Source organism: Nonomuraea marmarensis (genome assembly GCF_043197025.1).
In the GTDB taxonomy this organism is placed as follows: domain Bacteria; phylum Actinomycetota; class Actinomycetes; order Streptosporangiales; family Streptosporangiaceae; genus Nonomuraea; species Nonomuraea marmarensis.
Map to the genome: position 1 here is coordinate 225,565 of NZ_JBICRM010000004.1, position 111,898 is coordinate 337,462.

At 70.8% G+C, this 111,898-nt stretch carries 105 protein-coding genes and 1 pseudogene (1 of these 106 cut by a window edge); 43 read left to right on the forward strand and 63 right to left on the reverse strand.

The window, feature by feature from the left end; genetic code table 11:
* Positions 1-85: 85 nt before the first annotated feature.
* Positions 86-409, forward strand: a complete 324-nt coding sequence (locus ACFLIM_RS08435) for an STAS domain-containing protein (protein WP_393163729.1) — start codon at positions 86-88, stop codon at positions 407-409.
* A 26-nt stretch (positions 410-435) separates the two neighbouring features.
* Positions 436-1,851 (forward strand): RNB domain-containing ribonuclease, encoded by a 1,416-nt coding sequence (locus ACFLIM_RS08440; protein WP_393163731.1) that lies wholly within the window; start codon positions 436-438, stop codon positions 1,849-1,851.
* Between the two features lie 22 nt (positions 1,852-1,873).
* Here the strand turns inward: ACFLIM_RS08440 and ACFLIM_RS08445 are convergent, their stop codons facing one another.
* The 10 genes from ACFLIM_RS08445 to ACFLIM_RS08490 all read right to left on the reverse strand — a co-directional run bounded on the left by ACFLIM_RS08445 (position 1,874) and on the right by ACFLIM_RS08490 (position 12,650).
* A complete protein-coding gene (locus ACFLIM_RS08445) occupies positions 1,874-2,044 on the reverse strand; it encodes a hypothetical protein (RefSeq protein ID WP_393163733.1) in 171 nt (56 codons plus the stop codon).
* Between the two features lie 165 nt (positions 2,045-2,209).
* On the reverse strand, positions 2,210-2,791 hold the full coding sequence (locus ACFLIM_RS08450) for a TetR/AcrR family transcriptional regulator (protein ID WP_393163735.1): 582 nt from the start codon (positions 2,789-2,791) through the stop codon (positions 2,210-2,212).
* Between the two features lie 155 nt (positions 2,792-2,946).
* Positions 2,947-4,620 (reverse strand): ABC transporter ATP-binding protein, encoded by a 1,674-nt coding sequence (locus tag ACFLIM_RS08455; RefSeq protein WP_393163737.1) that lies wholly within the window; start codon positions 4,618-4,620, stop codon positions 2,947-2,949.
* Positions 4,621-5,130: 510 nt separating this feature from the next.
* Positions 5,131-7,854, reverse strand: a complete 2,724-nt coding sequence (locus ACFLIM_RS08460; protein WP_393163739.1) for a DEAD/DEAH box helicase — start codon at positions 7,852-7,854, stop codon at positions 5,131-5,133.
* A gap of 312 nt (positions 7,855-8,166) precedes the next feature.
* Complete coding sequence (locus tag ACFLIM_RS08465) at positions 8,167-9,054, reverse strand: diacylglycerol/lipid kinase family protein (protein WP_393163741.1); 888 nt, start codon at positions 9,052-9,054, stop codon at positions 8,167-8,169.
* A gap of 16 nt (positions 9,055-9,070) precedes the next feature.
* A complete protein-coding gene (gene tatC / locus ACFLIM_RS08470; RefSeq protein ID WP_393163743.1) occupies positions 9,071-9,991 on the reverse strand; it encodes a twin-arginine translocase subunit TatC in 921 nt (306 codons plus the stop codon).
* 98 nt (positions 9,992-10,089) lie between these two features.
* On the reverse strand, positions 10,090-10,440 hold the full coding sequence (gene tatA / locus ACFLIM_RS08475; RefSeq protein WP_393163746.1) for a Sec-independent protein translocase subunit TatA: 351 nt from the start codon (positions 10,438-10,440) through the stop codon (positions 10,090-10,092).
* A 29-nt stretch (positions 10,441-10,469) separates the two neighbouring features.
* On the reverse strand, positions 10,470-10,679 hold the full coding sequence (locus tag ACFLIM_RS08480) for a hypothetical protein (protein ID WP_393163748.1): 210 nt from the start codon (positions 10,677-10,679) through the stop codon (positions 10,470-10,472).
* Entirely contained in the window at positions 10,676-11,641 is a 966-nt protein-coding gene (locus tag ACFLIM_RS08485) for a helix-turn-helix transcriptional regulator (RefSeq protein WP_393163750.1), read from the reverse strand. The genes ACFLIM_RS08480 and ACFLIM_RS08485 overlap by 4 nt, the downstream gene beginning before the upstream one ends.
* Positions 11,642-11,699: 58 nt before the next feature.
* Positions 11,700-12,650, reverse strand: coding sequence for a helix-turn-helix transcriptional regulator (locus tag ACFLIM_RS08490; RefSeq protein ID WP_393163752.1), 951 nt, complete (start codon positions 12,648-12,650; stop codon positions 11,700-11,702).
* Positions 12,651-12,688: 38 nt separating this feature from the next.
* On the opposite strand from ACFLIM_RS08490, the gene ACFLIM_RS08495 reads away from it, so the two are divergent.
* Positions 12,689-13,768, forward strand: a complete 1,080-nt coding sequence (locus ACFLIM_RS08495) for a DUF3866 family protein (protein ID WP_393163754.1) — start codon at positions 12,689-12,691, stop codon at positions 13,766-13,768.
* Here ACFLIM_RS08495 and ACFLIM_RS08500 read toward each other — a convergent pair.
* The 8 genes and pseudogenes from ACFLIM_RS08500 to prcB form a co-directional block, all read right to left on the reverse strand.
* Positions 13,714-14,192, reverse strand: a pseudogene (locus ACFLIM_RS08500) (DUF3291 domain-containing protein). The gene ACFLIM_RS08495 and the pseudogene ACFLIM_RS08500 sit on opposite strands and share 55 nt — an antisense overlap.
* Before the next feature lie 32 nt (positions 14,193-14,224).
* Entirely contained in the window at positions 14,225-14,869 is a 645-nt protein-coding gene (locus tag ACFLIM_RS08505; RefSeq protein ID WP_393163756.1) for a helix-turn-helix transcriptional regulator, read from the reverse strand.
* 21 nt (positions 14,870-14,890) lie between these two features.
* Positions 14,891-15,790 carry an FKBP-type peptidyl-prolyl cis-trans isomerase gene (locus ACFLIM_RS08510; RefSeq protein ID WP_393163758.1) on the reverse strand — a complete coding sequence of 300 codons (900 nt, stop codon included), beginning with the start codon at positions 15,788-15,790 and terminating at the stop codon, positions 14,891-14,893.
* A 76-nt stretch (positions 15,791-15,866) separates the two neighbouring features.
* Entirely contained in the window at positions 15,867-16,811 is a 945-nt protein-coding gene (locus ACFLIM_RS08515) for an FKBP-type peptidyl-prolyl cis-trans isomerase (RefSeq protein WP_393163760.1), read from the reverse strand.
* A gap of 147 nt (positions 16,812-16,958) precedes the next feature.
* Positions 16,959-18,317, reverse strand: coding sequence for a Pup--protein ligase (pafA, locus tag ACFLIM_RS08520; protein ID WP_393163762.1), 1,359 nt, complete (start codon positions 18,315-18,317; stop codon positions 16,959-16,961).
* A 149-nt stretch (positions 18,318-18,466) separates the two neighbouring features.
* On the reverse strand, positions 18,467-18,988 hold the full coding sequence (locus ACFLIM_RS08525; RefSeq protein WP_393163764.1) for a hypothetical protein: 522 nt from the start codon (positions 18,986-18,988) through the stop codon (positions 18,467-18,469).
* Between the two features lie 210 nt (positions 18,989-19,198).
* On the reverse strand, positions 19,199-19,999 hold the full coding sequence (gene prcA, locus ACFLIM_RS08530; RefSeq protein WP_393163766.1) for a proteasome subunit alpha: 801 nt from the start codon (positions 19,997-19,999) through the stop codon (positions 19,199-19,201).
* 21 nt (positions 20,000-20,020) lie between these two features.
* A complete protein-coding gene (prcB, locus tag ACFLIM_RS08535) occupies positions 20,021-20,869 on the reverse strand; it encodes a proteasome subunit beta (protein ID WP_393163768.1) in 849 nt (282 codons plus the stop codon).
* A gap of 447 nt (positions 20,870-21,316) precedes the next feature.
* Here prcB and ACFLIM_RS08540 point away from each other — a divergent pair, with 447 nt between their 5' ends.
* The 5 genes from ACFLIM_RS08540 (at position 21,317) to ACFLIM_RS08560 (ending at position 26,666) form a co-directional block, all read left to right on the forward strand.
* Complete coding sequence (locus ACFLIM_RS08540; protein ID WP_393163770.1) at positions 21,317-22,684, forward strand: extracellular solute-binding protein; 1,368 nt, start codon at positions 21,317-21,319, stop codon at positions 22,682-22,684.
* 87 nt (positions 22,685-22,771) lie between these two features.
* Complete coding sequence (locus tag ACFLIM_RS08545) at positions 22,772-23,683, forward strand: carbohydrate ABC transporter permease (protein ID WP_393163772.1); 912 nt, start codon at positions 22,772-22,774, stop codon at positions 23,681-23,683.
* Positions 23,680-24,498, forward strand: coding sequence for a carbohydrate ABC transporter permease (locus ACFLIM_RS08550; protein WP_393163774.1), 819 nt, complete (start codon positions 23,680-23,682; stop codon positions 24,496-24,498). The genes ACFLIM_RS08545 and ACFLIM_RS08550 overlap by 4 nt, the downstream gene beginning before the upstream one ends.
* Positions 24,495-25,541 (forward strand): ABC transporter ATP-binding protein, encoded by a 1,047-nt coding sequence (locus ACFLIM_RS08555; RefSeq protein WP_393163776.1) that lies wholly within the window; start codon positions 24,495-24,497, stop codon positions 25,539-25,541. Before ACFLIM_RS08550 ends, ACFLIM_RS08555 begins: the two co-directional genes overlap by 4 nt.
* 84 nt (positions 25,542-25,625) lie before the next feature.
* Complete coding sequence (locus ACFLIM_RS08560; RefSeq protein ID WP_393163778.1) at positions 25,626-26,666, forward strand: DNA polymerase IV; 1,041 nt, start codon at positions 25,626-25,628, stop codon at positions 26,664-26,666.
* Position 26,667: 1 nt separating this feature from the next.
* Here ACFLIM_RS08560 and ACFLIM_RS08565 read toward each other — a convergent pair whose 3' ends face one another.
* Positions 26,668-27,084 carry an endonuclease VII domain-containing protein gene (locus ACFLIM_RS08565; RefSeq protein WP_393163780.1) on the reverse strand — a complete coding sequence of 139 codons (417 nt, stop codon included), beginning with the start codon at positions 27,082-27,084 and terminating at the stop codon, positions 26,668-26,670.
* 185 nt (positions 27,085-27,269) lie between these two features.
* Positions 27,270-27,479, reverse strand: coding sequence for a ubiquitin-like protein Pup (locus ACFLIM_RS08570; protein WP_138715525.1), 210 nt, complete (start codon positions 27,477-27,479; stop codon positions 27,270-27,272).
* Between the two features lie 145 nt (positions 27,480-27,624).
* On the opposite strand from ACFLIM_RS08570, the gene ACFLIM_RS08575 reads away from it, so the two are divergent.
* Positions 27,625-28,029: a hypothetical protein gene (locus ACFLIM_RS08575; protein WP_393163783.1), complete on the forward strand. Its 405-nt coding sequence runs from the start codon at positions 27,625-27,627 to the stop codon at positions 28,027-28,029.
* A 74-nt stretch (positions 28,030-28,103) separates the two neighbouring features.
* Here ACFLIM_RS08575 and dop read toward each other — a convergent pair whose 3' ends face one another.
* From dop to ACFLIM_RS08605, 6 genes are all read right to left on the reverse strand, one after another.
* Positions 28,104-29,618, reverse strand: a complete 1,515-nt coding sequence (dop, locus tag ACFLIM_RS08580; protein ID WP_393163785.1) for a depupylase/deamidase Dop — start codon at positions 29,616-29,618, stop codon at positions 28,104-28,106.
* 86 nt (positions 29,619-29,704) lie between these two features.
* Positions 29,705-30,802: an acyltransferase family protein gene (locus tag ACFLIM_RS08585; protein WP_393163787.1), complete on the reverse strand. Its 1,098-nt coding sequence runs from the start codon at positions 30,800-30,802 to the stop codon at positions 29,705-29,707.
* A 66-nt stretch (positions 30,803-30,868) separates the two neighbouring features.
* Entirely contained in the window at positions 30,869-31,903 is a 1,035-nt protein-coding gene (locus ACFLIM_RS08590; protein WP_393163789.1) for a pyridoxal-phosphate dependent enzyme, read from the reverse strand.
* A gap of 29 nt (positions 31,904-31,932) precedes the next feature.
* On the reverse strand, positions 31,933-32,298 hold the full coding sequence (locus ACFLIM_RS08595) for a Sua5/YciO/YrdC/YwlC family protein (protein WP_393163792.1): 366 nt from the start codon (positions 32,296-32,298) through the stop codon (positions 31,933-31,935).
* 96 nt (positions 32,299-32,394) lie between these two features.
* Positions 32,395-34,158, reverse strand: coding sequence for a proteasome ATPase (gene arc, locus ACFLIM_RS08600; protein WP_393163794.1), 1,764 nt, complete (start codon positions 34,156-34,158; stop codon positions 32,395-32,397).
* A gap of 204 nt (positions 34,159-34,362) precedes the next feature.
* Entirely contained in the window at positions 34,363-35,214 is an 852-nt protein-coding gene (locus ACFLIM_RS08605) for a tRNA (adenine-N1)-methyltransferase (protein WP_393163796.1), read from the reverse strand.
* A gap of 55 nt (positions 35,215-35,269) precedes the next feature.
* Between ACFLIM_RS08605 and ACFLIM_RS08610 the strand changes: the two genes are divergently transcribed.
* The 3 genes from ACFLIM_RS08610 (at position 35,270) to ACFLIM_RS08620 (ending at position 38,394) form a co-directional block, all read left to right on the forward strand.
* The gene (locus tag ACFLIM_RS08610; protein ID WP_393163798.1) at positions 35,270-36,361 is read left to right on the forward strand and encodes a GNAT family N-acetyltransferase; all 1,092 of its coding nucleotides are present in this window, start codon (positions 35,270-35,272) and stop codon (positions 36,359-36,361) included.
* A gap of 180 nt (positions 36,362-36,541) precedes the next feature.
* On the forward strand, positions 36,542-37,039 hold the full coding sequence (locus ACFLIM_RS08615; RefSeq protein WP_393163800.1) for a hypothetical protein: 498 nt from the start codon (positions 36,542-36,544) through the stop codon (positions 37,037-37,039).
* 524 nt (positions 37,040-37,563) lie between these two features.
* Positions 37,564-38,394 (forward strand): sugar nucleotide-binding protein, encoded by an 831-nt coding sequence (locus ACFLIM_RS08620; RefSeq protein WP_393163802.1) that lies wholly within the window; start codon positions 37,564-37,566, stop codon positions 38,392-38,394.
* A 56-nt stretch (positions 38,395-38,450) separates the two neighbouring features.
* Here ACFLIM_RS08620 and ACFLIM_RS08625 read toward each other — a convergent pair whose 3' ends face one another.
* On the reverse strand, positions 38,451-39,920 hold the full coding sequence (locus ACFLIM_RS08625) for an FHA domain-containing protein (RefSeq protein WP_393163804.1): 1,470 nt from the start codon (positions 39,918-39,920) through the stop codon (positions 38,451-38,453).
* A gap of 339 nt (positions 39,921-40,259) precedes the next feature.
* Positions 40,260-41,396, reverse strand: a complete 1,137-nt coding sequence (locus tag ACFLIM_RS08630; RefSeq protein ID WP_393163806.1) for a site-2 protease family protein — start codon at positions 41,394-41,396, stop codon at positions 40,260-40,262.
* Positions 41,397-41,511: 115 nt separating this feature from the next.
* On the opposite strand from ACFLIM_RS08630, the gene ACFLIM_RS08635 reads away from it, so the two are divergent.
* From ACFLIM_RS08635 to ACFLIM_RS08645, 3 genes are all read left to right on the forward strand, one after another.
* Positions 41,512-42,372 (forward strand): RecB family exonuclease, encoded by an 861-nt coding sequence (locus tag ACFLIM_RS08635; protein WP_393163808.1) that lies wholly within the window; start codon positions 41,512-41,514, stop codon positions 42,370-42,372.
* A 211-nt stretch (positions 42,373-42,583) separates the two neighbouring features.
* Positions 42,584-43,771, forward strand: coding sequence for a sensor histidine kinase (locus ACFLIM_RS08640; RefSeq protein WP_393163810.1), 1,188 nt, complete (start codon positions 42,584-42,586; stop codon positions 43,769-43,771).
* 28 nt (positions 43,772-43,799) lie between these two features.
* Entirely contained in the window at positions 43,800-44,483 is a 684-nt protein-coding gene (locus ACFLIM_RS08645) for a response regulator (protein WP_393163812.1), read from the forward strand.
* On the opposite strand, the gene ACFLIM_RS08650 is transcribed toward ACFLIM_RS08645, so the two are convergent.
* The 8 genes from ACFLIM_RS08650 to metH all read right to left on the reverse strand — a co-directional run bounded on the left by ACFLIM_RS08650 (position 44,475) and on the right by metH (position 55,426).
* Entirely contained in the window at positions 44,475-45,500 is a 1,026-nt protein-coding gene (locus ACFLIM_RS08650; RefSeq protein ID WP_393163815.1) for an ABC transporter ATP-binding protein, read from the reverse strand. The two genes, ACFLIM_RS08645 and ACFLIM_RS08650, sit on opposite strands and share 9 nt — an antisense overlap.
* Complete coding sequence (locus tag ACFLIM_RS08655; protein WP_393163817.1) at positions 45,497-46,522, reverse strand: ABC transporter ATP-binding protein; 1,026 nt, start codon at positions 46,520-46,522, stop codon at positions 45,497-45,499. The genes ACFLIM_RS08650 and ACFLIM_RS08655 overlap by 4 nt, the downstream gene beginning before the upstream one ends.
* Complete coding sequence (locus ACFLIM_RS08660) at positions 46,519-47,532, reverse strand: ABC transporter permease (protein WP_393163819.1); 1,014 nt, start codon at positions 47,530-47,532, stop codon at positions 46,519-46,521. The genes ACFLIM_RS08655 and ACFLIM_RS08660 overlap by 4 nt, the downstream gene beginning before the upstream one ends.
* 87 nt (positions 47,533-47,619) lie before the next feature.
* On the reverse strand, positions 47,620-49,386 hold the full coding sequence (locus ACFLIM_RS08665; protein ID WP_393163821.1) for an ABC transporter substrate-binding protein: 1,767 nt from the start codon (positions 49,384-49,386) through the stop codon (positions 47,620-47,622).
* Between the two features lie 51 nt (positions 49,387-49,437).
* The gene (locus ACFLIM_RS08670; protein ID WP_393163823.1) at positions 49,438-50,430 is read right to left on the reverse strand and encodes an ABC transporter permease; all 993 of its coding nucleotides are present in this window, start codon (positions 50,428-50,430) and stop codon (positions 49,438-49,440) included.
* A gap of 234 nt (positions 50,431-50,664) precedes the next feature.
* Positions 50,665-51,141 (reverse strand): cellulose synthase, encoded by a 477-nt coding sequence (locus ACFLIM_RS08675; protein WP_393163825.1) that lies wholly within the window; start codon positions 51,139-51,141, stop codon positions 50,665-50,667.
* 101 nt (positions 51,142-51,242) lie between these two features.
* Positions 51,243-51,920: an HAD family hydrolase gene (locus ACFLIM_RS08680; RefSeq protein ID WP_393163827.1), complete on the reverse strand. Its 678-nt coding sequence runs from the start codon at positions 51,918-51,920 to the stop codon at positions 51,243-51,245.
* A gap of 41 nt (positions 51,921-51,961) precedes the next feature.
* Positions 51,962-55,426, reverse strand: coding sequence for a methionine synthase (metH, locus tag ACFLIM_RS08685; RefSeq protein ID WP_393163829.1), 3,465 nt, complete (start codon positions 55,424-55,426; stop codon positions 51,962-51,964).
* Positions 55,427-55,532: 106 nt separating this feature from the next.
* On the opposite strand from metH, the gene ACFLIM_RS08690 reads away from it, so the two are divergent.
* From ACFLIM_RS08690 to ACFLIM_RS08700, 3 genes are all read left to right on the forward strand, one after another.
* Positions 55,533-55,991: a universal stress protein gene (locus ACFLIM_RS08690; RefSeq protein ID WP_393163832.1), complete on the forward strand. Its 459-nt coding sequence runs from the start codon at positions 55,533-55,535 to the stop codon at positions 55,989-55,991.
* Between the two features lie 143 nt (positions 55,992-56,134).
* Entirely contained in the window at positions 56,135-56,989 is an 855-nt protein-coding gene (locus tag ACFLIM_RS08695; RefSeq protein WP_393163835.1) for a PAC2 family protein, read from the forward strand.
* A 167-nt stretch (positions 56,990-57,156) separates the two neighbouring features.
* Entirely contained in the window at positions 57,157-57,711 is a 555-nt protein-coding gene (locus ACFLIM_RS08700) for a hypothetical protein (RefSeq protein WP_393163837.1), read from the forward strand.
* A gap of 13 nt (positions 57,712-57,724) precedes the next feature.
* Here the strand turns inward: ACFLIM_RS08700 and ACFLIM_RS08705 are convergent, their stop codons facing one another.
* Both ACFLIM_RS08705 and ACFLIM_RS08710 read right to left on the reverse strand, forming a co-directional pair.
* Positions 57,725-58,441: a sirohydrochlorin chelatase gene (locus ACFLIM_RS08705; protein ID WP_393163839.1), complete on the reverse strand. Its 717-nt coding sequence runs from the start codon at positions 58,439-58,441 to the stop codon at positions 57,725-57,727.
* On the reverse strand, positions 58,438-59,604 hold the full coding sequence (locus ACFLIM_RS08710) for a uroporphyrinogen-III synthase (protein ID WP_393163841.1): 1,167 nt from the start codon (positions 59,602-59,604) through the stop codon (positions 58,438-58,440). The genes ACFLIM_RS08705 and ACFLIM_RS08710 overlap by 4 nt, the downstream gene beginning before the upstream one ends.
* 295 nt (positions 59,605-59,899) lie before the next feature.
* Between ACFLIM_RS08710 and ACFLIM_RS08715 the strand changes: the two genes are divergently transcribed.
* Entirely contained in the window at positions 59,900-60,388 is a 489-nt protein-coding gene (locus ACFLIM_RS08715) for a peptide deformylase (protein ID WP_393163843.1), read from the forward strand.
* 1 nt (position 60,389) lies between these two features.
* Here the strand turns inward: ACFLIM_RS08715 and ACFLIM_RS08720 are convergent, their stop codons facing one another.
* The 3 genes from ACFLIM_RS08720 to ACFLIM_RS08730 are packed head-to-tail and all read right to left on the reverse strand — an operon-like array spanning position 60,390 to position 62,203.
* Entirely contained in the window at positions 60,390-60,665 is a 276-nt protein-coding gene (locus tag ACFLIM_RS08720) for a WhiB family transcriptional regulator (RefSeq protein ID WP_393163845.1), read from the reverse strand.
* Between the two features lie 30 nt (positions 60,666-60,695).
* On the reverse strand, positions 60,696-61,616 hold the full coding sequence (locus ACFLIM_RS08725; RefSeq protein WP_393163848.1) for a glycosyltransferase: 921 nt from the start codon (positions 61,614-61,616) through the stop codon (positions 60,696-60,698).
* Entirely contained in the window at positions 61,613-62,203 is a 591-nt protein-coding gene (locus tag ACFLIM_RS08730) for a D-glycero-alpha-D-manno-heptose-1,7-bisphosphate 7-phosphatase (RefSeq protein WP_393163850.1), read from the reverse strand. The genes ACFLIM_RS08725 and ACFLIM_RS08730 overlap by 4 nt, the downstream gene beginning before the upstream one ends.
* A gap of 172 nt (positions 62,204-62,375) precedes the next feature.
* On the opposite strand from ACFLIM_RS08730, the gene ACFLIM_RS08735 reads away from it, so the two are divergent.
* The 9 genes from ACFLIM_RS08735 (at position 62,376) to ACFLIM_RS08775 (ending at position 71,973) form a co-directional block, all read left to right on the forward strand.
* A complete protein-coding gene (locus ACFLIM_RS08735) occupies positions 62,376-64,019 on the forward strand; it encodes a carbamoyltransferase family protein (protein WP_393164044.1) in 1,644 nt (547 codons plus the stop codon).
* A complete protein-coding gene (locus ACFLIM_RS08740) occupies positions 64,016-65,125 on the forward strand; it encodes a glycosyltransferase family 2 protein (protein ID WP_393163852.1) in 1,110 nt (369 codons plus the stop codon). Before ACFLIM_RS08735 ends, ACFLIM_RS08740 begins: the two co-directional genes overlap by 4 nt.
* Positions 65,122-66,276 (forward strand): glycosyltransferase family 9 protein, encoded by a 1,155-nt coding sequence (locus ACFLIM_RS08745; RefSeq protein WP_393163854.1) that lies wholly within the window; start codon positions 65,122-65,124, stop codon positions 66,274-66,276. The genes ACFLIM_RS08740 and ACFLIM_RS08745 overlap by 4 nt, the downstream gene beginning before the upstream one ends.
* A complete protein-coding gene (locus tag ACFLIM_RS08750; protein ID WP_393163856.1) occupies positions 66,273-67,460 on the forward strand; it encodes a glycosyltransferase in 1,188 nt (395 codons plus the stop codon). The genes ACFLIM_RS08745 and ACFLIM_RS08750 overlap by 4 nt, the downstream gene beginning before the upstream one ends.
* A gap of 2 nt (positions 67,461-67,462) precedes the next feature.
* The gene (locus ACFLIM_RS08755; protein ID WP_393163858.1) at positions 67,463-68,011 is read left to right on the forward strand and encodes a D-sedoheptulose-7-phosphate isomerase; all 549 of its coding nucleotides are present in this window, start codon (positions 67,463-67,465) and stop codon (positions 68,009-68,011) included.
* A gap of 134 nt (positions 68,012-68,145) precedes the next feature.
* On the forward strand, positions 68,146-69,477 hold the full coding sequence (locus ACFLIM_RS08760) for a PfkB family carbohydrate kinase (protein ID WP_393163860.1): 1,332 nt from the start codon (positions 68,146-68,148) through the stop codon (positions 69,475-69,477).
* Entirely contained in the window at positions 69,474-70,148 is a 675-nt protein-coding gene (locus ACFLIM_RS08765; protein ID WP_393163862.1) for an SDR family oxidoreductase, read from the forward strand. Before ACFLIM_RS08760 ends, ACFLIM_RS08765 begins: the two co-directional genes overlap by 4 nt.
* Positions 70,139-71,011 carry a glycosyltransferase family 9 protein gene (locus tag ACFLIM_RS08770; protein WP_393163864.1) on the forward strand — a complete coding sequence of 291 codons (873 nt, stop codon included), beginning with the start codon at positions 70,139-70,141 and terminating at the stop codon, positions 71,009-71,011. The genes ACFLIM_RS08765 and ACFLIM_RS08770 overlap by 10 nt, the downstream gene beginning before the upstream one ends.
* Positions 71,008-71,973, forward strand: a complete 966-nt coding sequence (locus ACFLIM_RS08775) for a UDP-glucuronic acid decarboxylase family protein (RefSeq protein WP_393163866.1) — start codon at positions 71,008-71,010, stop codon at positions 71,971-71,973. The genes ACFLIM_RS08770 and ACFLIM_RS08775 overlap by 4 nt, the downstream gene beginning before the upstream one ends.
* Here ACFLIM_RS08775 and ACFLIM_RS08780 read toward each other — a convergent pair.
* The 8 genes from ACFLIM_RS08780 to ACFLIM_RS08815 all read right to left on the reverse strand — a co-directional run bounded on the left by ACFLIM_RS08780 (position 71,970) and on the right by ACFLIM_RS08815 (position 78,513).
* The gene (locus tag ACFLIM_RS08780) at positions 71,970-72,929 is read right to left on the reverse strand and encodes an NAD-dependent epimerase/dehydratase family protein (RefSeq protein ID WP_393163868.1); all 960 of its coding nucleotides are present in this window, start codon (positions 72,927-72,929) and stop codon (positions 71,970-71,972) included. The two genes, ACFLIM_RS08775 and ACFLIM_RS08780, sit on opposite strands and share 4 nt — an antisense overlap.
* Before the next feature lie 70 nt (positions 72,930-72,999).
* Positions 73,000-73,821, reverse strand: coding sequence for a class I SAM-dependent methyltransferase (locus tag ACFLIM_RS08785; RefSeq protein WP_393163870.1), 822 nt, complete (start codon positions 73,819-73,821; stop codon positions 73,000-73,002).
* A 4-nt stretch (positions 73,822-73,825) separates the two neighbouring features.
* Positions 73,826-74,458: a TetR/AcrR family transcriptional regulator gene (locus ACFLIM_RS08790; RefSeq protein WP_393163873.1), complete on the reverse strand. Its 633-nt coding sequence runs from the start codon at positions 74,456-74,458 to the stop codon at positions 73,826-73,828.
* 119 nt (positions 74,459-74,577) lie between these two features.
* Positions 74,578-75,801 carry a cysteine--1-D-myo-inosityl 2-amino-2-deoxy-alpha-D-glucopyranoside ligase gene (gene mshC, locus ACFLIM_RS08795; protein WP_393163875.1) on the reverse strand — a complete coding sequence of 408 codons (1,224 nt, stop codon included), beginning with the start codon at positions 75,799-75,801 and terminating at the stop codon, positions 74,578-74,580.
* A 10-nt stretch (positions 75,802-75,811) separates the two neighbouring features.
* Positions 75,812-76,459 (reverse strand): NRDE family protein, encoded by a 648-nt coding sequence (locus ACFLIM_RS08800; RefSeq protein WP_393163878.1) that lies wholly within the window; start codon positions 76,457-76,459, stop codon positions 75,812-75,814.
* Positions 76,460-76,507: 48 nt separating this feature from the next.
* The gene (locus ACFLIM_RS08805) at positions 76,508-77,272 is read right to left on the reverse strand and encodes an SCO1664 family protein (RefSeq protein ID WP_393163880.1); all 765 of its coding nucleotides are present in this window, start codon (positions 77,270-77,272) and stop codon (positions 76,508-76,510) included.
* Positions 77,269-77,817: a DUF3090 domain-containing protein gene (locus ACFLIM_RS08810; RefSeq protein ID WP_393163882.1), complete on the reverse strand. Its 549-nt coding sequence runs from the start codon at positions 77,815-77,817 to the stop codon at positions 77,269-77,271. The genes ACFLIM_RS08805 and ACFLIM_RS08810 overlap by 4 nt, the downstream gene beginning before the upstream one ends.
* Before the next feature lie 9 nt (positions 77,818-77,826).
* The gene (locus ACFLIM_RS08815) at positions 77,827-78,513 is read right to left on the reverse strand and encodes an MSMEG_4193 family putative phosphomutase (protein ID WP_393163884.1); all 687 of its coding nucleotides are present in this window, start codon (positions 78,511-78,513) and stop codon (positions 77,827-77,829) included.
* 64 nt (positions 78,514-78,577) lie between these two features.
* On the opposite strand from ACFLIM_RS08815, the gene ACFLIM_RS08820 reads away from it, so the two are divergent.
* Both ACFLIM_RS08820 and ACFLIM_RS08825 read left to right on the forward strand, forming a co-directional pair.
* Positions 78,578-79,525 carry an aldo/keto reductase gene (locus ACFLIM_RS08820; RefSeq protein ID WP_393163886.1) on the forward strand — a complete coding sequence of 316 codons (948 nt, stop codon included), beginning with the start codon at positions 78,578-78,580 and terminating at the stop codon, positions 79,523-79,525.
* Positions 79,526-79,652: 127 nt separating this feature from the next.
* Positions 79,653-80,462 carry a hypothetical protein gene (locus ACFLIM_RS08825; protein ID WP_393163888.1) on the forward strand — a complete coding sequence of 270 codons (810 nt, stop codon included), beginning with the start codon at positions 79,653-79,655 and terminating at the stop codon, positions 80,460-80,462.
* Between the two features lie 87 nt (positions 80,463-80,549).
* On the opposite strand, the gene fabI is transcribed toward ACFLIM_RS08825, so the two are convergent.
* Positions 80,550-81,314, reverse strand: a complete 765-nt coding sequence (gene fabI / locus ACFLIM_RS08830) for an enoyl-ACP reductase FabI (protein WP_393163890.1) — start codon at positions 81,312-81,314, stop codon at positions 80,550-80,552.
* A 2-nt stretch (positions 81,315-81,316) separates the two neighbouring features.
* Entirely contained in the window at positions 81,317-82,012 is a 696-nt protein-coding gene (locus ACFLIM_RS08835; protein WP_393163892.1) for a beta-ketoacyl-ACP reductase, read from the reverse strand.
* Between the two features lie 77 nt (positions 82,013-82,089).
* On the opposite strand from ACFLIM_RS08835, the gene ACFLIM_RS08840 reads away from it, so the two are divergent.
* Both ACFLIM_RS08840 and ACFLIM_RS08845 read left to right on the forward strand, forming a co-directional pair.
* Positions 82,090-83,583 (forward strand): TldD/PmbA family protein, encoded by a 1,494-nt coding sequence (locus ACFLIM_RS08840; RefSeq protein WP_393163894.1) that lies wholly within the window; start codon positions 82,090-82,092, stop codon positions 83,581-83,583.
* On the forward strand, positions 83,580-84,950 hold the full coding sequence (locus tag ACFLIM_RS08845; RefSeq protein ID WP_393163897.1) for a metallopeptidase TldD-related protein: 1,371 nt from the start codon (positions 83,580-83,582) through the stop codon (positions 84,948-84,950). Before ACFLIM_RS08840 ends, ACFLIM_RS08845 begins: the two co-directional genes overlap by 4 nt.
* Before the next feature lie 78 nt (positions 84,951-85,028).
* Here the strand turns inward: ACFLIM_RS08845 and ACFLIM_RS08850 are convergent, their stop codons facing one another.
* The gene (locus ACFLIM_RS08850) at positions 85,029-85,586 is read right to left on the reverse strand and encodes an arsenate reductase/protein-tyrosine-phosphatase family protein (protein ID WP_393163899.1); all 558 of its coding nucleotides are present in this window, start codon (positions 85,584-85,586) and stop codon (positions 85,029-85,031) included.
* 194 nt (positions 85,587-85,780) lie between these two features.
* The gene (locus ACFLIM_RS08855) at positions 85,781-85,993 is read right to left on the reverse strand and encodes a dodecin (RefSeq protein WP_393163901.1); all 213 of its coding nucleotides are present in this window, start codon (positions 85,991-85,993) and stop codon (positions 85,781-85,783) included.
* A gap of 99 nt (positions 85,994-86,092) precedes the next feature.
* On the opposite strand from ACFLIM_RS08855, the gene ACFLIM_RS08860 reads away from it, so the two are divergent.
* Complete coding sequence (locus ACFLIM_RS08860; protein ID WP_393163903.1) at positions 86,093-86,407, forward strand: DUF3099 domain-containing protein; 315 nt, start codon at positions 86,093-86,095, stop codon at positions 86,405-86,407.
* A gap of 313 nt (positions 86,408-86,720) precedes the next feature.
* On the opposite strand, the gene ACFLIM_RS08865 is transcribed toward ACFLIM_RS08860, so the two are convergent.
* The 3 genes from ACFLIM_RS08865 to ACFLIM_RS08875 form a co-directional block, all read right to left on the reverse strand.
* Complete coding sequence (locus ACFLIM_RS08865) at positions 86,721-87,533, reverse strand: NTP transferase domain-containing protein (protein ID WP_393163905.1); 813 nt, start codon at positions 87,531-87,533, stop codon at positions 86,721-86,723.
* A gap of 5 nt (positions 87,534-87,538) precedes the next feature.
* Positions 87,539-88,528, reverse strand: a complete 990-nt coding sequence (gene moaA / locus ACFLIM_RS08870) for a GTP 3',8-cyclase MoaA (protein WP_393163907.1) — start codon at positions 88,526-88,528, stop codon at positions 87,539-87,541.
* 467 nt (positions 88,529-88,995) lie between these two features.
* Positions 88,996-89,364, reverse strand: a complete 369-nt coding sequence (locus ACFLIM_RS08875) for a winged helix-turn-helix transcriptional regulator (RefSeq protein ID WP_393163910.1) — start codon at positions 89,362-89,364, stop codon at positions 88,996-88,998.
* Between the two features lie 156 nt (positions 89,365-89,520).
* Between ACFLIM_RS08875 and ACFLIM_RS08880 the strand changes: the two genes are divergently transcribed.
* Positions 89,521-90,168 carry an NAD(P)-dependent oxidoreductase gene (locus ACFLIM_RS08880; RefSeq protein ID WP_393163912.1) on the forward strand — a complete coding sequence of 216 codons (648 nt, stop codon included), beginning with the start codon at positions 89,521-89,523 and terminating at the stop codon, positions 90,166-90,168.
* 113 nt (positions 90,169-90,281) lie between these two features.
* Here ACFLIM_RS08880 and ACFLIM_RS08885 read toward each other — a convergent pair whose 3' ends face one another.
* From ACFLIM_RS08885 to ACFLIM_RS08895, 3 genes are all read right to left on the reverse strand, one after another.
* Entirely contained in the window at positions 90,282-90,773 is a 492-nt protein-coding gene (locus ACFLIM_RS08885; RefSeq protein WP_393163914.1) for a hypothetical protein, read from the reverse strand.
* 158 nt (positions 90,774-90,931) lie between these two features.
* Positions 90,932-91,969: a hypothetical protein gene (locus ACFLIM_RS08890; protein WP_393163916.1), complete on the reverse strand. Its 1,038-nt coding sequence runs from the start codon at positions 91,967-91,969 to the stop codon at positions 90,932-90,934.
* Between the two features lie 70 nt (positions 91,970-92,039).
* A complete protein-coding gene (locus ACFLIM_RS08895; RefSeq protein WP_393163918.1) occupies positions 92,040-93,878 on the reverse strand; it encodes an AMP-dependent synthetase/ligase in 1,839 nt (612 codons plus the stop codon).
* 146 nt (positions 93,879-94,024) lie between these two features.
* On the opposite strand from ACFLIM_RS08895, the gene ACFLIM_RS08900 reads away from it, so the two are divergent.
* A complete protein-coding gene (locus ACFLIM_RS08900) occupies positions 94,025-95,494 on the forward strand; it encodes a peptide MFS transporter (protein WP_393163920.1) in 1,470 nt (489 codons plus the stop codon).
* Between the two features lie 11 nt (positions 95,495-95,505).
* Positions 95,506-96,114 (forward strand): trimeric intracellular cation channel family protein, encoded by a 609-nt coding sequence (locus ACFLIM_RS08905; RefSeq protein ID WP_393163922.1) that lies wholly within the window; start codon positions 95,506-95,508, stop codon positions 96,112-96,114.
* 33 nt (positions 96,115-96,147) lie between these two features.
* Here the strand turns inward: ACFLIM_RS08905 and yczR are convergent, their stop codons facing one another.
* Positions 96,148-97,566 carry a MocR-like transcription factor YczR gene (gene yczR / locus ACFLIM_RS08910; RefSeq protein WP_449291467.1) on the reverse strand — a complete coding sequence of 473 codons (1,419 nt, stop codon included), beginning with the start codon at positions 97,564-97,566 and terminating at the stop codon, positions 96,148-96,150.
* Between the two features lie 72 nt (positions 97,567-97,638).
* On the opposite strand from yczR, the gene yczE reads away from it, so the two are divergent.
* From yczE to ACFLIM_RS08925, 3 genes are all read left to right on the forward strand, one after another.
* Entirely contained in the window at positions 97,639-98,241 is a 603-nt protein-coding gene (gene yczE / locus ACFLIM_RS08915) for a membrane protein YczE (RefSeq protein WP_393163926.1), read from the forward strand.
* 81 nt (positions 98,242-98,322) lie between these two features.
* Positions 98,323-100,077 carry a glycoside hydrolase family 15 protein gene (locus ACFLIM_RS08920; protein WP_393163928.1) on the forward strand — a complete coding sequence of 585 codons (1,755 nt, stop codon included), beginning with the start codon at positions 98,323-98,325 and terminating at the stop codon, positions 100,075-100,077.
* Positions 100,078-100,204: 127 nt separating this feature from the next.
* Positions 100,205-101,131 carry a lytic transglycosylase domain-containing protein gene (locus ACFLIM_RS08925; RefSeq protein WP_393163930.1) on the forward strand — a complete coding sequence of 309 codons (927 nt, stop codon included), beginning with the start codon at positions 100,205-100,207 and terminating at the stop codon, positions 101,129-101,131.
* A 73-nt stretch (positions 101,132-101,204) separates the two neighbouring features.
* Here the strand turns inward: ACFLIM_RS08925 and ACFLIM_RS08930 are convergent, their stop codons facing one another.
* The 3 genes from ACFLIM_RS08930 to ACFLIM_RS08940 all read right to left on the reverse strand — a co-directional run bounded on the left by ACFLIM_RS08930 (position 101,205) and on the right by ACFLIM_RS08940 (position 107,082).
* Positions 101,205-104,504, reverse strand: coding sequence for a PQQ-dependent sugar dehydrogenase (locus ACFLIM_RS08930; protein WP_393163932.1), 3,300 nt, complete (start codon positions 104,502-104,504; stop codon positions 101,205-101,207).
* A gap of 103 nt (positions 104,505-104,607) precedes the next feature.
* Positions 104,608-105,729 carry a sugar phosphate isomerase/epimerase family protein gene (locus ACFLIM_RS08935; RefSeq protein WP_393163934.1) on the reverse strand — a complete coding sequence of 374 codons (1,122 nt, stop codon included), beginning with the start codon at positions 105,727-105,729 and terminating at the stop codon, positions 104,608-104,610.
* A 156-nt stretch (positions 105,730-105,885) separates the two neighbouring features.
* Complete coding sequence (locus ACFLIM_RS08940; protein WP_393163936.1) at positions 105,886-107,082, reverse strand: ROK family protein; 1,197 nt, start codon at positions 107,080-107,082, stop codon at positions 105,886-105,888.
* 253 nt (positions 107,083-107,335) lie between these two features.
* On the opposite strand from ACFLIM_RS08940, the gene ACFLIM_RS08945 reads away from it, so the two are divergent.
* The 4 genes from ACFLIM_RS08945 to ACFLIM_RS08960 form a co-directional block, all read left to right on the forward strand.
* The gene (locus ACFLIM_RS08945) at positions 107,336-108,277 is read left to right on the forward strand and encodes a 2-hydroxyacid dehydrogenase (protein WP_393163938.1); all 942 of its coding nucleotides are present in this window, start codon (positions 107,336-107,338) and stop codon (positions 108,275-108,277) included.
* Between the two features lie 14 nt (positions 108,278-108,291).
* The gene (locus ACFLIM_RS08950; RefSeq protein ID WP_393163941.1) at positions 108,292-110,070 is read left to right on the forward strand and encodes an aldehyde ferredoxin oxidoreductase C-terminal domain-containing protein; all 1,779 of its coding nucleotides are present in this window, start codon (positions 108,292-108,294) and stop codon (positions 110,068-110,070) included.
* Between the two features lie 124 nt (positions 110,071-110,194).
* Complete coding sequence (locus tag ACFLIM_RS08955; protein WP_393163943.1) at positions 110,195-110,953, forward strand: SDR family NAD(P)-dependent oxidoreductase; 759 nt, start codon at positions 110,195-110,197, stop codon at positions 110,951-110,953.
* A 2-nt stretch (positions 110,954-110,955) separates the two neighbouring features.
* On the forward strand, positions 110,956-111,898 hold the 5' portion of the coding sequence (locus ACFLIM_RS08960; RefSeq protein ID WP_393163945.1) for a lyase family protein. The gene runs 398 nt beyond the window's last position; 943 of the gene's 1,341 nt are visible here — the first part of the coding sequence; it begins with the start codon at positions 110,956-110,958; the stop codon falls past the right edge of the window.

Sequence of the window (111,898 nt, forward strand, 5' to 3'; positions counted from 1 at the left end):
GAGTATGACATCTGGTGCCTACGGCAAGGGCGGGTCCGCGCTACCGGCAGGATGTTCCCGGCCCTGACACAGCGCGGAGCCGGATATGGACCCACTGCACGTGACCACCAGCCGCCACAACGGGACGCTGACCGTGAGCGTGTCCGGGGAGCTCGACATCGCCACCACCGAGCTGCTCCGCAGCCACCTGCTCGACCTGCTGCAGGAGGCGGGACACGGCGGCCGCGCGAAGGTCACGCTGGTCATCGAGGTGAGCCGCCTGTCCTTCATCGACGCGGCCGGGCTCGGCATCCTCGTCTCCGTCCAGAACCACGCCCTGCGCCAGCGCACGCCGCTGCGGATCGCGGGCGTCCCGCCGCGCATGCGACGACTGCTGCGAATCACCGGCCTGGACGCCCACCTCACCTGATCGCCCGCGCCTGTAGGTTGTCAGGCGTGATTCAGGTTCCCGATGAGATACCCCTCAGGCTGGAAGACGGGTTCGACCGGCTCAGGCGGGAGCTCAGGCTGCCCGGCGACTTCCCCCGCGCCGTGCTCGACGAGGCCGAGTGGGTGGCGCGGGTGCCCAGGCTCGACGCCAAGGACCTGTCGGACGTGCCGTTCGTCACCATCGACCCGCCCGGCTCGATGGACCTCGACCAGGCCGTGCACCTGGAGCGGCTGCGCGCCGGATACCGCGTCTGGTACGCGATCGCCGACGTCGGCGCGTTCGTCCGCCCCGGCGGGATCATCGACGCCGAGGCCCGCACCAGGGGCGAGACTGTCTACCTGCCGGCGGGCAAGGTGCCGCTGCACCCCAGGGTGCTGTCGGAGGAGGCGGCCAGCCTGCTGCCCGGCGCGCTGCGACCGGCGGTGGTGTGGCGGATCGACCTCGACGCCGACGGCCGCACGGTCGGCGCCGACGTGCAGCGCGCCCTCGTACGCAGCCGCGAGCGCTTCGACTACGGCTACGTGCAGGTGGTCCACGACACCGGCACCGCCGACGGCGTCCTGGAGTTGCTGGCCGAGATCGGCGAGCTCAGGCTGGCACTCGAACGCGAGCGCGGCGGCGTCACCCTGCCCACGCCCGACCAGGAGGTGGTGCCCGCCGGCGACGGCGGCTACCGGCTGGAGTTCCGGCTGCCGCTGCCCGCCGAGGCATGGAACGCGCAGATCTCGCTGCTGACCGGCATGGCCGCGGCCGCGATGATGCTCGACGCCGAGATCGGCATCCTGCGCGTGTTGCCCCGGCCGCCCGCCGACCGCCTGGCGAAGGTGCGCAGGGTGGCGGCGGCGCTGGACGTGCCGTGGCCCGACGGGGCGGGATACGGCGCCGTGGTGCACGATCTGGACCCGAAGAAGGCGCAGCAGGCGGCGTTCCTGCACGAGTCGAAGGTGCTGCTGCGCGGCGCCGGATACGTGGCCTTCGACGGCGCCCCGCCCAGGCTGGCCGAGCACGCCGCGGTCGCGGCCCCGTACACGCATGTCACGGCGCCGCTGCGGCGGCTGGTCGACCGCTACGCGACGGAGGTGTGCCTGGCGGTCGCGGCGGGCGAGCCGGTCCCGTCCGACGTGCGGGCGGCGCTCGCGGGCCTGCCGGACATCATGGCCGCGACCGGGCGGCGCGCGGGGGCGGCGGATCGGGCGTGCGTGGACCTGGTGGAGGCGTTCCTGTTACGGGACAGGATCGGGCAGCCGTTCGAGGCGGTGGTGATCGACGTGGACGAGCGGCGCGGGGGCGGGCAGGTGCAACTCGCCGACCCGGCCGTGATCGCCCGCTGCGACGGCGAACTCCCCCTCGGGGAGCAGGTCACGGTACGCCTGGCGCAAGCGGACCCGGCCACCCGCGAGGTCCGCTTCACCCTCGCGTGACCGGGCCCACGGCGCCGGGGCGTCACTTCTTGAGCAGGCTCCAGCCCGCGCCCACACCCATCAGGTGCAGCGCGACGCAGAGCAGCCCGGCGGTGCCGAGCGTGGTGACCCTGAGCACGCTGCCGACGGCCAGGCCGGCGATCTCGAAGACGAGCGCGATCACGAAGAGCAGTGCGGCGATGAGGGCGAACATGGCAACCTCCGAACGTCGGCGGCCGGACGTCGATATCCGCAGGGGGGCGGGCCTCGGCGGGGCGTCCGATGTCTCTGACATGGGATTTCCCTTGCGATCAGCGGAAAAAACCGCCCTGCGGGTGACGTTCCGTGCCCCTATGACGACAGCACCTTGACCGGGCGGTCAGTCCGCCCGCGCCCGCATCCCGTCGCAGATCACCTCCGCCATCCGTAAGGCCCCGCCCCTGGCCCGCGTCCGCCGCTCCGCCGCCAGGCACCCCCGCAGCAGATCCCGTACGTCCTCCGCCCCCAGGTCACGCCGCACCGCCCCGGCCCGCTGCGCCCTGGCCAGCAACCGGCCGATCGCCTGCGTGAAGTCGTCCTCGAGCTTGGCAGCCGGCCCGAACCCCATCCCCGAGCCGCTCTCCAGCATGTCGCAGAGCGCCTGGTTGGCCGAGGCCTGCTCGACCACGCGGGCGAACCAGCCGAAGAACGCCTGGCCCGCGTCCTCCGCCGTGGCCTTGGCGCGGGCGTCGGCCACGAACCGCTCGATCCGGCCCAGCAGCACCGCCTCGAACAGCGCCTCCTTGGTGGGGAAATGCCGGTAAACGGTGCCGACCCCGAACCCGGCCCGCCGGGCGATCTCGTCGAAGGAGATGGTCAGGCCGTCGCTGGCCAGCGCCTCCTGCGCGATCCGCAGGACCCGCTCGCGGTTGCGCCGGGCGTCGGCGCGCAGCGGCCTGGCCGAGGTGTGGTCGTCCCCCATACATGCACCTGCCTTGGCAAACGGAGAGAACTCTCCGATTCTACCGAGGAGATGTCACGACATATACCCCCGCCGAGTGCGCCGATCCCCTTCACAGCCGACACCCGCCCCAAACCAGAGCGGGTGTCGGTGATTCGGCCGGGACGAGTGACCGGTCAGGGAGGTGCCGACAGGCGAGCGGACCGGGACGGGCAGCCGGCGCGCTTGAGGCGGACGCGTTCCTCCCGGGGCACCGGCTCCAGTTCGACCAGGCGAGCCCCCTCCGGCACGTACCGCGGATCGTGTGTGATCAGCAGCGTCGTCCGCCCGGCCATCAGCCGGCGCAGCGGCCGCATGACCTGCGCGGCGATGGCCTCGTCCAGCCCGGTCATGGGCTCGTCGAGCACCAGCACCGGCGCGTCGCGCAGGATGGCCCTGGCGATCGCGATCCGCTGCCGCTGCCCGCCGGACAGGAGCCGCCCCCGCTGCCCCACCGGCGTGTCGTACCCCTGGGGCAGCAGCCGGACGAAACCGTGCACCCCCGCCGCCTCCGCCGCCCTGACGATCTCGTCGAGCGAGGCGTCCGGGCGGCCGTAGGCGATGTTGTCGCGCACGGATCCCGAGAACAGCAGCGTCTCCTGGTGCAGGATCGTGATGTTCTCGCGCAGCGACTCGCGCGTCAGTCGGCGCAGGTCGGTGCCGTCCAGCAGGATGCGCCCCGCGTCCGGGTCGTAGAAGCGCAGCAGCAGCTTGGCCACCGTGGACTTGCCCACCCCGCTGGGCCCGGTGAAGACGACGACGTCACCGGGCTCGGCGGTGAAGGACACGTTCCGCAGCACCGGCCGCCCCCGCCCCGGATAGGCGAAGCCGACCCGGTCGAACTCCACCCGCCCGCGGCTCGTCCCCACGGGCACCGCGCCGGGGGCGTCGGTGACGATGGGCCGGGTCCGCAGGATCTCGATGACCCGGTCGGACCCCGCGGCCGCCTCGGACACGGTCAGGGCCAGCTCCCCCAGGCTCTGCACGGCCGGGTACAGCAGGGCCAGGTACGCGGCGAAGGCCAGCAGGCCACCGAGCGTCAACCGGCCCGCGGCGATCTCCCACGCGCCGAACCCGAGGATGACGATCAGGCAGAGGGTCTCGATGACCTGTACGGCGGGACCGTACAGGCTGGACAACCACGCCTGCGCCATGTTGGCCCGCAGCCACCCGCGGCCCTCCCCGTGCAGGCGCCGGGACTCCTCGCCCTGCCGGTTGTAGGCCTGCACGAGCGGCTGGTTGGCCAGCCCCTCCTCCAGGACGCTGTTCATGGCGCCGTTGCTGGCGCGCTCCCGCGCCGCGGCGGTCCTGAACCTGGCCGCGAACACCTTCGACACCACCAGGAACGCCGGGATCAGCGCCATAGTGAGAAGCGCGAGGTCCCAGCGGATGAAGAAGGCCGCCCCCGCGAAGAAGACCACGCTGGCGACCGTGGTGACCAGCTTGACCAGCCCCGAGCCGACGAGCTCCTCGATGGCCTCGATGTCGTCGGTGAGGCGGGCCATCAGGTCGCCCAGCCGCCGCTTCTCCGAGAAGTCCGGCGCGAGCGTCTGGAGGTGCGCGAACACGCGGTCGCGCAGGGCCAGCAGGAACCGTTCGGCGCCGAGCGCGGTGGCGTACGCCCCTGCGAAGGTCGTCACCCCGGCGACCGTGGCGAGCCCGAGCCAGGCGAGCGCGGGAGCCCAAAACTCCCCCAGCTTCCTGGTGGTGAGCACTTCGTCGGTGATGTGGCCGAATAGGCGGATCGCGGCGACCTCGCAGAGCGCGGCCAGGACGGCGAATGCCACACCGGCCGCGAAGAGCCGCCGCAATCCGCGAGTGTCCGGCCAGAACTCGCGGAATGTCCGGCGAATGGAAATCGCCGGCGCGAGCTCACGGCCGGAGACGCTCAATGAGAGCCGGCGGCTGGGCCGCCGACTCTCAGGGTGCTGGTCTAGCACCCCCACCACCTGGGGCGGCAGCAGCAGCAGCAGCGCCGACGCCTACGGCGACAGCCCCATCCTTGCTTGTAGCCGATCTGAGAAAGTTGCATGCTAGCCATGATTCCTCCCCCGTTGGCTGACATCACACAATTCGGACGCTAGCACCCGTATTACGATAAAGCACGAGATATTCTTCGACTTCAAAGAGACTTGACCGGTGAATCCAATGGGGAAAGGCGATTCGGCTCCGCCGTTAAATCGCTTGTAAACGAGTAAAGCCACTAGCCGGCGTCAGGCGACAGTCAAAGATGCTCCTGAGAACTAGTTCTCAGGAGCATCTCGGCCGACACCCACGGCCGGCGCCGAGGGGTGCTCGGCGCCCGCCGCGAGCACGCGCGATCAGGTGAGCGACGAGTACGCCACCACGCCGCGCCGCATCGCGTCCATGGCCTTGATCGCCGTCTGCTTGATCTTGCTGCCCTGCGGCGCCGCGTTCCCCAGCTGGCCCAGCAGGTCCATGAGCTGCTTGACCCACCGGACGAAGTCGCCGGCCGCCAGCTCGTTGCCGTTGACGCCCTCCATGAGCACCGCGTCCAGGCTGTGCCCCTTCGTCCAGCGGAACGCCGCCCACGCGAACCCCAGATCGGGCTCCCTGATCGTGGACAACCCGTGGTCGGACTCGATGCCCTCCAGCTCCCCCCACAGCCGCATCATGGCCGTCAGCGCGTCCTGGGCCCGCCCGGCCGGGAGCTTGGGGCGGCGCGCATCGTCGGACGCCCGCGACTCGAACACCAGCGCCGACACGCACGCCGCCAGCTCTGCCGGGTCGAGCTCCTCCCACAACCCGCCCCGCAGGCACTCGGCGGTCAGCAGGTCGAGCTCGGTGTAGAGGCGGCCAAGGCGGCGGCCCTCGTCGGTGACCGTCTCGCCGTCGAGGTAGCCGAGCTGCTCCAGCACCGAGCAGATGCGGTCGAACGTACGCGAGATGACGTGGGAGCGGCCCTCGACGCGGCGGCGCAGGCCCTCGGTCTCGCGCAGCAGCTTATAGTAGCGCTCGGCCCAGCGGGCGTGGTCCTCGCGCTCGTCGCAGCCGTGGCACGGGTGCTGGCGGATGCGCCGGCGCAGGTCGTTGACCTCCTCGTCCTCGACCGTGTGGTCGCGCGCCCTGGCCGGCTTGCCGAGGTCGCGATCGCCCATCTTGGCCAGCAGCGTGGAGACGAGGTTGGCGCGTTCCTTGGGCGAGCGGCCGTTGAAGTTCTTCGGGATGCGCAACTTCTCCAGGGGCTCGACCGGCACCGGGAAGTCGGCCGGGTCGAGCTTCTTGATCTGCTTGCCGATCGTCAGCACGAGCGGGCTCGGCCCGTGCCCGCGCGGGTTGCGGCCGGGGTCGAGCACGATCGCCAGGCCCGCCCGGCGCCCGCCGGGCACCCGGATGACGTCGCCGGGCTGCAGCGCCTCCAGCGACCGTACGGCGGCGGCCCGGCGCGCGGCGCCACGCTGCTTGGACAGCTCGGCCTCGCGGTCGGACAGGCGGCGGCGCAGCGCCGCGTATTCGGGGAAGTCGCCCAGGTGGCACGTCATGGCCTCCTGGTAGCCTTCGAGCGCCTCCTCGTGCTTGCGCAGCTGCTTGGCCAGCCCCACCACCGCCCGGTCGGCCTGGAACTGCGCGAACGACTCCTCCAGCAGCGTCCTGGCGCGCTCCCGGCCGAACTGGCCGACGAGGTTGACCGCCATGTTGTACGACGGCTGGAAGCTGGACCGCAGCGGATAGGTGCGGGTGCCCGCCAGGCCCGCCACCGACAGCGGATCCATGCCCGCCTGCCACAACACCACGGCGTGGCCCTCGATGTCGATGCCGCGCCGCCCGGCCCGCCCGGTGAGCTGGGTGTATTCGCCGGGGGTCAGGTCGGCGTGGGTCTCGCCGTTCCATTTGTCGAGCTTCTCGATCACCACGCTGCGGGCCGGCATGTTGATGCCCAGGGCCAGCGTCTCGGTGGCGAACACCGCCTTGACCAGCCCGCGCGTGAACAGCTCCTCCACGACCTCCTTGAACGCCGGCAACATGCCCGCGTGGTGCGCCGCCAGCCCGCGCTCCAGGCAGTCGCGCCACTCCAGGTAGCCCAGCACGGCCAGGTCCTCGTCGGGCAGGTGCGCGGTGCGCTCGTCCACGAGCTGCCTGATCTCGTGCCGCTCGCGGTCGGTGGTGAGCCGGATGCCGGCGTTCAGGCACTGCCTCACCGCCGCGTCGCAGCCCGCCCGGGAGAAGATGAACGTGATCGCCGGGAGCAGCCCCTCGGCGTCGAGCTTCTCGATCGCCTGCACCCGGTCCGGCGGGCGGGAGCGCTGCGGCCTGCCGTAGCCGCGCCGGCCCCGGCCCGAGGTCAGCCGCTCGGCGTCGCGCGTCACCCGCATCAGCGTGGGGTTGATGCGCGGCGTCAGGTCGTCGGTCATGAACAGGTCGTAGATGAGGTTGCCGACCATCATGTGCTGCCACAGCGGCACCGGGCGGTGCTCGTCGACGATGACCGTGGTGTCGCCGCGCACGTCGCCGAGCCACTCGCCGAACTCCTCGGCGTTGCTCACGGTCGCCGACAACGCCACCAGCCGGACCGACTCGGGCAGGTGGATGATCACCTCTTCCCACACCGCGCCGCGGAAGCGGTCGGCCAGGTAGTGGACCTCATCCATGACGGCGAACCCGAGCCCGGCCAGCGTCGCCGAGCCGGCGTAGAGCATGTTGCGCAGCACCTCGGTGGTCATGACCACGATGGGGGCCTCGCCGTTGACGCTGTTGTCGCCGGTCAGCAGGCCGACCTTGGCGGTGCCGTACCGTTTGACCAGGTCGTTGTACTTCTGGTTGGACAGCGCCTTGATGGGGGTGGTGTAGAAGCACTTGCGGCCCTGCTCCAGGGCGAGGTGCACGGCGAACTCGCCGACGACCGTCTTGCCCGACCCCGTGGGCGCCGCCACCAGGACGCCGTCGCCCGCCTCCAGGGCCCGGCAGGCGTCCAGCTGGAAGTCGTCCAGCGCGAAGTCGTAGAGACCTCGGAACGATCCCAGAGCGGCCCCGTCGTCTGCGTGCTTCTGGCGGAAGGCCGCGTAGCGTTCCGCTGGCGTTGTCATACTCGCCAGCCTACCGAAATCGCCATTCCGGTCCGTCCCGCCCATTCCACCACCCGGGGCCACCCGAGCCGCGCGCCGAGCCGCACGCCCGGCGCCCCGGACCGCCCACCCTCCGCCCCAGCACGCCCACCGCCCTTAGCCGCACGCCGACCGACGGGCGTGCCATCCCGGCCGCCCGCCAGGTGTGGCCGCCTGGACGGCCCTCCGTCCTGCCGCCTCACCCCCAAGGGACCTCAGCCGACGTACGGTTCGCACCTCGTCGACGGACCTCGGCCGGAGCACAAAAGACCGGGCGCCTTTACATTGTAGATCTCAAACGATGACCCGCAACGCCCCCGGCCGCACCTCGCAGTGCACCGGCACCGGCCCCACGCGTTCGCCGTCGGCGTAGGCGACCACGTCGGCCGCCTCCAGCCGCACGCTGCGCACCCGCCGGACCGACACCGCCGGATGCCCCACGTGCGTCCCCCGGTACACGCTCGGGAACACCCGCAGGAACTCGCCCTTCGACAAGGCGCCCAGCATCACCACGTCCAGCAGCCCGTCGTCGGGCCGGGCGTCGGGGCACACCCGCATCCCCGCGCCGTAGGAGCACGTGTTGGCCACGGCCACCAGCATCGCCTCCCGCTCGACCACCTCGGCCTCGTCGAACGTGACCCGGAACGGGATCGGCCGGAACGACCGCAGCTCCTCCGCCATCGCCACCAGATAGCGCGCCATCCCCGGCGGCCAGGTGAGCCGGTTGGCGCGTTCGTTGACCCGCGAGTCGAACCCGCAGCACACCACCCCGGCGAACAACTCGTCGGCCTTCCCTGCCCTGATGCGGGCCGCGTCCACGAGCCGCGACTTCATCCGCAACACGGTGCGGGCCGCCGCGATGGGGTCCTTGCACGGCACGCCGAGCGCGGAGGCGATGTCGTTGCCGGTGCCCGCGGGGATGATGCCGAGCGGCACGCCGGTGCCGGCCACGGCCTGCACGGCCAGATGCACCAGGCCGTCGCCGCCGAAGGCCACAAGCGCGTCGGGGCGTTCGGCCACGGCGGTGCAGGCACGTTCCAGGGCGTCGGTCGCGTCGTCGCCGACGATCACCGACAGCTCGGCCCCACCGGCGCGCAGCCGGCGCGCCACGGGTTCGAGCAGGCGCAGCGTACGGCCGCCGCGGGCGGCGGGGTTGACCAGCAGGGCGAGTTGAGGGGACACGCCCGGAACTTATCGCCTAACGGCCGGAACCGGAATCCTCCGGGGGTCGCTTGGGGCCGGACTCGTCGTCGAGCGGCTCGGAGTCGATGGGTCCGGAGTCGATGGGTCCGGAGTCGATGGGCCCCGAGTCGATGGGCGCAGAGTCCTCGGTCAGCGGCTCAGGCGGCGGCTCGCTCAGCGGGGATGCCTCGTCGTCGGACAGGTGGGAGAAGTCCTCCGCCGCGGGCGCGCGCTTCTCGCGCATGAACATGAAGAACTCGGCCAGGAAGTAGAGCAGGATCATCGGCGTGGCCAGCGCCATCATCGTCAGCGGGTCGCCGCCGGGCGTGATGACGGCGCCGAAGACGAACATGGCGAAGATGACCGTACGGCGGTGCTTCTTCACCGTGGCGTGAGGCAGAATTCCGATGATGTTCAGGAACACCAGCAGCAGCGGCAGCTCGAACGAGATGCCGAAGATCACGAGCATGATCAGCACGTAGCTGACGTATTCGTCGATCTGGATGATGGCCACGGCGTCGCTGGGCGCGAATCCCAGCAGGATCGCCAGGCTGGTGTCCATGATGAAGTAGGCCAGGGCGGCGCCGAGCAGGAACAGCGGGATCGCCAGCCCCAGGAAGGCGATCGAGTAGCGCTTCTCGTTGCGGTAGAGGGCGGGCGTGACGAACGCCCAGACCTGGTAGAGCCAGACGGGTGAGGACACGACGATGCCGACCATCGCCGAGACCTTCAGCGTCAGGAAGAACGACTGGAAGATGCCGCCGTAAGTGAGCGTGCACTCGCCGACGCGCAACTGCTGGGCCTGCGGCGTCTCGCAGAACGGCTCCTTGATGAACGCCCACACCGGATCGAAGACGATCCAGCCCACGATGATGCCCACGACCACGGCGACCGTCGCGATGAGCAAGCGGTTGCGCAGCTCACGCAGGTGCTCCATGAGCGGCATCCGACCCTCGGAGTCGGGGGCCGGTCCTGAATCGCTCGACCGTTTCAGCAGCGCCATCTAGCAGTCCAGGTGATGAGGAGGGACGGGGGTCAGGCGTGCTTGTCGGCCTGCGCGGCGCTGGCACGCAGCCTGGCGGCCTGCTCCTCAAGCTGGCGGGCCTGCTCCTCGGCGGACAGCCCCGGAGCGGGAGCGGGGGCCTGGGCGGCGTTGAGCTGCTGCGGCTGCACCGGCTGGGGCTGCGGCTGGGCCGGAGCCTGTGCCTGGGCCTGGACGGTGTGCGTGTTGTCGTCCTCGTCCTCGCGGAGCTTGGCCGTCTCGGACTTGAAGATGCGCAGCGACCTGCCGACTCCCCGAGCCATCTCAGGCAGCTTCTTCGCACCGAACAGCAGGACGAGCACCAATGCGATGATCAGAAGTTCGGGGACTCCGAGTTGCGACATGAAACGCCCTTTTCTAGCGAGTGCCTGTTTCAGCCACGATCGTACGCTGCCTGGGGCGCGGTCTCATCCCCTCGGCCCGCCAATCTGGCCCGCCGCAGCTCCAGCTGAGCCTTCGCCTCGGCGATTTGCCTCATTTCCCTCTCCAGAGTACGTGCCGCCGCGACGACCCGGGCGCCCGCGATCCCGACCACGACCAGCCCGGCCAGGCCCAGCCCCGCGGCCAGGTAGATCCACGTCATGACTGGTGAGCGTAGCGGGCCAGGGCGCGTTCGGCCTCCTGGCGTACGGTCTCGGCCATCCGGGGCGGCGAGACGACCCTGCCGGTGTCGCCCAGGCGCAGCGCCAGCTTGAGGATCCAGTCCTCGTCGCGGGCCCGCAGCGCCACCCGCAGCCGGCCCTCGCCCAGCTCGGTGACCTGCTCGCAGGGGTAGTACTCGGCCACCCACCGGCCGGCGGCGCTGACCTCCAGCTCGACCAGCTCGTCGGTCGGCGAGGGCCGGAAGACGCCCCGGGTGACGTCGATGGGCTCGGCCTCGGCGGGCGGGTCGGCGGGCACGTCGAGCACGTCCACGCCGAGCACCCGGTCGAGCCGGAACAGCCGCATCGCCTCGGCCCGGTAGCACCAGCCCTCCAGGTAGGCGCGGCCGTCGACGACCACGACCCGCATGGGGTCGACGTCGCGCGGCGTCACCTCGTCGCGCCCGGGCACGTAGTAGCGCAGCGACAGCCTGCGCCCCTTGGTCAGCCCTTCGCGCACGCGCGGCAGGGCGTCGGGCGCGGCGTCCACGTCGACGGTGACCTGGCTGCTGACGGTGGCGGCGCCCTCGCCCGCGGCCCGCTCCAGCTTGGCCATCACGCGCGGCAGCGCGTCCCCCGGCACCTCGGCCAGCTCGGGGGTGGCGGCCAGCATGCGCAACGCGACCAGCAGCGCGCTGGCCTCGTCGATGCCGAGCCGCAGCGGCCTGGCGATGGTGTCGGCGTTGTCGATGATGATCTCGCCGCCGTCCCAGGACACGTCGATGAGGTCGCCGGGGGTGTGCCCGGGCAGCCCGCACATCCAGACGAGCTGCAGGTCGTCGATGAGCTGCTTCTCGCTCAGCCCGAACACCCCGGCCACCTCGCCGAGCTGCGCCCCCGGGTGCGACATCAGGTACGGCACCAGCGCCAGCAACCGAGGCAACCGGTCAGCAGACCCGCTCATGTGCCCTCCTTCGTCGGTCGCATGAGCGGGCCGCTGCTGTGTCCGATTGTTCGCTCGCTCACGTAATGGCCCCCTTCAGACGGCGGATGACGGCCTCGCGGGCGTCCGGCGGCTCGACCACCTCGACGTCGGCGCCGAGGCTGGCCATCCATCCGGACAGCCGTTCGGGGTCGGTGAAGGCCAGCTCGGCCTCGTCCCACCCGTCGGTGCCGGGATGCACGGCCCTGGCCAGCTGCCGAACCCCCTCGCACGCCCCCTGGCGCACCCGGACGACGGCGATCCGCTCCTCCACCGGCTCGTCGGGGAAGCCGACCATGGCCCGCACGTCGATCCCCTCGGGCACCTCGACCGCGCCCGGCTTGCCGACGGCGGTGACCTGACCGGTGATGCGGCTGAGCCGGAAGGCGCGCGGCGCGTCCCTGCCGCGGTCGAACCCGGCGAGGTACCAGCGGCCGCGCCGGCTGACCACGCCCCACGGCTCCACGGTGCGGCTGCGCACGCTCTCGCTGCCGGCGCCGCGGTAGTCGAAGCGCACCACCCGCCGGTCGCGCACGGCGTCCCACAGCGCGGGGAAGGCCGGGTCGCGGGTGTCGACGCGCAGCTCCAGCGCCCCGGTGCCGACCGGCTGGTCGGTGGCCACGCCGCCGGCCCGCAGCTTCAGCAGGGCCCCCGAGGCGGCCTCGGCCAGGCTGGCGCGCTGCCACACCTGGGCGGCCAGCCCCAGCACGGCGGCCTCGTCGGGCTCCAGGGTGATCTCCGGCAGCTCGTACGACTGCCGCTCGATCCGGTAGCCCGGCTCGTCCTCCCACGGGTCGCGCACCACGTCGATGGGGATGCCGATCTCCCGCAGCTCGTTCTTGTCCCGCTCGAACATGCGCTGGAACGCCTCGTCGCCGTCCCGGTCATAACCGGGCACGGCCTGGCGGATCTGCTCGGCCGACAGCGGGCGCCGGGTGGCGAGCAGGCAGATCACCAGATTGAGCAACCGTTCCGTCTTACGGCGCGACATCTGCCTCACTCCTCCTTCATCGACGCTACCCTGCCCCCGTGATCAGATGGCGCAAGGGCGAAGTTGTCCGGATCCGACGCGAGTGGCCGGGAGCGGTGGAGCTGGACGTCGCCGTCCCCGAGGGGGAGTGCCGGGCGCTGGCGTATCCGCCCTTGGTGGGGCGCCCGGAACCCGGCGATGAGGTGCTGCTCAACACGACCGCGCTCGCGATGGGTCTCGGTACGGGAGGTTACGCCATGGTGGTGGCCGTCCCGAACCGTTTGCCGCAAGATCCGGAGGGTCCAGGGCACCTGGTGAAGGCCAGGTACACGCCGCTGCAGGCCACGGTGCTAGGCGCCGACGAACAGGATTCCCCGTACCACGACATTTTGCGCGAAGCGGACTCCCTCGGAGGGCTGCCGGTGGTGGTGGCCGATCTGCATTCGGCGCTGCCGCCGATCCTGTGCGGCCTGTACGCCAGCCGATCTCCGGGGGCGCCTCGGGCGCGGGTGGCGTACGTGATGCTGGACGGCGGCGCGCTGCCGGCCTGGTTCTCGATGACGGCGGCCCGGCTGCGCGAGATCGGCTGGCTGGCGGGTGTGGTGACGGTGGGGCAGTCGTTCGGCGGCGACGTCGAGGCGGTCACCGTGCATTCCGGCCTGCTGGCGGCCAGGCACGTGCTGGAGGCCGACGTGGCGGTCGTCACGCAGGGCCCGGGCAACCTGGGCACGGGCACCAGATGGGGTTTCTCGGGTGTGTCGGCGGGCGAGGCGGTGAACGCGGCCGGTGTGCTGCTCGGGCGGCCGGTGGCGGCGCTGCGGGTCAGCGAGGGCGACCAGCGGGAGCGCCACTACGGGGTCTCGCACCACTCGCTGACCGCCTACGGCCGGGTCGCCCTGTCCCCCGCGGACGTGCCGGTGCCGGAGCTGCCGGGCGAGTTCGGCGAGCGGGTCAGGGACCAGGCCGAGCTGCTGGCCGTACGGCACCGCCTGGTGCCGGTGCCGGTGGACGGCCTGCACGAGGCGCTCAGGGAGTCGCCGGTGCGGCTGTCGACGATGGGCAGGGGCCTGGAGGAGGACCTGGCCTACTTCCTGGCCTCGGCGGCGGCGGGCAGGCTGACGGCCTCGCTGCTGTCATAGGAGTCCTTGAACGTGAACGCCTCCGGTCCCGGCCCCTCGGCCCTGAGGCGTTCCAGCCGCCGCATGCCCTCCGCCAGCGACGGAATGTACCCCTCGGGAATCCACCACATCACCGTGTACGGCTCCGCCATGCGCAGGAACCACTCCCTGCGGCGGCGCAGCACGCCCAGGTGGGCGCTGCGGTAGGCGTAGTTCCACAGCGTCTCCAGGGACTCCCAGACCGAGAAGTTGACCAGCAGGTGGTCGCCGTAGCCGTGGATCACGGTGGCGGTGGGGTCGCTCTCGCTCTCCTTCAGCCGCCACACGAACCGGGGGCCTCGTCGGCGACGGTGTTGACAGGCTCGAGCAGGGCGACGAACTCGGCGAGCTCGGGGGCGTCGATGGGCGCGCGCAGGTGGGCGACGTTCAGCTGGGCGAGATGCATGACGCTCAGCACACCACCCCTTCCCTTCTATGTCAATCTACATTTATTTTAGAAAGAGAGACGCAGCACTCCCCCGGCCGCGGGTCGAACCTGGCCCGGGCCGGGTCGTCGCCGAGCCCTTCGAGCAGCCCCTGGCACAGGGCCAGGTTCATGGAGCACACCAGCAGCGGCTGCTCCTCGGCCAGCACGTGGAACGGGCAGTTGCGCAGCCGCAGCGCGCCGTCCTCCTCGTAGGGCTCGTAGCCGCGGGCGCCGAGCACCCCCTCGACCGGCTCGCCCGCGTGCCGCCGGGCCATCCTGGCGCCCGCGGCGCGCGCCGCCCGCTCGGCCCGCTCCTCGGCGCCGAGCGACTCCACCACGTCGGCCAGGACGGAGGCGAGGGTGGCGTAGTCGCGCGGCGGCAGGCTCACCGACCGCTCGCCGCCGGCTCTGCGGTAGACCTTGGCGGGCCGGCCGCTGCCCGGCCCCTTCTTCTCCTGCGGCCGGTAGCCGCTCTCCAGCAGGCCGGCCTCGACCAGCTTGTCGAGGTGGTGCCCGGCGAGCGTCCTGGACACGCCCGCCGCCTCGGCCGCCTCGCCCCGGCCCACGTCGCCGCCGCGGGCCGCGACGGCGGCGTACAGACTGCGGCGGACCGGGTCGTGCAGGAGGGCCAGCGCCTCGAGGTCGTCGCTACTCACAGCCGCGAGTCTACGAAAGCCTCAATAAGCCGCGAGAACGTCCACCACGAAGACGAGGGTGTCGGAGCCCTTGATGCCGTAGGCGGGACGGCCCGCGGCGCCGTACCCGTAGGCGGGCGGGACGATCATCACGACGCGGCTGCCGACCGGCACGCCGACCAGCGCCTTGTCCCAGCCCTTGAGCACGCTGCCGTCGCCGATCCGGAACGCCCTGGGCCGCCCGGTCGACCAGGTCGCGTCGAAGACGCGGCGGCGGCTCCAGATCGCGCCCTCGTACTGGGTGACCACCAGCTGGCCCGCCTGCGTCCTGCGGCCCGTCCCCCTGGCCAGCACCTTGGCCGCGAACCGCGCGGGCGGCGCGCTCGCGGGCACCGCCAGCCCCGGATGCGCGTCTCCGGTGACGCGTACGCCCCCCAGCGAGCCGGAGCGTGCCTTGACCGAGACGCCCTTGGCGTGCGTGCCGAGGATGTCGACGACGTAGAACAGCTCGTCGCCCGTGCCGATGCCGCGCGGCGGGTTCGCGCCGAAGCCGTCCTCCGGCGGGATGGCGGCGATGACCCTGCTGCCCACCGTGCGCCCCCGCAGCGCCCTGTCGAGCCCCGGCAGCAGCTCCCCCACCGGGAACGCGGCCGGCGCGCCGCGGTTGAAGCTGGAGTCGACCAGGCGGTTCTCTCCGCCGTCCCACACGTGCGCGGTGTACTGGACGATCGCCACATCGTCCGGCTCCAGCCGCGCGCCCTTGCCGGTGGCCAGCTCGTCCACCTGCAGGCCCGCCGCGGGCTTGCCGCCGGGGAACACAATCGTCGGCCGGGCCCCAAACGCGCCGCCCACCTTCAGGTCCAGACCGCCCGCGGCGCCGCTCGTACAGGCGGCCGGCATGAGCAAGGCCGGCAGCAGCAACGCGACGGTACGGCGGCGCATCGGTCCTCCCACGCGGTGCGGCCCGGCGGCGCTGCGCCGCCGGGCACGCGATGCTACCGCGTCGTCAGATGGCGCGTCAGTAAGCCGCCAGAACGTCCACCACGAACACCAGCGTGCTCTTGGCCGGGATGCCCTGCTGCGCCTGGTCGCCGTAGCCGAGGTCCGGCGGGATGCTCATCACGACGCGGCTGCCGACCGGCACCCCGGCCAGGCCCTTCTGCCAGCCCTGGATCACGTTGCCGAGCGGGAACTCGGCCGGCTGGCCCCGCTCCCAGCTCGAGTCGAACTGCTTGTCGGTGCCCCAGATCTTGCCCGTGTAGTGGACGGTGAGCGTCTGGTTGGGCGTCACCTTGGCGCCGGTGCCCGCGATGATCGTCTTGACGACGAGCTCCTTGGACGGCTTCTCGCCGGTCTTGGTGGTCAGCGTGGGCGCCTTCTCACCGCCGGGGTTGTCGACCTTGACGCCCTTGATGCTGTCGCCGGTCTCCTTGCCGGTGGCCGCCTTCAGCGCCGGCGGCTGGGCGCCGACGATGTCGAGCACGAACACCTTGGTCGGCTGGGGCGGCGCCGTCTGCTGCTGGGCGACGGAGTCGTTGGCCAGCACCGCCAGCAGCCTGCCGCCGTGCTTGATCTTGGTGAAGCCCTCCTGCAGCACCTGCGGCAGCTGCTCGTTGACCGCGACCGTCTCGGGCGCCTTGGTGTCGTAGGAGGAGCCCTGGACGGCGTTGCCCTTGCCGTCCCAGTTGTAGACGGTCAGGTTGAGAATCAGCTTGTCGCCGGGCTTGACCGCCGGGCCGGTGCCCGGCTGGATCACCTCGTAGGACGACTTCGTCGCGGGTGCGCCGGAGGGGAAGGTCACCGTGGGCTTGGCGCCCACGTTCCCGGTGACCTTGACCCCGGCTGAGCCGCCGGTGGAGGCTGTGGACGCCGTGGAGGCGGGGTTCGCGCCGCCGTCGGAGCCGCAACCGGCGGCGAACAGGATCAATGGCACGGCGGCCAGTACGGCCAGAGCGCGGCGCATGGGTTTCCCTCGGAAAAGACGTCAGATTCGCGTCACCCTACCCGACTTCCGGGTAGGGCCGAGGTAAACCGGCGGTGGGTGGGCTTGCCCGCCCGCCACACACCCGGGACCGGCCCACCGGGACCGGCCCCGTACCCATGAGACCGGCTACATCCCCGCGATGAGCTTGTCCACCCGCTCGTCCACGCTGCGGAACGGGTCCTTGCAGAGCACCGTGCGCTGCGCCTGGTCGTTGAGCTTGAGATGCACCCAGTCGACGGTGAAGTCGCGCCGCTTCTCCTGCGCCTTGCGGATGAACTCGCCGCGCAGCCGCGCCCTGGTCGTCTGCGGCGGCACCGACTTGGCCTCGAAGATCTTCAGGTCGGACGCCACCCGCTCCACCGAGCCGCGCTTCTGCAGCAGGTAGAACAGGCCGCGCTTGCGGTGCACGTCATGGTAGGCCAGGTCGAGCTGGGCCACCCGCGGCGACGACAGCGGCAGGTCGTACTTCTTCCGGTAACGCTCGATGAGCTGATATTTCGTCACCCAGTCGATCTCCCGCGACACCAGGTCGAGGTCGCCGGTGTCGACCGCGTGCAGCGTACGCTCCCACAGCTCCAGCACCCGGTGCGCGATGGCGTCGCCGCCGCGGCGGTCAACGAAATCCTTCGCCTTGGACAGGTATTCCTGCTGGATCTCCAGGCTGGAGGCCTCGCGCCCGTTGGCCAGGCGCACCCTGCGCCGGCCCGTCATGTCGTGGGAGACCTCGCGGATGGCCCTGATCGGGTTTTCCAGCGACAGGTCGCGCATCACGGTGCCCGACTCGATCATCCGCAGCACCAGGTCGGTGGCGCCGACCTTGAGCAGCATCGTGGTCTCGCTCATATTGGAGTCGCCCACGATGACGTGCAGGCGGCGGAACCGCTCGGCGTCGGCGTGCGGCTCGTCACGGGTGTTGATGATGGGCCTGGAGCGGGTGGTGGCGCTGGAGACGCCCTCCCAGATGTGCTCGGCCCGCTGCGAGACGCAGTAGACGGCGCCGCGCGGCGTCTGCAGCACCTTGCCGGCCCCGCACACGATCTGCCGCGTCACCAGGAACGGGATCAGCACGTCGGCCAGCCGCCCGAACTCCCCGTGCCGGCCGACCAGATAGTTCTCGTGACAGCCGTAGGAGTTTCCGGCCGAGTCGGTGTTGTTCTTGAACAGGTAGATGTCACCGGCGATGCCCTCTTCGCGCAGCCGCTTCTCGGCGTCCACGAGCAGGCCCTCGAGGATGCGCTCGCCCGCCTTGTCGTGGGTGACGAGCTCGATGACGTTGTCACACTCGGGTGTTGCGTATTCAGGATGGCTGCCCACGTCAAGATAGAGACGCGCGCCGTTGCGGAGGAAGACGTTGCTCGATCGGCCCCAGGACACGACCCGCCGGAACAAGTAGCGCGCGACCTCGTCGGGGGACAGCCTGCGCTGGCCCCTGAACGTGCAGGTCACGCCGTACTCGTTCTCCAGCCCGAAGATGCGACGATCCATTACTTCACACTATGCCCACGGATCGGCCAGCGGGAGAGATCCTCCCAGGTGTTTCCCGCGCCGATCTTCCGGGCGCGTCCCGCCGGACCCCGGATACCCGCCCCGCCGCCCGCGCCCGCCCCCACGGGGCGCGGGTGCCGCCGCGCAGGTCAGGGAGTCCAGATCTCCTGAACGCGGATGATTTTCCCCTTGTGGACCGTGATGAGCGCCGGCTGCCGGTGGTCGTCGTGCCGCTTGAGCAGCACGGACCTGGCGCACTTCTTGCCGCCGAGCGAGGTCTTCCTGCTGACCGTCATGGCCGACATCGACGCCTTGCACCCGTACGCCGACAGGAAGACGACGTCCTTCGCGACGGGCGAGGCGTAGGCCATGGCGTCCCCCTCGGGCGGGCCGGCGAAGTGGCCCTCGGTGCGGGTGCCCTTCTTCCACTTGATGGGCTCGTACTCGGCCACGCCGCCGCGCACGTAGGTGATCCAGCCGCGCAGGATGCCGTTGTGACGGGAGTGGATCCCCTTGGTGAAGTCGTGCTTGGGATCGGCCTGGAACGTGGTGCCGAAGGGCGCGGGCGCCTTGTACTTCGGGAACGCGGCTGCTTCGGCGCTCGCGCCGGAGGCCAATACCACGGCCGCGGCGGCGCCGGCCGCCAGGATGCCTCGCATCGGAATGTTCACGGATTCTGAGATCCTCGATCACGCTCTGAAGTTCGGGCAAATCCGAGTGAAACAGGTCACATCGCGTTGCCTCCGCGCACCCCGGCCGACACGGCTGTGCTCCCGCAGTCGCCGTACCGGCCCTCCAACCGCAGGCCCAGCGAGGCCCGCCCCCGCGCACAACGGCGGGGACCGCCGTAGCGGCCCCCGCCGGGAATCGCGCGACCGGCCCTACAGCGGCGAAGACCCGTCGTCCACGTCGCCGTCAGGCCCCGTAGGAGGCGGTCCCGTGGGCGAGTCGTCGGTGAGTGGCGTCGTGGCGGGCGGGGTCGTGGTGGACGGCGGGGTGGAGGTCTGGGCGAGCAGCCGCTCCAGCCGCGCCCCCGTCAGCCGGAGGAACTTGCGGTGCTCCCGGTTGCGGTCGAGCACCGCCACCTCCAGCTGCGCCACCGGCGGCCGCTCCCCGCCGGGCTCCGTCAGCGCTGTCAGCGCCACCTCCAGCGCGTCGGCCAGCGACATCGACTCCCGGTAGCGCTCCTTCAGCCGCCCGGCCACCGCCTCGGCCTGACCGCCCATGGCCGCGAAGCCGTGCTCGTCGAAGACCGACCCGTCGAACGTCAGCCGGTAGATCGCGTCGCCGTCCTTGGTCTCGCCCACCTCGGCGACCACGACCTCCACCTCCAGCGACTTGATCGACTCGGTGAAGATGCGGCCCAGGTTGGAGGCGTAGAGGTTGGCCAGGCCGCGCCCGGTCACGTCGGAGCGGTCGTAGGTGTAGCCGTTGATGTCGGCGTAGCGGATGCCGCCCAGCCGCAGCTCCTCGAACTCGTTGTAGCGACCCACGGCCGCGAACCCGATGCGGTCGTAGATCTCGCTGATCTTGTGCAGCGCCCGCGACGGGTTGGGCGCGACGAACAGGATGCCGTCGACGTATTGCAGCACGACGACGGACCGGCCCCGCGCGATGCCCTTGCGCGCGTAGTCGGCCTTGTCCCGCATGATCTGCTCAGGGGACGCATATCCAAAAGGCATGGACACGTGCGGTGGTCCTTTCTAGCGCAGCGGGGCGATGGGGCCGTCAGGCGAGATCAGGCGGGCTTCGAGCATCTGGTTGACGTAGCCGGAGACCTGCTCGTCGCCCAGCCGGCGGAAGCCGTCGGCGTCGATCACCGACACGATCGGCCAGATCTTCCTCGACACGTCGGGCCCGCCGGTCGCCGAGTCGTCGTCGGCGGCGTCGTAAAGGGCCTGGATCAGCGTCATCGCCATGTCGTCCGCCGACGCGCCGTCGCGGTAGAGCTTCTTCAGCGCCCCGCGCGCGAAGATCGAGCCGGACCCGATCGCGTCGAACCTCTCCCGCTCGTAGGGCCCGCCCGCCACGTCGTAACTGAAGATGCGGCCCTCGTCCTTGTCCGGGTCGTACGCGGCGAACAGCGGCACCACCACCAGCCCCTGCATCGCCATGGCCAGGTTGCCCCTGATCATGGTCGCGAGGCGGTTGGCCTTGCCCGCCACCGACATCGTGCGGCCCTCGAGCTTCTCATAGTGCTCCAGCTCCACGCGGAACAGCCGGGCGAACTCGATGCCGGTGCTGGCTGTACCCGCGATGCCCATGCACGAGTAGTCGTCGGCGCGGAACACCTTCTCCACGTCACGCTGCGAGATGATGTTGCCCGACGTGGCCCGCCGGTCGCCCGCCATGACCACGCCGCCGGCGATGGTGGCGGCCACGATCGTGGTCGCGTGCGGAACCTGGTCGCCGATCGGGGTGGCCAGCACCTCATCCCGCTGCGGCAGCAACTCGGGCGCATACGAGCCGACAAACTCCGTGAACGAGGAGTTTCCGGTGTTTCGGAAAAGCTGGTTCGCCAAGCCGACGGGCAGATCCCTGTGCGATGCCACGCGACTCCCTCCAAACGTCAGTGTTCCTAGGGCGACCCTACTCATGTTGCGTTGCTGTCTGCACTTCCCACGATCAGCTCACGGCGAACCACCCGCGGGGGCTTCGCCCCCACGTCCCCCCACCCGCGGGGGCTCCGCCCCCACGAACCCCCACCCGCGGGGGCTCCGCCCCCAGGTCCCCCATCCGCAGGGGCTCCGCCCCCGCATACCCCCGAAAACCCAAACCCCCAAAAACCCAACCCAAGACCCCAAACCCACCCGCAGGGGCTCCGCCCCCGCGAACCCCCGAAAACCCAAACCCCCAAACCCCCAAACCCCCAAACCCTGCGACCTTCGGTCGGTAGGTGGCGGGCGGAAAGGGGGGGAGGACTGCGTCCTTTGTTCTTTACGCCCGCCACCGGCCATGCGATTGTCGGTATGTCTGCACGTCCTGAACAGGAGGCCGACATGAGATTACCCAGCCGAACCGCGGTGATCGGGGCCATCACCGTTCTGGCGCTCACCTCCTGCGGAACCGGCACGGACTCCGGCGGGGGCAGCGTCACTCTCACGATCGCCGCCAACTCCATCTCCGGCGGCAAGAACTCCGAGTCCGCCGACTGGATCAAGCAGTGGGTGATCCCCGAGTTCGAGAAGACGCACCAGAACGTCAAGGTGCTGTTCCAGCCCAGCGGCGTCGACGACGAGCAGTACAAGACGAAGATCGCGCTCGACCTCAAGTCGAAGACCGGCGCCGACGTCATCGACGTCGACGGCATCTGGGTCGGCGAGTTCGCCCAGGCCGGCTACATCAAGCCGCTGTCCGAGGTCGGCGGCGCGGCCGTCGACCAGTGGGAGGGCTGGTCGCAGATCCCGCAGGCGGTGCAGGGCCTGGGCATCTTCGACGGCAAGAAGTACGGCCTGCCGCAGGGCACCGACGGCCGCGTCCTGTTCTACAACAAGACCCTGTTCAAGAAGGCCGGGCTGCCGGAGACCTGGGAGCCCAAGAGCTGGCAGGAGATCATCGACGCCGGGACCAAGCTGAAGGCCGCCGGCGTACCGACCCCGATCCAGATCAACGCCGGCACCGCCATGGGCGAGGCCACGACCATGCAGGGCGTGCTGCCGCTGCTCGTCGGTGCCGGATCCGAGATCTACGCCGCCGGCAAGTGGACCGGCGCGTCCCAGGCCATGAAGGACGCGCTCGGCTTCTACCAGCAGATCTACGGCGGCAGCGGCCTCGGCGATCCCAAGCTGCAGCAGGAGGCCAAGGGCCGCGACAAGTCGTTCGCCCAGTTCGCGGCGGGCAAGATCGGCATCCTGGCCGAGAGCGACTACTTCTGGCGCTCCGTCGTCGAGCCCACCGCCGGCGTCGCCCCCATGAAGGACCGCGACCAGGTCGTCGGCTACGCCAGGATCCCCGCCAAGCAGCCCGGCGGCGGCATCCGCGGCCAGGACTTCGTCAGCATGTCGGGCGGCGCCGTACGCGTGCTCAACCCGTTCTCCAAGAGTCCCAGGCTCGCCTGGGAGCTGCTGGCGTTCATGCACTCGGCGGCGGCGACGAAGTCGCAGATGGCCGGGCAGGCGCGGATCAGCGCGCGCACCGACGTCAACGGCGAGGTGCTCACCGCCGACCCCATGCTCAAGTACATCGCCGACGAGGTGCTGCCCATCACCGCCTACCGCCCGGGCCTGGCCGTCTACCCGCAGGTGTCCACCGCGCTGCAGGAGGCCACCGCCGCGGTCGTCAGCGGCAAGAGCGCCGACGAGGCGGCCGCCGCCTACCAGGCCGAGCTGGAGGTACTGGTCGGTGGCGCGGCCAACGTCGGCGGGTGAGGGAGCCCCTGTGTCCGAACTGAGGACCGGAGAGACGACGGAAGGCACAGGCGCTCCAGCGACCGAACCGCGATCCGGAGGATCGCCATGAGCGCTGACGCCGCGGGACTCGGCAGGGGCAGGGCGGTCGCGTTCGTCCTGCCCGCCCTCGTCCTCATCGCCGTCTTCCTGATCTTCCCCGCGCTGTGGACCATCTACCTCGGGCTCACCGACTACCGCCTCACCGGCCTGTCCGCCGCCAACCCGCAGGTCGTCGGGCTCGACAACTACACCGGCGCGCTCGAAGACCCCCGCTTCCGCACCTCGCTGTGGCTCACCCTCCTGTACGTCGGCGGCTCGGCCATCATCGGCCAGGCCGGACTCGGCTTCACCCTGGCCTGGATCCTGCGCACCCGCACCGGCCCCGTGCGCCGCGTCGTCGAAGGCGTCGTGCTGCTGTCGTGGATCCTGCCCAGCACGGTCGTCGGATTCCTCTGGTTCGCGCTGCTCGACCGCGACGACGGCACCCTGAACGCGCTGCTGCACACCCCCGGGTTCGCCTGGCTGCTCGACTATCCGCTGCTGTCGATCATCATCTTCAACGTGTGGCGCGGCACCGCGTTCTCCATGATGCTCTACTCGGCGGCCCTGGAGAACGTGCCGCCGTCGCACCTGGAGACCGCCCGCCTGGCCGGCGCGAGCGTGCCGCAGCAGCTGCGCGACGTCGTCTTCCCCCGCATCCGGCGCCACATCCTGACGAACCTGCTGCTGATCAGCCTGTGGACGTTCAACGACTTCACGCCGTTCGTCCTCACCGGCGGCGGCCCCGAAGGGCGCTCGGAGATCCTGCCCGTGTACGTCTACCGCGTCGCCCTGCGCGACGGCCAGCTCGGCGTCGGGGCCGCCATCTCCTTCCTCATCCTGCTGATCAACCTCATCTTCGCGCTGGCGTACCTGCGGCTGCTGCGCGGCCAGCGCCGCCACCAGGAAGTCGCGGCCGCCGGAGGGCCACCAGCATGATCCGCCACACCGTCGGCAGGCTCGCCGCGACCATCTTCATCGCCGTCGTCCTGGCCTTCTTCACCCTCCCCATGCTCTGGCTGGCCAGCGCCCCCTTCGACGACACCCCGACGATCACCACGTCCATCCCCGAGTTCACGCTGAACAACTTCGCCGCCATCCTCGACAACCCGTACGCGCTCGGCTCCATCCGCAACTCCCTCATCCAGGGAGGCGGCGCCGCCGCGCTCGTCGTCGTCCTGGCCGCGCTGGCCGCCTACGCCCTGTCCAGGGTCCGCGTGCCCGGCCGCGACGTGCTCCTCTACCTGCTCCTGCTGCTGTCGTCCGTCGTCACCGGCACCGCCGCCATGGTGCCCATCTTCGAGCTGGCCACCCGGCTCGACCTCATCGACACCCACCTCGGGGTCATCCTCGTCGTCTCCGGCGGCCTGCTGCCCGCCGCGATCTTCATACTCAAGGACTTCATGGACGAGACCCCCACCTCGTACGAGGAGTCCGCCCGCGTCTTCGGCGCCTCGTCCCTGCAGATCCTGCGCCACATCGTCATCCCGCTGGTGCGGCCCGGCCTGGCCACCATCGCCGTGTGGGCGCTGGCCAGCGTGTGGGGCGGGTTCCTTTTCCAGTTCATCCTGCTGCGCGACCCCGACAAGGCGCCCGGCTCCGTCATCCTCTACACCCTCTACACCGAAGGCGGCGCCCCCAAGCTCGACCTGATCTCCACCTTCTCGCTGCTGTACTCGCTGCCGGTGGTGGCGATGTACCTGTTCGTCTCCCAACGGTACGGCTTCCGCTTCCACGGAGGGATCAAACGGTGATCTCCCTGCACGGCCTGACCAAGGTGTTCCCCGGCGGAGTCCGCGCCCTCGACGGCATCGACCTCACCGTCAAGGACGGCGAGTTCTTCGCCCTGCTCGGCCCGTCAGGCTGCGGCAAGACCACCCTGCTCCGCGCCATCGCCGGCCTCGAAACCCCCACATCCGGAAATATCCGCATCAACGACACCGACGTCACCGCGCTCCCCCCAGGCGACCGCGACGTCGCCATGGTCTTCCAGGACTACGCGATCTTCCCCCACATGGACGTCACCGCCAACATCGCCTACCCCCTGCGCATCAAGAAGATCCCCCGCGCCCAGCGCACCGCCAAAGCCACCGAAGTCGCCGCCCGGCTCAGCCTCACCGAACTCCTCCACCGCCGCCCCGCCGAACTCTCCGGCGGCCAGCAACAACGCGTCGCCCTCGCCCGCGCCATCGCCTGCCACCCCACCGCCTTCCTCTTCGACGAACCCCTGTCCAACCTCGACGCCCGCCTCCGGCTCGAAGCCCGCACCTTCCTCAAACGCCTCCAGCGCGAACTCGCCGTCACCACCGTCTTCGTCACCCACGACCAGGCCGAAGCCCTCGCCCTCGCCGACCGCATCGCCGTCATGTCCCACGGCCGGATGATCCAGGTCGGCACCCCCGCCGAGATCTTCCATCGGCCCGCCACCACGTTCGTCGCCTCATTCATCGGCTCCACGCCCATGAACCTGCTGCCCGCCCACGTCACCCCGGCCGGGCTGCGCGTAGCCGGCGCCACCCTCCCCGCACCCGCCGGCCTCACCCCCGGCGACCAGATCACCTACGGCGTACGCCCCGAATACATGGACCTGTCGCTCACCGAACGCCCCGACGCCTTCCCCGGCACCATCTCCGTCCTGGAGAACCTCGGCACCCACACCCTCGTCACCCTCGAATCCCCCGACGCCCTCATCCAGCTCGTCGTCCCGGAGGGCGAGGAACCACCCCTCGGCACGCGCGCCTGGGGCGCACCCCGCCGCGCCCTCATCTACCGCGACCACACCCTCCTCACCCCCTGACCGGGACCGGCCCCAGAACGACCCTGAGACGCCCCGAACGGCGGCTCCAGGATCCCCGCCACGGCACAGTCCATACTGGTCACCATGTCCACCAGGGACTGGATCCTGCACGTCGACCTCGACCAGTTCATCGCCGCCGTCGAGCTCCTCCGCCACCCCGAACTCCGCGGCAAACCCGTCGTCGTCGGCGGCTCAGGAGACCCCACCCAACCCCGCACCGTCGCCGCCACCGCCACCTACGAAGCCCGCGAACACGGCATCCACTCCGGCATGCCACTACGAACCGCACTCAAACGGTGCCCAGAAGCCGTCTTCCTGCCCAGCGACCCACCCGCCTACGAAGCCGCCTCAGAACGCGTCATGGCCACACTCCGCGACTTCCCCGTCCGCCTCGAAATCTGGGGCTGGGACGAAGCCTTCATCGGCGCCACCACCGACGACCCGGAAGCCCTCGCCGCCGACATCCAGCACGCCGTACGCGCCCGCACCGACCTGTCCTGCTCGGTCGGCATCGGCGACAACAAACACCAGGCCAAACTCGCCTCCGGGTACGCCAAACCCGCCGGAATATACCGCCTCACCAGCGAAAACTGGGCCGAGGCCATGAACGACCGCCCCACCGACGCCCTCTGGGGCATCGGCGCCAGGATCTCCAAGAAACTCGCCGGCCTCGGCCTCCACACCGTCGCCCAGCTCGCCGCCGCCGACCCCGCCCACCTGGCCGAGCACTTCGGCCCCACCAACGGCCCCTGGTACCGCTACCTCGCCCTCGGCAAAGGCGAAGCCGAAGTCGTCACCACACCCTGGATCGCCCGCGGCCACAGCCGCGAAACAACATTCCAGCGCGACCTCACCGACAAGACCGACATCGCCCACCACATAGCCACCCTCGCCGACCAGGTAGCCCAAGACGCCATCGAAGCCGACCGCGAAGTGACCCGCGTATCGGTCAAGGTCCGCTTCACCCCGTTCCTCACCCGAACCCGCCAGTCCAAGCTCCCCGTCCCCACAACCGACCCGGGCACCATCACCGAGGCCGCCCTGACCATCCTCGACCGCTTCGACCTCACCCGCCCCGTCCGCCTCCTGGGCGTGGCGGTCGAGTACACCCTCCCCCAGGAATAGCTCAGCCCACCCTGCTGACCTTGGCGTAGAAGTCGGCACGAAGCCGCTCCTCGGCCCGGATCAACTCCGCCAATTCCGCCTCCGGCACCTCCACCTCGTCATAACCCTCAACAGTCGCCTCGATATACGAAAGCGCCCGCCGCACCACGCCGGGATCATCCCTGAACTGCCCGATTCCCGTATTACACGGCAAGCACAACGCATACCGCACATCACCGGTGCGATGACAATGATCGACGTGCTCGGGCGGCCGATCCCAGCACACCACACACAACCCATGCTGAGCCGAGATCATCCGCTCGACATCCTCATGCCGCACCTGATAGCGCTGCGTAAGGTGATAAGTCCTCGAACGTGCAACGGCACCGCCGTCACGAACGAAGATCGCCTCACGAACGGTTTTGCCCTGCTCGGCCATGCGCTTGCGATAGCTCTGAGTAGACCGCCTCCGGAAGCAGACCTTACAATATCGCGCCCGCCCATCGGGCAGGCGCTTATTGAGCCCGAACTCGGAGACCGCCTTGATCTCACCACAATCCGGGCACCGCTTATTTCCGTCCGGCGTTTCCACCCGATTTACCCCCTTTGTTTGTCCGTTTTGCCCTACTCTCCGCCCTTCTGGACGTAGCTGCGCACGAATTCCTCTGCGTTCTCTTCGAGAACTTCGTCTATTTCGTCCAGAATCGCGTCGACGTCGTCCGAGAGCTTCTCCTGCCGCTCCTGAACGTCCGGCGCCGCCGAGGCCTCGGTCTCCTCGACTTCGGACTCGCGCCGACCGGTCTGCTTCTGACCGCCGGTGTCCTTGGTTGCCATGTCCTACCTCCACTTGGGGGACTGCCTCTACCCATATCTTCCCCGAACCGGGCGACATTTCGCGCTGATCGCCCAGTGATCTTGTCCGCTTGACTAGATAGCCCTCCTATCCAATACTGGATCCCCGTACACACAGGAGGTAGAGATGTCCCCTTCGTCCCTGAGCACGGCAGGTGTGCTCCTCGTCACAGTCCCGCTGGTGGCCTTCGGCGGCGTCTCGCTGCTGTCGTTCCTGATGCGGAACGTCCCGGGCTACCTGGACAACCCGGTGCGCCGCGGCCTGTGGCGCGCGGGTCATGCCCATGCGGGCGTCCTGGTGTTGTTCGGCCTGGTGGCGATGCTGTACGTGGACCAGGCGAGCCTGCCGGACGGCATGAAGGCCCTGACGCGCACGCTGATCGTGGCGGCCCCGATCCTGATGCCGCTGGGTTTCTTCCTGTCGGTGGTGCGCCCGAGCGACACGAAGCCGAGCAGGCTGATCTGGTTGACGGTCGCGGGCGGCGTATGCCTGGCGGCGGGCACGCTCACGCTGGGGATCGGCCTGCTGTAAAGGCACGCCGGCGCTGGGGATCGGCCTGCTGTAAAGGCACGCCGGCGCTGGGGATCGGCCTGCTCTGAAGAGGGTCAGTCGCCGCCGGTGAGGGCGGCGACGAGTTCGGCGGCGGTGCGGCAGCGGTCGAAGAGCTCTCCGACGTGGGCTTTGGTGCCGCGCAGCGGCTCGAGGGTGGGTACGCGCTGCAGTGACTCCCGGCCTGGGATGTCGAAGATGACGGAGTCCCAGGAGGCGGCGGCGACGGATTCGCTGTATTGGCGCAGGCATCGGCCGCGGAAGTAGGCGCGGGTGTCGGTGGGCGGGTGTTCGACGGCGCGCTGGACTTCTTCTTCGGTGACGAGTCGTTGCATGCGTCCGCGGGCGACGAGCCGGTTGTAGAGGCCGCGGTCGGGCCGGATGTCGGAGTATTGCAGGTCGACGAGTTGGAGGCGGGGGTGGGACCAGGCGAGGTCGTCGCGGGTGCGGTAGCCCTCGAGGAGTTCGAGTTTGGCGACCCAGTCGAGTTCGCGGGCGAGTTGCATGGGGTCTTCGGCGAGGCGGGTGAGAACGGATTCCCACCGGTCGAGGATGTCCTTGTTCATCTCGTCTTGGGCGGTGCCGCGCTCTTCGACGTATTTGCGGGCTTGTTCGAGGTATTCCATCTGGAGCTGGACGGCGGTGAGCTTGCGGCCGTCGCGCATGGGAATCTCGTAGCGGCAGCTGGGGTCGTGGGAGACGTGCCGGAGGGCTTGTACGGGGTTGTCGACGGCGAGGTCGCGGGTGAGGAAGCCTTCTTCGATCATGGCGAGGACGAGGGCGGTGGAGCCCAGCTTCAGATATGTCGATATTTCCGACATGTTGGCGTCGCCGATGATCACGTGCAGCCGCCGGTACTTCTCCGGGTCGGCGTGCGGCTCGTCCCTGGTGTTGATGATGGGCCGCTTGAGCGTGGTCTCGAGGCCGACTTCGACCTCGAAGAAGTCGGCCCGCTGGCTGATCTGGAAGCCTTCGCCGCGGGAGTCCTGGCCGATGCCGACCTTGCCGGCGCCGACGACGACCTGCCGGGAGACGAAGAACGGGGTGAGGTGCCTGACGATGTCGGCGAACGGGGTGGCGCGCCGCATCAGGTAGTTCTCGTGGCAGCCGTAGGAGGCGCCTTTGGCGTCGGTGTTGTTCTTGTAGAGCTGGATGGGCGCGTTGGCGGGGATGGCGGAAGCCCGCGTGGCGGCGTCGTACATGACCCGCTCCCCCGCTTTGTCCCAGATGACGGCGGCCCGGGGGTTGGTGCATTCGGGTGCGGAGTACTCGGGGTGTGCGTGGTCGACGTAGAGCCGGGCGCCGTTGGTGAGGATGACGTTGGCCAGGCCGAGGTCCTCGTCGGTGAGCTGGCTGGGGTCGGCGACCTCTCTGGCCAGGTCGAAGCCGCGCGCGTCGCGCAGCGGGTTCTCCTCTTCGAAGTCCCATCGTGCTCTGCGCGCGCGGGCCGCCGAGGCGGCCAGGTAGGCGTTCACGACCTGTGAGGAGGTCACCATCGCGTTGGCGCCTGGCTGACCAGGTACGGAGATGCCGTACTCGGTCTCGATGCCCATCACCCGACGCACCGTCATGCAACACCCTCTGTTCGTCCGGGTCTGTCTATCCGCCGTTTATATGCCCGAGCCTATGCCCTTCACAGTGCCCCAAGGCCACAGAGTTATGGCACCGACGCCTTTTCCACCTGTACGGCCGGAGCTGATGGGGTTTGTGTGGGTCTGCGGGGCTTGAGAAGCCGCTGGATGGGGCGTTCGGCAAAGGAGTACACGAGATACGACAGGAGAATCGCGGCCAGCGTCGTGATCATGGCGACGGCCCAGGGGGGCAGGTCGCCGGTGAGCACCGGGATGAGCGCCACCGCGACGACGCTATGGAGGAGGTAAAGCGGGTATGTGGTGCCGCCGAGCGCGGTGAGCGTCTTGGACGATTTGAGCCGCAGCACGCCGAGCGCGACGAGCGTCATCAGGGCGAAGATCAGCGTGATGGTGATGATCACGCTGAGGTCGGTGACGGGCATGTTCTTGAACCCGGCGCCCTCGATGCGCCGGTGCACGCGGCCGAGCGCGGCGTCGATCGACATGCCGTATCCGGCGGCGACGTAGAGCCAGGGCAGCCAGGAGTTCCCGTGTTTGTGAATGAGGTACAGCGCCATGCCGGCGACGAAGTAGGGGGCGTAGTCCGGCATGACGGTCTCGCGGACGAGCGCGTTGTCGAAGAGTCCGGCGTTCTCGAGCAGCTTGACGGCCAGGGCGGCGGCCAGCCAGATCCCGGCGAACGCCAGGACCCGCCGGTACGTGACGCCGATGATCACGAGGATGGCCATGAGGAGGTAGAAGCGGAGCTCGGCCCACAACGACCAGTAGACGCCGCTGGCATCGGTGATCTTGAACAGCCGCTGGAACATGGTGGCGTTCAGCAGGTATTCACCTGGTGAAAGTTTTGGGTCGAGCGCTTTGGCGCCGGTGATCCCGTAGAGGGCGGCGACGGCGGCGAGGCTGATCCAGTACGCAGGGTAGAGGCGGACGAGCCGGGAGCGGACGAAGCCGCCGAGCCCGCGCCCCCAGACGGTCATGAGGATGACGAACCCGCTGATGATGAAGAACAGCTCGACCCCGAGGATGCCTAACCCGGCGATGGGCGCCAGCGCGGGGAACAGCTCCGCGGGCCGGTCGCCCCAGACGGAGGCCAACGCGACCAGGTAGTGGAAGGCGACCACGGCCAGGGCGGCGATGAAGCGCAGGAGGTCGAGTTCGGCCAACCGGCCGTCCCCTTGAGCCTTTCGGGCATGCTTCGGCCGGTTAGGTGGATGCACGGCCCTTAGACGTCACTTCGAACACTTTGGTTCCACTGGTCCCTCAGTTCCCACGAGCAACACGCGTGATCCGTCGTCGAGGCCGAGCGCGTCGCGGGCGGCGGGGCCGAGGGCGAGCAGCCCGGCGGCTCCGGCGGCGCCGCAGGCGGACAGCGCGACGCCGTGCTCGGCGAGCAGGCGCGCGGCCGCGCCGGCCTGGTCGTCGGTGATGGTCGTGTAGAGGTCGGCGAGGTGTCCGAGGAGGCGGTGGGCGAGGAGGGAGGGTTCGCGGCAGTCGAGCCTGCCCAGGGTGGTGTGGCCGCCCTGGATGTGGACCGGTTCGCCGACGCGGGCGCTTTCGAGCAGGCAGGCCGCGCCTTCGGGCTCGACGACGACGATCTTGGGGTGCTCGCCCCAGCGGTCGCGCACATAGCCGGCCGCCGCGGCGGCCAGCCCGCCGACGCCCGCCTGCACGAACACGTGGGTGGGCGCCTCGGAGATGGCGAGTTCGTCGAACAGGACGCTGTAGCCGCGCATGACGTCCAGCGGGATGTCGGTGTAGCCGTCCCATGAGCTGTCGGCGACGAGCCGCCAGCCGTGCTCCTGCGCGGCCCGCCGGGCGGCGTCCATACTGGCGTCGTAGTCCGCGCCGCCGCGCCGCACGTCGGCCCCGAGCGCCCGCAACCGCTCCGCGAACGCCTCCGCCACGCCCTCGCTGAGGTACACGACGCAGGCCACGCCGGCCTCGGCGGCGCCGGAGGCGACGGAGAGGCCGTGGTTCCCGGCGCTGGCGCAGACGAACGGCGGGCCGCCGCTCTCGCGTTCGGCGAGCAGATGTACGGCGTACGCGCCGCCGAGCGCCTTGAAGCTGCCCAGCCCCATGCGCCCGCTCTCGTCCTTGACGTACACGGCCCGGGTCCCTGCCAGCCCGGGGAGGGTGTGGAGGGGCGTGGGCCGGTAGGCGGGGTGCCCGGCGAAGTGGGCGCGGGCCTGGCGGGCGTGCTCGGTGCCGATGAGCGCGCGGTCGTGCGCGGTGTACGGGGCGCGGGCGGGGTTGAGGTAGTCCATGATCGCCATGCTAGGCAGGGCCCCTGGAGCTACGCGTGGTCGCGGGCGGCGATCACGTGCGTGTCCACCCCGGCGGCCAGGTCGGCGGCGGCGGCCCCGGGCAGCGTGAGCGGCTCGGGCGCGTATCCGCGGGCCCGCCGCAGCACGGTCGCCTGGCCGGCCATGGGCCGTACGACGGAGTCGTCGGTGCGTACGTGGATGGCGCGGTCGTGGACGAGGAAGGCGTCGGCGATGCCGCTGAGCCTGGTGAGCGCGTCGGCGTCTTCGAGGGCGATGGGCTCCTCGCAGACGTTGCCACCGGTGAGGACCACGGGTTCGGCGAGTTCGGCCAGCAGGAGGTGATGCAGGGCCGTGTAGGGCAGCATGAGCCCGAGGCTGCGGTTGCCGGGCGCCACGGACGCGGCGACGGGGGCGCCCGTTCCGTACGGAGCCTCTCCTGGAAAGCGGGAGGGCCGCGCGGGCGATCCGCGCGGCCCTCCCGTCCAGGGGTTTTACAGGTACTGGCCGGTGTTGGCGACGGTGTCGATGGAACGGCCGGCCTCGGTGCCCTGCTTGCCGGAGACGAGCGTGCGGATGTAGACGATCCGTTCGCCCTTCTTGCCGGAGATGCGGGCCCAGTCGTCGGGGTTGGTGGTGTTGGGCAGGTCCTCGTTCTCGGAGAACTCGTCCACGCAGGCCGAGAGCAGGTGCTGCACCCGCAGGCCCTTCTGGCCGCTTTCGAGGAACTGCTTGATGGCCATCTTCTTGCCCCGGTCGACGATGTTCTGGATCATCGCGCCGGAGTTGAAGTCCTTGAAGTAGAGGACTTCCTTGTCGCCGTTGGCGTAGGTCACCTCGAGGAAGCGGTTTTCCTCGCTCTCGGTGTACATGCGCTCGACGACGCTCTGGATCATGCCCACGATGGTGGACTCGCGGGAGCCGGAGTGCTCCGCCAGGTCATCGGGGTGCAGGGGAAGGTCGGCGATGAGGTATTTGCTGAAGATGTCCTTGGCCGCCTCGGCGTCCGGCCGCTCGATCTTGATCTTGACGTCCAGGCGGCCGGGCCGCAGGATCGCCGGGTCGATCATGTCTTCGCGGTTGGAGGCGCCGATGACGATGACGTTCTCCAGCCCCTCGACGCCGTCGATCTCCGACAGCAGCTGAGGGACGATGGTGTTCTCGACGTCGGAGGACACGCCGGAGCCTCGGGTGCGGAAGATCGAGTCCATCTCGTCGAAGAACACGATCACCGGGGTGCCCTCTGAGGCCTTCTCACGGGCCCGCTGGAAGACCAGGCGGATGTGCCGCTCGGTCTCGCCGACGTACTTGTTGAGCAGCTCCGGGCCCTTGATGTTGAGGAAGAAGCTCTTGCCGGACTGGCCGGTCTTCTCCGCGACCTGCTTGGCCAGGGAGTTGGCGACGGCCTTGGCGATGAGCGTCTTGCCGCAGCCGGGCGGGCCGTAGAGCAGCACGCCCTTCGGGGGCCGCAGCTTGTGCTCGCGGAACAGGTCGGCGTGCAGGTAGGGCAGCTCGATAGCGTCCCTGATCTGCTCGATCTGCCGCATGAGGCCGCCGATCTCCTCGTAGGAGATGTCGGGAACCTCTTCGAGCACGAGCTCTTCGACTTCGGACTTGGGTATGCGCTCGTAGACGTAGCCGGAGCGAGGCTCGAGCAGGAGCGAGTCGCCCGCCCTGATGGGCTGGCCGACCAGCGACTCGGCCAGTCGCACGACGCGCTCTTCGTCGGCGTGCGAGATGACCAGGGCCCGCTTTCCCTCGTCGAGCAGTTCTTTGAGCATCACGATCTCGCCGACCTCTTCGTAGCCGAGGGCTTCGACCACATTGAGGGCCTCGTTGAGCATGACCTCCTGGCCACGCCGCAGCGAGTCGACGTCGACGGCAGGACTGACGTTCACGCGGAGCTTGCGGCCGCCGGTGAACACCTCGATCGTGCCGTCTTCTCTGGCCTCCAGGAAAGTGCCGAATCCGGATGGCGGCTGCGCCAGCCGGTCGACCTCCTCCTTGAGGGCGACGATCTGGTCCCTGGCCTCCTTGAGGGTTGCCACCAGGCGTTCGTTCTGGCCTGTCACGGCCGCGAGATTCGCCTGTGCCTCGTGGAGACGCTCTTCGAGGACCCTGGCCTGACGGGGTGACTCGGCCAGTTTCCGCCTCAGCGCGGTGATCTCCTCCTGGAGGAAGGAGACCTGTGTTGAAAGATCAGCGACCTCCCGTTCGCGCTGCGCGGCTCGAGCCTCAGCATCATCGCGAGCTGCCACGCCCCGTCACCTCCTTCCCAGTCGAGGGCGACTACTTAGGACCTTACCTATCTCGGGCCCCTCCGTAACCTGGCCGGGCAGTGTTCGTCGAGTGACATTCAGTGTTCGTTGAATAATCCCTAATAGTGCGTTTAATACTCCCAGCATATGAACGCGGCGATCTGTTCCCGTGTCACGCACGAACGCACCCTCGTGGCCAAATTGTCATAGTTCCTCGGTGGTCCCCTTCGGTCGGCGACGGCGCGGCGGCGGGGCTACGCCGTCGGCCATGCGGCGGGCGGTGACGAGGAATCCGGTGTGGCCGATCATCCGATGATCGGGTCTCACCGCGAGTCCTTCGACATGCCAGTCGCGAACCAGGGTCTCCCACGCATGCGGCTCGGTGAAACACCCATGATCGCGAATCACCTCGACCGTCTTGGACAGCTGGGTGGTCGTGGCCACGTAGCAGCAGATCACGCCGCCCGGGGTGAGGGCCTTGGCGGCGGCGTCGACGCACTCCCAGGGGGCGAGCATGTCGAGGATGACGCGGTCGACGTCGACCTCGTCGATGGAGGCCACCAGGTCGCCGACGACCAGGCGCCAGTTGGCGTCCATGGGCTCGCCGTAGAACTTCTCCACGTTCTTGCGGGCCACGTCGGCGAACTCCTCGCGCCGCTCGTACGAGGTGACGTGGCCCTCGGGGCCGACGGCGCGCAGCAGGAAGCACGTCAGCGCGCCCGAACCCACCCCGGCCTCGATCACCCGCGCGCCCGGGAAGACGTCGGCCATGCCGACGATCATCGAGGCGTCCTTGGGGTAGATGACGGCCGCGCCGCGCGGCATGGCGAGCGTGTAGTCCTGCAGCAGGTGGCGGAAGGCCAGGTATTGGGTGCCGCCGGAGGAGCGCACGACGGAGCCTTCGGGCTGCCCGATCAGGTCGCTGTGCGGGATGGCGCCCTTGTGGGTGTGGAAGACGCCGTCCTCTTTGAGCGTGATCGTGTGGCGCTTGTTCTTGGGGTCGGTGAGCTGCACCTGATCCCCCGCCCGAAACGGCCCATGCCTGCGGAAACCCATGGCGGCAAGGTTATAGGGCTTTCGAGCGTGTCCGGACGCGCGGTATCTATGGGGGATGTTCCCGCGCGATGTGATCTCGACCGGCTCCCTGATCCTGCGACCCCCTGCGGAGGGCGACGCCGAGGCGATCGTGGGGATGTGCGGGGATCCGGTGACGGTCAGGTTCATGCCGTTGTTGCCGGTGCCGTACCGGCTGGAGCACGCGCGTGAATACCTCAAGGGCGCGGCGGCGCGCTGGGAGGGCGGCGGGGCGGAGTTCGCGATCACGGAGAACGACCAGTTCGTCGGCTCGATCGGGGTTCAGTCACCCGACCACTGGGGCGTGGTGGAGCTGGGTTACCTGGTGGCGCCGTGGGCCCGGGGCAAGAACGTGGCCGCGACGGCCGCGCGGGCGGTGACGGACTGGCTGTTCGACCACGGGGTGCGCAGGATAGAGCTGCAGGCCGAGGTGGAGAACGTGGCCAGCCTGCGGGTGGCGTACAAGGCGGGGTTCCGCGAGGAGGGGCGGCGGCGGGACGCCAAGCAGCTGCGGGACGGGCGGTTCGTGGATTTCATCACGTTCGGCAGGCTTTCGGGGGATCCGGTGGGGGGGACGGAGCCGTACCTGCCGTTCTTCGACGGCGGGGAGCTGAACGACGGCGTGGTACGGCTGGTGCCGCTGGCTTCCGAGGACGCCGGGGAGTTCCACCGGATGCTGGCCGACCCGATCGTGGCGGCCTACTTCGTGGGGCCGGCGAGCACGCTGGAGGAGGACCAGCGGCGGTGCCGGCACACCGGGTACTGGTGGGTGTCGGGGCAGCGGATCGAGCTGGCGATCAGGAACGCGGTCTCCGGGGCGTTCGCGGGGCATCTGCAGCTGACGCAGGTGCTGCCGGCGCTGGGGCAGGCGATGATCGGATATTCGCTGCTGCCGGAGTTCCGGGGGAAGGGGTTCATGACGCGGGCGGTCGGGCTGCTGGTGGACTGGGCCTTCGCGAGCACCTCGCTGCACCGGATCGTGGCGGGGACCGAGGCGGGCAACACGGCCTCGCACGCGGTGCTGGAGCGGGCCGGGTTCCGCCGGGAGGGGGTGCAGCGGCAGTTGTTCCCGAAACGGGACGGCACGCGGGCCGACGACGTGCAGTGGGCGCTGCTGCGGCCGTCGTAGTGGGGAGGTCGCTCCCCTCGGGGTGCTCGCGGCGGGACCAGGGCCGGAATGGGGGAAAATCCCGATTTCCTGTTGAGGGCTGGTCAAGAGCCGCGTCGAGGGCGATAGTCAGGGCAGCCGCACTTCAGAGTCGCGTGATCGGGCCGCGCGATCTCACCCCTCCCCCGAGGGACCACCGCGATGCCATACAACCGTGTCGATGTCGCCATGCGTGAACTCATCGCCTCGTTCTCCTGCCTGGAGCCGGCGGAGCTGGCCGATCGGCTGGCGCGGACCGCCGCCGCCGTCACGGGCACCGCCTACGCGGGGTTCGTGCGCGTGGACGCGCTGCGGCACGAGGCGCGTTCGATCCACCTGTACGCCCCACCGGGGGATCCGCTGCGGGTGCGGCGGTGGCTGGCCGAGTCCGGGGTGCTGAAGGAGCTGGCGGCCGTCTCGGTGACGCTACGGCTGGCGCGTGACCCGTCGATGGGCGAGCCCGGGTTCCTGGCCACTCCGGTGCCGGTGGCGGCCTGGGATCATACGTTCGTGTGGGTCGCCGGGCGGGGGTTCGGCGACGGTGACGAGCATCTGCTGAGCCGGTTCGCGACGGCGGCGGGGCGGGCGCTGGAGGCCTCCAGCGGGCTGGAGGCGGCGGTGCGGCTGTTGCGGGGCGTACGGGCTTTCCGACCGGCCTAGCCGCGGCTCCCTCCATTCGGATGGGCCGGATCGCGGGGATAGGGACGGCCGGTTGCGGGCGGAATTTCACGAGAAATCCTCACGGATCGGCCGTTTCCACCACATCTCATTTCCGAAGATTTTCGCCTATTCGGCGTGTTATCCATGAAAATCGCGGCATTTCGGGAGAAGGCGTAATACAAGCTGCGCCGCTCCCCCATCGCCGGGCTCATCGACGTTGCGGCCCTCGTTTCGGGCGTCTCCGCCCGTGGTCTGGTGCCCTTCGGAGGCTGGGCGCGCCCGTCTGTCTCGTGGTCCGGGCTCCGCTCCCCCGCCTGTCCAGGTCAGCCTTGTTGGTGTTATGTCGCATTTCCACCTTGATGGGGCTATGAAAACGGAAGATAAGCGATCACCTTCCTATATCCATGGCACAACCTGCCCTTATGGGGACCTGGCCGTTCGCCAGGCGAGGGGAGGAACTCGGGCACTGGAGAGCGTGGAGGAGCCGGACGGCCGGGCGAGGGCGTGGGGTAGCGTGGCGGCTCGTGAAGGTTCTCGTCGTCGGTGGGAGTGGCTTGCTCGGCGGCGAGCTCGTACGGCTCTGCGTGGCCGCGGGTCATGAGGTGGGTGCGACCTACCTGACCCGGCCCGGCGCGCGTTCCGGGGTGGAGTGGCTGGCCCTGGATGTGCGTTCGCGGGCGGAGGTGGGCGCCGTGTTCGATGCGTTCCGGCCGGAGGTGACGGTCAACACCGCCTACCGTACGGCGGATTGGGCGGTCACGGCGGACGGGGCCGCCCACGTGGCGCTGGGTGTTTCCCGGGCGGGTGGGCGGTTGGTGCATGTCTCGAGTGACGCCGTCTTCTCGGGCGCCGCGAAGAGTTATGACGAGACGTGCGTGCCCGACCCGGTCAGCCCGTACGGGGCGGCCAAGGCGGCGGCTGAGACGGCGGTACGGGCTGTGCTGCCCGGCGCGGCGATCGCCAGGACCTCCCTGATCGTCGGGAACGGCGGATCTCCCCACGAGGCGTTCGTACGTTCGCTGGCCACGGGACGCGCCGGAGGCGTGCTGTTCACGGACGACGTGAGGTGTCCCGTTCACGTCGCCGACCTGGCGGCGGCGCTGATGGAGCTGGCGGCCGGCGGGCTTTCTGGCATCCGGCACGTCGCGGGCGCCGATGCCTTGAGCCGGTACGAGCTGGGGGTGCTCATCGCCCGCCGGGACGGTCTCGACGCGGCTCGCCTGCCGACCGGCCGCCGGGCCGACACCGATCTGACTGGTCCATTGGACGTGCGGCTGGACTGTGCGGCCACGCAACGACGTCTGCGGACCCGGCTGCGCGGCGCCCGCGAGTTCCTCGCCTCGCCCGGCTCCTGAGCCGCTCCCAAGGGTCTCGCTCGCGCCCCATACCCGGGACGCGAGCGTTTCGAGCCCTACCCCCGGTGCGCCTCGAAGCGGAGCGTGCGGGAGACCCCGACGCGGACCGTCGTGCCCGGGGCGATGGTGACGGGCTCGTTGGGCGGGATGTCGTAGAAGTTGGGGTCGCCGGGCGGCTGGATCTGGGTGCCGTTGACCGAGCCCAGATCGACCAGGTTGACGTCCCAGCCGTCCAGCGCCACCCGCAGGTGCCGGCGGGAGACCGACCCGTCCGGGCTGGTCACCTTGGCGGGCCTGGCGGTGCCACCGGCCACCTCGGGCGCCCGCTCCGGGTCGCGGCCCAGCAGGTAGTCGCTCTCCAGCGGCAGCGCCGTCCCGTCGTCCAGGATGAGGACCCCGAGCGACGGGCGCGGGCCCTTGTAGGGGACGAGAGTGCGCTGGACGAGGGCGATCCCGCAGACGGCGCAGTAGGGCACGCGGGGATCGTTGAAGTGGTCGTTCTTGCAGTCGACGCCGTAGACCAGCGGCCGGTCGCCGTGGTCGGGCTGCTGCTCCTGCGGCGGCGGCCCCGGCTGCTCGTAGTGGTCGGGCGGGCCGAGCAGGGGCGGCGCGGGCTGGTCGTAGTGGTCCGGCGGGCCCATGTGCTGCTGCTGGGCCTGCTGGTCGGCGACGCCGTTGCCGGAGGGAGGGGGCTCGTCGTAGGAGGGGAACTGCTGCGGCTCGGGAAGGGGCGGCGGCTGCTCCTGCGGGCCGAAATAGGGGGGCTGCTCCTGGGGCGGGAGGTAGGGGGGCTGGGGCTCCTGCGGGGGGAGGTCGGGGGGCTGCTCCTGAGGCGTGGGGTAGGGCGGCTGATCCTGCGGGGGGAGGTAGGGAGGCTGCTCCTGGGGCTGCGGGCCCGAGGACGGGCCCTGCACGGCCTGCGGCTGGTCGGCCAGCGGGTACGGAGGCCGCTCCACGGGCGCGGGCGGCGGCTGGATCAGGTCGGCCTCGATGTGGAAGGCCGTGGCCGGCATCTCACTGGTCAGCGGCCTGGACGGAGCGGGAGCGGCGGGCTGGTCGGTGAGGTCGCCGACGAGGCCGCCGCCGTGCACCACACCGCCTTCGAAGCGGACCGCGGGGTGCGGGCTGCCGGCCCCGGGCAGGCTCAGCTGGACGCGCTCGACCGGGCCGGTGACGAGCCGGTCGGCCCACGTCAGGGAGTCGCTGCCGGCCAGCCGCGTCTCGCCGGAGGCGGTGCCGATGGTGGCCGCGGCCGAGCCGCTGACCAGCACGGCCACACCGTCGCCGACCGGGCCCGCGACCGCGCACGTGGCCGGGTCGCCCGCCATGTTGGCCGCGAGCACCTGCGCGGCGCGACGGGCCAGCGCCCTGCCGTCGCCGCCGGACGCGGCCGTCTCACGCAGCGCGTCGAGCAGGTCGTTGGCCGCGGACTCGTTGGCGTCGCACACCAGCAGCAGCCCGCCCTCGAAGGCGACCAGCCCATTTCCAGGAAGCGGACGCACCACTCCGAAGCCGTGGTCGGTCATGCGTCCTCCCTCATGACGACCGTGCTGCGCTCATTGGTGCCCTCGCTGCGCTCGGTCACTCAACTCTCCTCCCCGGAAGCCGGCGATATTACGGCACCCGCACTGCCGTGCTGGCCACCAGCCATACGTACCCAGACGACGAGGCCCTGTCGCTGGCCCCCTCGTCTCGATTCGGTGACCCGGTGGACCGCAACAAACCCCTTAACTGTGCAAGTTTGGCCAAACAGAACACTATCGGCCAGTCGTCGCATCGCAGAAATCGCCGGAGTCGGCCCCGGCCACCCGAAACTGCTGCACACGACCCTATCCGGGGGCTGCCGCTTAAACGAGTGGGACAAATCAGACGCCGGTGAAAACCCGGTTCACATCGGCCGTGGCGAGCACGCCGAAGATCTCTCCGCCGCGCTCCACGAGCAGGTATTCGCTGCCCGGGGCCCCGCGCATGGCGTCGATGAGCGGCTCGCCCACCAGGTCGGCCTCGAGCACCATCGAGGGTTCGAGGGACTTGGCCATGGAGCCGACGTTCACCCAGGGGCGGCGGTGCTCGGGGGTGGCCTGGACGGCGGCCTCGCTGACGATGGCCAGGGGACTGCCGTCGTGGTCGACCACGACGATCGCGCCCGCCCTGCCCTCGGTGGCCTGCCGCAGCGCCTCGGCCAGCGGCGTCTCGGCGGCGACCGGTATCGCCCTGCGGGCCAGTGCGCGCGCGTTGACCTGCGGGATCCTGGCCCGGATCTTGGCCACGCGCAGCGACTGGCTGGCCCCGAGCCAGATGAACGACGCCAGCACGATCGGCCACAGCAGGTCGGGGACGTCGATCTCCTGCCCGCCCGACAGCGCCATGGCGATCGGGAACACGACGAGCAGCACGGCCAGCACCCGCCCGCCCCACGCGGCCACGATGGTGCCGGTGCCGGGGTTCCTGGTCAGCTTCCACACGCCCGCGCGGAGCATCCTGCCGCCGTCGAGCGGCAGCCCGGGCAGCAGGTTGAACACGCCGACGATGAGGTTGGCCACCCACAGCTGCCAGACGAGCACCTCGAGGATGCCGCCGTCGTTGACCAGGTAGACGTCGGCGGCCAGGCCGAGCCCGCCCAGGCCCAGCGAGAGCGCCGGACCGGCCGCGGCGACCAGGAACTCCTTGCCCGGCGTGGGCGGCTCCTTCTCGATCTCCGACACGCCGCCGAGGAGGTAGAGGGTGATCCTGCGGACCGGCAGGCCGTACCACTTGGCCAGGACGCTGTGCGCCAGCTCGTGCAGCAGCACCGACACGTACAGCAGCACCGCGAACGCGAACGCCACCGCGTAGGCGGCCGTGCTGTCGAGCTCGGGCAGCCTCTGGGCGAACTGGGGCCCGAACATGAACGTGATGAAGGCCGCGACGAGGAACCATGTCCACGAGACGTACACCGGAATGCCGAACGGCTTCCCCATCCGTATGCCGGAGAACTCCTGCCGCGGGCTCTGCTCGCTCACCGCACTCCTCGAACGTCCATTACGTGCTGTTGCTGCCTTGATGCTACGCGCCCGATCACGTGATCCTCGTCCCGCGACCGTTATTCTGTCGGGGTGTTGACCTAGAGTGCGGTGCATGACTTTGACCGAACCGGTGATCATCGGAGCTCTCTCCCCCTCCCGGGCGGGCGATTTCATGACATGTCCGCTGCTCTACCGGTTCCGGGTGATCGATCAGCTGCCCGAGAAACCTTCGCAGGCCGCGGTGCGCGGCACGGTGGTGCACGCGGTCCTGGAGCGCCTCTACGACCTGCCGGCGCCGCGGCGTTCGGTGCGGGCGGCGCTGGAGTTGCTGGAGCCGCAGTGGCAGCGGCTGCTGGCCGACGATCCGCTCTACGCGCGGATGTTCGCCGACGAGACCGAGCAGGCGGAGTGGCTGGCGCAGGCGCGCGGCATGCTGGAGCGCTACTTCACGCTGGAGGACCCGACGCGGCTGGAGCCCGCCGAGCGCGAGCTCTATGTCGAGGCGGTGCTGGACGGCGGGCTGATGTTGCGGGGCTACGTCGACCGGCTCGACGTGGCGCCGACCGGCGAGGTCCGGGTGGTCGACTACAAGACGGGCACCGCGCCCGGGCCCGACTTCGAGGCCAAGGCGCTGTTCCAGATGAAGTTCTACGCGCTGGTGTTGTGGCGGCTGCGCGGGCAGGTGCCGCGGCTGCTGCAGCTGGTCTATCTGGGCGGTCAGGGCGAGGTGCTCCGGTACGCGCCGGACGAGGCCGACCTGCTGGCCACCGAGCGCAAGGTGATGGCGTTGTGGGCGGCGATCGAGCGGTCGCTGGAGACCGGTGAGTGGCGGGCGCGCCGGAGCCGGTTGTGCGACTGGTGCGATCATCAGGCGTTGTGCCCGGAGTTCGGCGGCACCCCGCCGCCGGTGCCCGACCGCCAGCCGGGCGACACGGTGCGGAGCAACCGGCGCTCGGCCACCGACGAGCTCTGACCGGCCGTTCCGTGCTGGGCCGCGTCCCTGGGCTGACGGCTCGTCGGGGCGGGCCTGAGCTGCCGCACGGCGCGTTTCCGGGCCGGTGCGGCGCGGGTGGGGTGTCAGTGCGCGTCTTGGGCGGGTGAGGGGTGGGTGCGTGGGTGCGTACAAGGGGTAATCCTCCCGAGGGGGGAGGTTACGGGCTCTCACCTGGGCCTACAGTGAAGCGGTGCGGATAGACCGAACCAGGTTGCACGACACGCTGCTCGCCGTGGTGGTGGCCGGGGTCTCGGTGGCGCTGTTCGTGCTCTACGGCCCCGATCGCCTTCAGGCCGAGGGGATAGCGGTCGACGGCATGCGGGCGCCCGACTCGTTCGGCGCGGTGCTGGTGGTGCTGGCGTGCGTCCCGGTGGCGCTGCGCAGGCGGTGGCCGCTGTCGGCGCTGTGCGCGACGGTGGTGCCGGAGACGTTGCTGGCCGTGTTCGGGTACGGCGCCGGCATCTCATGCCTGGCCGGGCTGGTGCTGCTGTATTCGGTCGCGTCCTACCGGGGGCTGGCGGTCGCGCTGGGCGGGCTGCTGGTCTCGCTGGTGACGTACACGCTCGGCGCCGTGGCGGGCCCGGCCAGGGTGGCGAGCTGGAGCGAGCACGTCGTGGTGGCCGTGGTGCTGGTGGCGGTGTGGGGCGCGGGGCGGAGCCTGCGGTTGCGCCGGGCGTACCTGGAGGAGTTGAAGGATCGGGCGGCCAGGCTGGAGCGGGCGCACGCCGCCGACACGCGGGCGGCGCGGGCCGAGGAGCGCTCCAGGATCGCCCGCGAGCTGCACGACGTGGTCGCCCACCACGTCAGCGTGATGACGGTGCAGGCGGCCGCGGCGCGCAGGGTGCTGGCCGCCGATCCCGACCTGGCGCGGGAGGCGCTGTCGGCCATCGAGCACACGGGCCGGCTGGCGATGACGGAGATGCGCAACATCGTCGGCGTGCTGCGTACCGACTCCCGGGCCGATGCCCGGGCCGAGCTGGGCCCGCAGCCGGGCGTGCGGGACCTGCCGCTGCTGGCCGAGCAGATGCGGGAGGCGGGGCTGTCCACCCGGCTGCAGGCCGAGGGCGAACCGCGGCCGCTGCCCGCGGGGGTCGACCTGGCCGCCTACCGGCTGGTCCAGGAGGGGCTGACGAACAGCCTGCGGCACGCTGGCGCCGGGGCGAAGGCCGTGGTGACCGTCCGGTACGAGCCCCATGAGCTGGACGTACGCGTCGAGGACGACGGGGTCGGCGCGGCGGGGCTGTCCACCCGGTCAGGGCATGGTTTGGTGGGCATTCGCGAGCGGGTCGCCCTCTATGGTGGAATCCTGAGCATCGGTCCGCTGCCGGGGGGCGGTTTCGAGGTGCGGGCGAGGTTCCCGTTGAAGGACGGCCAATGACGATCGGGGTGCTGCCGGTGGACGGCCAATGACGATCCGAGTGCTGCTGGTGGACGACCAGCCGCTGCTGCGCACGGGGTTCCGCCTGATCCTGGAGGCCGAGCCCGACCTCACGGTGGTGGGCCAGGCCGGCGACGGCAAGGACGCGCAGGAGCAGACGCGGGCGCTGCTGCCCGACGTGGTGCTGATGGACATCCGGATGCCCGGGGTCGACGGCATCGAGGCGACCCGCAGGATCGTCCGGGAGGCGGCGCCGTCGGCGCACGTGCCGAAGGTGCTGGTGCTGACGACGTTCGACCTGGACGAGTACATCGTGGAGGCGCTGCGCGCCGGCGCTTCCGGGTTCCTGCTGAAGGACGTGCCGCCCGACGAGCTGGTGCAGGCCATCCGGGTGGTGGCGGCCGGTGACGCGATCGTGGCGCCGAGCGTGACGCGGCGGCTGCTGGACCGGTTCGCCAAGCGGCTGCCGTCGGCGTACGAGCAGGCCGCTCCCGCGCGGCTCGACCGGCTGACCGAGCGGGAGCTGGAGGTGCTGCGGCTGATCGCCAAGGGCATGTCCAACGCGGAGATCGCGGCCAAGCTCGTGGTGAGCGAGACAACGGTCAAGACGCACGTCGGCAACGTGCTCACCAAGCTGGGGCTGCGCGACCGCGTACAGGCCGTGGTGCTGGCCTACGAGACGGGGCTGATCACCCCCGGAGCCTTATCCTGACGACTCCTGGGCCGCCGCGACGGCGGTCTCGGGCGCGTTCTCCGGGAAGTGGCAGGCGACGCGGTGACCGCTGGCCAGCTCCTCCAGTGGCGGCTCGACCGTCTTGCAGATCTCCTGCGCCTTCCAGCAGCGGGTGTGGAAGCGGCACGCGGGCGGCGGGTTGAGCGGGCTGGGCACGTCGCCGGTCAGCCGGATGCGCTCGCGCCCGGCCCGCCCCTTCGGGTCGGGCACCGGCACCGCCGACAGCAGGGCGTTGGTGTACGGGTGCATGGGCGAGCTGTAGAGCCGCTTGCGGTCGGCGACCTCCACGATCTTGCCCAGGTACATGACCGCGACCCGGTCGCTGATGTGCCGCACCACCGACAGGTCGTGGGCGATCACGACGTAGGTGAGGTCCAGCTCGTTCTGCAGGTCTTCGAGCAGGTTGACGACCTGGGCCTGGATCGACACGTCGAGCGCGGAGACCGGCTCGTCGGCGATGATCAGCTTCGGTTTGAGCGCGAGCGTGCGGGCGATGCCGATGCGCTGGCGCTGGCCGCCGGAGAACTCGTGCGGGTAGCGGTTGTAGTGCTCGGGGTTGAGGCCGACGAGCTCGAGGATGTCCTGGACGGCCTTCTTGATGCCGTGCTCGGTCTGCACGCCCTGAATGCGGAAGGGGGCGCCGACGATGGCGCCGACCGTGTGCCGGGGGTTGAGCGACGAGTACGGGTCCTGGAAGATCATCTGCATGTCGCGGCGGAGCGGGCGGAGCCTGCCCTGCCCCATGTGCGTGATGTCCTGGCCCTCGAAGACGACCTTGCCGCCGGTGGGTTCGAGCAGCCGGGTGACCAGCCGGCCGGTCGTGGACTTGCCGCAGCCCGACTCGCCCACCAGGCCCAGGGTCTCGCCCTTGAACACGTCGAAACTGATCCCGTCGACCGCCTTGACGGCGCCGACCTGCCTTTTGAGCAGACCCTTCGTCACGGGGAAGTGCTTCTCCAGGTCCTGTACGGAAAGGAGCAGCTCACTGTCACTCACTGGGTCTCCAGCACTGGCTTGATCTCGGTCTCCCACAGGCTCCGCCGCTCGGGCCTGCTCAGGTGGCAGCGCACCAGGTGGCCGCCCTCGGTCTCGGCCAGCGCGGGCACCTCGGCCTGCGACTTGCCCTCGGTGCGCTCGACATAGGGGCAGCGGGGGTGGAAGGCGCAGCCCGTCGGCACGTTGATCAGGGACGGCGGGGAGCCCTTGATCGGCAGCAGCCGTTCGGTGCGCTCGCGGTCGAGGCGGGGCATGGAGCCCAGCAGGCCCCAGGTGTAGGGGTGCTCGGGCCGGTAGAAGATGTCGTCGGCCGAGCCGTACTCGACGCACTTGCCGCCGTACATGACCAGGATGTCGTTGGACAGCTCGGCCACCACGCCCAGGTCGTGGGTGATGACGATCAGCGCCGAGTTGAACTCGCGCTGCAGGTCGCGCATGAGGTCCAGGATCTGGGCCTGCACGGTCACGTCGAGCGCGGTCGTCGGCTCGTCGGCGATGAGGAGCTCGGGGTCGCAGGACAGCGCCATCGCGATCATGGCGCGCTGCCGCATGCCGCCGGAGAACTCGTGCGGGTAGCTGTCGACGCGCCTGGCCGGCTCGGGGATCCCGACGCGGCCGAGCATGTCGATGGCGTGCTTGCGGGCCACCTGCTTGGTGACCTTGTGGTGGATCCGGTAGGCCTCGATGATCTGGTGGCCCACCGTGTAGTACGGGTGCATCGAGGACAGCGGATCCTGGAAGATCATCGCCATCTTCTTGCCGCGCAGCCCGCGTACGTGCTCGGCCGAGGCGCCGATGAGCTCCTCGCCGTCGAGCCAGATCTCACCGGAGAGCTTCGCCCGGCCGCCCTTGTGCAGGCCCAGCACGCCGAGGCTGGTCACGCTCTTGCCGGAGCCGGACTCCCCCACGATGCCCAGGGTCTTGCCGCGCTCGACGCTGAACGACAGGCCGTCGACGGACTTGACCAGGCCGTCGTCGGTCGGAAAATGGATCTTCAGGTCCTTGACGTCAAGGAAGCTCACGACAACCTCACCCTCGGGTCGACCACGGCGTACAGCAGGTCGACGATCAGGCTCGCGACCACGACGAAGGCCGCGGCGACCAGCACCACGCCCATGACCTGCGGCAGGTCCTGGTTTCTGATGGCCAGGATGGCGTACTGGCCCAGCCCGGGCAGAGTATAGGTGGTCTCGGTGAGCACGGCGCCACCGATGAGCAGGCCGAAATCGATGCCGAACAACGTCAGGATCGGTGTGAGCGCGGCGCGCAGCCCGTGCTTGACCACGACCTCGCGCTCGCGCAGGCCCTTGGCGCGGGCGGTGCGGATGTAGTCCTCGCCCATGGTCTCCAGCATCCCGGCGCGGGTGAGCCTGGCGTAGCCCGCGGCGAACAGGAACGCCAGGGTGATCCACGGCAGCAGCAGGTCATAGGCCCACTGGGCCGGGTTCTCGGTGATCGGTGTCCATGCGCCGCCCGGCGGCGTCCAGCCGAGGCCGTAGCTGAAGACGACCAGCGAGATCATGCCGGTGAAGAAGATGGGCAGCGACACTCCGGCCAGCGCGGTGCCCATCGACAGCCGGTCGAAGAAACTGCCTCTGCGCAGCGCGGACAGCACGCCCACGCTCACCCCGGCCAGCACCCAGATGAGGGCGGCGCCGACGGCAAGGGAGAAGGTGACCGGCATGCGGTCGACGAGGTCCGGCCAGACGGGCTGGCCGCTGATGAAGGAGTAGCCGAAGCAGGGCGCGGGGCACTGCTCGACACCGGCTCCGTAGTCGTACTGGGCGCCGGTGACGATGCCCTTGACGAACCTGCCGTACTGCACGACCACCGGGTCGTTGAACCCGAGCCGCTCGGTCACGAGGGCGACCGTCTCGGGCGTCGCCGCGCGCCCCACGTAGCGTGAGGCCATGGCCTCGGGTGTCGCCCCGGCCCACTGCGGCACGACGAAGAAGATGCCGAAGGTGACCATGCTGATCACGATCAGCATCGCGAACGCGCCGATCAGGCGTCTGATGATGTATGTGAGCACCGCTACCGGCCGAGTGGCCCGCCCGGACGTCCGGGCCGGCCACTCCTGCCTTCACCTGCCTTCGCTAGATCCCCGAACCTCGCCTGGTCACTGAACGCCGAGCAGCACGTAGTCGTACATGCTCTGGCCCTCGTTGTAGGCGACGTTCGTCAGGCCCTTGCCGCGCATGAGCAGCGACTTGGCCCATACCACCGGAAGGATGGAGGCGTCCTCCATGACCTTCTTGTCGACGTCGACCCAGAGCTTCGCGCGAGCCGTGGCGTCGAGCTCGGCGGAGGCCTGGTCGATCAGCTTGTCGACCTCAGGGTTCTTGACGCTGAGGTTGTAGTTGCCGGCGTCACGGATGGTGCGGCTGTCGACGATGGCCTGCATGAAGCCGTAACCGTCGGGCCAGTCGGAGCCCCAGCCGTGGGCGGCCAGGCCGATGCCGTTCTTCTTCACGTAGTCGACGTTACCGGCGTAGTCGGAGAAGTAGCTGGAGCCGGGGAAGCCCTTGAGCGTGAGCTTGATGCCGACCTTGTCCAGCGCCTGCTGCATCGACTCGGCCAGCGCCTTCTCGCGCGGACGGTCGGAGCGGAACGTCATGGTGGTGGAGAAGCCGTTCGGCTGGCCGCACGCCGCCAGGGCCGCCTTGGCCTTGGTCACGTCGCCCTTGTTCTCCGGGGTGGCGTAGGTGTCGAACTTCTCCTGGCCGACGATGGGCGGCGGCATCACGTTCGAGGCGATGTCACCGCCGGCCACCGGGCCGCCGAAGGCGGTCTGGTTGGCGACGCGGTCGGCGGCCCACATGACGGCCTTGCGGCACTCGATGTTGTCCATCGGGGGGTTGTAGGGGATGACGGACACGTACCAGAGCCTGGGGATCGTCGGGTTGTCCGTGCGGGCCTTCAGCGCCGGGTCGGGAAGGACCTTGCCCAGCGCGGCCGGCTGCATGCCCGTGCCGGGGATGTCGAGCTGGATGTCACCGGCGATGAGCTGGTTGTCCAGGTCGTCGGCGTTGACGTTGAGCTGGACCTCGATCCGGTCCGGCAGCGCGGGACGGTTGGGGTCGGTGGCGGGGTCCCACTGGTCGTTGCGGACCAGGGTGAACTTCTTGCCGATCTCGTTCGTCTCGAACTTGTACGGGCCGGAGGAGATGACGTGCTCTTTGAACTTCGCGCCGGTGTCCTTGGCCTTCGGCACCGGGGCCGTCATCGGCATCTGGACGACGTAGTCCATGGAGGAGAACGGCTTCTTCAGGTGGAAGACCAGCGTCAGGTCGTCGGTCGCCTCGACGGCCGACTTGTAGTCGACGTCGGGGGTCTTGTAGACGCTCTTGAAGTCCTTCGGCCAGTCGAGCAGCTCGTTGAGGTAGGAGGGACCGTGCGGGAAGGTCTCCTTGTCGAACGTCCGCGCCACCGCGTACGCCACGTCCTTGGCGGTGATCGGCGTGCCGTCCTCGAACTTCAGCCCGCTTCTGAGCTTGTACGTCCAGGTCTTGCCGCCGTCGCTCGCCGTACCGAGCGACTCGGCGAGGTCGGGCACGACGGTGTTGCTCTCGGGGCCGGCACCGGTCTTGTACGTCGTCAGCGTCCGCCAGTAGAAGCGGCCGAAGTTGAGTGAGTAGCCGTAGTAGGTGTCGCCCGGGTCGAGGCTGTCCCAGTCGGCGGAGTGAGCCGCCTTGAGGGTGCCGCCCTTCTTCGTGGACGGGTTCCACACCTGGGTGAGAGCGGCGTCGAACGCGTCCTGCGCGGCGCCGCCGGAGGCCGACTGGGCGGGCTGCTGTGGCGTACCGCCACCTCCGCCGCCACAGGCGGAGAGCACCAGGGCGAGCGCCGCTGTGGCGGCTCCTGCCAGTGCGTGTTTCCTTCTCATTTACTAACCCCTTGATTAGTGAGATGCCGGGGGATCAAGCGTTGGCGAAGGTCAGTGCGCTCGCGGGTCGAAGGCGTCCCTCAGTCCGTCGCCGAACAGGTTGAACGCCAGGACGGTGACGAAGATCGCCAGACCCGGGAAGAGCACGAAGTGCGGCAGCGTGTAGAAGCGAACCGCTTCGGAGAGCATGCCGCCCCAGGTGGGGGTGGGCGGGTTGATGCCGACGCCCAGGAAGGAGAGCGCCGCCTCGAACAGGATGTTGGTCGGGATGAGCAGGGTCGCGTAGACCAGGATCGGCGCCAGCAGGTTGGGCATGACTTCGCGGAACAGAATGTAGCCGTTACGCGCGCCGAGGCTGCGCGCCGCGTCGACGAACTCGCGCTCGCGCAGCGAGAGCGTCTGGCCGCGCACGATGCGGCCGATGCTGGGCCAGCTGAAGAAGCCGATGATGAAGATCAGCATCGCGATCCGCAGGCCGTTGCCCTCCAGGCCGAACCCCTTGTCGGGGATGACGCCCGCCAGCGCGATCGCGAAGACCAGCAGCGGGAAGGCGAGGAAGACGTCCATCAGCCGGCCGATCACCTGGTCGACCCAGCCGCCGAAGTATCCGGCGATGACGCCCAGCGTGGCGCCGATGACGACCGACAGGATGGTGGCGAGGAAGCCGATCAGCAGCGAGATCCCGGCGCCGGCGACGATGCGGCTGAAGATGTCGCGGCCGTTGACCGGCTCGACGCCGAGCAGGTATTCGCCGCTCACGCCCCCGAAGGCGCCCTTGGGCAGGAGCGTGCTCTGGTCGATCTGATCCTGGTGGAACTCCAGCGGGGGGTGCCCGAACGCGGCGATGATGGGCGAGGAGAAGATCGCCACCAGGACCAGCAGGACAACGAAGATCCCGCCCGCGAGAGCGACCTTGTCCCGCCTGAGCCGCATCCATGCGATCTTGGTCAGAGACCGACCCTGGATCGCCTGCCCCGCGCCCGCGAGCACCGACTCCGGATGCGCCTCTGCCGCGGAACCGGAAACGTCTAGCGGTGCGGTCATGCCGAATTGCCCCCTGGAACCAGACGAGTCTGCTGACTACTGACTTTAGACCGCGTGTCGCGACCTCAGGAGGCAGAATCTATGGCCTGAGCTGGTGTGACTAGTCCCTCCGCACCCGATGTGGCTTAACTGTGATTGACGCGAAACTCATTCGTATCGATCTTGAAGGGAATGTGTACGACCCGTCCCGGTTGCGTCTCGGAACTGTGACAGAGCGCGGACGAACGCCTGTATTCAGCTGATGCCGCGGCGCTTGAGCAAGTCCTCGATGTCGGAGAAGTCGTCGTCGCCCTTGCGCTCCTTCTGGGCGGCCACGGCCGGCTGCGGCTTGGCCGCGGCACCCGGCTTGTTCGCTGAGGGCTGAATGGCCGGCCCCTCGGCGGGAGCCTTCTTCTTCCTGCCGACGGACAACTTCCTGCCGCGCAGCACCCCCGACACCACGAACAGCACTGCGGCCAGCCCGGTCACGGCGACGCCCGCCCAGACGAGCGGATTGAGCACCAGGCCCGTGACGAACCCTACGGCGGTCGCACCGATGGTCCACAGCGCCTGCAACGCGCCGGTCAGGTAGGCGGCCACCGGTAGCAACGCCCACGCCGTCATCCTCATGCCGGCCGCCGCTCCCCTGCGCCTGAAGGCCAGGAAACCGAGCACCAGCCCTGCCGCGGTCACTCCGGCGCACAGCGGCAACCACGCGATCTGCTCGTACATCACGCCGCCCCTCGTATCGACTACGTCTCCATCCTGGCACGCGAAATCGCTCCCGCCCCTCCTCCGGGAGGACCACTTGTCCCCTAGGGGTACCTGGAGGCTCAGAGCGTGATGAGGGCGCGCAGGTCGGCGACGCCGACCCGCTCCAGCGAGGAGACCACCAGCCGTCCGGGGGCCGGGTCGATGGGCAGCAGGCTGGGGACGGCCACCACGGCGCAGCCGGCCGCCGTCGCGGCCGCGACGCCGTTGGGCGAGTCCTCCAGCACCACGCAGCGCACCGGCGCCACGCCCAGCAGCGCCGCGGCCGTCAGGTACGGCTCAGGGTCCGGCTTGGTGCGGGAGACGTCCTCCGCGGTGACGATGACGTCGAACCGGTCGCGGCCCACGCCCGTGAGCACCGCCTCGGCGATCTCCTTCAGCGACGAGGTGACCAGCCCCACGGGCACGCCCTCGGCCCGCAGCGCGTCGAGCAACTCGGAGGCGCCCGGCAGCACGCGCACCCCCGCCGACAGGCGCGCCACCATGCCGTCCACCATCCACTCCCGCACCGTGGCGGCGGGAATGGTGGCGCCCGACACGGCCAGCATGTAGTCGAGCGTGCGCTCCATGGACCCGCCGACCAGGTGGGCCTGGTGCTCGGTCGTCCAGGCGGCGCCGAGCCTGGCCATCACCCCGGTCTCGATCTCTAACCAGACCTTCTCGCTGTCGACGAGCAGCCCGTCCATGTCGAAGAAGACCGCTTGCATGTTGCCCCCGGGTCGGTGGTGCGTGCTTGCCATTCTGGCCGTCCATGGGTGAACGGCGGGCGACCGGCCACCGGTCAGACGTTGAAGTATTTGGCCTCGGGGTGGTGGGCGACGAGCGCGGAGGTGGCCTGCTCGGGGTGGAGCTGGAACTCCTCCGACAGCGTCACCCCGATGCGCTCGGGGTCGAGCAGCTGGAAGAGCTGCTTCTGGTCCTCCAGGTTGGGGCAGGCCGGGTAGCCGAAGGAGTAGCGGCAACCCTGGATGTTGACCTTGAGCATGTCGTCGAGCGACTCCTCGCCGCCGATGCCCCACTCCGCGCGGACCCTGGCGTGCCAGTATTCGGCCAGCGCCTCGGTGAGCTGCACCGACAGGCCGTGCAGCTCCAGGTAGTCGCGGTAGGCGTCCTTGGCGAACAGCTCGGCCGTGGCCTCGGAGATCTTCGACCCCATGGTGGCCACCTGGAAGCCGACCACGTCGACCTCGCCGGAGTCCTTGGCACGGAAGAAGTCGGACAGGCACAGGTGGCGGTCGCGGCGCTGGCGCGGGAAGGTGAAGCGGGTGCGCTCGGAGCCGTCTTCGTCGAGCACGATCAGCGTGTCGCCGTCCGACACGCACGGGAAGTGGCCGTAGACGACGGCCGCCTCCAGCAGGCCCTCCGTCTGGATGCGGTCCAGCCACATGCGCAGCCGCGGCCGGCCCTCGGTCTCGACCAGCTCCTCGTAGCCGGGCCCGTCGCCGCCCCTGGTGGGCTTGAGCCCCCACTGCCCGAGGAACAGGGCGCGCTCGTCGAGGAAGGCGGAGTATTCGGTCAGCGAGATCCCCTTGACGACGCGGTCGCCGGAGAAGGGGACCCGCGGCAGGGGGTTGTCGGCGGCCACGTCGGAGCGGGCGGGCAGCTCCTCGACGGGGGTGCGCTGCAGCACGGCGCCGGTCTTGACGCGCCGCTCGCGCAGCGGCGGTAGCGTCGCCCCGGCGACGCCGCGCTTGACGGCCATGAACGAGTCCATCAGCCGCAGCCCTTCGAACGCGTCGCGCGCGTAACGCACCTCGCCCTCGAACAGCTCGGCCAGGTCCTGCTCGACGTAGGCGCGGGTCAGGGCGGCGCCGCCGAGCAGCACCGGGTATCTCTCCGAAAGGCCCCTGGAGTTCATCTCCTCCAGGTTCTCCTTCATGATGACCGTCGACTTCACCAGCAGCCCCGACATGCCGATGACGTCGGCCCGCTGCTCGTCGGCGGCCTCCAGGATGGCCGAGACCGGCTGCTTGATGCCGAGGTTGACCACCTGGTAGCCGTTGTTGGACAGGATGATGTCGACGAGGTTCTTGCCGATGTCGTGCACGTCGCCCTTGACGGTGGCCAGCACGATGCGGCCCTTGGTCTCGCCCTCGACGCGATCCATGTGGGGCTCGAGGTAGGCGACGGCGGTCTTCATCACCTCGGCCGACTGCAGCACGAACGGCAGCTGCATCTGCCCGGAGCCGAACAGCTCGCCCACCGTCTTCATGCCGTCGAGCAGCACCTCGTTGATGATCTCCAGGGCGGGCCGCTGGTCCAGCGCGGTGTCGAGGTCGGCCTCCAGGCCCTTCTTCTCGCCGTCGATGATGCGCCGCTTGAGCCGCTCCCACAGCGGCAGCGCGGCCAGCTCCTCGGCCTTGCCCGCACGCATGGCCGCGGCGTCGACGCCCTCGAACAGATCCATGAAGCGCTGCAGCGGGTCGTAGCCGTCGCGGCGGCGGTCGTAGACCATGTCGAGGGCGACCTGGCGCTGCTCGTCGGGGATGCGGGCCATCGGCAGGATCTTGGAGGCGTGCACGATGGCGGAGTCGAGGCCCGCGTTGACGCACTCGTTGAGGAACACCGAGTTGAGCACCATGCGGGCGGCCGGGTTGAGGCCGAAGCTGATGTTGGACAGGCCCAGCGTGGTCTGCACGCCCGGGTAGCGGCGCTTGAGCTCACGGATGGCCTCGATGGTCTCCAGGCCGTCGCGCCTGGTCTCCTCCTGGCCGGTGGCGATGGGGAAGGTCAGGCAGTCGACGATGATGTCCTCGACCCGCATGCCCCAGTTGCCCGTCAGGTCATCGATGAGACGGCCGGCCACGCGGGTCTTCCACTCGGCGGTGCGGGCCTGGCCCTGCTCGTCGATGGTCAGGGCGACGACGGCCGAGCCGTGCTCGCGCACCAGGCGCATGATCTTCTGGAAGCGGGAGTCGGGGCCGTCGCCGTCCTCGTAGTTGACGGAGTTGACGGCGGCGCGCCCGCCGAGCATCTCCAGCCCGGCCTGCAGCACCGCGGGCTCGGTCGAGTCGAGCATGATCGGCAGCGTGGAGGCGGTGGCGAAGCGGAAGGCCAGCTCCTTCATGTCGGCCACGCCGTCGCGGCCGACGTAGTCGACGCACAGGTCGAGCATGTGGGCGCCGTCGCGGGCCTGGTCGCGGGCCGTCTCGACGCAGTCGTCCCAGCGGCCCTCCAGCATGGCCTCGCGGAAGGCCTTGGAGCCGTTGGTGTTGCAGCGCTCGCCGATGGCCAGGTAGGAGGTGTCCTGCCGGAACGGCACGGTCTGGTAGAGCGAGGACGCGCCCGGCTCGGGGTGCGGGCGGCGGTGCGCGACCTCCTTGCCGCGCACCTTCTCCACGACCTGGCGCAGGTGCTCGGGGGTGGTGCCGCAGCAGCCGCCGACCAGGGACAGGCCGTAGTCGCGGGTGAACGTCCCGTGCGCGTCGGCCAGCTCCTGCGCGGAGAGCGGGTAGTAGGCGCCGTCTGAGGTCAGCACCGGCAGGCCCGCGTTGGGCATGCAGGACAGCTTGAGCCGCGAGTGGCGGGCGAGGTAGCGCAGGTGCTCGCTCATCTCGGCCGGGCCCGTCGCGCAGTTGAGCCCCACGACGTCGACGCCCAGCGGCTCGATCGCGGTCAGGGCGGCGCCGATCTCGGAGCCGAGCAGCATCGCGCCGTTGGTCTCGATCGTCACCTGCGCGATGATCGGCACGTCGCGTCCGGACGCCTCGGCGGCCCGCCTGGCGCCGATGACGGCGGCCTTGACCTGGAGCAGGTCCTGGCTGGTCTCGATGATCAGCGCGTCCGCGCCGCCCGCGATCAGGCCCGCCGCGTTGTCGCGGTACGCGTCGCGCAGCCTCGCGTACGGCAGATGGCCGAGCGTGGGCAGCTTGGTGCCCGGGCCCATGGAGCCGAGCACGAAACGCGGCTGGTCGGGCGTGGACCACTGGTCGGCAGCCTCGCGGGCGATCCTGGCGCCGGCCTCGGAGTATTCGAAGACGCGCTCGGAGATGTCGTATTCGCCGAGGGCGGCGAGGTTGGCGCCGAACGTGTTGGTCTCCACGCAGTCGACGCCGACGGCGAAGTAGGCGTCGTGGACGCCGCGCACGATGTCGGGCCGGGTGACGTTGAGCACCTCGTTGCAGCCCTCGTGGCCGTGGAAGTCGTCGAGCGTCGGGTCCTGGGCCTGGAGCATCGTGCCCATCGCCCCGTCGGCGACGACGACGCGCTGGGACAACACTTCACGAAAGGACGGGGAGAGGCTCATGCGGTAAAGCTTATCGGCTGCGCCTCGCACGGCACTCGCGCGCGTGCTCGAGCCGCTAGTGTGCGGAGAGTCAATTGAACATTGCGTCCAATTGGGGTCCGTACCCATGACCTACTCCACCGTAGTCGTCGGTACCGACGGCTCGGCCTCCTCCTTCCACGCGGTCTCCACGGCGGCGTCCCTGGCCGCGGCGACCGGCGCCACCCTCGTGCTGGCCTGCGCGTACCTGCCCATGCGGGAGAGCGAGCGGGCCGCGGCCGCCGACCGGCTGGGCGACCTGGCGTACAAGGTGAGCGGCTCCACCCCGGCCGACGACGCCCTGCGCGCGGCCCGCGGGCACGCCGCCGCGGCGGGCGCCCCCGACGTGGTCCTGGCCGCCGAGCGGGGCGACGCCGTCGACGTGCTCGTCTCGCTCGCCGCCAGGCACCGCGCCGGCCTGCTCGTGGTGGGCAACCGGGGGCTCAACAGCCTGGCGGGGCGGCTGCTCGGCTCCGTGCCCTCCGGCGTCTCCCATCGCGCCGCCTGCGACGTGCTGATCGTCCACACCACCGACGGCGGCCGCTGACCCGCCCGCGTAAGCGCGGGCCCGCGCGGAGTCGCGTCCCCGCGCCGGTACGGGCGCGGCGCGGCCGTTCGGGGGGAGATCGGTGACGCTGACACGTGCTTACCGCATAGGCTAAGCAGGATGATGGAGAGAGGAGGCGACACGTGATCGAGCTCGAAGGGCTCCCCGAGCTCGTCGACCCGGTGGTCATAGCCGCGTTCGAGGGGTGGAATGACGCGGGTGAGGCTTCCAGCGGTGTGATCGCCCATCTCGAGTCCGTCTGGAAGGCCGAGCCGCTGATCGCGCTCGACCCCGACGACTACTACGACTTCCAGGTGACGCGGCCCGTGGTGGAGATGAGCGACGGGCTCGCCCAGTCGATCGTGTGGCCGACCACGCGGCTGCTGCGGGCGCGCCCGCCGGGCAGCGAGCGCGACGTGGTGCTGCTGCGCGGCATCGAGCCCAACATGCGCTGGCGCTCGTTCTGCGCCGACATCATCGAGATCTGCCGCGAGCTGGGGGTCGAGATGGCGGTGATGCTGGGCGCGCTGCTCAACGACTCGCCGCACACCCGCCCGGTGCCCATCCTCGGCGGCGCGACCGACGCGGCGCTGGCGCGTTCGACCAACCTGGAGCTGAGCCGCTACGAGGGCCCGACGGGCATCGTGGGGGTGCTGCAGCACGCGTTCGGCGCGGCTGGGCTCGACGCGATCTCGCTGTGGGCGTCGGTGCCCCACTACGTCGCCCAGCCGCCCAACCCCAAGGCCACGCTCGCGCTGCTGCGCCGCCTGGAGGACGTGCTGGAGATCCCGATGCCGCTGGGCGACCTCGACGAGGAGGCCCGCGCGTGGGAGCGCGGCGTCGACGAGCTGGCCTCGCAGGACACCGAGGTCGCCGAATACGTCAAGGAGCTGGAGGAGCGCAAGGACGCCGCCGAGCTGCCCGAGGCCAGCGGGGACGCGATCGCGGCCGAGTTCGAGCGCTACCTGCGACGTCGCGACAGGGACACTGACAGCTAACCTTCAGGAATTAAATCCGACAATTTTTCTCGATTTCGGGTAATAATCGGGGACCCGTACATACTTCCACGACCTTGGGACCCCAGATCCGGCTCCGCTGATCGCGAAAAACCACTCGGCTTCGCGCCGTGATGCCTACTCAACCGACCGCGCACGTTAGGCACGCCATGGCGACTTCCCATGTCGACCCGCACCGAAGAAGTCAGGACACCAGGCGGCGCATCCTGGAGATGGCCGTCTCGGTCAGGGAGGACCGGACCGGCGGCTCCGTGGACCACTTCCTCGCCCTGTTGCAGGACCGCCTCCCGCTCTGGCTCAGCATTCTCCACGAACTCTCCCATCATCTTGGGAAAGGGTCCATATCGGACAATCTCCTGCCAGTTGCGCGAGCGGGTATCGACTACTACATGGAGGTACAAGCCGCGGCGTTACCCGCGTTCACCTCGCCTAACGTGACCGTGCGCTTCCGCGAGGCCATCCGCGACACGGGGCTCGGGCCGCGGATGGAGACCGCGCCGCTGGCCGCGTACCTGGCGGCCGAACAGCGCCTGGGTAGGGTGGCGGCGGGCGTGGACCCGGAGGCGAGCGCGCGGCTGCTGATCGCGGGCTGCTTCCACCGGGCCTACATCGAGATGTTCGTCGGCGCCGACGCCGGGCCGACGCGCGAGGCCAGCGCCCGGGAGATCGTGCGCGAGCTGCGGCTCGAGCCCGTCCCCTCCTGATCCCGCCCGCCCGCTATCGGGAGGCCTGTGCCCGCGCCTGCGGCAGGACGTGACGCCTGCGCAGGGACTCGTCGTAGCGGTGCCAGATCAGTGACGCCACGTCCGGGTCCGCCCCCAAGGGCTCGCTCACCAGTCCCGCGCCCGCCGTGGCCAGGCGGTCGTGGAAGAAACCGGGCGCGAGCACGTACGAGGCGATCGCCACCCGCGCGGCCGGGGTCGAGCCGAGCCGTTCCATGGCCTCCTCCAGCGAGGGGGCGCCCGCCGAGGCGAAGGCGGCCGTGACGGGGCGCGCCAGGCGTACGGCGAGCTGGTGGGCGGCGGCGCGGACGTCGGCGAGCGCTTCGGGGTCGGCGGAGCCGGCCGCGCCGAGCAGCACCGCGTCCGTCGAGCGCAGGCCCGCCCTGGCCAGCTTGCGGGCCAGCGCCGACGTCAGCAGCCGGTGCGGCCCCAGCCAGCCGGCCACCACCGCGTCGGGGCGGCAGTCGGCGACGACCTCGGGCAGGTCGATGTGGGCGTGGTAGCCGCCGGCCAGCAACAGCGGGACGACGACCACCCGGCCGCGGACGGCGGGCAGGACCTCGGACAGGAGCGGCGAGCTGATCTCGAGGTAGCTCAGCTCGACGCGGTGCCCAGGACGGGCTCTCCTGACCGTCTCCGCGAGGGCCGACAACGTCCGCTCCCCCGCGGCGCTGCGCGTGCCGTGCGCTGCGAGGACGAGCGCAGGACTCACAGCCCGGCCTCGTACAGGCAGGCGAGGCGGTAGCCGCGCTTGACGACCGTCTCGACGATCCCGCTCGGCCCGAGCGCACGGCGCAGCCGCGTGATGGCCATCTCCACGGCGTGCTCGGCCGAGTCGCGGGCGATGCTGCCCGGCAGCACGGTACGCAGGTCGGCCCGCGACACCACGTGCCCCGGCTTGTCGGCCAGGCGTTTGAGCACCGCCATCGGGGCCGGCGGCAGCGGCCGCAGCTCCCCGTCCACGACCACCGCGTGGCCGCGGATCTCCAGCCGGTGCTCGCCCGCCACGAGCCGGGTGACGCCGTGCTCGGGCAGGTGCCTGGCCAGGGCGCGGGCCAGCGCGCCGAGCCGCGAGCGGTCCGGCTGCAACGTCGGCACGCCGCGCGCGGTCAGCGGTCCCGCGGTGACGGGCCCCACGCAGGCGGCCACGACCGTGCCGCCGAACGCCGCCAGCAGCGCGTCCTCCAGCCCCTCGGAACGGGCCATGCCCAGCATGGCGTGCACGGCCGGCGCGCTGGTGAAGGCCACCGCGTCCACCGAGCCGGAGATCGTCTGGCTGATCAGGCGGCGCAGCGGCGAGATGTCGCGGTACGGCAGCCACCGGTAGACCGGGATCTCGATCACCTCGGCGCCGGCCTGCCGCAGGTCGGCCACGAAGTCGCTGAGCGGCTCGCCGTGCTGCTGCACCGCGATGCGCCGGCCGCGCAGGTCCTGGGCCAGCAGGTACTGCTTGACCTCCTGGCACGACTCGGTGGCGGGGGTCCAGTGGTCGTTCAGCCCGGCGGCCCGCACCGCTCCCCTGGCCTTGGGCCCGCGGGTCAGCAGCCGCGACTTGGACAGGTGCTCGCCCAGGTCGGACGACAGGCCCCAGCCCTCGGCGGCGGCCATCCAGCCGCGGAAGCCGACGCCGGTGGTGACGACCACGTCGTCCACCGGCCCGGCCAGGCTGAGCCGGGTCGCGGCGAGCAGGTCGGCGTCCTCGGCCAGCGGCACGAGGCGGATCGCCGGGGCGCTGACCACGCGGGCGCCGCGCCGCTCCAGCAGCGCGCCGAACTCCTCGCGCCGCCGCGTCGCGGTCACGCCGACGGTGAACCCCGACAGGGCGTCGGGCGCCGTCTCCGGGGAAATGCCGCTCTCAACGGGAAGCGCGCTCATGAAGTCCCTCTCTTCTCCGCCGGTCGCATGAGCACGGCGCTGCTGTGTATGATCGTGCGCTCCCTCACGGACACCTCCAGGTAGTCGTCGTCGCCTGGCCGGGCCCCGAGCACCCGGCCAGGCATCACAGGCGCGTGTGGCGCAAGTGAGATCACCCTCCGATACTGCTTTCGGGTGGTTTCACCTCTGGGTCTCTTCTGTTACCGCTGTGCTACAAGGCAAGACCTCGACGATTGGCGGGGCGCGGTCGCGGGAAACGTTCATGATGATGATCGCGGCCTATCGGGGAGTTGCGGTGACGGTCCGGCCTATTCGCGTGTTCGACGATCCGGTGCTCCGCTCGGTGGCGGCGCCGATCAAGGACTTCGATCGGGAGCTCCGGCGGCTGGTCAAGTGCCTGACCGCCACGATGCGGGCGGGAGCGGGCCGGGCCGGGCTGGCGGCCCCGCAGATCGGGGAGCCGGTGCGGGTGGTGGTCTACTCCTACGACGGCAGGTCGGGGCATCTGGTCAACCCGCGGCTGGAGTTGTCGGAGCGGCGCGTCACCGCCGACGAGGCGTGCCTGTCGGCGCCCGGCGTGTGGTGGCCGCTGGAACGTTCCTACATGGTCACGGCGCGTGGCCGTGACATGTTCGGCAAGCCTGCGACGGTCAAGGCGCTGGGGGTGCTGGCCAGGGTGCTGCAGCACGAGGTCGACCACCTCGACGGCGTGCTGTTCAGCGATCACCTCGAAGCGGGCGAGCGCGAGCGCTTTCTCGCGGAGGCGGCCCTGCTGCCGAGCTGAGCTACGCCGCCGGGCTGTGGCGGGCGGGTTCCGCTTCCCGGTCGTGCCGGGAGACCAGCTCCCGCCGTTGCGCCGGGTCGGTGCCGCCCCAGACGCCGTACGCCTGCCTGGTGGTCAACGCGTACTCCAGGCACGGCTCCCGTACGGGGCAACCGCCGCACACGTGTTTGGCCCGCTCGACCTGCGACTGGCTGGGACCTTCCATGGAGATCGGGAAGAACAATTCCGGGTCCAGGTCGAGGCAGGCGGCCCTGCGTGTCCAGTCGAGCATCATCATGCTCTTCGGGCCTACCCAGGCGTCTGGGCGTCATACCTCCGACAGCAGCCGGTCCCAGTCCGACAGGAACCTGCCGAGCCCGTACCGGGCCAGCGCAGCGGCCCTGGCCGCCTTGCCCGCCTGCGCCGCGCGTTCCGGGTCCTCGACGAAGGCGTGCAGGGCGTCGGCGAGCACGTTCACCCTGGTGGACAGGACGCCCGCCGCCGGCGGCACGGCCTCGACCGCCTCGGTGGCGGCCAGCGCGACGACCGGCAGGCCCAGGGTCATGGCCTCGACGAGGGCCAGCCCCAGCGAGGTCCAGCGGTAGGGGTGCAGGTAGACGCGACGCCGGGCGAGCTCGGCGTGCATGACGTGCTGGGGCAGGTCCTCGTGCGTGGTGTACGGGAGCCCGGCCACCTTCATCCCGAACACGTCGAGGGGCACCCGTCCGGCGAAGCGCGGCAGCAGGTCGGTCCCGGCGACCCTGGTGCGGCGTACCGGCTCGTTGACCACGACGCCGGCCCTGGGCAGCTCCCCCGTGTAGAGGTGGCCCGGGTCGGGCACGCCGTGCTCGATGACGCGGGTGCGCGCCCTGCCGTTGTCCCAGAACAGCTCGTTGAAGTGGGTGACGTGCACCAGCGTGAGGTCGCGCCGGCCCGCCAGCGGATGGCGGGTGCGGGGCACGTCGCCGGCCGGGGTGTTGTGCTCGACGTAGACGCCGGGCACGTCGCGGCCGAGCCAGGCGCGGGCCAGCTCCGGCTCGTGCGCGCGCTGGTAGACGGCCACGTCCACGGGCTCGTCGCGGAGCCGGTCCCACGGCACCTCGCGGGCGCTGTCCGGCCAGTCGAAGGTACGTGCGCGTCCCCGGCCGTCGGGACCACGGCCGGGGACGAGCGGCAGCACGTACTCGTGCGCACCCCGGACGAAAGCGCTGGTCCACGAGCCGTGCACGTGCCACAGCAGGATCCTCACCAGCGGCTCCAGCCCATCGCCCGGGCCCAGGGCGCCGACACGGCCGGCACCGGGCCTCCCGTGTCGCTCAGCACGCGGTCCACGACGTCGGTCAGGTCGTCCGCGACCTCGGCGGCCTGCTGGATCTCCTCCCGCAGCGTCTGCCGGGTCGGGACCAGGATGCCGCGGGCCCCGGCGGCCCTGGCCGCCTCCATATCCCTGCCGATGTCGCCCACCACCACGCAGTCGCGGGGGCTGACGTCGAGCACGGCGGCGGCCCTGATCACGAGCCCGGGCGCGGGTTTGCGGCAGGTGCAGCCGTCGCCGTCGTCGTGCACGCAGATCGCCCACGCGTCGAACGGCCCGAGCAGCTCCTCCACCTTGGCGTTCACCTGGTCCATGTCGTCCGGGGACAGCAGGCCCTTGGCCACGCCGGACTGGTTGGTGACCACGGCCACCGGCACCTCGGCCCGGCGCAGCCGCGCCAGCGCCTCCAGCGCGCCCGGCATCGGCTCGACGCGGCCCGGATCACCGTTGTACGGCACGTCCCTGATCAAGGTCCCGTCTCGGTCGAAGAGCACGGCGCCGGGACGTCGCTTTTCGAACACCTTTCACCTCCGTCGCGTGTCCGGCAGCTACCCGGCCGCCATCCCGGCAAACAACTACTCAACGTGACCAACCGCAGGCGATTACGCCTGTTTCCGCAGGTGTTGGGGTCGCGGAAGGTTTGAGCACCGCTTCTCTCGGTAGCGGTTCTCGGCATCCAGTGGGGGAGGAATGATGAGGTTTCTCGGCATCAACGCGATCTTTCACGACCCGGCCGCCGCGCTCGTGGTCGACGGGAGCATCGTGGCCGCGGCGGAGGAGGAACGCTTCAGCCGCCGCAAACACGGCAAGCGGCCGCTGGCGTTCTCCGCGTGGGAGCTGCCCGAGCAGGCCGCCGCGTGGTGCCTGCGCGAGGCCGGGCTCGCCCCCGAGGACATCGACGCCGTGGCGTACTCCTACGACCCGTCCCTGGTGGTCCAGCGGCCGGACGGCGACTGGGAGGACCTGCGGACCAAGTACGCCGTGCGCGCCCCCGCCTTCCTGGCCACCGCGCTACCGGGGCTGGATCCGGGGCAGGTCACGTACGTGCCGCACCACGTGGCGCACGCCGCCTCGGCCGGGCTGGCCTCCCGGTGGTCAACGCCGGGGCGGGACTGCGCGGTGCTGGTGTGCGACGGGCGCGGCGAGAACGTCTCCCACCTGGCGGGCCGCTACCGCGACGGCGAGCTGGAGGTGCTGGCCGCGCAGGAGCTGCCGCACTCGCTCGGCCTCATGTACGAGGACGTCACCGAACACCTCGGCTTCCTGCGCTCCAGCGACGAGTACAAGGTCATGGCGCTGGCCTCCTACGGCAGGCCGCGGCACCTGGAGGCGTTGCGCGAGCTGGTCTACCCGACCGGCGACGGCGGGTTCCGCGTCGAGCCCGTCGACTGGGGCGGCTACGCCAAGGCGCTGAGGAAGGGCGCGTCCTGGACCTCCGACCACGCCGACCTGGCCGCCAGCGTGCAGGCGCGGCTGGAGGAGGTGCTGCTGGAGCTGGCGTCCTGGCTGCACGAGCGCACCGGGGAACGGCGGCTCGCGCTGGCCGGCGGCGTGGCCCTGAACTGCGTGGCCAACACCCGGCTGCTGGCCGAGGGGCCGTTCGACGAGGTGTGGGTGCAACCGGCGGCGGGCGACTCGGGCACGGCGCTGGGCGGAGCGCTCCATCTCGCGCACGCCCACGGCGAGCCGGCCGCGCCCATGCCGGACGCGGCGCTCGGGCGCGGCTTCACCGACGAAGAGCTGGGGGCCTGGCTGGAGGTGGCCCGCGTGCCGCACACCCGGCCCGCCGACCTGGCCGCCGCCGTCGCCGCCGAGCTGGCCGCCGACCGGATCGTGGCCTGGTTCCAGGGGCGCTCCGAGTATGGTCCGCGCGCGCTCGGGCGCCGGTCGCTGCTGGCCCATCCCGGTCACGCGCGCAACACCGAGCGGCTGAACGACGTCAAGGGACGCGAGCAGTTCCGGCCCCTCGCGCCGATGGTGCTGGAGTCGCGGGCCGCCGGGATCTTCGGGCGGGGGCCGGTGCCGTCGCCGTACATGTTGTTCGTGCACGACGTGCATCCCGACTGGGTGGACCGCATTCCCGCGGTGGTGCACGTGGACGGGACGGCGCGCGTCCAGACGGTCTCGCCGGCCGCGGATCCGCTGATGGCGCGGGTGCTGGCCGAGTTCGAGGCGCGTACGGGGCTGCCGGTGGTGGTCAACACCAGCCTGAACACGGCCGGGCGGCCCATGGTGGACGATCCCCGTGACGCGCTCGAATGCTTCGGGTCGTCGCCGGTGGAGGTGCTGGCGCTGGGGCCGTACCTGGTGCGGCGCGGGGAGGTGTTCGCCTCGTGATCACCGTGGTGATCCCCACCGTCGGGCGGCCCACGCTGCGGGCGACGCTGGCGGCCGTGGGCCCCGGGATGCCGGTGATCGTGGTGGACGACAGGACCGCCGGCGACGCGCTCTCCGTGCCCGATCAGGTACGGGTCGTGCGGTCCGGCGGGCGGGGGCCCGCGGCGGCGCGCAACGCCGGGTGGCGGGCCGCGGGCACGCCCTGGGTGGTGTTCCTCGACGACGACGTGATCCCGGCTCCGGGGTGGGCCGCGGCGGTCTGGAAGGACCTGGTGGGCCTGCCGGACGACGTGGCGGGCAGCCAGGGGCGCATCGTGGTGCCGCTGCCCGCCGGCCGCCCGCCCACCGACGCCGAGCGGAACACCGCCGGGCTGGCCGGGGCGCTGTGGGTGACCGCCGACATGGCCTACCGGCGGGCGGTGCTGGAGTCGGTGGGCGGGTTCGACGAACGGTTCCCCCGGGCTTACCGGGAGGATGCCGAGCTCGCGTTGCGGGTGTCGCGGGCGGGGCACCGGCTCGTCAAGGGCGAGCGGGTGACGGAGCATCCGGTGCGCGAGGACGGGTTCTGGGCGAGCGTGCGGTCCCAGCGGGGCAACGCGGACGACGCCCTCATGCGGCGCCTGCACGGCCCGGGGTGGCGCGCGGCCATCGGCGGCGCCCGGGGCCGCCTCCGCCGGCACGCCCTGACGACGGCCGCGGGCCTCACGGCGGCGGCCCTCGCCCTGTCGGCGGCCGCACAGCCCGCCCGCGCCACGCGGCCCACCTCCGCCCGGCCGCTCGCGCAGACGAGCGAGCGGCTCTTGGCGCGGGCCGGCGGCCGAGCCGGTAGACGGCTCACGGGCCGGGCCGGCGGACGGCTCCTGAGGCGGGCCGGATGCCAGACCGGTGGGCGACTCCTGAGGCGAGTCAGCGGCCCGACCGTGGTCGTTGCCGCAGGTGTTGCGGCCGCTGTTTGGGGGGTGTTGACCGTCGAGTTCGGGTGGCGGCGGGTCGCGCCGGGGCCGCGTACCCCCCGTGAGGTGTGGCGGATGGCCGTCACCAGCGTGGTGATCCCGCCGGTCGCCTGCGCGCACCGGCTGCGGGGGGAATGGAGGGTGCGGCGATGAGCGGTCGCATGCCGGGAGCGGTGCTGCGCGGTCCGAGGCCGTGCCGGACGGCGGGCGCCGCGGCGCGCGAGCCCGCGACCGGTAGAGCCGTCGAGAGGGCGCCCGGCCGGAGCGAGGAGGGGCGGGGGCGGGTGCTCGTGGCGCGGCTGGACGACGCCGGTGACGTGCTGCTGGCCGGGCCCGCCGTCCGGGCCGTGCGTACGCAGGCCGGCGAGATAGTCTTCCTGGCGGGCCCGAACGGCAGAGCCGCCGCCGAGCTGCTGCCCGGCGTGGACCAGGTGATCGAGTGGCAGGCGCCGTGGATCGACCACACCCCGCCGCCCGTCACCAAGGGCCAGGTAGCCGACCTGGTGGCCAGGCTCAGGGGCATCGACGAGGCGGTGATCCTCACCTCGTTCCACCAGTCGGCGCTGCCGCTGGCGCTGCTGCTCAGGCTGGCCGGCGTGCGCAGGATCACGGCCATCAGCAACGACTACCCGGGCGCGCTGCTCGACGTCCGGCACGTCGTGGACGAGAGCATCGATGTGCCGGAGCCGGAGCGCATGCTGGCGGTCGCGAGGGCGGCGGGGTTCGAGCTGCCGAAGGGCGACGACGGCAAACTCGCTGTTCGGCGGCCGTTGCCGGATATAGGCGCCGATACGGGGAACCTTCTAGGCGTCGGCGCCGATGCCGACAAAGGCGCGTATGTCGTGGTGCACCCAGGGACATCGGCCCCCGCGCGGACGTGGCCCGCCGACCGGCATCGGCAGGCCGTACGGGAGCTGGTCGAAGACGGGCACCAGGTCGTCGTGACCGGCACAGAACGTGACCTCACCGCCTACGTGGCCAGCGACGTCGCGACCGACCTGGGCGGCGTGACCACATTCGCCGAACTCGCCGCCGTGATCGAACGCGCCAGCGTGCTCGTGGCGGGCAACACCGGCCCCGCGCACCTGGCCGCGGCGGTCGGCACCCCGGTCGTGAGCCTGTTCGCCCCCGTCGTCCCCGCGGCGCGGTGGGCCCCGTACGGCGTGCCCGCGGTGCTGCTCGGTGACCAGCAGGCGCCCTGTCGAGGAAGCAGGGCGCGCACCTGCCCGGTGCCCGGGCACCCGTGCCTGTCCCAGGTGACCAGTGAGCAGGTGGTCAAGGCAGTGAGGGAGCTGACTCAGTGAAGGTCGATCTCATCTCCGAGCACGCGGACCCGCTGGCGGCGGTCGGCGGCGTCGACTCCGGCGGGCAGAACGTCCACGTCGCCGCGCTGGCCGTCGCGCTGGCCGAGCGCGGGCACACGATCGTCGTCCACACCCGGCGCTCCTCCGAGTGCCAGCCCGAGTCGGTGACCATGGCGCCGGGCGTCACGGTCGAGTACGTCACGGCCGGTCCCCCGGTCCCCGTCCCCAAGGACGAGCTGCCCCCGTACATGCCGGACTTCACCGACCGGCTGGCCGACCGGTGGGCCGTGCGCCCGCCCGACGTCGTGCACGCGCACTTCTGGATGAGCGGGCAGGCGGCGCTGCAGGCGGCCGACGGGGTGCCGGTGGTGCAGACGTTCCACGCGCTCGGCACGGTCAAGCGGCGCTGGCAGGGCGAGGCGGACACCAGCCCCGCGCACCGGATCGACACCGAGCGCGAGCTCGGCAAGCGGGCCGACGCCGTGCTGGCCACCTGCGCCGACGAGGTACGCGAGCTGTGCGCGATGGGGATTCCCGAGCAGCGCGTCTCGGTGGTGCCGTGCGGGGTGGACCTGGCGGCGTTCTGCCCGGAGGGGCCGGTGGGGCCGAGCACCGGCGGCGCGATGGTGCTCAGCATCGGCAGGATGGTGCCGCGCAAGGGCGTGGACACCGTGATCAGGGCGCTGCGCCTGCTCCCCGGCGCCGACCTGGTGATCGCGGGCGGCAGCCGGGACGACCCGGAGGCCGTCAGGCTGCGCGAGCTGGCCGCCGCGTACGGGCTGGAGCGCCGCGTGCACGTGATCGGCAGCGTGCCGCGCGAGCACGTGCCCGCGCTGATGCGCTCGGCCGACGTGGTCGTCACGGTGCCGTGGTACGAGCCGTTCGGCATGGTGCCGGTGGAGGCGATGGCGTGCGGGGTGCCGGTCGTGGCCTCGGCGGTCGGCGGGCACCTGGACACGGTCGCGGGCTGCGGCGTGCTGGTGCCGCCGCGCCGCCCGCGAGCCCTGGCCAGGGCGCTGCGGGACGTGCTCGCCGATCCCGGCAGGCGGGCGGAGCTCGGGGCGGCCGGGGCCCGCCGGGCTCGCGAGAGGTACGGCTGGCCGCGCGTGGCGGAGCGGACGGAGGCGGTGTACACGCAGGTCATCGACGGCAAGGTCTGCCGTCTGGCCGCCCTGGGGGGTTGATCATGGATGCTCATCTGGAGAAGCTCTGGAACACCCTGGAGAAGGTCGATGACCACGCGGTCACCGTCCGGGCCTGGGGTGGGAAGCTGGCCGGCCTGCTGGCCGCCGGGGGCAGGCTGCTGGCCTGCGGCAACGGCGGCTCGGCCGCGGAGGCGCAACATCTGACGGCGGAGCTGGTCGGCAGGTTCAGGCAGGACAGGCGGCCGTACTCGGCGATCCCGCTGCACGCCGACGGCTCCTCGCTGACGGCCATCGCCAACGACTTCGGCCCCGAGGAGGTCTACGCCCGCCAGGTGCGCGCGCACGGCCGTCCTGGTGACGTGCTGCTGTGCCTGTCCACCAGCGGCGGCAGCCCGAACGTGCTGGCCGCGGCCCGGGCGGCGCAGCAGGGCGGGCTCGTGGCCTGGGGCATGACGGGTCCCGGGCCGAACCCGCTGGCCGACCTGTGCGACGAGACGGTCGCCGTACCCGCCGAGGAGACGGCCACCGTCCAGGAGGTGCACCTCGCCATGATCCACCTCCTGTGCGACGCGATCGAGGAGGCGCTGTGATGGATCCGCAGCGTAGCGAGGACATCCATCACAGCACTCCGAGCAGAGCTCGGAAATCAGACGCTGTGATGGATCCGCAGCGTAGCGAGGACATCCATCACAGCACTCCGAGCAGAGCTCGGAAATCAGACGCTGTGACCGGGCCGCTCGTCGTGATCGGCGACACGTTGCTCGACGTGGACGTCGAGGGCGACGCCGGGCGGCTCTGCCCGGACGCGCCGGTCCCGGTGGTCGACGTGGCCGCCGAGCAGGCCCGCCCCGGCGGGGCCGGGCTGGCGGCGCTGCTGGCCGCCCGCGACGGCGCCGACGTCGTGCTGATCACGGCGGTCGGCGACGACCCTGACGGCCACCGCCTGTGCGGGCTGCTGACGGAGGAGCTCGACCTGGTACGGCTGCCGCTGCGCGGCGGCACCGTCCGCAAGACCAGGATCAGATCCCGAGGGCAGACCCTGGTCAGGCTGGACACCGGCGACGGAACCGCCAGGTACGCCCCCAGCCAGGAGGCGTACGAGGCGATCGGCCGGGCGGGCGCGGTGCTCGTGTCGGACTACGGCAGAGGCGTGGCCAGGATGGCCCGCGAGCTGCTGCGCGGCACCGGCGTACCGGTGGTGTGGGACCCGCATCCCAAGGGCGAGCAGCCGATGCCGGGGTGCGCGCTGCTGACGCCGAGCGAGGCGGAGGCGCGCCTGTTGTGCCCCATCTACCACGGCCCCGACCAGGCGGCCCGCCGCCTGGTCCGGGAGCTGCGGGCCCGGGCGGTGGCCGTCACGACGGGCGCGCGCGGGGCCGCGCTGGCCGTCGAGGGCGGCCCGCTCACCCGGGTGCCGCCGCCGGTGACGGCCGGCGGCCAGGACCCATGCGGCGCGGGCGACAGGTTCGCCGCCGCCGCGGCGCTCGCGCTGCGCGACGGCGCCGCCGCCCAGGACGCGGTCACGATCGCCGTCGGCGCGGCCTCGAGCTTCGTGCGGCGCGGCGGCGCCGCCACCGTCAAGGTCCAGGAGCAGCGGCTCGGCGACCGGCCGCGCACGGCGATCGAGGTGGCCCGGCTGACCCGCGGGTACGGCGGCCGCCTGATCGCCACCGGCGGCTGCTTCGACCTGCTGCACGCGGGGCACGTGAGCCTGCTGCGGCGGGCCAGGGCGCTGGGCGACGCGCTCGTCGTCTGCGTCAACTCCGACGACTCGGTGCGCAGGCTGAAGGGCCCCGCCAGGCCCGTCGTGGACGTGCGTGACCGGGTCGAGGTGCTCAGGGCGCTGAGCTGCGTGGACGCGGTGCTGGTGTTCGACGAGGACACTCCTGCGGCCGCGATCGAGCTGCTGCGTCCCGACGTGTGGGTGAAGGGCGGCGACTACGAGGGGGAAACGCTGCCAGAGTCCGAGGTCCTCGGCAGGCTCGGCGCGGAGACCGTCGTGCTGAGCATGCTGCCGGGGCGTTCGACAACGAATCTGATCAGGGAGATCCAGTGAACATTTTGATCACCGGGGGAGCCTCCGGGCTCGGCCTGGCCACCGCGGAGGCCGTGGAGAAGGAGGGCTGGCGGGCGCTGGTCGTCGACGTGCGAGAGCCGGACCAGCGTTTCGAACATGTCACCGCCGACCTGGCCGACAGGGGGGAGGCCGAACGGGCTGTGCGCGAGCTGGCCGAGCGGGCCGGCGGGCTGGACGGCGTGGTGACGGCCGCGGGCATCGACGCGTGCGGGCGGCTGGAGGACGTGCCCGCCGCCGACTGGGAGCGGGTCGTCCAGGTGAACCTGCTGGGCACGGCCTCGGTCGTGCGGGCGGCGCTGCCGTACCTGAAGCACACCCGCGGCAAGGTCGTCACCTGCGCCTCGACGCTGGGGTTGCGGCCGCTCAGCGACGCGTCGGCGTACTCGGCGTCGAAGTTCGGCGTCGTCGGCTTCACCAGGGGGCTGGCGGTCGAGCTGCGCGGGGAGGTGGGGGTGACGCTGCTGATCCCCGGCGGCATGCGGACGGGCTTCTTCGACGGGCGGCCCGAGCAGTACAAGCCGGGGCCCGGCGCGGAGCTGACCGATCCGGCCGACGTCGCGCAGGCCGTGGTGTTCGCGTTGCGGCAGCCGGCCGGGTGCGAGGTGCGGGAGCTCGTCGTCTGCCCGTCCACGGAGACGTCATGGCCCTAGAGCTGCTGGTGCTGCGCGGCCTCGGCCTGGGTGACCTGCTCACGGCCGTGCCCGCGCTGCGGGCGCTGCGCCAGGCGTTCCCCAAGCACCGGATCACCCTCGCCGCGCCGCGGACGCTGGCCGCCCTGCTGCCGCTGACCTGCGCGGTGGACGCCCAGGTGGATGTGCGGGGTCCCGGACCGGTGCCGTTCGAGCGGCCCGACATCGCGGTGAACCTGCACGGCCGGGGGCCGCAGAGCATCGAGGCGCTGCGGAGTACCGATCCGGGGCGGCTGATCAGCTTCGGCACCGGTCCCGCGTGGCAGGACGGGGTGCACGAGGTGCGGCGCTGGTGCGGCCTGCTGGAGTGGCACGGCATCGCCACCGACCCGGCGGACCTGACACTCGGCGTCTCCGACAGGACCGGGCCCGCGATCGTGCATCCCGGGGCCGCCTATCCCGCGCGGCGCTGGCCGCCGGAACGCTTCGCCAAGGTCGCCGCCGAGCTGGACGACGTGGTCGTCACGGGCAACGCCGAGGAGGTGCCGCTGGCCGAGAGGGTCGCCGAGCTGGCGGGGCTGCCGCCCTCTCGCATGCTGGCCGGGCGTACCAGCCTGGCCGACCTGATCGACCTCGTCAGCAGGTCGAGCCTGGTGGTGTGCGGCGACACCGGCGTCGCGCACCTGGCGACGGCGTTCTGCGTGCCGTCGGTGGTGCTGTTCGGGCCGGTGTCGCCGTCGTTGTGGGGGCCGCCGCCGGGGTGGCGTCACGTGCCGTTGTGGGCCGGGCGGAACGGGGATCCGCACGGCGAGCGGGTCGATCCCGGCCTGCTGAGGATCGAGGTTTCCGAAGTCGTCGACGCTGCCTTGGAGGTCACGTCATGAGGGCTCTGGTCACCGGGGGCGCCGGGTTCCTCGGTTCCTACCTGTGCGAGCGGCTGCTGGACGAGGGTGCGGAGGTGGTCTGCATGGACAGCTTCCTGACCGGCGGGCCGCGCAACGTCGAGCACCTGATCGACCGGCCGCAGTTCCGGATCGTCGAGTGCGACCTGACCGGCTACGTGCACGTGGGCGGGCCGCTGGATCTCGTCCTGCACTTCGCCTCGGCCGCTTCGCCCGCCGACTACCTGCGCTATCCGATCGAGACCCTGCGGGTGGGCAGCGTCGGCACACTGCACGCGCTGGGGCTGGCCAGGGAGAAGGGCGCCAGGTTCGTGCTCGCCTCGACCAGCGAGGTGTACGGCGACCCGCTCGAACACCCGCAGCGGGAGACGTACTGGGGCAACGTCAACCCGGTCGGCCCGCGCAGTGTCTACGACGAGGCCAAGCGCTTCGCCGAGTCCCTGACCACCGCCTACCGCCACTCGCGCGGCACCGACACCGGCATCGTGCGCATCTTCAACACGTACGGGCCCCGCATGCGGCCATTCGACGGCCGGGCGATCCCGACGTTCGTCCGGCAGGCGCTCATGGGCGAGCCGATCAGCGTCACCGGGGACGGCTCCCAGACGCGCTCCATCTGCTACGTCGAGGACACCGTGTCGGGCATCCTGGCCATGGCCCGCAGCGACTTCGCGGGCCCCGTCAACATCGGCAACCCGGCCGAGCTGACCATGCTGGAGCTGGCCACGATGGTCAGGGACCTGGCGGGGTCGTCGTCGGAGATCGAGTTCATCGACCGCCCGGCCGACGACCCGAAGGTGCGCCGCCCCGACACGTCGCTGGCGGCCGAGCGGCTCGGCTGGCAGGCGCGGGTGCCCGCCGTGGAGGGGCTCGGCCGCACGATCGCGTGGTTCGCGGCGGAGCTGGCCGCGGCCGAGGACCTCGACCGGCTCCAGGTCGGCTAGCGCTCGTTCCCGGCCCGCAGCCAGCCCAGGTAGTCGGCGACCGCCCGCTCGGTGTCGTAGGCGGGCTCGTAGCCGGTGTCCTCGCGCAGCCGGGTGATGTCGAGCCACACGTCATGCGGCGGCCCGCTGGGGTCGCGGCCCTCGGGGAGGTCGACGCGCGCATCCGGGACGATCTTCCTGATCGCCGCGATCACCTCGCCGTGGGTGGTCGGCCGCCCCGAGGCGACGTTGTACGTGCGGTGCCGCAGGCGGTCCGCCAGTTGCAGGAGGGCGATGGCCCGTCCGCAGTCCTTCACGTAGCACATGTCGATCCCGTTGCCCGCGTAGGCGCCCTGGTGGAGCGTGGACAGGTCCGGAGCGGTGCCGCGGGCGGCGGCGTGCACGAGCTGGGGGGTGGCGTAGAAGGGTGACGGCGTGCGGGCGAGCGGCCCCCAGATGGCGGCGATGCGGTAGTGGACCACGTCGAGGCCCATGGTGCCGGCCAGGTAGTCGCCCAGCAGCTCGCCGATCTTCTTGAACGCCGGGATCGGGTGGCCCGCCGTCATCGGCAACGGCACGTCCTCCCGGAGCGGGCCCTCGCCCGGGACGCCGCCGTAGACGCCGATCGTGCTCGCGAGGCCGACCCGGGCCACCTGCCATTCGCTCGCGGCCCGGAAGACGTTCAGCAGGCTCCTGACCGCCTTCTCCGCGCCTTCGAGCGGCTCGTACGCGCCCGGCGGCCACGGGACGGACCCGGCGAGGTGCACGATGCCAGTGATCTTGTGCCGGGTGCCGATGTCCAGCAGCGCCGCCTCGTCGGTGAGGTCGGCCTGCTCGACGAAGACGCGCTCGTTCGCGAAGGGACCGGGCACTCCGGCGGCCCGGCGCTGGACGAGCACGCAGGACTCGCCCAGGTCGAGCAGCGCGCGGGTGGTGTGCGTGCCGATGAAGCCCAGCCCGCCTGTGATCAGAATCATGACCCATCCATCAGTTGTTTTAATCATCAGTACTACTGACAATCAGGCTACCGACGGGGGGTGGCCATGTCTAGAAGCGGTAGTGCAGGACCACGTTCCCCTTCCTGGACCAGGATGCGCTCGGTGCGGACAGGCGGTTCATCAGGCGAAGGACCGGCGGGAACTCGGCGACCTCGGGCTCTCGCGTCAAGAGGATCTCCTTGACCAGCCTGAGCCTGGGGTGCCAGCGCTCGGCGTCGCGGGGGTCGTCCATGCCGGGGAACCTGGTGAGCTTCCTGACGGCCTCGCCGACGGGAGCGTGCTTCTGGGCCCAGACGGCGAACTTGCTGTAGCCGTTGAAGGCGATCTCCCCGCTGGGGAAGTGCTCGATGAGGCGGCCCACCAGGGAGCTCATCTCCACCTCGGAGAGGAACGCGATGAGCCCGTCGGCCACGATCACCGCGGGCCGGCCGGTGGGCAGGGCGTCCACCCACGCGGGATCGGTCACGTCGGCGGCGATGCCGTGGGGGGTCGCACGATCCGGCAGCAACTCCCGCCGGGCGGCGATGACCTCGGGGAAGTCGATGTCGTACCAGTCGGCGGTGGGGGGCGGGGCGATGCGCAGCGCCCGGCTGTCCAGGCCGGCGCCGAGGTCCAGGCCGACCGCGCCGGGGTGGCGGGCGAGGAACCGCTGCGCGATCTCGTCCAGCTTCTTGGCCCGATGCGCGATGTAGATGGCACTGCTGGAGGGGATGCGGAGCTTCTTGTAGTCGTAATCGACCTTCCGCACGATCTCGTCGGCCATCCGGTCGGCGAGGATGGGGTGGGGCAGGCGGTTGTCGAGCGCTCTGCCGCACAGCGTCAGCCACAGGGTGGCCTGCAGCGGCGTGAGAGCCGGAAGCGTGATCGCCATGGGATCAGTCCTTTTCTGGTGAATCGGCCAGCGCGTCCCGGGCCGCCTTCAGCAGGGCGTCGTCGGCGTACAGGCCGTGGGTGTAGAGCTCGAGCGTCGGCAGCGCGATCCGCCGCAGGACCTCGGGGCCGAAGCGGTCCTGCCCCAGCGCGCGCGCCAGGGGCGGCGCCATGGTCAGCGTGGCCAGGCTGGTCAGCACGGTCAGCACCGCCAGCGCCCGCACGTCCGAGGACGGGCGGATCGAGCCGTCGGCGATCCCGGCCCGCAGGATCTCCTCCGACTCCGCCACCATCGTGTCGACGAACGTGGCGGCGGCCGGCGTGTCCTCATCGATCGCGCGCACCATGTACTGCACGTGGAGGCGGTATTCCTCCGGGTCCGCCATGAACTCGCGCAGCAGGGACTGCATGCCGGCCTCGTGCGCCCGCCGCACCAGGATCCCCAGGACGTGGTCGTCGCAGACGCTCCGGAGCTTGTCCTTGCTGCCGAAGTGGTGGATGACCAGGCCGGCGCTCACCCCCGCCGTGGCCGCGACGGCACGCAGATTCGTCTTCTGGAAGCCGTCGCGGGCGAAGTGCGCGATGGCGGCGTTGCGGATCTTGGCCTGGGCGGTCAGGTCCAACTGTGCTGAACACATGTTTAACATGTTAAACACATGTTCAGTCCTTGGCAAGTGACATGACGAAGCCCCGCACCTGCCAGGTGCGGGGCTCGGGAGCTATGCCTTCCTGAGGAACGCTCGCCGTTGGGCGAGCTTCAGAGCGCGACGCCGAGCAGGGCGTCGGCCACGTCTCTGACCAGAGCCGGGGCGCTCGTGTCCGAGCCGCTGCCGGCGAGCGCCTCTTCAGCCCAGGCGTCGATCGCGGCCAGCGCGCCCGGAGTGTCGAGGTCGTCGGCCATGCGCTCGCGCACCGTGGCCAGCAGCTCGCCGGCGCGCGGCCCCGAGGCCAGCCCGACGGCCGAGCGCCACACCGCCAGTCTGCGCTCGGCCGCGGCGATCATCTCGGGTACGTACTGCCAGTCGGCGCGGTAGTGGTGGGCCAGCAGGACGAGCCGGACCGCCATCGGGTCGTGCGACAGCCGCAACTTGGAGACGAAGACCAGGTTGCCCTTGGACTTCGACATCTTCTCGCCGTCCAGCGCCACCATGCCGGCGTGCGCGTAGAACTTGGCGAACGGCCACTCGCCGGTGGCGGCGTGGCCCTCCGAGGCGCCGCACTCGTGGTGCGGGAAGATCAGGTCGGAGCCGCCGCCGGCCACGTCGTAGCCCGCGCCCAGGTGGTCGAGGGCGATCGCGGTGCACTCGATGTGCCAGCCGGGACGGCCCTTGCCCAGGCTGGATTCCCAGGCGGGCTCGCCGGGCCGCTCGGCCCGCCACAGCAGCCAGTCGAGCGGGTGCCGCTTGCCCGGCCGGTCGGGGTCGCCGCCGCGCTCAGCGAACAGGGCCAGCATCTCGCGCTCGTCGTAGCCGGACACCTGGCCGAACTTGGGTGCGTCGGCCACGTTGAAGTAGACGTCGCCGTCGAGGACGTAGGTGACGCCCTTGGCGGCGAGCTTGGAGATCAGGTCCGCCACCTGGCCGACGACCTCGGTGACGCCCACGTATTCGCGGGGCGGCACGATCCGCAGCGCCTCCATGTCGCCGCGGAACAGCTCGATCTCCCGCTCGGCCAGGGCCTGCCAGTCGATGCCCGTCTGGGCGGCCCGCTCCAGGAGGGGGTCGTCCACGTCGGTGGCGTTCTGTGTGTAGTGGACCTGGTGGCCCGCGTCGCGCCACATCCGGCCGACGAGATCGAAGGTGTGGTAGGTGTTGGCGTGGCCGAGGTGGGTGGCGTCGTAGGGGGTGATGCCGCAGACGTACATCCTGGCGGTCGGGCCCGGGTCGGTCTGCCTCACCTGCCTGGCCGACGTGTCGTAGAGACTCAGCGGAATGCTCTCACCTGGGAGCTTGGGGATATTCGGGGCAGACCACGATCTCATGTCCTTGAGCCTATCCATCCCGATCAGCGGTCAGGTCGGTGAACTCGTACGTCACGCCCTCCCGCGTGAGCGCGACCTCCATCACCGACAGGGAGGCGAAGACGCGGCCGTCGGGCAGCTCGTGCCGGATGATGAGCGCGCCCGGGTCCGAGGACGGCTCGGCCTTGATCAGCTCCTGCCACGCCTCGGTCTCGAACCGGGGCAGGTACGCGACCACCCGCTCACTCGCCGGGTCCAGCCCCGAGTTGACGACCATGCTGGTGCCGTCCGGCAGCTCGGAGGCGACGAGCCTCAGCCCGTCCCAGCTGAACAGCCGGACCCGGGCCAGGTCGGCGATCACCAGGTGGAACGGGTCGTACCGGGTCAGGTCCGAGTCGGGCGCCTCTCCCGCGTACGCCGCCCGCAACGCCAGGTCGCCCCTGGAGATCTTCGTCGTCTCCTGCGCGGCCACGCCGTGGCCGTTGAGCAGGGCGGCGGCGCGGCGGGCCGCCGGGTTGACGGCCAGCCAGGTGCCGCCGGCCTTGAGGTCGCGCCCGCCGATCACGCCCGGGTATTCAGGCCAGTGCTCCCCCGGCCCTTCCCATGGACGGTCGGCGAACTCGTCTCTCACGCCCATGAGGGTCAGCGGCCGCCCGGTTCTCACGATCAGCGTGCACATGGGCAAAGGGTAATAAACCGCCTCGGGCGGTTCGCAGGGGGGCCGGGGTCAGATGGGCGGCCAGGGGATGGCGGGCCAGCCCTCCGGCGGGTACGGGTGCACCCCGGTGTCCAGCAACTTGCGCGCCCGCTGCCAGGTGGCCTCCACCTCGGCCAGCGTCAGCAGCTCGCGCAGCCGGCGTCCCAGCGAGCCCGACTCGATGTCCCGCTCCAGCTTGGCCAGCACCGCCACCGCCTCGCGGGCCAGCGGCTTGCCGCGCCACTGCCACAACACCGTGCGCAGTTTGTCCTCGACGGAGAAGCAGACCCCGTGGTCGACCCCGTAGACGTGCCCCGTCGGGAGCGGCAGCAGGTGACCGCCCTTGCGGTCGGCGTTGTTGACCACCGCGTCGAACACCGCCATCCGGCGTACGACCGGATTGCGGCTCCTGACCAGCCGCATGAGGTCGATCTCGCGTTCGGTGTCGATCCAGAGCTGGCACATGCCCGGCCCGAAGGGCCCGTCGCGGTAGACCGTGGGGGGCACGATGCGCCAGCCGGTCGCCTGCGACACCTCGAACGCGGCCACCTCGCGGGCGGCGAGGGTGCCGTCGGGGAAGTCCCACAGCGGCCGCTCGCCCCGCACCGGCTTGTAGACGCAGGCCGCCGAGCGGGAGCCCAGCTTGACCGAGCAGTAGAGCGTCATGTTGGTGGCCTCGACCAGGCGGCCCGCCACCTCCAGGCTCCCGTCGCGCAGCAGCGTGAGCGCATCCTCGTCGGTCGTGGTCGGCTGGTTGGGCGGTTTGATGGCCGGTTCGCTCTCCGGAGCGGTCATGAAGCCGCCTCACCCCCGCGATAGCCGTTGAGGCGAACGCAGACGTGGCCGGCGGCGTCGAGCGGCTGTCCGCAGAGAGGGCACGGCGGGCGGCCCGCCGCGACGATCTGGAGGGCTCGCTGGGTGAAGGCGCGCGCCGCGCCCGCGCTGATGCGCACGCGCAGCACCCCCGGGTCTGGGCCCTCGAGGTCGTCTTCGTCGATGACCTCCTGTGCCTCTATCACCACCTGCGATTTATCGGCGTCCCAGGCCAGCGCCATGGTGCCGACGCGGAAGTCCTCGGCGACCGGCACGTCGAGAGGCGCGTCGTCGGCCAGGTCGGCCGGCGCCAGCGCGGGCACTCCCGCGGTGCCCCCGCTGAGCCGCAGCACCTCGTCGAGCAGCTCGTCGAGCCTGCCCGCGAGCGCCGCGACCTGCAACTTCTCCAGCGCCACCGTGGTCAGTCTGCCCTCGGCCCTGGCCTGCAGAAAAAAGGCCCGCGCGCCCGGCTGCCCCAAGGCACCGGCGACGAACCTCTCTGGTGGGTCGTAGTCGAAGACCGGCATAGCCTGACCTTACGTGGTTCCGGGTCCACCGCCGACGGCGGCATCGCTCCCGGTGATGTTTTCTCCCCCGTCTTTCTCCTCCGAATCCTCGGGAAGCCGCAATTCCCCCATATCGTTAACCCTGAGAACAAAGGGACGCAGGGGGGCATAGCGAATGACGGTGAGGGCTCCAGGATCGGCTGTTATCCGTTGAAAGTGATCGAGATGGAGGCCCAGAGCGTCCGCGACGATCGCCTTGATGACGTCGCCGTGGCTGCAAACCAGGTAGATACCCTTCTCCCCCAGGCGTTGATTCCACTCCCGGACCGCCGAGACGGCCCTATGTTGCATTCCGGCCAGCGACTCCCCATCCGGAAATGTCGCCGCGCTCGGATGGGCCTGGACGACCTGCCACAACGGCTCCTTGGCGAGCTCCTTCAGCGGCCGCCCGGTCCACTCCCCATAGCCGCACTCGATGAACCGATCATCGATCCGCACCTCCGTGTCGCGCCCTTCGGCGACCGGCTGTGCCGTTTCCCGGCAACGTTCGAGCGGGCTGGAGACAATGGCGTCGAGCCTGACACCCGCGACGCGCCCGGCGAGCGCGGCCGCCTGCGCCCTGCCCGCCTCGCTCAGATGCACCCCAGGGGTGCGGCCGGCCAGTACCGGCCCGGTGAGGTCCGTCAGCCCGTGGCGGGCCAGAAGCAGCGTGGTCACCCAGCAAGTGTCGCAGGCGTCGATCACAACGTTTCATCCACCTGAACGGTAACCTGGCGGGATCATGGAGCAGCGCTATGTCGGCCACAGCGGGCTGTCGGTGTCCCGGCTGGGGCTGGGCACGATGACCTGGGGGCGTGACACCGACGCGGACGAGGCGGCCGCCCAGCTCCGCACGTTCCTGGACGCGGGCGGCAACCTCGTCGACACGGCCGACGTCTACACCGGCGGCGACTCCGAGCGGCTGCTGGGGCGGATGTTGCGCGACTCCGTGCCGCGCTCGGAGCTGGTGATCTCCACCAAGGCCGTGGTGACACCGACGGGCCGCAGGCCCCGCGACGCCTCCAGGCGCCACCTGATCGCCGCGGTCGACGACTCGCTCAACCGGCTCGGGCTCGATTACGTCGATCTGTGGCAGCTGCACACGTACGATGCCGAGGTGCCCCTTGAGGAGACCCTGGCCGCGCTCGACGCGATCGTCTCCTCGGGCCGCGCCGTCTACGCGGGCGTCTGCGACTACGCGGGCTGGCAGCTGGCCGCCGCCGCGGTCACCCAGCAGATGATCCCCGGCCGCATCCCCATCACCTCGGCCCAGGTCGAATACTCGTTGCTGGCCCGCGAGCCCGAACGCGAGCTGCTCCCCGCCGCCGCCCACCTGGGCGTGGGCGTGCTGGCCTGGTCGCCGCTGGGCCGGGGGGTGCTGACGGGCAAATACCGCACCGGCATCCCCGCCGACTCGCGCGCCGCCACCCCGCACTTCGCCGACTTCGTCCGCCCCTACCTCGACGAGCGCAGCCGCAGCGTGGTCGAGTCCGTCATGACCGCCGCCGACGGGCTCGGCGTCTCCCCCCTGGCCGTCGCCCTGTCGTGGGTACGCGACCAGCCGGGGGTGGCCTCGGCCATCGTCGGAGCCCGTACGCACGCGCAGCTCACCGGAGCCCTGCCGGCCGAGGACGTCGTGCTCCCCATAGAGATCCGAGAGGCCCTCGATGACGTGTCGTCACTCGACTGACCACGAACCAGAGACACTCTCGCGTATCACTAGTCGATACCGAATCGCAACTTTACCCGGCAAACGCCTGCGTCTGACGCGCGATGTCCATAAAGATTTCCCCCGGAAGCGACGCAGGAGGGGACGGATGGGGAGCAGGACCGCGATCTCGGCTGGAGTTCTCGCGGTGGCGCTGGCGGCCGTCCCGGTGGCGGCCCCGGCCGCGTCGGCGGCCTCGCAGGACTGCACGCGCGACGGGGGCCTGCTATCGGGGGTGACCAACACCCTGTGCGACGTCGTGAACGCGGTCTCGGGCACGGTCGGCTCCATCACCGGCGGGACGACCGACCAGGTGACGAAGGGCGTGGAGAACACGACGGGCGAGGTGCTCGGCAGGGTCGGGGAGGCGGTGCCGACGACCAAGGCGACACCGTCCAAGTCGTCCGGGCCGTCGCCCGCGCCGGCCAAGACGGGGCTGGTGCCCAAGACGCTCGAAGAGGTGTGCCTGCCGGTGCTGGCCTGCGACGAGCAGGGGGTGCTCGACAGGCTGTCGCCGACACCCTCCGCCGACCCTGCGCAGCGGCCGCGCGAGGGCCGCGCGGAAGCCTCGGCACTACCCACCCAGACGCCGGTACGACCTGAGAGCCGGCCGCAACTCATGGACACCGAGCGTCCCGTGGCCGAGAAGGACACCGCCGACGCGGACGAGCCGCGGGTGGATCTGCTGTGGCCCAATCCGTTCGCGCATGAGCTGACGGTGCCGATGCAGGACCAGCGGGTGGTACGTCCCAGCCCGCCGGCGTCGGACGTGCTGGGGACGGCCCTGACGATCGCCCTGCTGGGGTCGGCGGTGCTGGCGACCCGGATCGTCCAGCAACGACGGCACCGGGCCGAGCCCACGGAGTCGATCCCCTTCGAACCGGCCAGAGCCGGCAACGGCCGCCACCGCCTGGCCTGACCCACCCTCCGCGCCCTGCCGGGCCTGTGGCTGCGGTTCAGGCCGTGCGTGCGGGACGGCCGTGCGTGTCGTCGGGCGGAGCGAGGGTTAGGCGCCGATGGCGTGGACGCCGCCGTCTACGTGGACGATTTCGCCCGTCGTGGCCGGGAACCAGTCGGACATCAGCGCCACGCAGGCCTTGGCCGCCGGGACCGTGTCCGACAGGTCCCAGCCCAGAGGGGCCTTCTCCGGCCAGCTGTCCTCGAACTCCTTGAAGCCCGGGATCGACTTGGCCGCCATCGTGCGCAGTGGCCCGGCCGCCACCAGGTTGACCCGGATGTTCTGCTTGCCCAGGTCGCGGGCCAGGTAGCGGTTGCACGACTCCAGGCCGGCCTTGGCGACGCCCATCCAGTCGTAGACCGGCCAGGCCTTCGAGGCGTCGAAGTCGAGGCCGACCACCGAACCGCCCTCCTTCATCAGCGGGAGGCAGGCCACCGCCAGCGACTTGAAGGAATAGGTCGACACCTGCAGGGCCGTGGCCACGTCCTCCCACGAGGTGTTGAGGAAGTTGCCGCCGAGGGCCGTCTGCGGGGCGAAGCCGATCGAGTGGACCACGCCATCGAGGCCGTCCACGTGCTCGCCCACCCGGGCGGCCAGGGTGTCCAGGTGCTCGGTGCTCTGGACGTCCAGCTCCAGCACCGGGACCGGTGCCGGCAGGCGCTTGGCGATGCGCTCCACCAGGCTCAGGCGGCCGAAGCCGGTGAGCACGACGGTGGCGCCCTCCTCCTGCGCCAGCTTGGCCACCGAGAACGCGATGGAGGCGTCGGTGAGCACGCCGGTCACCAGGATCCGCTTGCCTTCGAGAATTCCCACAGTCAGTGCCCCATTCCGAGTCCGCCGTCGACCGGGATCACGGCCCCGGTGATGTAGGAGGCGTCGTCACTGGCCAGGAAGCGCACGACGCGCGCCACCTCTTCGGGCTTCGCCTGCCGCCCGAGAGGGATGTTGGAGACGATCGCCTCGTGGTCGAGCTCGGCCGTCATGTCGGTGGCGACGAAGCCGGGCGAGACCACGTTCACGGTGATGTTGCGCGAGCCGTACTCGCGGGCCATCGAGCGGGCGAAGCCCACCAGACCGGCCTTGGAGGCCGCGTAGTTGGTCTGGCCGGCCTGGCCGGACAGGCCGACGACGGAGGAGATGAGGATCACCCGGCCGCGCTTGAGCTTCATCATCGGCCGGATGGCCCGCTTGGCGACGCGGTAGGCGCCGGTCAGGTTGGCGTCGATGACGTCGGTGAAGGTGTCTTCCTTCATCATGGCGAGCAGCGTGTCCTTGGTGATGCCCGCGTTGGAGACGAGCACCTCGACCGGGCCGTGCTCGGCCTCCACCTTGTCGAAGGCGGCCTCCACGTCGGCCATGCTGGTGACGTCGCAGCGCACGCCGAACAGGCCCTCGGGCGGCTCCCCCGATCGGTAGGTGACCGCGACGGCGTCGCCGGCCGCGGCGAGTTCACGGGCGATCGCGAGGCCGATGCCGCGATTGCCCCCGGTGACGAGTACAGAGCGTGCCATGGCACCAGACGCTATCTCCTACCCGCCGGTATCCGGTTGTCCGGGTGGCACAAGATCACAGGGTTAGGATCGTGGACATGCGCCAGATCGATCCCGATTTCCTGGAGCTGCCCCTGCGGCAGCTCGCGGACGCCGCCCTGCAACGCGCTCGCGACCTCGGCGCCGAGCACGCCGACTTCCGGCTCGAACGCGTCAGAGCCGAGACACTCAGCCTCTACGATGCCCGGCTCGAAGGCGCCATGGACGCCGACGACCTGGGCTACGCCGTACGTGTGGTCAAGGGCGGCACCTGGGGGTTCGCCGCCGGCATCCATCTGACCCCCGAGGCGGCCGCCGTGGTGGCCGAGCAGGCGGTACGCGTGGCGGAGGTGAGCGCGCCGGTCAACAGGGAGCCCATCGAGCTGGCCCCCGAGCCGGTGCACGCCGAGGCCGTGTGGGTGTCGGCGTACGACGTGGACCCGTTCGACGTGCCGTCGGCCGACAAGGTGAGCCTGCTGGCCGACTGGTCGGCCGGGCTGCTCAAGGGCGCCGACCACGTCTCGGCGCGGCTGCTGCAGATCAAGGAGCAGAAGTTCTACGCCGACACGGCCGGCACGGTCACCACGCAGCAGCGGGTGCGCGTGCATCCCAAGCTCAACGCGATGAAGGCGCACGAGAGCGGCTTCGACGACATGTCGACCGTCGCACCGCCGGTCGGGCGCGGCTACGAATTCCTGACGGGCACCGGCTGGGACTGGCAGGGCGAACTGGCCAGGCTGCCCGAGCTGCTGGCGGAGAAGCTGGCGGCCCCCTCGGTCGAGGCGGGCGACTACGACCTGGTGATCGACCCGTCCAACCTGTGGCTGACGATCCACGAGTCCATCGGCCACGCCACCGAGCTGGACCGGGCGCTCGGCTACGAGGCGGCGTACGCGGGCACCAGCTTCGCCACGTTCGACCAGCTCAATGAGCTGGTCTACGGCTCGCCGCTGATGAACGTGACCGGTGACAGGACGGTCACCCACGGCCTGTCGACGGTCGGCTTCGACGACGAGGGCGTGCAGGGACAGAGCTTCGACATCGTCCGGGACGGCATCCTGGTGGGCTACCAGCTCGACCGGCGGATGGCGCTGATGAAGGGGTTCGGGCGGTCCAACGGGTGCGCGTTCGCCGACTCGCCCGGGCACATGCCGATCCAGCGCATGGCCAACGTGTCGCTGGCCCCGGCGCCCGGCGGGCCTTCGACCGACGAGCTGATCTCGGGCGTCGAGCGCGGCATCTACATCGTCGGCGACAAGAGCTGGTCGATCGACATGCAGCGGTACAACTTCCAGTTCACCGGGCAGCGGGCGTACAAGATCTCGCACGGGAAGCTGGCCGGGCAGATCAGGGACTTCGCCTACCAGGCCACGACGACGGACTTCTGGCAGTCGATGGAGGGCGTCGGCGGGCCGGACACGTACGTGCTCGGCGGCGCTTTCAACTGCGGCAAGGGTCAGCCGGGCCAGGTCGCGCCGGTCAGTCATGGTTGCCCCTCGGCGCTGTTCAGGGGCGTGCGGATCCTCAACACCGTGCAGGAGGGTAAGAATTGACTCCCCAGGAGATGGTGGACAGGGCCCTGGAGCTCTCCCAGAACGACGGTTGCGTGGTGCTGGTGGACGAGGGGTCCACGGCCAACCTGCGGTTCGCGGGCAACACGCTGACCACGAACGGCGTCGCCCGTTCCGCCCAGCTGACCGTGATCTCCATCGCGGGGCAGAGTGTGGGGGTCGTGTCGCGGGCCGCCGTACGCGATGAGCAGCTCGCCGACGTGGTGGCGGCGGCCGACGCGGCGGCGCGCGACGCCCAGCCCGCCGAGGACGCCCGCACGCTCGTCGAGGGCGGCACCGCCGCGCCGCATTGGGGCGAGGAGGTGCGGCCGACCGACATCGAGGTGTTCGAGGGGTTCGCGCCCGCGCTCGGCGACGCGTTCGCGGCCGCGGAGGCGGGCGGCAGGAAGTTGTACGGGTTCGCGGAGCACTCGCTGACCTCGACGTTCCTGGGCACGTCGACCGGCGTGCGGTTGCGGCACGACCAGCCGACCGGGCGGCTGGAGCTCAATGCCAAGTCCTCCGACCTCAAGCGCTCGGCGTGGACGGGCGTGTCCACGCAGGACTTCACGGACGTGGACGTGGCGGCGCTCGACTCCTCGCTGGCGCAGCGCCTGGAGTGGGCCAAGACCAGGGTGGACCTGCCCGCGGGGCGCTACGAGACGCTGCTGCCGCCGAGCGCGGTGGCCGACCTGATGATCTACCTGTTCTGGTCGGCGGGGGCCAGGGACGCGCTCGACGGGCGTTCGGTGTTCGCCAAGCCGGGCGGGGGGACGCGGGTGGGCGAACAGCTGGCCACGCTGCCCGTGTCGTTGTCCAGCGATCCGGGGGCGGCGGGGATCGCGTGCGCGCCGTTCGTGACGGCGCACGCCTCCAGCAGGGAGAGCTCGGTCTTCGACAACGGGCTGCCGCTGGGGCCGACCGACTGGATCAAGGACGGGCGGCTGGAGGCGCTGCTGCAGACGCGCTACTCGGCGGAGCTGAGCGGGCTGGCGGTGACGCCGGGGATCGACAACCTGATCATGTCGGGGCCGCAGGGCGGGCGATCGCTGGACGAGATGATCGCCTCGACGCGGCGCGGGCTGCTCGTCACCTGCCTGTGGTACATCCGGGAGGTCGATCCGCAGACGCTGCTGGTGACCGGGTTGACCAGGGACGGGGTCTATCTGGTGGAGCATGGCGAGGTCGTGGGCGAGGTGAACAACTTCAGGTTCAACGAGAGTCCGGTGGATCTGCTGGGGCGGCTGACCGAGGTGGGTGTCAGCGAGCGCACGCTGCCCCGGGAGTGGAACGACTACTTCCAGCGGACGATCATGCCTGCGGTGCGGGTGCCGGACTTCAACATGTCGACGGTCAGCCAGGCGAGCTGACCCCTGCGGCCGGGCCCGTCTCGCCGCGGACGGGCGCGGTCGTCGGTCGGGACCGGCGCGGTCGTCTCGCCGCGGCCGTCAGCGGGGGCCGAGGAGGGCGCCCAGGGCGTGGCTGAGGGTGTCGCCGAGCATCCTCGCGCAGGCCACGTACCCCTCCGGCGGCCCGCCGTACGGGTCGTGGACCTCGGGTGCCCGCTGGTGGTCGCGCCGCTCGGCGGCCGACTGGACGATCGCCCGCGCCCGCTCCGCCGTGTCCGAACGGTAGCGGCGGTGCCCCGCGCCCGCCGCGAGCCCGGCGAACTCCGGCAGCGTGAACGTCTTGTTCGCGGCTCCTGGATCGAGCCCGACGGCGACGGCCCGGTGCCCGGCCTCCATCGTCAGCAGCAGGTCTGACGACCTGACCAGGTCGAGGTCCAGGGCCCTGGCCCGATGCGCCCTGCCGTCGAGCCCCAGACCGTCCAAGGCGGTGATCGCGTGCGGCGCCATCGGATGGCCGACCAGCGCGCGAACCCCTGCGCTCCCGGTCACCACGGGCAGGGCCGCGGAGTGGACCATCGCCTGGGCGATCACCTCTGCCATGGCGGAACGGCAGATGTTCGCCGTGCACACCAGCAGGACGCGGAACTCACCACTCACACCGGCCAATCTAGCCGCTCCGGTCCGGGACGGAGCGGCGGACGGTGGGCACGCGATTCCGGGCTGCCCGGTGACAATCCTGGCGGTGCCCGCGTCCAGCCGTTCAGGGCCTCCTACGGGGCCGCGAAGGCCGGCGCGGCCGGGATTTCAGGCCGCGCCGGGCGCCGGGGCCTCTCGGGCGCTCTCAGGCGGGGTCAGGAGTCTTCGAGGCGGAAGCCCACCTTCATGCCGACCTGGAAGTGCGCGACCTCGCCCGCGTCGAGGTATCCGCGGATCTCCGTCACCTCGAACCAGTCGAGGTGGCGCAGCGTCTGCGAGGCCCGCCTGATTCCGTTGCGGATGGCCTGGTCAACGCTCTCCCCCGACGTGCCGACTATCTCGGTCACCCGGTACGTTCGATCCGTCATCTCCACATCCTCCTTACTCGAAGGCCATGATCGCATGACCCCCGTCCCGTCCCAGGGGCACCATCGCGCCCGGCCCATCCGAGGTCTACCGTGGAAGGTATGAAGGGGTGGCGCAGGAAGCCGGACGTCCACCAGGTCACGGACGCCAAGCCGTCGCTGACGGCCGACATTCGCAAGCGCGAGATCAGCTACCTCATCAAGATGGGCATCCGCACGATCTGCCTGATCCTGGCGGTCGTGGTGCCGGTGCCATGGCCGTACCGGCTGCTGTTCATCGCGGCGGCCGTCTTTTTGCCATACATAGCCGTAATCGGGGCCAATGAGAGGGGCAAGGCTGCCCCGCCTCCTACCTTTCAGTCGCCTGAGGCTAACCAAACCGAGATACCGCTGCATCGACGCGAGATCGGGTCGTGACTAAGTCTTGACGCATCCCACGGGTTGTAGGTGTACGCTTTAGCCAAGCGCTCCGGTCCCCCGTCGGAGTGCTGGTGCCGGCGTTCCGGGCCCCCGTCGGAACGCCGATGAAGCGACGCCGGGTGGTTTGCCCCCGTAACCACCCGGCGTCGCCCCTTTCCTGGGGAAACCTTTGCTCCCGGACGATCAAGTCCGGTGCCGGCCAAGTCGGATAGGGCCGCTTTCCCGAAATCGTTTACACACCCCTCCCGCCTCGTTATTCACAGGAAATCTTCAGGCGGGAGGAGCTTGACTTCAAGAGTTCGTTCGAGTGTCAGCTGTCTGTCAGCGTCTCGGTGGTCGCCTGGCCCCAGTTCTTCGCCAATGTGGTCAGTCTGGCCACGGCGTCCTCAGGGGCACTTCCCGCCCCTTGGGCGAGCCCGAGCAGGTACGCCGTCAGCGGCGCGGCCGGCCTGGCGACCCCGTGGGCGACCTCCTTGGTCAGGTCGAGCACCAGGTCGCGGTCCACTAGGGCCGGGTCGATGCCCAGCTCCTTGCATGCCAGCGCGGTCCATTCGTTGAGCACGTTCATACGAGCCTCCTCCAGATCGTCCATTGTGTCGCAGTCGAACCACGGCCGTCCCGGCAGCGCCAGGCGGACTCCTACCAGCGGGCCGAGCAGGCCCTTGAGGGAGCGGCCCGCGTACGAGGCCAGGGCCGCCTTCAGGGCGGCCGCCGGCCACGCCCCGGCCAGCCACTGCTCGCGCCCGCCGTCGTCCACCATCACGACCCCGCCACCGGGCTCCGCGGCCTCGCCGCCCGGCTTCGTGGCCTTGAGGAGGGCCGTCACGTGGGCCGTCGTCAGGAACGGCAGGTCTCCCGCCAGCAGCACCACCCACGGGGCGGTGACCTCGTTCAGACCGGCTTTCAGCGCAGGTACGGGGCCGCTCCCGGGCGGGTCCTCGCGGGCGAACACGACTCCGGGGATCGGGCGCTCCGGGCCGACCACGATGGCCTTCCCGGCGTCTGGGACCGCCGCTATGACGTACTCGATCAGGGTTTTGCCGCCCACCGAGAGGCCAGGCTTGTCCGCCCCGCCCAGCCGCCTGGCCCGGCCCCCGGCCAGGATCACCGCGTCATAGTCCATCCTGGCTAGCCGCCAATGGCGGACATGGGCCTGGACGGCTGCAGGAAGGACGGGTCGTCGATGCCGTGGCCGGCGCGTTTGCGCGCCACGGCCGCGATCCACCGCTCGGCCAGCTCCTCGTCGGACGCGCCCGCGCGCATGGCCGTCTTCAGGTCGGACTCCTCGGTGGCGAACAGGCAGTTGCGGACCTGGCCGTCGGCGGTGAGGCGCACCCGGTCGCAGGCTCCGCAGAACGGGCGCGTCACGGAGCCGATCACGCCGACCCTGGCCGGGCCGCCGTCCACGAGGAACCGCTCGGCCGGAGCGCTCCCGCGGTCCTCCAGGTCGTCGGCCGTGAGATCGAACGAGGCGGACAGCAGGTCGAGGATCTCATCGGCGGTGACCATGCCCTCACGGCTCCAGCCGTGCTGGGCATCGAGCGGCATCTGCTCGATGAAGCGCAGCTCGTAGCCCTGGTCGAGGCACCATCGCAGCAGCGACGCGGCCTCGTGGTCGTTGACGCCGCGCATCAGCACCGCGTTCACCTTGACGGGGCGCAGGCCCGCGCCGTCGGCGGCGGCGAGCCCGGCGATCACGTCGGCGTGCCTGTCGCGGTGCGCGAGCCGCTTGAACGTCTCGGGGTCGAGGGTGTCGAGGGATACGTTGACCCGGTCGAGCCCGGCCTCCGCCAGCGACTCGGCCAGCCGGGCCAGCCCGATGCCGTTGGTGGTCAACGAGACCTGCGGCTTGGGGGTCAGCGCGGTGGTGCGGGAGACGATGTCGACCAGCTCGCGCCTGAGGAGGGGCTCGCCGCCGGTGTAGCGCACCTCGGTGACGCCCAGTCGTTCGACGCCTATGGTCACCAGGCGGACGATCTCGTCTGCGGTGAGGAGCTGCGCGTTGGGCAGCCAGTCGAGGCCTTCGGGGGGCATGCAGTACGTACAGCGCAGGTTGCACTTGTCCGTGAGGGACACCCGCAGATCCGTCGCCACCCGTCCGAACGAGTCTCGCAACATGGGGCGTCACCTCCTGTTCGGTTGGCCAGAGGGCCAGACTACGACGGCTGTCGGCCGAGGCTCAAAACCGCCCCTTCTTCGCACGACAACGTATCCATCCCTAGATCGATTCCGCACCGGAGCGGCCCGTACACCCGAAGCGCCGCACGCGTCACCCCGGGCCTCGGCCCCCCGATCCGCCCCGCGGGCATCGTGCCTGGCCCATGCACTTGGCTGCTCCGTGTTCAACCCTGGGCTTGGGCCAGGGCGGCGGCGTCGGTGGCGGTGTCCTCGTCCGTCCATGTGGTCTCCGGTGGGTAGGCCTGCAGGTTGGCGGCGCCCACCGGGATGCGGTCGCGGCCGGCGCGGAGCCGCGGTGGGCGAGGAGTACCTGGTCACCGCGTTCGGAGAGGCGTTCGGCTATGCGGCGGCCCAGGAACCAGGTGCCGCCGAGCATCAGGACTCTCATGTCCCGACCCTACGCGGGGCTACGGGGTGGCGGCGTGCCAGGTCTCGCGGGCGTGCATCAGCTCGGCCAAGTGCTTCCTCGACCATTCGCAGCCCGCGTTCATGGGTTCGAGGAGGCTGCGGCCGAGGTCGGTCAGCTCGTACTCGACGCGCGGCGGGATCTCCTCGTACGGGGTGCGGGTCAGCAGCCCGTCGCGTTCCATGGCGCGCAGGGACTCGGTGAGCACCTTCGGGGTGATGCCGCGCAGCGGCGCCTGGATCTCGGTGAAGCGTCGCGCGCCTGACTCCAGGCAGCGGATGATCTTCGCGGTCCACTTGTCGCCGATGCGGACCGGCGCGGCGACCGGAGGGCATCCGGCGAACATGTCCGGATCGAGTGGCTCGGCCATGCCCGCCATCGTAGGTGCAAACTCCGCTACCTGCGGTGGACCGCTGAACGCAGCCCACCCGCAGGTAACTATCGTTGCGGAAAGCGACATCTCACCATCTACCGTCTGCGGAGCGGCCGGGGAGTCCTCGCCGTGGAGTGAACGGAGTGATGGCGCGTGAGCAAGATCGTGGTTTTCGGGGCCGGTGGGCGGGCCGGGGTTCGGGTGGTCGCGGAGGCGGTCGGGCGGGGGCATGAGGTGACGGCCGTGGTGCGGGATCCCGGAAAATATGTGGATTTGTCGGGTGATGGCGTCCGGGTGGTCGCCGGGGACGTCACCGACGCCGCCAGCGTGGCCGGGGAGGCGGCGGGGCAGGACGTGGCGATGCAGGTGGCGGCGCGGCTGGACATGTCGTCGGAGGAGTTCTACGCGGCGGCGTCCCGGGCGCTCGTCGACGGGCTGGGGCGGGCCGGGGTGTCCCGCCTGGTGGCGCTCGGCATCGGCAGCCTGCTCGAGGTCTCGCCCGGGGTGCGGCTCATCGACACGCCCGGGTTCCCGGCGGACGCGCGGGCGTTCTCGCTGGGGCACGCGGTGGAGATGGAGGTGTTCGAGGGGTCCGGGCTCGACTGGGTGGTGCTGGCGCCGCCGCCAGTGTTCCTCGACGGGGAGGCGTCCAGGACCGGGCGGTACCGGATCGGGGGCTCGCAGGTGCCGGCCTCCGCCGAGGGGGATCCGGTGTTCTCCTACGCCGATCTGGCGGTGGCGCTGGTGGACGAGGTCGAACGTGCCCAGTATCACCGGGTGCAGGTCGCGGTGTCGTACTGACTCGTCGGCCGCCCGGACGCGCGAGCCGAAGTCGAGCGCGGGCACGGTGGGCAGACGGGCGGGGGTGGGCACAGTGAACGCCCGGCCGGGAGGGCCGGGCGTTCACTGGGGTGTTAGTGGCGGCGGAGGACCTTGACCCAGTCCGTGGCCTCCGACGGGGCCAGCCACCTGGCGCCCTCGAAGACCGCGCGCCACGTGCCCGACGTGCGGGCGGGCACCTTCGTGGCGAAGTAGCCCTTGCGGCTGGTCTTGATCGTGTCCACGTACTCCCACTTGCCGCTGCCGTCCGGCTGGAAGAGGATCACGATCCGCTTCCAGCCGAGCCGGTGCCAGCGCTCCTGGTCCTTGCAGTAGTCGGCGTGGTGCACCGAGACGAAGCCGCTGATGTAGTCCTCGTCACACTGCACGGAGAGCTTGCCCGCGAGGGTGATGGGCTTGCCGCGCCATGCGGGCTCAGGGTTCGCGTCGAACTGCAGGCTCGTGTGGCCGCCCGCGAAGTCCGGGTCCAGGCCCGGGTCCGGGTCCGCGAGCGCGGGCGAGGCGGCGGTGGCCACCATCGTGGCGCCCAAGGCGGCCGCCGCCAGTCCGGCGGCTAGGCGTCGCATCTTCAAAATAGGTTTCCTTCCCCGTCGGAAACGCGCCCCGAGCCGGGGCGCGTCAACGCCAATGACGGGTAAGGGTAAAGAAAAGTTGCGACATTGTTGATCACAATTCCGCAACGGCGGTTTTTGCGACGCCTATCAACGTTTTTTGATTTATAGCGTTATTGGGTGGTTTGTCGTGATTTTGATTGGTCTGGTGCGTAGTGGTCGGTTCCGGGGTAGCGGACGCGCCAATGGCCGCCCACGTGGGCCGGGATCGTGGTCACGAACGCTCCGGCGTCGTCGGTTTTCGTCTCTCCGGCCTGCTCCCAGGTCGTGGCGGTGTCCGGGCGCCAGAGGATCTCCACCGGCTGCTTGGCGAACGGGCCGTAGTCGGTGAGGCCGCGCGGGTCGATTCTGGTCAGGGTGCCGCGCAGGCGTACCCCGCCGGAGGGGCGCGCAGCCTTTTCCGCGCTCACCGACGCGAGTTTCGTCGCGCGTTTGAACTGGAACGACGCGTATTCCGAGACCGTCGCCCCGCCCTGTCCCCTGGCGGTGGCGGTGACCGTCCACGTGCCTGTCGGGTAGAAGCGGTTCAGCCTCTTGTCGGGGAGGAAACGCCAGGTTTCCCAGCCGTCCGCCATGCGGGCCACCGGGGGCAGTCCCACGCGCCATACGAGTATCGGCGGTACGGCCGGCGGCTTGCCCTCGGGAGGGACGCCTTCCTTGGGGTCCGCGGGTTCCGCCCTGAACGGATCCGGGGGTTCCGCCCTGAACGGATCCGGGGGTTCCGCCCTGAACGGATCCGGGGGTTCGGCCCTGACCGGGTCCGGTTGTGGGTCCAGCAGGGGTCTGGTTCCGGTGTTCGGCTCCTCCGGCTGGGCGTTTTCTGTTGGTGTGGGTGTCGCGGCCGGGGCCGGCGTGTCCGCTACGGGTGGCTTGGTGCTCAGCGGAGGGGCGGGTGGGATGCCGGGTTCCACCTTGACGGTGACGCCGTTCTTGCCCTGGGCGCCCTTGGCGATAACGTCGATCACCAGGCGGACGGAGTCGTGCGCCCCGACCACGGGGTCCGCTGGGCGTACGGTGATGGCGCGGATGGCGGGCTCGGTCGCGGCGGGGGGCACGGCAGCGGGCACCGGAGCGGGCGCGGGCCAACGCGCGGGTACGGGCGCCGTGAGCGACCCCGCCGCGAGCGAGACGAGAAGAAGGCTTCTGGTCATGATCAAGACGGTAGGAACCATCCGGTAATGGCCAGGACCGCGACACACGCCACGAATGGCAAAGCCGGGATCAGCCCAGGTAGAGCCCCTCGATGATGTCGGCGTACTTCGCGTGGATGACCCGTCTCTTGAGCTTGAGGCTCGGGGTGAGCTCCTCGGTCTCCGCCGTCCACTCGGTCCCTAACAGGGCCCATCGCTTCACCTGCTGCACCCTGGCCAGCTTGGTGTTCGCGGTCTCGACGGCGGCCTCCACCTCCTTGCGGATCTCCGGGTGCTCGGCCAGCTCGGCGAGGGAGCCGAACGTGATGCCGCGCGCCTGCGCCCACCCCGGCGCCACCTCGCCGTCCAGCGTCAGCACGGCCACCGGGTGCGGCCGCCGGTCTCCGTAGGCGAGGGCCTGGCCGATGAGGACGTGTTCCTTGAGGTGGTTCTCGATCGCGGCCGGGGAGATGTTCTCGCCGCCCGCGGTGATGATCAATTCCTTCTTGCGGTCCACGACCCGGTAGAAGCCGTCCTCGTCGACCGAGCCGATGTCGCCGGTGTGCAGCCAGCCGTCGGCGTCGACTAACTCGGCGGTGGCCTCCGGGCTGTTGAGGTAGCCGCGGGTGTTGAGCGGGCTGCGGGTGAGGAGCTCGCCGTCCTCCGCGATGCGGATCTCGACGCCGGGCTCGGCCCTGCCGACGGTGCCCAGGCGGTAGCAGGCCGGGCTGTTGCCGGTGAAGGCGCCGGTCGTCTCCGTCATGCCGTACACGTCGATGACCTTGAGCCCGAGTCCGGCGTAGAAGTGCTGCACCTCGGCGGCCAGCGGCGCGGCGCCGGTGGCGGTCCACTCGGCCCGGTCGAACCCGATCATGCCGCGGATGACGGACAGCAGGGACGCGTCGGCCTGGTCGTAGGCGGCCTGGATCTCGGGGGTGATGGTGCCGCCGTACTGGCCCGCTTCGACGTACGCGGCGCCGGCCCGCATCGCCTGGCGTACGGCCTCCTGCTGCTCCGCCGGCTGGGTGGCGAGCACGGCGAGCAGGCGGGCCATCATCTTCTCCCAGACCCGCGGCACCCCGAAGAACATCATCGGCTTGACCTTCCCCAGCGTCGCCCCCAGGTTGGCCAGGTCGGTGCAGAAGTGCACGTGGGACACCTTGAGCAGCGGCAGGTAGAGGCTGAGCACCCGCTCGGCGATGTGCGCGTACGTGAGGTAGGAGATCTGCGTGCCCTGGACGGGCAGGTTCGTCAGGCGGTCGGTGGAGGCGACCTCGTAGAAGACGTTCAAGTGGGTGAGCGGGACGCCCTTGGGCGTCCCGGTGGTGCCGGAGGTGTACAGGACGGTGACCACGTCGTCGGGGGTGACCGCGCGCGAGCGGGTCTCGACCAGGTCCGGGTCCGCCACCAGCCGCTCGCGGCCCAGCTCGAGGAAGTCGGCCCACGCCATGAACCGGTCGCCGGAGGGCGTGCCGTCCAGCATGATGATCTTGCGGAGGCCGTCCAGCCGGTCGAGCACCGGCTGCCACCGTGCCAGCTCGGCGGGGCCGCCGAGGACGGCGAACTTGGCGCCCACGTCGGCGGCCACGAAAGCGATCTGGTCGGGCGCGAACGTCGAGTAGACAGTGCACCCGACGCCGCCCGCGTGCACCGCGCCCAGATCGGCGAGCACGTGCTCGCTGCGGTTGACCATCATCAGGGCCACGGAGTCGCCGGGTTCGAGCCCGAGCGCGGCGAACGCGGCGGCGATCTCCAGGACCCGCCGCCGCGCCTGCGCGTAGGTCAGCGTGCTCCAGCCGCCCTCGGGTCCGGGGTCGGAGTAGGCGGGTGCTTCCGGGTGCCGTTCGGCGACCTGTCTGAGTTGTTCGCAGACGGTACGGCCGGCGATCTGCTGCTCGATCTCGGCCCGGACGTCGAGGACTTCGGCCATGGCACGCGCCTCCAGTCGGCATTCACTTGATTCACTCGCATGGGGGTGGCATGCATCGCACCACACCCTCCGGGCAGCGACAAGCCCTCATGGAGGAAGATCCGCGTCATTCACGTAAAGTGATCGGACAGATGCGGGGGGTGTGCATGACGAGGACTTTCTTCGGGCATCCATGGGCCCTGGCCACGCTGTTCAGCACCGAGATGTGGGAGCGGTTCAGCTTCTACGGGCTGCGGGCGATCCTGGCGACGTTCCTGGCGGCGTCGCCGGCGCAGCAGGGCCTGGGCCTGTCCGAGGAGACGGCGACGGCGGTGGTCGGCGTCTACGGGGCGCTGATCTATCTGGTGGCGCTGCCCGGCGGGTGGATCGCCGACCGGATCCTGGGGCCGCGCAGATCGGTGTTCTGGGGCGGGTTCCTCATCATGCTGGGGCACATCAGCATGGCCGTGCCGGTGACGTCGCCGTTCTTCGTCTGGCTCGGGCTGCTGCTGATCATCAGCGGCACGGGCCTGCTCAAGCCGAACATGGCCGTCATGGTCGGCCGGCTCTACCCGCCGGAGGACGACGGGCGCAGGGACGCCGGGTTCTCGCTGTTCTACCTGGCCATCAACCTGGGCGCCTTCTTCGCGCCGCTCGTGGTCGGCTGGCTGGCCGCCGGCGACCGGTGGCACCTGGGCTTCAGCGCCGCGGCGGTCGGCATGGCACTCGGCCTGGCCCAGTACGTCTGGGGCGGCCGTCACCTGCGCGGCATCGGCGAGCGGCCCGGCCACCACCTGTCCCCCGCCGAACGCCGCCACTTCGGCCGCCTGCTGGCCCTCGGCCTGGCCGTGGCCGTGATCGGGCTGGCCGGGTGGGCGTGGACCGGCACGCTCACGATCGACCGGCTCACCGTGGCGATCACCGTGGTCATCCTGATCACGCCCGTCGCGTACTTCGCCTACATCCTGCTGGGCAGCCACAACCTGACCGAGGACGAGCGCATCAAGCTGAAGGCGTACATCTGGTTGTTCGCGGCCGCCGCCGTCTTCTGGATGATCTACGACCTGGCGCCGAGCAAGCTGCTGTTCTTCGCCCGGGACCACACCGAGCTGTCGTTGTTCGGCATCGCGATCCAGCCCGCCACCACGCAGTCGTTCAACCCGCTGTTCATCATGATCTTCCTGCCCATGTTCGCGGCGTTGTGGGTACGGCTGGGCACGCGGGTGAGCACGCCGCAGAAGTTCGGGTTCGGGCTGATCATGGTGGCGTTGAGCTTCGTGGTCATGGCCGTGGCGGCAGGGCTGGCGGGGGCCGGCCGGGTGTCCGTCTGGTGGCTGGTGCTGGTCTACCTGATCCAGGTGTTCGGCGAGTTGTCGCTGAGCCCGGTCGGCTTGTCGGTGACGTCGAAGCTGGCGCCGGAGGCGTTCAAGGGGCAGATGCTCGGGATGTGGTTCATCTCCTTCGCGGTGGGCGACTCGATCGGCGGGCAGACGGGACGGCTCAGCCGGGTGTTGTCCGAGCCCGCGTACTACCTGGTGCTGGCGGCCCTGGCCGTGGTGGCGGGGGTGGCGCTGTTCGTGTTCACCCGGCGGCTGCGGCCGATGATGGCCGAGCACCACGAGCCCGCCATGCGGTAGACATTCCGAACGTGTCCGAACTTCTCGACCTGGCCGGCATCTTCGTCTTCGCGTTGTCGGGGGCGCTCATGGGGGTGCGTAAACGGCTGGACGTGGTGGGAATGCTGGTGCTGGCCGAGATGACCGCTCTGGGCGGGGGTGTCGTACGGGATCTGATCCTGAACGTGCGGCCCGCCGCCTTCCAGAGTGTCGGGTACGTGGTGGTGCCGGTGGCCGCGACGATGATCGTGTTCTTCTGGCATCCGTACGTGGCCCGCGGGATGCCCGCCATCCTGGTGCTGGACGCGGCCGGGCTCGGGTTGTTCTGCGCCGTCGGCACGGCGAAGGCCGTCGAGTACGGGCTGAGCCCGCTGCACGCCGCCTTGCTGGGGGTGGCCACGGCCGTGGGCGGGGGGATGTTGCGTGACGTGCTGGCCGGGGAGATTCCCACGCTGCTCTACGACCGGCAGCTCTATGCGGTGCCCGCGATGCTGGGCTCGGCGGTGATGGCCGGGCTGTCCTTTTACGGGCTGCAAGGGTGGCCGGCGACGCTGGCGGCGGCGGTGCTGGCGTTCGGGTTGCGGATCGCGGCCATGCGCCGCAAATGGCGGGCACCGCTGGCCAAGGGGATCGAGGAGTGACGCTCGTGGACGCCAAGGTCGCGGTTTAACCGCTCACACCATCGCGATGAGCGAGTCCGAGGGGTGTGGGGTGCCGATGGGGCCGTGGTCGCGGGCGGCGCGGATCCGGGCGACCGCGTCGGCGAGGACCTGGGGTGGCTGGGTGTAGGGAAGGCGTAGGTAGCCTTCGAGGGTGCCGGCCAGGCCGAACCAGGGGCCGGGCGCGAGGCGTACCCCGTGGGTGAGCGCGGCCTCTGCGAAGGGGGTGGCGCCGACGTCCAGGCGGACCCACAGGGTGCCGCCGCCGCGCGGGACGGTGAACGTCCACTCCGGCAGGTGTTCACGCAGCCCCGACACCAGCGCGTCGCGGGAGGCGCGCAGCGTGCGGCGGCGTTCGGCTCGCGTCTCCTCCAGCCGGTCGAACAACCGCGCCACCACGAGCTGCTCCAGCACCGGGCTGGCGATGTCCACCGACGAGCGGAACATGGCCAGGCGGCGGGCCAGCGCCGCCGTGGTGCGGATCCAGCCGATACGCAGCCCGCCCCACCACAGCTTGGACGCCGAGCCGATGCCGATCACGCGACTGTCGGTGTCGAACGCCCCCATCGGCGACGTGCGCGGCACCTCGTCCAGCGCCAGCTCCGACCAGGTCTCGTCCACCAGCACCATCGTGCCGGTACGCCGGGCCGCTCCCACGATGGCGGCCCGGGTCCCGTCGTCCATGAGGGCGCCGGTCGGGTTCTGGAAGTCGGGCATGAGGTAGGCCAGGCGGGCGCCCGACTGGCGCATGGAGCCGATCACCAGGTCCGGCTGCCAGCCCCCGTGCGAGATCCCGACCGGGACGATCCGGGCGCCGCGGTGCCGGGCCGCGTCGACGGCGTGCGGGTACGTCGGCGACTCCACCAGCACCGCGTCGCCCGCGCCGACGAGCAGGCCGACGACGAGCTGGATGGCGTGCTGCGAACCCGTGGTGACGACGATCTGCTCCGGCCTGGTGGCCAGCCCTCTGGCGGTGTGGTGGGCGGCGATGCGTTCCCTGAGGACCGGCAGGCCCATGGGGTCGTAGCCGTTGCCCATGCCGTACCTGGGGAGGTCCTCGACCGCCTCCGTCATGGCCGCGTGCAGCAGCGTGGGGGCGGGCGGGGCGGCCATCTGGAGCTGGATCAGGCCGTCGCCGTCGGTGCTGAGCCACGGGTTGTCCGGGGTGGTGGCCGGGTCGGGCAGGGCGGTCCAGCTGCCCGAGCCTTGCCTGCTCTCCAGGTAGCCGCGTTCGCGCAGCAGGTCGTAGGCCGCCGTGACCGTGGTGCGGCTGACGTCCAGGGTTTCGGCCAGGTGGCGTTCGGCGGGCATGCGTACGCGTACCGGGATCTGGCCGTCCATGACCAGAGCGCGTACGGCGTCGGCCAGGGCGCGGTAGTACGGTCGTGCGGCGGGGTCCAGCTTGACGAGCCGGGCCACCTGCGTTGCCGACATGTGCCTCATAAGTCCACTTTTCGTGATTGGCCCTGGTTTGGCAAGTTCGCGGGATGCCAATCTGGGGCCATTATGAGTGAAACAACCGTCCCGCGGCTCGGCTCCCTTCCCGCGCGGCTCGTTCGTCTCTATGGTGGCCTGGCCCTGTACGGGCTCGGCATCGGGCTGCAGGTGGAGTCCGGGCTGGGGAACGACCCCTGGGACGTGTTCCATCAGGGAGTGGCCGTCAGGGCCGGGCTGTCCATCGGCACCGTGATCATCGGCGTGGGCGCCCTGGTGATGCTGTTGTGGATCCCGCTGAAGCAGAAGCCCGGTCTCGGAACCGTCAGCAACGTGGTGTTCCTGGGGTTCTTCGCGGACGGTGCGATCTTCCTGCTGCCCACGCCGGGGCATGTCGTTTTTCAGGGCCTCTTTGTGGTGCTGGGTGTGGTGTCGATCGCGCTGGCCACCGTGCTCTACATCGGCGCCGGGATGGGGCCCGGCCCTCGGGACGGCATCATGACCGGGCTGGTGCGGCTCGGGCTGTCCGTACGGTTAGGGCGTTTTCTCATCGAGGTCACCGTGCTGGTGGCGGGGTGGCTGCTCGGTGGCACCGTGGGCGTGGGGACGTTGGTGTTCGCGCTGGCCATCGGGCCGTTGACGCAGTTGTTCAGCCGCTGGTTCCCGCTGACGTGATCTCCGCGGCCGGGGTCGGCCATGACGCGACATGATCGAACCCGGCCGCGGGATCACCCCTCATCCGAGTAGCGTCTAGGCATGCGGATCGAGGATTACGCCCTCATCGGAGACATGCAGTCGGCCGCGCTCGTGGCCAGAGACGGCTCGATCGACTGGTTGTGCCTGCCCAGGTTCGACTCGCCGTCGTGTTTCTCCGCCCTGCTCGGCAGCGAGCGCAACGGGCACTGGTGGCTGGGGCCCACTGGCCGCAAGCCCGCCACCAGGCGCCGCTACCGTCCCGACACGCTCATCCTGGAGAGCGAGTGGGACACCCCCACCGGCACCGTCCGCGTGATCGACTTCATGCCGCCGCGCGACCGGAACCCCGACGTCGTGCGGATCGTCGAGGGCGTGTCCGGGTCGGTGGAGATGTCCACGCAGCTCAGGGTGCGCTTCGACTACGGCAGGATCGTGCCCTGGGTGCGACGGAACAACGGGCACCTGCAGGCCATCGGCGGGCCCGACTCGGTGTGGCTGCACTCCCCCGTGCCGCTGAAGGGCGGCGACTACGCCCATAGAGCGACTTTTACCGTTAAAGAGGGTGAGCGGCTGCCGTTCATCTTCACCTGGCATCCCTCGCACGAACCGATGCCGCCGCAGATCCACTGCGACACCCAGCTCGCCGAGACCGAGGCCATGTGGGCGGAGTGGGTGGCACGATGCACGTACTCGGGGCCGTACCGGGAGGCCGTGGTGCGGTCGCTGATCACGCTGAAGGGGCTCACCTACGCGCCGACCGGCGGCATCGTGGCCGCCCCCACCACGTCCATTCCCGAGGACCTCGGCGGGGTGCGCAATTGGGACTACCGGTTCTGCTGGTTGCGCGACGCGACCATGACGCTCGACGCGCTGATCAGCTCCGGATACCTGGAGGAGGCGTCGGACTGGCGCTCGTGGCTGCTGCGGACGATCGCCGGCCGTCCCCAGGACCTGCAGATCATGTACGGGGTCGCAGGCGAACGCCGGCTGCCCGAGCTGCGCCTCGACTGGCTCGACGGCTACGAGGACTCACGGCCCGTGCGCATCGGGAACGAGGCGGTGAAACAGCTCCAGCTCGACGTGTACGGGGAGGTGATGAACTGCCTCTACGTCTCCCGGACCCGGGGGTTGTCCGCCGACGATCGGGCGTGGACCATCCAGCGGCAGCTGCTCGACTACGTGGTGGACCACTGGGACGAGCCGGACGAGGGATTGTGGGAGGTCCGGGGGCCGCGGCGGCATTTCGTGCATTCCAAGGTGATGTGCTGGGCGGCGCTCGACAGGGCCGTGAAATACGTCGAGCAGTTCGGGCGCACCGGGCCCGTGCAGAAATGGCGGACGTTGCGGGACGTCGTGCACGCGGAGATCTGCGAGAAGGGCTACGACCCGCACCGCAACACCTTCACGCAGTCGTACGGGTCGTCGGAGCTGGACGCGGCGCTGCTGATGATTCCCATGGTGGGTTTCCTGCCCGCCGATGATCCCCGGGTGCTGGGGACGGTGGCGGCGATCGAGAAGGAACTCATGGCCGACGGGTTCGTGTTGCGCTATCCGCTGGCCGCCGACAACGACGTGGACGGACTGCCGGGAGGGGAGGGCGCGTTCCTGGCCTGCAGTTTCTGGCTGGTGGAGGTCATGGCGATGCAGGGGCGGAAGGAGGAGGCGAAGGATTTGTTCGAGCGGTTGCTGGGGCTGCGGAATGACGTGGGGTTGCTGGCGGAGGAGTACGACTCCAGGTATGGCCGGTTGGTGGGCAATTTCCCGCAGGCCTTCAGTCACGTTCCGCTGATTCACGCCGCGCGGGCGCTCTCGTAGCTACCGGAGCATGGCGAGAAGGACTTTGACGTCTTTCTGGTCTGACACAAGGGCGCGGGCAGGCTGCCCGTCGTGTCGCGATGAGGGAGTGCACATGGGACGGCCGTGCCGGGTAGGTTGGCCGACCATGGAGGTACGCCCGAAGCACCCCCGACGCTCCGGCCGGGGCCGCGCCGCGGTGACGCTCGCGGTCCTCATCGGAACGGCGGCCTGCGGAGATCCGGCCGTCAGAGAGCCATTAGGCGCCGGGCAACCCTCACCGGCGCCGCCCAGCACCACGGCGACCGTCCAGGACCCGGGCGCAGCGCCCCCAGCCCCCGACCAGGCGATCCCCGAGAACGCCACGAAGCTGGCATCGACCCTGGACCAGACCACCGCCGCGCTCAACGACGCCATCGACGCCTGGTCCAAGAAGGGCGAGCCACCCGAGGACGTCGAACTCCTGGCCCTGCACCAGCAGCGCATCTACCGCTACGCCGCCCGCCACCCCAAGGTCGCCTCCCGGGCCTTCGCCCGCCTGCCGTCCGCGCTGGCCGCCCAGGCCAAGGACAACACGGCGGCCATCCGCGAGCTGCTCTCCCTGGCCCGCCCCATCAAGCCCACCACTCCGTTCAAGGTCCAGCCGCCCCGGCCCGCCGCCGAGCTGCTCGGCCACTTCAAGAAGGCCGAACGCCGCTTCGGGGTGGAGTGGGAGGTGCTGGCGGCGGTGATGTTCGCGGAGACCAAGTTCGGCAGGGTGAAGTCGGCCAGCCACGCCGGGGCGCAGGGGCCGATGCAGTTCATGCCCGCGACGTGGAAGGCGTACGGCATGGGCGGCGACATCCAGGACCCGCGCGACGCCGTCATGGCCGCGGCCAACTACCTGCACGCCACCGGCGCTCCGCGCGACTACCAGCGGGCGCTGCACGCGTACAACCCGTCGCAGGCGTACGTGAACGCCATCCTCCTGCACGCCCGCCAGATCAAGCGGGACGCGCGCAATTACTACGCGTACTACAACTGGCAGGTGTTCGTCATCACCACGGCAGGCGAACGCCGCCTGACCGGCCCCTAACGGCCGACAAGGCCGGCGCTTGCCGATCCGGCGCCGGGGCCTCGCGCCCGGCGGGCGCGAGGCCCCGGCGTCGCTACACGGTGCGCAAGCGGTCGATGAGGGCCTGGGCGTCCCTCACCAGTGCGGCCCGCGCCGCCGCGTTCGGTACGTTGCCGCGCTGCTCGGCGATCTTCACGAACCGCTTCAGTGCGTCGATCGCGAGCCCCGGCTTGCCCTTCTTCTCGTGCCGTTCGGCCTGGTCGAGCTGTTCGAGCAGGTCATAAGCGGCCTTGCCGGTCACGAACCCCGACTGCTTGAACCGCCCGATCAACGCCCGCACGTCGGTGTAGGAGGTGGTGGTCGAGAATGTAACGGTCTGGGTCGTGATTTTTCCGGCGTTGTCGGTCGCCGTACCGGTCAGTGAATGCTCGCCGAGGGAGAGTGACCACAGCGGGAACGGCGCACCGGAGACGACCTGCTTGCCGTCGATCTTCGCGGTGACGCCCGCCACGCCCGAGACCGCGTCGGTAGCCGAGACGACCGGGGTGACCGAGGCCGAGTCCCCGTAGGGCTTGGCCTCCACGCCGGTCATCGACAGGACCGGGTTCGTCTTGTCGATCTTCACCGTGAGCGTGCCGACGGCGGACACGTTGCCGCCGCTGTCAGTGGCGCGGTAGCGGACCTCCTTGGCGCCCTCGGTGCTGAGGGTCACCGGGTTGTTGGCGTTGGCCCAGGTGGTGCCGCCGTCGAGGGAGTACTGGCGGCTCGACACCGTGCCGTTGTCGGTCGCGGTGACCGTGAGCGTGACGTTGCCGGTGTACCAGCCGTTCGCCCCGTCCGGCTGGGCCGGGTTGAGGGTGGCCGTGACGGCCGGTGGGCTGGTGTCGGCCACGCCGCCGCCCTGGAAGGTGAACGCGTCCACCTCCACGCCGCCGGTCGAGGTGACGTACAGGCGGCCCGTGCCCGCGGGCGGGTCGGCGAGCGCGGTGGTGACCGTCTGCCAGCCGGCGCCCGAGGGCACCGCCACGGTGGCGAACGGCTCGGCGGTCGGCGACTTCCACCGCAGCGAGAGGGTGCCCGCTCCCGAGGCCTTGGTCTGGACCCCGGTGATGCCGGTGAAGTTGACCGGGTCGTAGGCGAGCCAGTCCCCGGCGTCGAACGAGGTGACCTTGACCTTGCCGGACGCGCTGTCGTCGGGGGTGTCGGTGACGCCGCTGGTCTCGTCGGCGTGCTCGGCCTGCGTCAGCTTCGGGTTGAGGATGAGCGTGTCCTCGCCGAGCGCGCCGGGGATGCCGTTGGCGCCGTTGTCCCGGTAGCTCACGACCACGACGCCGTAGATGTTCTCCGTCTCGCCGTGCTCGGGCGCGTTCGCCGGGGTGGGCCAGGCGCCGGAGCAGCCCGTACCCGTGGTCTCCGGGTGGGCGTGCACGTCGTGGCCGAGCCCGAACGTCCACTGCATCCTGGTGCACACCGGGGTGTCGCCGTCCTCGGCGTCGGACACCCCGATCCGGTAAGGCAGCGCGTTCCCCCAGTCGAAGAACCCGCCGTCGGCCGGGGCCTGGATGCTCACCACGGGCGCGGTGTTGCCCACGGTGATCTCGGTCGAGGTGAGCCCCGCCCGGCCGCCGGAGTCGGTCACGCGCAGCCGCGCCACGTACTGTCCCAGCTCGGTGTAGGTGTGCGAGGCGGTGACCCCGGTGGCGTCGAAGGCGCCGTCACCGTCGAAGTCCCACTCGTACGTCAGCGCCCCCGGCTCGGTGTCCGTGGACGACGTGGCGTCGAAGGCCACCGTGAGCGGCGCCTGGCTGCTCGACGTCTTGTCCACGGCGATCCTGGCCTGAGGCGTCTTGTTGGCCGGCGTGTAGTCGATCCGGTAGAGCCCGGCGTCCGGGTTGGCGCGGAAGAACCCGTCGCCGTAGTCGAGCACGTACAGCGAGCCGTCCGGGCCGAACTCGATGTCCATCGGGCTGTCGGTGAGGGGCTGCGCCGCCGTCCTGAGCGCGGCGTTGGGCAGGAAGTGCTCGATCGCGGTGACCGGCCCGTCCGGGTACGTCAGGGTGAACGCCGCCAGGTAGTCCTGCGAGAACTCGGCGAAGAACGCCTTGCCGTCCCAGTACTGCGGGAACTTGCCGGGCGCCGGATTGGCCGCGTCGTAGTGGTAGATCGGCCCGCCCATCGGCCCCTGACCGCCCTGCGGCTCGAAGTCGACGAGCCCGGCCCAGGCGGCGGGCTGGTGGGTGTTGTTGTCGCCGTAGTACAGGTCGGCGGGGACCGCGGGCGGGAGCTGGGCGATGCCGGTGTTCCAGCGGGAGGTGTTCTGCGGTCCCGCCGCGCAGTCGAACCACGGCCCCGGCTGGGCGGTCTCGAAGTCCCAGTCGTTGTAGTTGAACTGGTCGCCCGTGCAGTACGGCCAGCCGCTGTTCATGGGCTTGGTGAGGGGCGTGATGTTCCACTCGACGTAGCCGAGCGGGCCGCGCCGCGGGTCGCCGGTGCCGGCGTCGGGCCCGTAGTCGCCCCACGACAGGGTGCCGGTCTGCGCGTCCACGTCCATCCGGAACGGGTTGCGGACGCCGGTGACGAAGATCTCCGGCCGGGTCTTCTCCGTGCCCGGCGCGAACAGGTTGCCGTCGGGGATCGTGTACGTGCCGTCGGCCGCCACCTTGATCCGCAGGATCTTGCCGCGCAGGTCGTTGCTGTTGCCCGCGCCGCGCCGGGAGTCGAAGCCCGGGTTCATGCGCGGGGCGTCGTTGTTGGGCGCGTACCCGTTGGCTCCCGGCGTGCCGGCCGGGGTGTTGTCGCCGGTGGCGAGGTAGAGGTTGCCGTCGCCGTCCCAGTCGACGTCGCCCGCCACGTGGCAGCACTGGCCGCGCTGCGTCCCGACCTTGATGATGACCTGCTCGGTGGCCAGGTCCAGCGCGCTGCCCGTCCACTTGAAGCGGGAGAGCTGGTTGTAGCCCTTCCACTGGTTCCAGTACGTCTCGTCGGCCCCCGCGGGCAGCGACTCGGGCGCGGAGCCGGTCGGGGTGGTCTCCGGGTACGGCGCCGTCATCGTCCTGGGCGCGTAGTAGAGGTAGACCCACTTGTTCTCGTCGAAGCCGGGGTCGAGCGAGACCGTCTGCAGGCCGTCCTCGGAGTTGTTGTACACCGGGACCGTGTTGATGATCTTCGTGACGCCGGTGGCCGGGTCGGTCAGCCGGATGTCGCCGTTGCGGGCGGTGTGCAGGACCCGCCGGTCCGGCAGGACGGCCAGGTCGATCGGCTCGCCCACGTTCTTGGTCAGGGTGATCTTCTCGTAGCTCGACCACTCGGTGGCCGGGTCTTGCGCCTGGGCGGGTAAGGCCAGGGTCGCGGCGGCCAGCACAAGGCCGCCGAGCACCGTGAGAGTACGCTGCATGGTGATGCTGCTCCTAGGACGAGGAGTGTCATGACCCGGGCCGCCACGCCTGCCGCTGCAACGGCAGAGATCGCGTGGCGGTCCGGCGTTCGTCAGCCGCCGATCAGCCGCGCAGGGCGGCCATGTTGCGGTAGCTCAGCTCGGCGTACTGGAGGGACTGGGCAGGGTCGGCGCCCGGCGCGTTGTCCTGCTCGTACATCGGGTTGTGGAACCCCTTGGACCGCAGCTTGGCGAAGAAGCGGGTGTAGTCGATGTCGCCGGTGCCGAACGGCACCATGTCGTAGCCGTTGCCGGTGGCCGGGTTGGAGGTGCCGTCCTTGGCGTGGAACAGCGGGAACCGCTTCTCCCGCGCCCGGACGGTGGCGAGCGGGTCGAAAATGTCGGTCTGGACGGAGCCGTCGGGCGCGGTGAACGTACGGTGCTTGAACTGCGCCACGTGCGCCCAGAAGATGTCCATCTCGAAGTGCACGCGCCCGGGGTCGCTGATCCCGAAGAAGTACTCCAGCTTGCGGATCCCCGACGAGCGCGTCGGCCTGCCCTGCGCGTCCAGCGGGCCGCTGTCGAGCAGGAACGCGTAGGCCGCGTCGTGGTTGTGGGTGTACAGCTTGAGCCCGGCCTCGCAGGCGAGCGAGCCGAGCTGGTTCCACTTCTCCGCCGCCACGTCCCAGTCGGCCTTGTACGCGCTGCCGGTCGGGTCGTTGCCGGTGCCCACGTGGCCCAGGCCGAGGATGTTGGCGATCTCCAGCACCTGCTTGAACCGGTCGAGGTCGGCGGCCGACAGCGGCCACGAGCCGGGGATGAACCCGTGGTTGCCCTCGGCCTGCAGCCCGTTGTCGTCGAGCCATTGCCGCAGCAGCCTGGCGCCCTCGACGGTCTCCAGGTCGGCGCCGCCCTCGGCGTTGGCGTGCTGGCGGTACCCGGCGAACTCGACCTGCTTGTAGCCGAACCCCGCCAGCGCCTCGAACACGCGACGGAAGCCCGACGGCAGGTTCGTGGCCAGCGGGTCGCGCGAGATCGCGTCGCGGACGGTGTAGAGGATGATGCCCCGCTTGCCCGGCGGGATCAGGACGCCCTTGGAGGCGGCCCCGGTGGAGGCGGCCGCAGCGGGCTGGGCGAGCGAGATCGAGGCCGCGGCGGCGATGCCGGTCGTGGCCGCTAACAGCTGGCGGCGGCTCAGTCCGAGCCCTCGGCGCAGCGCCTCTTCCTGTTCATGGGTATGGCTCACGCGCGGTTCCCTTCCTTGAGGGACGCGTGCGCCGACCACGTCACAGCGAGTCTGTGTCCGGGGCCCGCGAGCATGCCACCGCCGCAAAGCCGAGGACGATCAATTGTTACTACGCCGCCCACACGGGGTCAATGGTGACTATTTGCGCGGCGCGGGTTACGTGACGGCCCGGTCGATGGCCTCCGGCGCCAGCACGTGCTCGACCACCATGACGGCCGCGCCGATGACACCCGCCCGGTCGCCCAGCCCGCTCGCCCGGATGCCGAGATGCTGCGTGGCCAGCGGCAGCGACCGGCTGTAGATCGTCTCCCGCACTCCCGCCAGCACCTGTTCACCGGCTTCGGCGACGTCCCCGCCGATCACGATGACCGAGGGGTTGAAGAAGTTCACGATCGAGGCCATCACCGTGCCGACCTCGCGTCCCGCCTGCCTGACGAGCCGCGTGGCCCGCGGGTCGCCCGCGCGCATCAGCGCCACCACGTCCCTGCTGCCGCGCGCCTCGATCCCGGCCTCGCGCAGCGCCGCCGCCATGGACGCTCCGCCGGCGACCGCCTCCAGGCAGCCGATGTTGCCGCACCGGCACGGCGCGTCGGACGCGGGCACCCGGATGTGGCCGACGTCGCCCGCGGCCCCCTGCGCGCCCCGGTGCAACCGGCCGCCGGAGATGATGCCGCAGCCGATCCCGGTGCCGATCTTGATGTAGATCAGGTGGTCGACGGCGGGTCCCGCGGCCCAGTGCTCGCCGAGCGCCATGATGTTCACGTCGTTGTCGACCAGCACGTTGCCGGCCAGCCCGCCATCGGCCGGTGCCCCGAGTCGCGTACCGAGCCATTCCGGTACGGCGAAGCCGTCCCAGCCGGGCATGATCGGCGGGTTCACCGGCCGTCCCGAGGCGTGCTCGACCGGCCCCGGCAGGCCGACGCCGACCCCGCACACCTGCGCCGGGTCGCGCCCGATCCCGGCCAGCAACTCGCGGAAGGCCGCCACGACGCGGCCCAGCGTGCGCTCGGGCCCCCGGTCGATGGGCAGCTCCATGGCCCGTTCGGCGAGCACGGTCAGGCCGAGGTCGAGCACGGCCAGCCTGGCGTGGGTGGCGCCCAGGTCGGCCCCGAGCACCACCCACGCGTTCCCGTTGAACGCGAACACCGCGGCCGGCCGTCCCCCCGACGAGATCGAGCCCTCGCCCGCCACGACCCAGCGGTGGTCGATCAGCCCGTCGAGCCGCTGCGACACCGTGGACCTGGACCACCCGGTGAGCTCGGCGAGCTCCCCGCGGGTGCGCGCCCGCCCGTCCCTGAGGATCGCCAACAGCGCTCCCGCCCCCGTGCTCTGGCCGTTGGATCCACTTGGCATGCGCACTACCTTACTTCGGAGATCGACCGACTTATGTTGACAAGAATTAAAAGTTAGATCTATCGTCGCGAAATATGCCGGACATATGCGGATTCGGCACGATAGGTCCAATGATCAAGGCCTGAGCACCGCTCAGGAGGATTCGGCCCGGTTCTCACCCGTCGTAGCGCCGAGACGCGGGTACCGGGAATGCCACCCGGCCGAGTCCTCTAAGCTGCGGAGCCGTGGACGGCTGCGCGAAAGTGGTAGGGCGATGATCTATGTGACCCGGGTGCTGACGGACGCCGCGATGGCCGAGGTGGGGCGGCTCGGCCCTGTCACGTCCGGGGGCGAGGAACCGCCGGACCGGCACGAGTTGCTGGAGCGGGTCAAGGGCGCCGAGGCCGTGATCTGCACGCTCACCGAACGCGTCGACGCCGAGTTCCTCGACGCCGCGGGGCCCGGCCTGAAGGTCGTGGCCAACGTCGCGGTGGGCTACGACAACATCGACGTGCCCGCCGCCACCGAGCGCGGCGTCCGGGTGACCAACACGCCGGGCGTGCTCGACGGGGCGACCGCGGACCTGACCATGGCGCTGATGCTGGCCGCCGCCCGCCGGGTGCTCGACGGCGACCGGCTGCTCAGGAAGCGCACGCCCTGGGTGTGGGGGCCGCGGATGTTGCTCGGGCTCGACCTCAGCGCCGGCACGACCCTCGGGATCATCGGGTACGGGCGGATCGGCCGAGCCGTGGCCCGGCGGGCCAGGGCGTTCGACATGAAGATCCTGGCCACGCCCACCTCCGCTCCCCTCGGAGCCGAGCCGGTGGAGATCGCCGACCTGGAGACCCTGCTGGAGCGCAGCGACGTGGTGAGCGTGCACTGCCCGCTCACGCCGGCCACCCGCCACCTCATCGACGCCCGCGCGCTCGGCCGGATGAAGCCAACAGCTGTGCTCGTCAACACCGCCCGCGGTGGCATCGTGGACGAGCAGGCGCTGGTGGAGGCGCTGCGCACGGGCGGAATCGCGGCGGCTGGGCTGGACGTGTTCGAAGGTGAGCCCAGCGTGAACCCGGCGCTGGTGGAGCTGGACAACGCCGTGCTGACGCCGCACATCGGCAGCGCGGGCACGGTCACCAGGGAGCGCATGTGCGGCCTGGCCGTGGCCAACGTCGCCGACGTGCTGTCGGGCTCGTCTCCGCGCACCCCGGTCAACTAGAGGAAGGCTTGGCCATGCCCTTCATCGTTGACCTGACCAGCGGAAATGTGGAACGCGAAGATCGATCCACCGAGAGGGGGCATTTCGGCGGGTCCATCCTCGGGCTGCGGCTGCTGGCCGAGCGCACGCCCGCGGGGCTGGATCCGTACGATCCGCGGGCCCTGCTGTACGTGGCGGCGGGAATGCTGGGCGGGACTGCGGCGCCGGGGCTGGCCAAGGCGGTGTTCCTGGCCAAGTCGCCGTTGACGGGGGTGGCCGGGGAGTCGCATGCGCTGGGACCGTTCGCGGCCGGGATCCGCGGTGCGGGCGCCAAGGCGCTGGCCGTCGTGGGGCGCGCCGAACGGCTGTCCTACCTGCTGGTCCAGGGTGGCGAGGTCTCGTGTCACGAGGCCGAGGAGCTGCGCGGGCTCGGCACCGCGGCCACCACGGATGCGTTGCGGGCTCGCTGTGGGGAGGGCGCGCACGTCGCGGCGATCGGGCCCGCCGGGGAGAACCTCGTCCGGTATGCGAGCGTGGTGACCGACTACGCGTATCCCGCCGCACGTTACGGCCTGGGTGCCGTCTTCGGCGCCAAGAACCTCAAGGCGATCGTGTGCGTGGGCGACGCCCCGGCGCAGGTCGCCGACCCGGACGCGGTCGCCGGGCTGGCCGCCTACTACCGGGCCTCGCTGGCCACGAACCCCCTGGCCGCGCTCCAGGCCGGACTGCCCGGCTTCGCCGGGTGGGTCGGCGAGCCACCCGCTCCCGGGTACGCCTCCGTGCGGAACTTCTCCGTGACCGGCCCGGCCGGGTTGCGGGTCCCCGAGGCCCGGGACTACGACGGCCGGGCGGTGGCCACCACCGGCGGGTGTCCAGGGTGCCCGAATGACTGCCTCAAGGTGTACGCGCCAGGGGACCTCGCCGAGAGCAGGCCCGGCGGGCTGGGGCAGGAGGCGTTCCTGTCGCTCGGCTGGAACCTCGGGATCGACGACCTCGACACCGTCCTCGGCGCGAACGCCCGCTGCAACGACCTCGGCCTCGACCCCGTCTCCCTCGGCGGCACGCTGGCCTTCGCGATGGAGTGCGCCGAGCGCGGCCTGCTCGCCTCCGGGCCCGCGTTCCGCGACGCGGCGGCGCTGCCCGGGCTGATCCACGACGTCGCGACCCGCGCCGGAGACCTCGGCGACCTGCTGGCCGAGGGCGCGGCGCGGGCGGCCGCGAAGCTGGGACCCGAGACCGTGCCCTACGCGATGACCGTCAAGGGCGCCGAGTTGCCCTGCTTCGACCCGCGGATCCAGCCGGGCATCGGCCTCGGATACGCGATCGCCCCCAACGGGCCCCGCTACGACGCCCTGGAGCACGACCTCGACTTCGACCCGGTCGCCGGGCTGGCTTACAGCTTCCCCGAGGCGAGGCGGATCGCGGCCGAGCCCGCCCCGGCCGGCGCGCTGGACGAGGAGCGAGGCCGCCGCAGCGCCCGGCTGTTGCGGCTCTGGAGTGGCCTCGACGCGCTCAACCTGTGCGTGTTCGCCTCCTCCCCCACCCGTCCGCTGACCATCGACCACCTGACCGCGCTGGTCACCGCCGTGCTCGGCACCGAGTTCACCCTGGCCGACCTCCTCGAAGCCGGGCAGCGGCGGCTCGACGACCTGCACGCCTATGCGGCCCGGGAGGGCGGCGGCGGTGCCGGCGAGCTGCCCGCGCGGCTGCACGACGAGCCGATCGCCGAGGGCCCCCACAAGGGCGGGGTGCTCGACCGCGCCGCCTTCGAGCGGGCGCGCGCCGCCTTCCACGCGGAGCTCGGCTGGCATTGAGCGCCCGGCGTTAAGCATGGGGAAATTTCCGAAGAAAAACGATTGACCTCCCTCTTGTTCGGTTTGTGAGGCCGCTGCTACGTTGTGGTCAAACGTTTGACCGACACGAGGGAGACCATCGGGGATGGCTGTCACGATCGACCTGACGGGGCGCACGGCGCTCGTCACGGGCGGCGCGGGAGGTCTCGGGTTCGCCTGCGCCCGCGCGCTGGCCGACGCCGGAGCGGACGTCGTGCTCTCCGACCTGGAGGGCGCGCGGCTGGCCGAGGCGGCAGCCGAGCTGGGCGTCCCGGCCAGGGCGGCCGACCTCACGGACCCGGCCCAGGCGGCGGCCCTGGCGGGTGGGCTGGACCGGATCGACGTGCTGGTGAACTGCGCGGGCGTCATGCGCACCACCCCGCTGCTGGACATCGAGGCCGCCGAGTGGCTGCGCATCGTGGACGTCAACCTGAACGCCACGTTCTGGCTCACCCAGGCGGTCGGGCGGCGGATGGCCGGGCAGGGCGGCGGCTCGATCGTGACCCTCGCCTCGGTGGCCGCCCGTTCGGGCCGTCCCAACGCGGCGCACTATTCGGCCACCAAGACGGCGCTGCTCTCCCTGACGAAGTCGGCGGCCGAGGCGCTGGCCCCGGTACGCGTGAACGCGGTCTGCCCCGGCGTCTTCCTCACGGCCATGTGGGACGAGATCATCAGCGACCGCGACCGCAGGTTCGGCGAGAACGCGGGCGCGGCCTACCTGAAGGAGGTCGGCGCGCGTTCGCCGCTGGGCCGCCCCGGGCGTCCCGAGGAGGTCGCTTCGGCGGTGTTGTTCCTGGCCAGCGACCTGGCGTCGTTCATCACGGGCCAGGCGTTGAACGTCGACGGCGGACTGGAGATGAACTGACCTTGCGCCAGACGTTCAAGCTGCTGCCCGAGCTGTTCGGCGACGGCGAGATGGCCGGGATCTTCTCGGCCGAGCGGACCGTGCTCGCCTGGCTGCGCACGGAGGCCGCGCTCGCCCGCGCCCAGGCCGAGGCGGGCGTGATCACGGACGCCGACGCGCAGGCGATCGCCGCGGCCTGCGTGCCCGGGAACATCGATATCGAGCGCCTCTGGTCGGAGGCGGTGAACGTGGGCTACCCCATCCTGCCGCTGGTACGGATGATCGCGGCGGCGCTGCCCGACGGCCCCAACGGCCGCGTGCACTACGGCGCGACCACGCAGGACATCATGGACACCGGCTTGTCCCTGCAGATGGGCGAGGCGCTCGACCACCTGGGAGCGCTGCTGGGCTCGTTCGGCGACGCCCTGGCCCGGATGGTGGCCGAGCACGCGGGCACCGTGATCGCCGCGCGCACACATGCCCAGCAGGCGGTGCCCACGACGTTCGGGGCGAAGATGGCGGTGCTGCTGGCGGAGGCGGCCCGGCAGCGCGAGCGGGTGACCACGGCCGCACAGCGGGTGCGGGTCGTGTCGCTGTTCGGCGCGGGCGGCACGTCCGCGGCCATGGGCGAGCGCTCCTCGCAGGTACGCCAGGGCGTGGCGAACCGGCTCGGCCTGCGTACGACCGAGGTGCCGTGGCACGTGGCCAGGGACGGCGTCGCCGAGTTCGGTGTGACGTGCGCGTCCCTGGCGGCGACGGCGGCCCGTTTCGCCCGCGAGGTCGTGGACCTGTCGCGAACCGAGGTCGGCGAGGTGCGCGAGGCGGGCGGCCACCATCGCGGCGCGTCCTCGACGATGCCGCAGAAGGCCAACCCGATCGGCTGCGAGGCCGTGATCGGCATGTCGGGCACGGCCGGGGCGCTCAGCTCGGGCCTGTTCCGCGCGATGGAGGCCGGGCACGAGCGGG

What these genes read in the sequence shown, in the direction of transcription:
- ACFLIM_RS08825 (WP_393163888.1), top strand. Translation starts at nt 79,653, where the DNA reads ATGGGGAGCAGGACCGCGATCTCGGCTGGAGTTCTCGCGGTGGCGCTG.
- ACFLIM_RS08565 (WP_393163780.1), bottom strand. Translation starts at nt 27,084, where the DNA reads ATGGCCGAGCAGGGCAAAACCGTTCGTGAGGCGATCTTCGTTCGTGAC.
- ACFLIM_RS08925 (WP_393163930.1), top strand. Translation starts at nt 100,205, where the DNA reads ATGGAGGTACGCCCGAAGCACCCCCGACGCTCCGGCCGGGGCCGCGCC.
- ACFLIM_RS08515 (WP_393163760.1), bottom strand. Translation starts at nt 16,811, where the DNA reads ATGCGCCGCGCTCTGGCCGTACTGGCCGCCGTGCCATTGATCCTGTTC.
- yczE (WP_393163926.1), top strand. Translation starts at nt 97,639, where the DNA reads ATGAGTGAAACAACCGTCCCGCGGCTCGGCTCCCTTCCCGCGCGGCTC.
- ACFLIM_RS08625 (WP_393163804.1), bottom strand. Translation starts at nt 39,920, where the DNA reads ATGACCGACCACGGCTTCGGAGTGGTGCGTCCGCTTCCTGGAAATGGG.
- mshC (WP_393163875.1), bottom strand. Translation starts at nt 75,801, where the DNA reads ATGAGATCGTGGTCTGCCCCGAATATCCCCAAGCTCCCAGGTGAGAGC.
- ACFLIM_RS08945 (WP_393163938.1), top strand. Translation starts at nt 107,336, where the DNA reads ATGATCTATGTGACCCGGGTGCTGACGGACGCCGCGATGGCCGAGGTG.
- ACFLIM_RS08720 (WP_393163845.1), bottom strand. Translation starts at nt 60,665, where the DNA reads ATGATGATGCTCGACTGGACACGCAGGGCCGCCTGCCTCGACCTGGAC.
- ACFLIM_RS08800 (WP_393163878.1), bottom strand. Translation starts at nt 76,459, where the DNA reads ATGTGCACGCTGATCGTGAGAACCGGGCGGCCGCTGACCCTCATGGGC.
- ACFLIM_RS08820 (WP_393163886.1), top strand. Translation starts at nt 78,578, where the DNA reads ATGGAGCAGCGCTATGTCGGCCACAGCGGGCTGTCGGTGTCCCGGCTG.
- ACFLIM_RS08605 (WP_393163796.1), bottom strand. Translation starts at nt 35,214, where the DNA reads ATGGGTTTCCGCAGGCATGGGCCGTTTCGGGCGGGGGATCAGGTGCAG.
- ACFLIM_RS08780 (WP_393163868.1), bottom strand. Translation starts at nt 72,929, where the DNA reads ATGATTCTGATCACAGGCGGGCTGGGCTTCATCGGCACGCACACCACC.
- tatC (WP_393163743.1), bottom strand. Translation starts at nt 9,991, where the DNA reads ATGGAGCACCTGCGTGAGCTGCGCAACCGCTTGCTCATCGCGACGGTC.
- ACFLIM_RS08895 (WP_393163918.1), bottom strand. Translation starts at nt 93,878, where the DNA reads ATGGCCGAAGTCCTCGACGTCCGGGCCGAGATCGAGCAGCAGATCGCC.
- ACFLIM_RS08875 (WP_393163910.1), bottom strand. Translation starts at nt 89,364, where the DNA reads ATGGCCGAGCCACTCGATCCGGACATGTTCGCCGGATGCCCTCCGGTC.
- ACFLIM_RS08575 (WP_393163783.1), top strand. Translation starts at nt 27,625, where the DNA reads ATGTCCCCTTCGTCCCTGAGCACGGCAGGTGTGCTCCTCGTCACAGTC.
- ACFLIM_RS08920 (WP_393163928.1), top strand. Translation starts at nt 98,323, where the DNA reads ATGCGGATCGAGGATTACGCCCTCATCGGAGACATGCAGTCGGCCGCG.
- ACFLIM_RS08490 (WP_393163752.1), bottom strand. Translation starts at nt 12,650, where the DNA reads ATGTCGCGCCGTAAGACGGAACGGTTGCTCAATCTGGTGATCTGCCTG.
- ACFLIM_RS08865 (WP_393163905.1), bottom strand. Translation starts at nt 87,533, where the DNA reads ATGGACTATGACGCGGTGATCCTGGCCGGGGGCCGGGCCAGGCGGCTG.
- ACFLIM_RS08485 (WP_393163750.1), bottom strand. Translation starts at nt 11,641, where the DNA reads ATGAGCGGGTCTGCTGACCGGTTGCCTCGGTTGCTGGCGCTGGTGCCG.
- ACFLIM_RS08670 (WP_393163823.1), bottom strand. Translation starts at nt 50,430, where the DNA reads ATGACCGCACCGCTAGACGTTTCCGGTTCCGCGGCAGAGGCGCATCCG.
- ACFLIM_RS08790 (WP_393163873.1), bottom strand. Translation starts at nt 74,458, where the DNA reads ATGTGTTCAGCACAGTTGGACCTGACCGCCCAGGCCAAGATCCGCAAC.
- ACFLIM_RS08510 (WP_393163758.1), bottom strand. Translation starts at nt 15,790, where the DNA reads ATGCGCCGCCGTACCGTCGCGTTGCTGCTGCCGGCCTTGCTCATGCCG.
- ACFLIM_RS08805 (WP_393163880.1), bottom strand. Translation starts at nt 77,272, where the DNA reads ATGACCGCTCCGGAGAGCGAACCGGCCATCAAACCGCCCAACCAGCCG.
- ACFLIM_RS08840 (WP_393163894.1), top strand. Translation starts at nt 82,090, where the DNA reads ATGCGCCAGATCGATCCCGATTTCCTGGAGCTGCCCCTGCGGCAGCTC.
- ACFLIM_RS08770 (WP_393163864.1), top strand. Translation starts at nt 70,139, where the DNA reads ATGGCCCTAGAGCTGCTGGTGCTGCGCGGCCTCGGCCTGGGTGACCTG.
- ACFLIM_RS08950 (WP_393163941.1), top strand. Translation starts at nt 108,292, where the DNA reads ATGCCCTTCATCGTTGACCTGACCAGCGGAAATGTGGAACGCGAAGAT.
- dop (WP_393163785.1), bottom strand. Translation starts at nt 29,618, where the DNA reads ATGACGGTGCGTCGGGTGATGGGCATCGAGACCGAGTACGGCATCTCC.
- ACFLIM_RS08885 (WP_393163914.1), bottom strand. Translation starts at nt 90,773, where the DNA reads ATGCGACGCCTAGCCGCCGGACTGGCGGCGGCCGCCTTGGGCGCCACG.
- ACFLIM_RS08755 (WP_393163858.1), top strand. Translation starts at nt 67,463, where the DNA reads ATGGATGCTCATCTGGAGAAGCTCTGGAACACCCTGGAGAAGGTCGAT.
- ACFLIM_RS08480 (WP_393163748.1), bottom strand. Translation starts at nt 10,679, where the DNA reads ATGACGTGGATCTACCTGGCCGCGGGGCTGGGCCTGGCCGGGCTGGTC.
- ACFLIM_RS08680 (WP_393163827.1), bottom strand. Translation starts at nt 51,920, where the DNA reads ATGGCAAGCACGCACCACCGACCCGGGGGCAACATGCAAGCGGTCTTC.
- tatA (WP_393163746.1), bottom strand. Translation starts at nt 10,440, where the DNA reads ATGTCGCAACTCGGAGTCCCCGAACTTCTGATCATCGCATTGGTGCTC.
- ACFLIM_RS08955 (WP_393163943.1), top strand. Translation starts at nt 110,195, where the DNA reads ATGGCTGTCACGATCGACCTGACGGGGCGCACGGCGCTCGTCACGGGC.
- prcA (WP_393163766.1), bottom strand. Translation starts at nt 19,999, where the DNA reads ATGCCTTTTGGATATGCGTCCCCTGAGCAGATCATGCGGGACAAGGCC.
- ACFLIM_RS08460 (WP_393163739.1), bottom strand. Translation starts at nt 7,854, where the DNA reads ATGACAACGCCAGCGGAACGCTACGCGGCCTTCCGCCAGAAGCACGCA.
- ACFLIM_RS08855 (WP_393163901.1), bottom strand. Translation starts at nt 85,993, where the DNA reads ATGACGGATCGAACGTACCGGGTGACCGAGATAGTCGGCACGTCGGGG.
- pafA (WP_393163762.1), bottom strand. Translation starts at nt 18,317, where the DNA reads ATGGATCGTCGCATCTTCGGGCTGGAGAACGAGTACGGCGTGACCTGC.
- metH (WP_393163829.1), bottom strand. Translation starts at nt 55,426, where the DNA reads ATGAGCCTCTCCCCGTCCTTTCGTGAAGTGTTGTCCCAGCGCGTCGTC.
- ACFLIM_RS08735 (WP_393164044.1), top strand. Translation starts at nt 62,376, where the DNA reads ATGAGGTTTCTCGGCATCAACGCGATCTTTCACGACCCGGCCGCCGCG.
- ACFLIM_RS08745 (WP_393163854.1), top strand. Translation starts at nt 65,122, where the DNA reads ATGAGCGGTCGCATGCCGGGAGCGGTGCTGCGCGGTCCGAGGCCGTGC.
- ACFLIM_RS08900 (WP_393163920.1), top strand. Translation starts at nt 94,025, where the DNA reads ATGACGAGGACTTTCTTCGGGCATCCATGGGCCCTGGCCACGCTGTTC.
- ACFLIM_RS08560 (WP_393163778.1), top strand. Translation starts at nt 25,626, where the DNA reads ATGTCCACCAGGGACTGGATCCTGCACGTCGACCTCGACCAGTTCATC.
- ACFLIM_RS08890 (WP_393163916.1), bottom strand. Translation starts at nt 91,969, where the DNA reads ATGACCAGAAGCCTTCTTCTCGTCTCGCTCGCGGCGGGGTCGCTCACG.
- ACFLIM_RS08675 (WP_393163825.1), bottom strand. Translation starts at nt 51,141, where the DNA reads ATGTACGAGCAGATCGCGTGGTTGCCGCTGTGCGCCGGAGTGACCGCG.
- ACFLIM_RS08710 (WP_393163841.1), bottom strand. Translation starts at nt 59,604, where the DNA reads ATGAGCGCGCTTCCCGTTGAGAGCGGCATTTCCCCGGAGACGGCGCCC.
- ACFLIM_RS08610 (WP_393163798.1), top strand. Translation starts at nt 35,270, where the DNA reads ATGTTCCCGCGCGATGTGATCTCGACCGGCTCCCTGATCCTGCGACCC.
- ACFLIM_RS08590 (WP_393163789.1), bottom strand. Translation starts at nt 31,903, where the DNA reads ATGGACTACCTCAACCCCGCCCGCGCCCCGTACACCGCGCACGACCGC.
- ACFLIM_RS08940 (WP_393163936.1), bottom strand. Translation starts at nt 107,082, where the DNA reads ATGCCAAGTGGATCCAACGGCCAGAGCACGGGGGCGGGAGCGCTGTTG.
- ACFLIM_RS08635 (WP_393163808.1), top strand. Translation starts at nt 41,512, where the DNA reads ATGACTTTGACCGAACCGGTGATCATCGGAGCTCTCTCCCCCTCCCGG.
- ACFLIM_RS08570 (WP_138715525.1), bottom strand. Translation starts at nt 27,479, where the DNA reads ATGGCAACCAAGGACACCGGCGGTCAGAAGCAGACCGGTCGGCGCGAG.
- ACFLIM_RS08930 (WP_393163932.1), bottom strand. Translation starts at nt 104,504, where the DNA reads ATGCAGCGTACTCTCACGGTGCTCGGCGGCCTTGTGCTGGCCGCCGCG.
- ACFLIM_RS08700 (WP_393163837.1), top strand. Translation starts at nt 57,157, where the DNA reads ATGGCGACTTCCCATGTCGACCCGCACCGAAGAAGTCAGGACACCAGG.
- ACFLIM_RS08690 (WP_393163832.1), top strand. Translation starts at nt 55,533, where the DNA reads ATGACCTACTCCACCGTAGTCGTCGGTACCGACGGCTCGGCCTCCTCC.
- ACFLIM_RS08645 (WP_393163812.1), top strand. Translation starts at nt 43,800, where the DNA reads ATGACGATCCGAGTGCTGCTGGTGGACGACCAGCCGCTGCTGCGCACG.
- ACFLIM_RS08775 (WP_393163866.1), top strand. Translation starts at nt 71,008, where the DNA reads ATGAGGGCTCTGGTCACCGGGGGCGCCGGGTTCCTCGGTTCCTACCTG.
- ACFLIM_RS08540 (WP_393163770.1), top strand. Translation starts at nt 21,317, where the DNA reads ATGAGATTACCCAGCCGAACCGCGGTGATCGGGGCCATCACCGTTCTG.
- ACFLIM_RS08445 (WP_393163733.1), bottom strand. Translation starts at nt 2,044, where the DNA reads ATGTTCGCCCTCATCGCCGCACTGCTCTTCGTGATCGCGCTCGTCTTC.
- moaA (WP_393163907.1), bottom strand. Translation starts at nt 88,528, where the DNA reads ATGTTGCGAGACTCGTTCGGACGGGTGGCGACGGATCTGCGGGTGTCC.
- ACFLIM_RS08835 (WP_393163892.1), bottom strand. Translation starts at nt 82,012, where the DNA reads ATGGCACGCTCTGTACTCGTCACCGGGGGCAATCGCGGCATCGGCCTC.
- ACFLIM_RS08450 (WP_393163735.1), bottom strand. Translation starts at nt 2,791, where the DNA reads ATGGGGGACGACCACACCTCGGCCAGGCCGCTGCGCGCCGACGCCCGG.
- yczR (WP_449291467.1), bottom strand. Translation starts at nt 97,566, where the DNA reads ATGTCGGCAACGCAGGTGGCCCGGCTCGTCAAGCTGGACCCCGCCGCA.
- ACFLIM_RS08810 (WP_393163882.1), bottom strand. Translation starts at nt 77,817, where the DNA reads ATGCCGGTCTTCGACTACGACCCACCAGAGAGGTTCGTCGCCGGTGCC.
- ACFLIM_RS08615 (WP_393163800.1), top strand. Translation starts at nt 36,542, where the DNA reads ATGCCATACAACCGTGTCGATGTCGCCATGCGTGAACTCATCGCCTCG.
- ACFLIM_RS08550 (WP_393163774.1), top strand. Translation starts at nt 23,680, where the DNA reads ATGATCCGCCACACCGTCGGCAGGCTCGCCGCGACCATCTTCATCGCC.
- ACFLIM_RS08435 (WP_393163729.1), top strand. Translation starts at nt 86, where the DNA reads ATGGACCCACTGCACGTGACCACCAGCCGCCACAACGGGACGCTGACC.
- ACFLIM_RS08860 (WP_393163903.1), top strand. Translation starts at nt 86,093, where the DNA reads ATGAAGGGGTGGCGCAGGAAGCCGGACGTCCACCAGGTCACGGACGCC.
- ACFLIM_RS08785 (WP_393163870.1), bottom strand. Translation starts at nt 73,821, where the DNA reads ATGGCGATCACGCTTCCGGCTCTCACGCCGCTGCAGGCCACCCTGTGG.
- ACFLIM_RS08665 (WP_393163821.1), bottom strand. Translation starts at nt 49,386, where the DNA reads ATGAGAAGGAAACACGCACTGGCAGGAGCCGCCACAGCGGCGCTCGCC.
- ACFLIM_RS08545 (WP_393163772.1), top strand. Translation starts at nt 22,772, where the DNA reads ATGAGCGCTGACGCCGCGGGACTCGGCAGGGGCAGGGCGGTCGCGTTC.